The sequence below is a fragment of the Nocardioides sp. S5-5 genome (assembly GCF_054954065.1).
Window position 1 is genome coordinate 1,805,337 of record NZ_CP199913.1, and the last position, 111,957, is coordinate 1,917,293.

Sequence of the window (111,957 nt, forward strand, 5' to 3'; positions counted from 1 at the left end):
GCTGACGCCGGAGGGGGAGAGCTGGCACGGCTTCTGCTCCCTCGTGCTGCCGGTCACCACCGCCGACGGCACGTCCGCCGCGCTCAAGGTGGGGCTGCCCGACGACGAGTCCGAGCACGAGCATCTCGCGCTGCGGCGCTGGCGCGGGCGCGGTGCGGTCCAGCTGCTGCGCGCCGATCCCGGACGCCGGGCGCTGCTGCTGGAGCGGCTCGAGCGCGAGGACCTGACCGAGGCATGGGACGTCGAGGCGTGCGAGATCGTCGCGAGCAGGTACGCCGATCTGCACGTGTCGCCGATGCCCCAGCTGCGCGCCCAGGCGTCGTACGTCGAGCGCTGGACGACGGCGCTGGCGCGTGACGCCGGGACCGTCCCGATCCCACGCCGCCTCGTGGACCAGGCGCTGGGCCTGGCCCGGGACCTGGTTGTCGAGCCGCCGACCGCCGTGATCCACGGCGACCTCCACTACGGCAACGTGCTGCGCGGTCGCCGAGACGGCGAGGACGCCTGGCTGGTCATCGACCCGAAGCCCACCAACGGCGACCCGCACTACGAGCTGGAGCCGATGCTGCGCGACCGGTTCGACGAGTACGCCGCGCCGTGGGCGGTCGGCTCGGTCCGCGACGGCATCCGGCGTCGGTTCCACGCCCTCGTCGACGCCGCCGGACTGGACGAGGCACGGGCCCGGGACTGGGTCGTGGTCCGCTCGGTCCTCAACGCGCACTGGGCCCACGAGGACGCCGTCCGCGCCCGCCGGGCGCTCACTGCCGCCCAGCGACACCACGTCACCGCGTGCATCACGGTCGCGAAGGCGGTGCAGGACTAGTGTCCGGGACACTAGGAGTCCTCGTCGCCCTCGCCGACGGCCGGTGCCGGCCTCGGCGTCAGGCAGGAGAAGACCGCCGGTCTCCTACCGCGAAGGTAGCCTCACGTCATGTCGTTCGTACGCAGCATCAGTGTCGGCCAGCCGCAGGACAAGGAGTGGGCCGGCCTCGGTCGCACCTCGATCGACAAGCGACCCGTGACCGCCCCGGTCGCGGTCCACGAGCTCGGGATCGACGGCGACTCGGTCTCCGACACCCAGCACCACGGTGGGCCCGACCAGGCGGTCTACGCCTACGCCCGCGAGGACCTCGACTTCTGGGAGGCCGAGCTCGGAGTGCCGATCCGCGACGGCCAGTTCGGCGAGAACCTGACCACCGAGGGGATCGACCTCAACGGCCTGGAGATCGGGACCCGGCTGCGGGTGGGGGAGCCCGGGGTGGGTGTGCTGCTGGAGGCGGTCTACGTGCGCACGCCCTGCAACGACTTCAAGGGCTGGATGGGCGAGAGCGGCTACGATCCGCGGGCCTGGGTCAAGAGGTTCACGCGCGAGGCGCGCCCGGGTCCCTACCTGCGGGTGCTGGAGACGGGCATCATCGCCCCCGGCGATCAGCTCGAGGTGGTCCACGCGCCGGGTCACGGCCGCACGATCCGGGACATGTTCGTGGCGCTCAACACCGACCGCAGCCGGCTTCCGGACCTGCTGGTGGTCGAGGGCCTGCTGCCCAAGGTCCGCGACAAAGCCGAGGAATTCGTCCAGAGGACGGCCGGTTCGCTACCCCCGGCGGAGCCGGTGGCCTAGGTTACTGCTCAGTCACACCGGTCTTGGACGAGCAGACGAGCAACGCAGGGAGCGTCATGCCCATCATTCACGACACCAATTTCCTCGAGCACATGCCGGCGAACTGCGCGGTGCAGTTCCTCGACCGGGTCGAGAGGAGTGCCGACCGGGAGGCCTTCCGCTTCCCGCGGGGTGAGGCGTGGGAGTCGGTGACCTGGCGTCAGGCCGGTGACCGGGTACGCCGCCTCGCGGCGGGCCTGCTCGCGCTCGGCCTGGAGTCCGAGCAACGGGTCGGCATCGCGTCGTCCACCCGCTACGAGTGGATCCTGGCCGACCTGGCGGTGATGTGCGCGGGTGGTGCCACCACGACGGTGTACTCGTCGACGGGCGGCGAGGACACGGCGTACATCCTCAGCGACTCGGCGTGCCGGATCGTGTTCGCCGAGGACGAGACCCAGCTGGCCAAGCTGCGCGAGCACCGCGCCGAGCTCCCCGAGCTGACGAAGGTGGTCAGCTTCGAGGCGGCACTCGCGGACGGTGCTGACGAGGACTGGGTGATCTCGCTCGACCAGCTCGCCGAGCTCGGCGACGCGCACCTCGTCACGAACGCCGACGCGGTCGACGTGGTCGCGAAGGCGATCGGACCCGATCAGCTCGCGACCCTGATCTACACCTCCGGAACCACCGGCAAGCCCAAGGGCGTGCGGACGCTGCATCGTGCCTGGGTGTTCGAGGGCGAGGCGATCAAGGCCCAGGACATCCTCCATGAGGACGACCTGCAGTTCCTCTGGCTGCCGATGGCCCACTCCTTCGGCAAGGTGCTGCTCTCCACCCAGCTCGCCTGCGGCTTCGCGACCGCGATCGACGGCCGGGTCGACAAGATCGTCGACAACCTCGGCATCGTGAAGCCGACCTTCATGGGCGCCGCGCCGCGCATCTTCGAGAAGGCGCACGCGCGGATCGTGACCATGCAGGCCGCCGAGGGCGGTGCCAAGGAGAAGATCTTCCTCAAGGCGTTCGAGGTCGGCCGCAAGGTCGACGCGCTGAGGCTCGCCGGGAGGTCCGTGCCGCTGCCGCTCAAGGTGCAGCACGCGCTCTTCGACAAGCTCGTCTTCAGCAAGGTCCGCGAGCGCTTCGGCGGCCGGGTGAAGTTCTTCATCTCCGGCTCGGCCGCGCTCAACGCCGACATCGCCGCCTGGTTCCATGCGGCCGGCGTGCTGATCCTCGAGGGCTACGGCATGACCGAGAACGCCGCCGGCGCGACGGTGAACCACCCCGATGCCTACAAGCTCGGCACCGTCGGCCAGCCGTTCCCCGGCACCGAGGTCCGCATCGGCGAGGGCGGTGAGGTCCAGCTCAAGGGGCCGCACGTCATGGCCGGCTACCACAACCGCCCCGAGGCGACCGGCGAGGCGCTCACCGAGGACGGCTGGCTGCGCACCGGCGACAAGGGCGAGCTCGACGCCGACGGCTTCCTCACGATCACCGGCCGGATCAAGGAGCTCTTCAAGACCTCCGGCGGCAAGTACATCGCCCCACCCGCGATCGAGGCCAAGTTCAAGGCGATCTGCCCCTACGTCAGCCAGTTCATGGTCTTCGGCGCCGAGCGCAACTTCGTCTCCGCGCTGATCACCCTCGACCCCGACGCCATCGCCGGCTGGGCCGCTGAGAACGGCAAGGACGGCAAGGACTACACCGCCCTGGTCAACGACGACGCCGTGCAGGCCATGGTCGGGGAGTACGTCGACCAGCTCAACGCCCAGCTCAACCGCTGGGAGACGATCAAGAAGTGGAAGCTGCTCGACCACGACCTGACCATCGAGTCCGGTGAGCTCACCCCCTCGCTGAAGGTGAAGCGCAACGTCGTCGAGACCAACAACAAGGACCTCATCGCGTCCTTCTACAGCTGACACAGCAGGCTCACAGGCCCGGCCCCGAGACTCAGGGCATGAGCCACCACCACGGAGTCGACGAGACCGAAGAGCACGACCTCGGGCTGTCCCACGACCTGCCGAAGATCATGGCGCGTCGTAGCCTGCTCGGCCTGCTGGGCGGGGTCGGCGCCGCCGCCGCGCTGACCGCGTGCGGTGCCGACGACACGGCCGCGTCCTCCAGCACGACCGGATCGTCCGGTACGACGGGCCAGGGCCAGCCGCCGAACGGCGCGCCCCCGGGCGGCATGGGCGGCATGGGCGGCGACAGCAGCGTCGAGGTGGGGGAGGGCGAGATCCCCGAGGAGACGGCCGGCCCGTACCCGGGCGACGGCAGCAACGGCCCCGACGTGCTGAGCGAGTCCGGCGTCGTCCGCAGCGACCTCACGTCGAGCTTCGGCAGCGCCTCCGGCGTCGCCGAGGGCATCCCGACCACCGTGAAGCTCAAGGTCTACGACCTCGACGGGGACGAGGTGACCCCGCTCGCCGGGGCCGCGATCTACCTGTGGCACTGCGACCGCGAGGGCTACACCGTCTCCCTGAATGTCCCTGTCTGACCTGTCGGCTGGGAGGATGGCCGGGTGCCGTCCGCATTGCCCGAGGGGGATCCCGTCCCGTCCGACGGGTCTCTCCCCGAGCGGGCGCTCGCGGAGCTGGGCGCGCGCCCGTTGGCGTTCTACGTCCACGTCCCGTTCTGCCGGGTGCGCTGCGGATACTGCGACTTCAACACCTACACCGCCGAGGAGCTCGGGCCCGGCGTGTCCCGGTCGTCGTATGCCGCGCAGGCGGTACGCGAGGTGCGCCTGGCCCGGCGGGTGCTGGGCCGGCGCGACCTGCCGGTCGACACGGTCTTCCTCGGCGGCGGCACCCCGACGCTGCTGCCGCCCGAGGACCTGGGCCGGATGCTGCGGGCGATCGACGAGGAGTTCGGACTGGCGCCGGACGCGGAGGTGACCACCGAGGCCAACCCCGACTCGGTCGACCTGGCCTACCTCGAGCGGCTCCGAGAGGCCGGCTACACCCGGGTCTCCTTCGGCGTGCAGTCCGCGGTGCCGCACGTCCTGGCCGTGCTGGACCGCACCCACGACCCGCGCCGGGTGCCGGGCGTGGTCGAGGCGGCACGGGCCGCCGGGTTCGAGCAGGTGAGCGTGGACCTCATCTACGGCACGCCCGGGGAGAGCAACGAGGACTGGGAGGACACCCTGGAGGCGGCGCTCGGCTGCGCCCCCGACCACGTGTCGGCGTACTCCCTCATCGTCGAGGACGGCACCGCCCTGGCCCGCCGGGTGCGCCGGGGCGAGCTGCCGATGCCGGACGACGACGACCTGGCCGACAAGTACGTCCAGGCCGACGAGCGGCTGGCCGGCGCGGGACTGGGCTGGTACGAGGTCTCCAACTGGGCGCGCGACGACGCCGCGCGCTGCCGCCACAACCTGGGCTATTGGGCGGGCGCGGACTGGTGGGGGATCGGGCCGGGCGCGCACTCGCACGTCGGCGGGGTGCGCTGGTGGAACGTCAAGCACCCGGCGGCGTACGCCGGCCGGCTGGCCGAGGGCGTCACGCCGGCCCATGCACGCGAGGTGCTGGACGCGGAGACCCGGCGCGTGGAGCGGGTGCTGCTGGAGGTGCGGCTGCGGTCCGGGCTGCCGGTCGACGTGCTCGAGGAGGCGGGGCGCGCCGCGCTCCCGGGTCTGGTCGCCGACGGACTGGTCGAGGACCGGCCCGACCGGGTGGTGCTCACGCGGCGCGGCCGTCTGCTCGCGGACGGGGTCGTGCGTCGGCTGCTGACGTGAACTCCTACTAACTATAGTGTTACACTCGACTTTATGAAGAAGTCGGGTGACGTCGTCGACTCCGTGATCGGCCCGGTCATCGGGTACGTGCCGGGGGCCTTCGACCTGTTCCACGTCGGGCACCTCAACGCACTGCGCCAGGCACGGCAGTGGTGCGACGTGCTCGTCGCCGGCATCGTCGCCGACGAGGTGTGCCTCGCGACCAAGGGCGTCCTCCCGACCGTGCCCCTCGCCGAGCGACTCGAGATCGTCGAGGCGATCGGCATCGTCGACGCCGTCTACGCCGAGAGCACCGCCGACAAGACCGACTCCTGGCGCGACGTCGGCTTCCACCGGATCTTCAAGGGCGACGACTGGCAGGGCACTGCCAAGGGACGGCGCCTCGAGGAGCAGATGGCCGCCCTCGGCGTCGAGGTCACCTACTTCCCCTACACGCTGCAGACCTCGTCGACCGCGCTGCGCAAGGCGCTCGCCCACCGCGGAGTCTCGACGGCATGAGCGTCGCCGTCTCCGACGACGGCCTGCTGGTGCCGCCCGGGCCTGCGCCCCTGGTGGTCGAGATCGACGGCCACTACGTCTGGTCGCTGACCCCGGCGCGCGACGGCCGGCCCGCGACCGGGGGAGTGCTGGTGCCGTGGCCGGGCGTGCTCCGCCCGCACCTCAGCGGCCGCGGCCGGGTCCGGGTCACCGACGCCGCCGGCGTCGCGGTGCTGTACGACGCCGAGGTCGGTCTCGGCTCCGGCGAGGGCCCGCTCGCCGTGGTCGACGGGTCCGGGCACCGCCTCAGCGTCGACAAGGTCGGCCACCTGGCCCGCTCGTTCGCCGCCACCGACGAGGCGGTCCGCGACGAGATCCTCGCCGGCACCCGCCGTGCGATCGACGACCTGCGCGAGCATGCCGGCGTGGCGGCGTACCTCAACTACGGGGCGCTGCTCGGGGCGGTGCGCGAGGGCCGGATGCTCGGGCACGACTCCGACACCGACCTGTGCTACCTCTCCGAGCACACCTCGCCCGCCGACATCGTCACCGAGTCGTACCGGATCACCCGCGCGATGCGGGCCCGCGGCTGGCGGGTGCTGCGGATGTCGGGCGGCGACGTCAAGCTCTTGCTGCCGCTGTCCGACGGCCGGGTCTGCCACATCGACGTGTTCTCGGCGTTCCACATCGACGGGACCTTCTACCAGTTCGGCAACCGCAGCGGCCGGCTCCCGCGGGAGGCGATCGTGCCGTTCTCGACGATCACCCTGCACGGGCACGAGTTCCCCGCGCCGCGCGACCCTGAGGCGATGCTCGCGTTCCTGTACGGCCCGCACTGGCGCACCCCGGACCCGTCCTTCAGGTACGCCGACCCGCCGGCCGGCGTACGGCGCCTCGACGGGTGGCTGCGCGGCTTCCGCACCGAGATGGGCCGCTGGACCGAGCTCCACAACGGCCCCCGGCGGGCCGCGGTGCCGCGGACGCCGTCCTCCTTCGCGCAGTGGGTGGCGCCCCAGCTGGGCTCGTTGCCGGTGGTCGATCTCGGCACCGGAACCGGCCGCGACGCGCTCTGGTTCGCCGCGTCGGGGCGCCGGGTCACGGCCCTGGACTTCTCGCGGGGCGCACTCGGCGTCGCCCGGCGCCGGGCCCGTCGGACCGGGGTGGCGCTGGAGGTGGACCAGCTGATCCTCGGCGAGCTCCGCTCCACCCTGCTGCTGGGCACCCGCCTGGCCCGCGATCCCCACCACCTCTACGCCCGCCATCTCGTCGGCTGTCTCGACCCCGCCGCCCTCGACCAGCTGTGGCTGCTCGCCCGGATGGCGCTGCGGCCCGGCGGCGGCCGGCTGTTCCTCGAGCTCGCGGTGGGTGAGCCGAGTGCGAGCGACGGCCTGATCCGCCGTACGCCGGTCGAGGTGGTGCGTCGCGGCATCGAGGCCGCCGGCGGCCTCGTCGAGCGCCTCACCACCGGTCCCGGCGAGGACATGTTCGACCTGCCCGACCCGGCCGTGTGCCGGATCCGCGCCGCCTGGCCGGCGCCCGCACTCACCCAGGAGGAGTCATGACCGATCTCGCCCACCGGGCCCGCCTGGCCCGCCGCCGGCTCCGCGAGCACGCCAGCCTGCGCGAGCGGGTCCGGGTGCTCGAGGAGGAGGTGCAGGAGAACCGTCAGCTGAACCGGCGCATCGCCGAGCTCACCGACGTCGTCACCGAGCTGCTGATCCCGTTGGAGGCGCGGGACCGGGAACGGGTCGACGAGGTGCTGGACCGGTTCCGCTCGGGGCTGTGAATGGGGCGGGGTCGGTGCGTCTCGTGACCGACTCACGGTGCCATTTCGGCGCTCGCTTCGCTCGCGCATGTCGCGCCGCCTTTTGGCGCCGTTTCTTCCTCCCCCGCGCGCTCCCTCGTTCCTCGGTCGCGCGCTCCTCCGTCCAGAAACGGCGGGCGGCGCGACGAAACCCCCTCGTGGGACTGATCGCGTCCTGTCACGCAGTTACAAAGTCGATCAGCTCCTCGACCCGCCCGAGCAGCGTCGGATCGAGGTCCTGGAACCCCCGCACCCCACCGAGGATGTGCTTCCACGCCCGGGCGATGTCGGCCTGGTCGCGGTGCGGCCAGCCGAGCTGCTGACAGGTGCCCTTCTTCCAGTCGATGCCCCGGGGCACCTTCGGCCACGCCTCGAATCCGAGTCGTTGCGGCTTGACCGCCTGCCAGATGTCGATGAACGGGTGCCCGACGATCAGCACGTCCTTGCCGACGGGCGACTTCATGATGTTCTGCGCGATCCGGCTCTCCTTGGAGCCGGCGACCAGATGGTCGACCAGCACGCCGACCCGTCGCTGCGGACCGGGCTCGAAGTCGCGCAGGTGGTCGGCGAGGTCGTCGACGCCGCCGAGGTACTCCACGACCACGCCCTCGATCCGCAGGTCGTCGCCCCACACCTTCTCGACCAGCTCGGCGTCGTGGCGGCCCTCGACGAAGATCCGGCTGGCGCGGGCCACGCGCGCCTTCGCGTCGTGGACGGCGATCGAGCCGCTCGCCGTACGTGCGGGCTTGACCGGGCCCGGCTGCGTGATCGGCGGCACCAGGATCACCGGCTTGCCCTCCAGCAGGAAGCCGGTGCCGAGCGGGAAGGTGCGCCGCTTGCCGTGCCGGTCCTCGAGAGTGACGGTGTCGAGGTCGCGGTCGACGGCCACGATCTCGCCGCACCAGTCGGTGGTGACCTCCTCGACCACGAGCCCGGCGTCGGCCGCCGTCTCCACGGCCCGGCCCCGCTTGGGGACCTTCCAGTCGCCGGCCAGCACGTCGGTCCCGTAGCGATCCACGACGGACCAGCCTAGGCCGAACCCCCGCACTTCGCGGCCTGAACACGCGGGGTCTCAGGCCAACGGCAGCTGGCGCCGCACTCGGGGCAGCTGGGCGTAGCCCCGCCCGATGGCGTGGTGCAGCGCCTCGACGGGGAGCGGCCACTCGGCGGAGGCGAGTGCCTCGGCCTCGGGCACGCCGCGGGCGGCGAGGTCGCGGATCGTCTCGGCGACGGCGCGCAGGTCGTCGCACTGGTCCTCGACGAAGCGCCGGTCGACGATGCCGCCATGACCGGGGACGACGACGGTCGAGGGCGTGGTCAGGCCGAGGACGAGGTCGAGGGTCTGCGGCCACTCGAGCGGCCACGAGTCGGCGCCCACGGACGGCGGTGCGGACTCCTCGACCAGGTCGCCGGCGAGCAGTACGTCGGCGTCGGGGACCCGCACGACCAGGTCGCCCGCGGTGTGGCCGCGGCCGGGGTGGACCAGCTCGACCTGGCGGTCGCCGAGGTCGATGACGGCGGCGCTGGAGAAGGTGTGGCCGGCGGGGGGCGCGGCGGGGTCGGTGCGCGCGGCGGCCTCCTCGGTCGCGTGGACCGGGACGCCCTCGTACCGCTCCCGGAAGGTGGCGTTGCCGAGGACGTGGTCGAAGTGGTCGTGGGTGTTGACGACCGCGACGACCGGCCCGGCGCGCAGGTCGCCGATCGCGGCGATGGCGGCCCGGGCCTCGGCGGCGGTGGCCAGGGTGTCGACCACGACCAGGCCGCGCTCGCCTCCGACGGCGACCAGGTTGACGTCGTACGACGGAACGCGGCGGACCCAGACCCGGTCCGCGACCTCGGTGAACGGCACGCCGTCAGGCTACGGGGGTCTCGTGCCGGTTGCTGCGCGACCTCCTCGATCTCCGAGGATCAGCAGAGTCCGGCGTGCAGCTCCGTGCGCAGCAGCTCGCCCAGGTCGTGGGCGGTCGTGGCGGGCCGGGCGAAGCGCAGCACGGTCTGATGGGCGCCGGTGAGGTCCACCCAGCGCAGCTCGACGCCCTCGGCGTCCAGGCCGGTGAGCTGGACGCCGACGACCTCGCCGAGGCGGGTCTGCGTCAGGGAGGCGACGGCGCGGCGCAGCTCGTCTTGGTGGCAGTGGTTGGCGTGCTCGGTGGAGCGTTGGAGGAAGCCCCGGTTGAGGTCGTGCTCGGGGGAGGTGAAGGCGGTGAGCGGGACCCGGACGCGGGTCTCGTCCGGCGCGTCGTCGGGGGCGCTGGCCCGAGCGAGCAGCACGAAGTCCAGCTCGAGGCCGACCCGCATCCGCACCTCGTCACAGCACTCGCACTGCTCCAGTCCGAGCGCCTCGAGGCGCCCGGAGAGGGTGAGCATGGCGTCCCGGTCGGTGGAGCGCGGGCTGCCCAGGCCGCTGCTGACGGTGAGCAGCGCGCCGCGCCGGTCGGTGGCGGCTACCGCGAGGGCGGAGGAGGCGGGGCAGGAGAGCATCGGCCGTCCGCCGTGGTCCTGCATCTCCAGCACGGAGTCCTCGAGCCCGGCGGTCACGTCGTCGAGGCCGTCGACGACCAGCTGCACCTCCTGGGGGCAGGCCAGGATGCTGCGCGCCGCCGCGGCGAGCCGTCGTACGTCGAGACCGGGGTCGACCGTCATGTCCGCTCCTTGCAGATCCGGGACGAGAAGATTAGGTGAGCCTAACCTAGTTGAATCTCGGGATGGAAGGAAGGGTGTGGCCGCCGGTCCGGGCTTTCGGCCGGCTCGGCGCTAGGATTGGCACTCCCGATGATGGAGTGCCAAGTCGCAGGAGGTGGGCATGCAGGAGGAGCGCAGGCTCGCCGTGCTGCGGGCGATCGTCGAGGACTACGTCTCGACCGAGGAGCCGGTCGGCTCCAAGGCGCTCGTGGAGCGTCACCACCTCAACGTCTCGCCGGCCACGATCCGCAACGACATGGCGGCGCTCGAGGAGGAGGGCTACCTCCACCAGCCCCACACCAGCGCGGGTCGGGTGCCGACCGACAAGGGCTACCGGCTCTTCGTCGACCGGCTCTCCACGGTCAAGCCGACCACGCAGGCCGAGCGCCGGGCGATCGCGGGCTTCCTCGAGGGCGCGGTCGACCTCGACGACGTCGTCCACCGCTCGGTCCGGCTGCTTGCCCAGCTGACCCGGCAGGTCGCCGTCGTCCAGTACCCCACCCTGTCGCGCTCCACCGTGCGTCACATCGAGGTGGTCGCGCTGACACCGATGCGCCTGCTGCTGGTGCTCATCCTCAGCTCCGGCCGGGTCGAGCAGCGCCTGGTCGAGCTCGACGACGACCTCGACGACGACGAGCTCGGCATCCTCCGCTCCCGGATCAACCTCGCCGCCACCGGCGAGGTGATCGCCGACGCCGTCGCGGCCCTCGACGCGCTGGTCCGCGACGACACCGGCGCCCCGACCGGCTCGCCGCCCACCGTCGCCGTGGTCGACACCCTGGTCGAGGCGATGAGCGACCACCGCTCCGACGAGCGCGTGGTGGTCGGCGGTACGGCGAACCTGGCCCGCTTCGGCGACAGCTTCGACACCTCGATCCGCCCACTGCTCGAGGCGCTGGAGGAGCAGGTGGTGCTGCTCAAGCTGCTCGGCGAGGCGACCGGCAGCGGCGCGGTGACGGTGCGGATCGGCGCCGAGGGGCCCTACGAGAATCTGGCCTCGACCAGCGTCGTCGCCACCGGCTACGGCCCCGACGACGCGCTTGCCGCGCTCGGGATCGTCGGCCCCACCCGCATGGACTACCCCGGAACGATGGCGGCGGTGCGCGCGGTCGCGCGCTACGTCTCCCGCATCCTCGACGAGAGCTGAGAGAGCGACACACGTGAGCCAGGACCCCTACGAGCTGCTGGGCGTCGCCCGCGACGCGGACGCCGACACGATCAAGAAGGCGTACCGCAAGCTCGCCCGCCAGCTCCACCCGGACGTCAACCCCGACCCGGCGAGCCAGGAGCGGTTCAAGCAGGTCACCGCCGCCTACGAGGTGCTCACCGACCCGCAGAAGCGGGCGGCGTACGACCGCGGCGGCGACCCGTTCGGCGGCGGCTTCGGCGGCCAGGGCGCGGGCTTCTCCTTCACCGACATCATGGACGCCTTCTTCGGCGGCCAGGGCGGTGGCGCCGGCGCCGGCGCCGGGGGCCGGGGTCCGCGGTCGCGGGTTCGCCGCGGCCAGGACGCCCTCATCCGGATCGAGGTCGAGCTCGCCGAGGCCGCCTTCGGCGTGTCCCGCGAGCTGAAGGTCGACACCGCCGTGCGCTGCACCACCTGCGGTGGCGAGGGCGCCGCGCCGGGCAGCCACCCGGTCCCGTGCGAGACCTGTCACGGCCAGGGCGAGGTCGCCCATGTGCAGCGCTCCTTCCTCGGGGAGATCCGCACCCTGCGCCCCTGCGCGGCCTGCCGCGGCTTCGGCACGGTGATCCCCGACCCGTGCCGCGAGTGCGCCGGCGACGGGCGGGTCCGCTCGCGTCGCAGCCTCACCGTGAAGATCCCGGCCGGCGTCGACAACGGCACCCGGGTCCAGCTCAGCGAGCAGGGCGAGGTCGGGCCCGGCGGCGGCCCCGCCGGCGACCTGTACGTCGAGATCCACGTCGCGCAGCACGAGATCTTCGAGCGCCACGGCAACGACCTGCACTGCATGGTGTCGGTGCCGATGACCGCGGCCGCGCTCGGCACGACGATCGAGATGCCCACGCTCGAGGCCGACCTCGACCCCAGCGTGGACATCGAGCGGTACTTCGACCTGCAGGTCCCCACCGGCACCCAGTCCGGCCACCAGGTGGTGCTGCGCGGGCTCGGTGTGCCCGGCCTGCGCGGCGGTCGCGGCGACCTCGCGGTCACCATCGCCGTCGAGACCCCGACCCGGCTCGACCCGCGCCAGGAGGAGCTGCTGCGCGAGCTGGCGGCGATCCGCGGCGAGGAGCAGCCCACCGGCGACGTCCGGCCCGCGCACAAGTCGATGCTCGGCCGGCTGCGCGACGCGTTCACGACCCACTGAGCATGACCCTTCCCCAGCACCTCGTGCCGTCGCTGGACGGGGTGGTCCCCGGCTCCGCGGTGGTGGTCGACGGCGACGAGGCGCACCACGCGGTCGTCGTACGACGGCTCCGGGTGGGAGAGCGGCTGTCCCTCGCCGACGGCCTCGGACGGGTCGCCACCGGTGAGGTGAGCGCCACCGCCAAGCGAGCGTTCACGGTCATGGTGGGTGAGGTCGAGGACCACCCCGAGCCGCGGCCGTCGGTCACCGTCGTCCAGGCGCTGCCGAAGGGCGAGCGCGGCGAGCTGGCCGTCGAGGTGCTCACCGAGATCGGCGCGGCCCGGATCGTCCCCTGGGCCGCCGCCCGCAGCGTCGCCGTGTGGAAGGGCGAGCGCGCCGCCAAGTCCCACGCCAGGTGGCAGGCCGCCGCCCGCGAGGCCGCCAAGCAGGCCCGGCGCGCCTGGCACCCGGAGGTGCTGCCGCTGGCCGGCACCGACCGGGTCGCCGCGCTGGTCGAGGCGGCCGATGTGGCGGTGGTGCTGCACGAGGACGCCACCGAGCCGCTGGGCGCCCTCGCCCTGCCCGCCGACGGCGACCTGGTCGTCGTCGTGGGACCCGAGGGCGGGCTCACCGAGGAGGAGGTCGCGACCTTCGTCGCGCACGGCGGGGTCGCCGTCCGCCTCGGCACCGAGGTGCTGCGCACCTCCACCGCCGGCGTCGCCGCCGTCGCCGCGCTGCTGTCGCGGACCCCACGCTGGGGCTCGTGACTCCTCAGGTCGGGTCCACGGATCCAGGCAGGCTCAGTGTGCGAGCAGCGTCTCCACCCGCGCGACCTCCTCGTCCAGCCCGGCCCGCTCGGCGCCGGTGAGCCTGCGGACCAGCTCGACGACCACGACCCGCCCCTCCTCGGCCCGCCACAGCCCGGCGAACCAGCCGTCGACATGCACCGACATCGCCTGGGCGCCGTTGGCCCCCATCCACCGCCGGCGATGCTCGGGCGCCGTCACCCGGTCGCGGGAGGCGTGGGAGAGCCACAGGTTGTCGTAGGCGCCGAACAGCCGCACCGGCGCCGGGGCGTCCTCGTCGGCGACCGGGGCGCCTGCGACGTCGTACAGCACCTTGCCGTCCTCGTCCTCATGCACGTCCACGTCGTCCATCGCCTTGAGGACCGAGCCCAGCCGGGTGATCCCGGACCAGGCGGTGACGTCGGCGGCGGTGCCGGGGCCGTAGGCGCGCAGGAACCGCCGCACGATCGCCGGCACGTCGGGCGGCGCGAGAGGCAGGCCGGTCCAGCGCTCGGCGAGGTCGTAGGCGACCGCGGTCGAGCCGGCCGGCTTCCAGCAGCCACGCGGCGGGAGCTGGACGAGCACCTCCGCGACCCGGGCGACCTGGCCCAGCTGGGTCGCGGTGTACGCCGGGAAGCGCTCGGCCAGCGCCGCGCCCAGCCGGCGCTGGGGGAGCGGGCCGTCGGCCAGGATCTCGTGGACCGCCGCCGAGAAGGCGGCCCGGTCCACCTCGCGCGCGGAACCGATGCTCTGGCTGGCCCGGATCTCCCGCTCACGCACCGGCGCGGCCCAGACCGGGAGCGTCACCGCGTCGGCCGGCAGGTGCAGGTGGACGGTGTCGCGCAGGCTGAGCACCCGCACCAGCGAGCGGTCCTCGATCGCCGCACTCACCGAGATCGGGTCGAGGTCGGTGAGACGCGCCGCCAAGGACAGGTACGGCGACAGCGGCTCCTGCGCCTGCAGCCCGACCAGGTGCTCGACCATCGCGGCCGGCGTCGACGCGACCCGCTCGAGCAGGTGCTGGCGCAACAGCAGGGTGCGGTTGAGCCGGCGCCGCGAGAGCCTCACCTGATCGTGATCCGCTTCGTGTCCTCGGTCGGGCCGCCGCCCTCGCCGCCCGAGGGGTCGTCGGTACGGGCGACGAAGGTGTAGCTGCCGGGCGGCAGCTCGCTCACGTCGACCTCGCTCGTCCACGGGTAGAGCCTGTCGGCCCAGCCCTCGGCGGTCGCGAAGCCGTCGAGGACGACCTTGCCGGAGGAGTCCTGGACCTCCCACGGCACGGTGCCCTCGAACGAGCTGGCCCGGCCGGTGGCCGTGAAGGTGTCGCCGACGGCGGTGCCCTCGGCCGGCTCGGTGACGTTGACCAGCGCCAGCACGTCGAGCTCGGGTCGGGCCGTCGCCTCGGACGAGACCCCGAGGTAGGAGACCTCCTTGCCGTCGAGGAAGAACCCGACCGGCGCCGCCGTCCGGGTCGGCGTCGTGGCGCCGGGGGCGAGTGGCGCGGTCTGGACGGTCCACACCAGCTGCTGGACGGCGAGCTCCGCGTCCTCGGCGCTCATCCCGGCGGGCCGCTCGGTCCACTTCGCGTCCGTCAGCACGACGCTGAACATGCCGTTCTCGCCGGTCCCGTCGAAGTGGACCTCCGGCTCGAGACTCCCGGAGGGCAGCAGGGTGCGGTAGTCGGGGTCGTCGGGGGCCCGCTGGAGCAGGGTGGCGAGCTCGCCGGGCCCGCGGACGACGTGCGCCTCGGCGTACAGCGCGGGACGCTGCGGGGTGTCGCCGACGTAGTAGGTCAGCATCGTCGTCTCCGGCGGCTGCTCGTCGGTGGCCGACGGGCTGGTCGGGGCGTCGGAGGTCGCCGCCGTCGACGGCGGGTCCTGGGTGGCGGGCTCGTCGTCGCCGCAACCCGCGGGCACGCCCAGGGCGAGGACGGCGCCGGCGGCGGCGAGGGCGCGGGGAAGGCTCACGCCTCGATCCTCCCCCGATGCCACGGACACTCGGCGGAGGACGGCGGCCCGCGTGTCGGCCCGGGCGTTTCGCCTCCCCGCGGTGCCGAGGTGATGCACCATGAGCGGCGTGGGGGATCGTGCCGGGACCGCTTCGACCACCTTCGCCGACGCCCTGGGGAAGGCGATGGCGCGGCGTGGTGTCACGCTGACGCACCTGCGGGACCGGCTCGCCGAGCGCGGGCATCCGGTCTCGCTCACCGCCCTGTCGTACTGGCGCTCCGGGCAGCGCGAGCCCGAGCGGGTCACGTCGCTCGAGGCGATCCCCGAGCTCGAGGCGGTGCTCGACCTGGAGGAGGGCACCCTGAGCCGGCGGCTGACCGGCCGCGCGCGGCGCCGGGTGGGTGCGGTGGAGCCGTTCGACGAGCTCCTCGGCGACCCGGCGGTCGACGCCGTGATCGGCGAGGAGGACGTGTGCCGGGTGTCCTCCCACCTCGTCGTCGACGTGGGGGCGCAGGGCGAGATCGTGCGCGCCCGGGTGCGACAGGTCGTCGTGGCCGACCGCGAGGGCGTCGACGGGGTCACGCTCTTCGTGGGCCCGGACGTCGGGACCCAGGAGAACGTGGTCGTGATGACCGCCGTCGCCGGCTGCACGATCGAGGAGACGCACGACCTGGAGAACGGCATCCGCGGCTCCCGGCTGGTCTTCGAGCGCCCGCTCGCGCTGGGGGAGTCGACCATCACCGAGATCGAGGCCACGACCGAGGGCCTCGATCTCGAGACCGACTACGCGTTGGCCGCCGAGCAGCGGCTCGAGGAGGCCCTGGTCTGGGTGCGCTTCCATCCCGACCGGATCCCGGCGCGGTGCTGGGTGTACTTCTCCGAGGGCGGGCTGCGCCACGCCTGGCCGGCCGACCTCGCCGGCGGCCGCAGCGTCCACTACCGGCAGACGGCCTTCGGTCCGGGCTACCTCGGCGTGCGGTGGGAGTGGTGAGCACATCTAGAGTGGGCCGGGTGACGGATCCCGACTGCCTGTTCTGCAAGATCGTCGCCGGCGACATCCCGGCCGAGATCGTCCACACCGGTGAGCGCACCGTCGCCTTCCGCGACATCAACCCCCAGGCGCCGCTGCACGTCCTCGTCGTGCCGCGCGACCATGAGCCGAACGCCGCCGCCTCCGCCCAGGCCGACGCCGCGATGTTCGCCGAGATCGCCACCACCGCGCGCACCGTCGCCACCGGTGAGGGGTACGACGACTACCGCCTCGTCTTCAACACCGGAGCCGGCGTCGGGCAGACGGTCTTCCACACCCACGGCCACGTGCTCGCCGGTCGGCCGATGGGCTGGCCGCCGGGCTGATCAATCGAGTGGGCGCGGCGCCGCCCTGCCACGTACCATGGAGGGGCCGCATCGTCGTACCTGAAAGGCCGCCCGTCCTCGGGCATCCATGACCGACTCACCCACCTCAGTGACCGCAGCCACCCCGGCTGCCCCCGCCCGCCAGACCGTGGTCGTGCCCAACAGCATCGACATGGTCACCTTGTTCGGGCCGGGCGACGAGCACCTCGGCATCATCGAGAAGCGGTTCGGCGTCACGGTCCACGTCCGGGGCAACCGGATCACGCTGGCCGGCGACGTCCACGAGATCGAGCTGGCCGAGAGGCTGATCGACGAGCTGGTCGCGATCCTGCGCACCGGCCAGGGCATCACCGCCGAGGTCGTCGAGCGCGTCGAGGCGATGCTGCGGGTCCAGACCGCGACGTCCGAGCGCCCCGCCGACATCCTCTCGCTCAACATCCTGAGCAATCGCGGACGCTCGATCCGACCCAAGACGCTCAACCAGAAGCGCTACGTCGAGACCATCGACAAGCACACCATCACCTTCGGCATCGGCCCCGCCGGCACCGGCAAGACCTACCTCGCGATGGCCAAGGCCGTGCAGGCGCTGCAGGCCAAGCAGGTCAACCGGATCATCCTCACCCGCCCGGCGGTCGAGGCCGGCGAGCGGCTCGGCTACCTGCCCGGCACGCTGAGCGAGAAGATCGACCCCTACCTCCGCCCGCTCTACGACGCGCTCCACGACATGCTCGACCCCGAGTCGATCCCCAAGCTGCTCGCGGCCGGGACCATCGAGGTCGCTCCACTGGCGTACATGCGGGGACGAAGCCTGAACGACTCCTTCATCATCCTCGACGAGGCGCAGAACACCACGCCCGAGCAGATGAAGATGTTCCTGACCCGCCTCGGCTTCGGCTCCAAGATCGTGGTGACCGGTGACGTCACCCAGGTCGACCTGCCGTCCGGCACGACCTCGGGCCTGCGGATCGTGGAGGGGATCCTCGACGGCGTCGAGGATCTCGCGTTCGTGCGGCTGACCAGCCACGACGTGGTCCGCCATCAGCTGGTGGCGCGGATCGTGGCGGCGTACGACGACTTCGATGCCAAGAAGCAAGCGCAGAAGGCCGCTAAGAAGGGCGACAGGTGAGCATCGAGATCCTCGACGAGTCCGGCAGTGGGCTCGACGTGAAGCACTTCTCCCAGCTGGCGCGGTTCGTGATGGACCAGATGCGCGTCCACCCGCTCGCCGAGCTGTGCATCAAGGCGGTCGACGAGGACACCATCGCCGAGCTCAACGAGAAGTGGATGGAGAAGCAGGGGCCGACCGACGTGCTCGCCTTCCCCATGGACGAGCTGCGGCCCGGCCTGGTCAACGAGGAGCCCGAGGAGGGCGTCCTCGGCGACCTCGTGCTGTGCCCGGTGGTGGCCGAGCGCCAGGGCGAGGCCGCCGGCCACGGCACCCTCGCCGAGCTCGAGCTGCTCACCACGCACGGCATCCTCCACCTGCTCGGCTACGACCACGCCGAGCCGGAGGAGCACGAGGTCATGTTCGGCCTGCAGGACCAGCTGCTGGCCCAGTGGCGCGCCCAGCCGGCCACGTGATCGCCGACAGTCTGTGGCCGCTGGGAGCAGCGGCCGTCCTGGTGGTGCTGGCGGGGCTGTTCGCGGCGGCGGACGCGGCCCTGGCCGGCTTCTCGCGCGCCCGCGCGCAGGAGATGGTGGGCGAGGGACGCGCGGGAGCCCAGCGCCTCGTCGTCGTCCTCGAGGACGCCCCGCGGCATCTCAACACCGCGCTGCTGCTGCAGCTGCTGTGCGAGATCGCGGCGATCGTCGTCGTCACGCTCTACGTCGACGAGCGCCTCGCCGCCTCCTGGTGGGCGCGGGCGGGCCTTGCTCTCGGCGTGATGCTGGTCGTGTCCTTCGTCGTGATCGGCGTGGCCCCGCGCACCGTCGGCAAGAAGCATGCCGAGACCGTCGCCGTCTGGTGCGCCTGGCCGCTGTCGGCGCTGACCACCGTGCTCGGGCCGATCCCGCGGCTGCTGATCCTGGTCGGCAACGCGATCACGCCCGGCCGCGGCTTCCGGGAGGGCCCGTTCCAGACCGAGACCGAGCTGCGCGAGCTGGTCGACATCGCCGAGGCCACCGAGCTGATCGAGGCCGGCGAGCGCAAGATGATCCACTCCGTCTTCGAGCTCGGCGACACCACCGTGCGCGAGGTGATGGTGCCGCGCGGCGACGTGGTCTACATCGAGTGCCACAAGAACCTGCGCCAGACCATGTCGCTGTTCCTGCGCTCCGGCTTCTCGCGGGTCCCCGTGGTCGGCGAGAACCTCGACGACGTGCGCGGGATGGCCTACCTCAAGGACGTCGTGCGCCGTGACTTCGAGGCCCCCGACGTCGAGCTGACCCAGCGGGTCGAGGAGGTGATGCGACCGGTCGTCTGGGTGCCGGAGTCCAAGCCGGTCGACGACCTGCTCCGCGAGATGCAGCTGCGCCGTCTCCACGTCGCTGTCGTGGTCGACGAGTACGGCGGCACCGCCGGCCTGATCACCATCGAGGACCTGCTCGAGGAGATCGTCGGCGAGATCACCGACGAGTACGACGAGGCCGAGGTCGAGGTCGAGCACCTCGGCGACGGCGGCGACGACCCTCAGGGCAAGGTCCGGGTCTCCTCGCGCTACCCGGTCGACGACCTCGTGGAGATCTTCGGCTTCCCGATCGAGGAGGAGGACGTCGACTCCGTGGGCGGCCTGCTCGCCAAGCGCCTCGGCCGGGTCCCGATCCCCGGCTCGGTGGTCGAGGCGCACGGACTGCGCTTCGAGGCCGAGCACGCCGCCGGTCGCCGCAACAAGATCGGTACCGTGCTGATCTCGCGGGTCCCGCAGGACGAGCTGGTTGTCGACTGACAGGATGCGGGCTGTGTCCCTGCTGCGTCGGGTCGCGGTCCCGCTCCTGCTGTGGGCCGCCGCCACCCTCTACGGCTGGTGGCGTGTCCCGGTGGCCGCCCGGAACCGGATCTGGGCCGAGGACGGTTCGGTCTTCCTCTACGGCAGCCTGTCGGGCGCGTGGCCGTGGCGGCCGTACGACGGCTACCTGCACGTGGTGCCCCGGCTGGTGACCGACGTGGTCGTCGCCGTCGTGCCGCCGGGACGGTGGGACGACGCGATCACCCTCGCCGCGGTCGCGCTGGTCGGGCTGGTGTGCGCGCTGACCTGGCTGCTCGCCGAGGACGTGATCGAGAGCCGGTGGGTGCGGGCGCTGGTCGCGCTCGCGCCCGTCCTGCTGCCGGCCGGAGCCACCGAGGTCCTCGGCAACCTCGCCAACCTGCACGGCTACGGCCTGTGGCTCGGGTTCTGGCTGGTCCTGCACCGCCCGGCGTCGCGTGGCGCCGCCGTGGCGTGGGCCGTGGCCGGCCTGCTCGTGGGGCTGACCGAGGTCGTGGTCGTGCTGCTGGTGCCGCTGATGGTGCTCGGATGGCGCGACCGGCTGCGCTGGATCCCGCGCGCGGGACTGCTGGCGGGCGGTCTCGCCCAGATGCTGGTGACGGTGCTCGACCCGCGTCCCGACAAGGGCGACGCGCCGTTCTCGCTGCCGGGCCTGGTCGTGGGATTCGCCGGCCACACCGGGTCGGCGGCGTGGACCGACAGCGGCCGGCTCGCGGGCCGGCTGGTCGACCTGGCCGGGCCGCTGGGGCTCTTCGTGCTCGTCTTGCCGGCGGTCGTGGCGACCGGTCTCGTCCTGCGTCGCGGTGAGCCGCGCCTGCGCGGCGCCGCCGTCGGGCTGCTGCTGGGAGCCGGTCTGCTGTGGAGCGCCGGCATCGTGGCCAACGGGTACCCGATGGAGTTCGCCGGCCAGAGCGCGGACCAGTGGCGCGCCGGCGGCGTGCTCCGGTACGGCACCATCGCCGGCCTCTTCCTGCTCGCCGCCCTGCTCGTCGCCCTCGACCTGGCCCGGACCCGCGGTCAGCGGCTCGTGGCCGGGGGCGTCGCCGTCGTGGTCCTCGGGGCCGCTCTCCTCGCGGCCCGGCCGGAGTCCGCGGTCCGCGAGCAGGGACCGGCGTGGCCCTCGACCGCCGAGCTGGACGAGCGCTGCGCGGGCACGGCGGGGAAGATCGAGGTCCCGATCGCGCCGATCGGCTGGGCGCTCCGGGTGTCGTGCGAGCGCTAGTAGGCATCTCCGTTGATTCGTCGGGGGTCTGGTTGCGAGGCGGTGGGGTCGTTGAGGTAGAGGCCGCAGGCGGTGTCGAGGGCTTCTTCGGGTGTGCCTGAGGGCCAGCCGTTGGGAAGGGCGGCTTGCTGGTAGTCGTCGTGGCTGGCGCGGTAGATCGCGAAGCCCCAACGGCTGGCCGAGCCGGCGTAGCGCAGCCGGAACAGGGGCAGCCGTTCGCCGTCGGTCAGGGTGGTGTCAACGTAGGCGAACCCGCCTCGGTAGCGGGTGTGAACCTCGGCGATCTGGGGCCACCGTTCCCGGGCGCGGGCCAGGATCTTCTGCCGCATCGAGATCTGGGTCGACTCCGGGATCTTCGCCACCTGCTGATCATCCCTGAGCGGCTTGGAGCAGATCAGCACGGCACGCAGCGGCGTGGCGCCACGGCCGGCGCGACGGGGTACGCCAGAAATGGATATGCCAGTTGCTTCCCCCTACGTCGTGGCCCTGACCGAGTCCGACCGCGAGACGCTCCAGGCTCGGCTGCGGGCCGCGACCACCCCTCAACGCGATGTGCTGCGTGCCCGGATCGTGGTGCCGCCGCGGACGGTGACACGAACGCTCAGACGCCCGCGACCTGGGCGTCCATGTCGACACCGTGCGCAAGTGGCGACGCCGCTACTGCACCGACGGGCTCGATGGTCTGCGAGACCTGCCGCGGCCGGGACGGCCACCGGCCTTCACCGCGATCGAGGTCGCCTCGGTGAAGGCGCTGGCGTGCAGCGAGCCCTCCGACCACGGACTACCGCTGACCCGCTGGTCGACCACCGAGCTGGCAACCCAGGCCAACGCCCAGGGCCTCATCCGGCCCGACCGGCCGGTGAGTGTCTCCACGGTGCGGCGCTGGCTGGCCGTCGATGCGATCAAGCCCTGGCAGCACCGCTCCTGGATCTTCCCTCGCGACCCCGACTTCGCGACCAAGGCCGCCCGGGTTCTCGACCTGTACGCCCGCCGCTGGAACGGCCGCCCACTCGGCGAGAACGAGTACGTGATCAGCGCTGATGAGAAGTCCCAACTACAGGCGCTACGCCGTCGTCACCGCGGACTACCACCGGCACCGGGACGCGCCCGCCGAGTGGAGTTCGAGTACACCCGCGGCGGCACCCTGGCCTACATGGGCGCCTACGACGTCCACCGCGCACGAGTGTTCGGCCAGATCGCCCCCAAGACCGGCATCGAGCCCTTCGCCCAGCTCGTCGAGGAGGTGATGACCACCGAGCCCTACGCATCCGCCAAGCGGGTGTTCTGGGTGGTCGACAACGGCTCCTCCCACAACGGCTGGCGCTCGATCCTGCGAATGGAGGACGCCTGGCCGACCGCGCGACTGATCCACCTGCCCGTGCACGCCTCGTGGCTGAACCAGATCGAGATCTACTTCTCGATCCTGCAACGCAAGGCCATCAGCCCGGTCCACTTCGCCAGCCTCGACGACCTCGCCACCCGGATCCTGGCCTTCCAGAGCCGCTACAACGCCACCGCCGAGCCCTTCGACTGGCGCTACACCCGAGACGACCTCAACAAGCTCCTCACCCGGATCGCGGCATGACCCCCGACGAATCAACAGCGACGACCACTAGCGGCCGGCGTCCTGTCTGAGCCGGGCACCGGTGCGTCTCGCGACGTCGATCCGGGCCGTCCCGGGCGCAGCCGCAGGCCGAGAGCCACGACTATGCGCCGGGAACGATCCGGATGTCGCGCTCGGCGCCGTCGCCGAGAGCGGCGAGCGCCTCCTGGTAGCCCGCGCTGTCGTGGGCGGCGACCGCTGCCTCGACGCTGTCGAACTCGATGACCACCACCCGCTGCTCGAGCCCGGCCTCGTAGACCTGCTCGGGCACGCCCCGGGCCAGGAACCGGCCACCGTGCTCGGCGAGCACCGGGCCGGCCAGGGCGGCGTAGGCCGCCATCTTCTCGTCGTCGTGGATGGCGCGGTAGTTGCTGATCCAGTAGGCAGGCATGGCCCCATCCTGCACCCCTGAGAGGATGGCCCCATGCCCGACCTCTCCGCCGAGGACCACAAGCTCGTCACCCTCGCCCGTGCCACCCGGGCCCGGATCCGCGCCGCCGAGGGTGCCGCCGTCCGCGACACCGACGGCCGCACGTACGCCGCGGCGACCGTCGAGCTGCCCTCGCTCCGGCTGAGCGCCGTCCAGGCCGTCGTCGCGATGGCCGTCGCCTCGGGCTCCACCGGCCTCGACGCGTGCGTCGTGCTCGGCGACGCCCAGCAGCTCACCGAGCCCGACGCCGCCGTGCTCGCCGACTTCGCGGGCGCCTCCGGCGTCGTCGTCCACCTGGGTGACGCCCGCGGCACCATCGCCACCACCGTCACTGCCTGACACAGGGCGAGCTGGGACGGTGAGACTCCCTGCCTGGCGCATGACAGATGTCATGCCCGGGTCGTGACGCCTGCCAGAGGTACCCGGCCCCGCCGCCGACGAGGCTGGGGCCATGACGACGACGACCACGAACCTGCTGGCGGTCCGGCTGGCCGGGGTGACCAAGGACTTCGGCCAGGTGCAGGCCGTCCGGGGGATCGACCTGGAGCTGCACCCCGGTGAGATCGTGGCCTTCCTCGGCCCGAACGGCGCCGGCAAGACCACGACCATCGACCTGGTGCTCGGCCTGAGCCGGCCCACGAGCGGCACCGTCGAGGTCCTCGGTCTGGAGCCGCGCGCGGCGATCGCCCGCGGCCTGGTCTCGGCCGTGATGCAGACCGGCGGCCTGCTCAAGGACCTCACCGTCCGCGAGACCGTGGCTTACACCGCCAGCCTGTTCGCCGACACCCGCCCGGTCGCCGACGTGCTCGAGCGCGCCGGCATCACCGGCATCGCCGAGCGCCGGGTCGGCAAGTGCTCGGGCGGCGAGCAGCAGCGGCTCCGGTTCGCCATGGCGCTGCTCTCCGACCCCGCGCTGCTGCTCCTCGACGAGCCGACGACCGGCATGGACGTCGAGGGCCGCCGCGCGTTCTGGAGCTCGATCCGCGCCGACGCCGCCACCGGCCGCACCGTGCTGTTCGCCACCCACTACCTCGAGGAGGCCGACCAGTACGCCGACCGGATCATCCTCATCAGCAAGGGTCGGGTCGTCGCCGACGGCACCGGCCCGCAGATCCGCGCCCTCGCCTCGGGCCGCACCATCCGCGCCTGGCTCCCGGGCGCCGACGACGCGGCCGTCGCCGCGATCACCGCGCTGGGCGGCGTCGACCACGTCGACGTGCGCGGCGAGTCGGTGAGCATCCACGCCAAGGACAGCGACTCCGTCGCCCGCTACCTGCTGACCGAGACCGGCGCCCGCGACATCGAGATCACCGCCCAGGGCATCGAAGAGGCCTTCCTCAGCCTGACAGGAGACAACTCATGAGCACCGCCACCATCGACCCGACCAGCCGCCGGGTCCCGCCGCTGGGGGGCTTCACCACCACCGTGCTGCGCATCGAGCTGCGCCGCCTGCTGCGCAACCGCCGCACCATCGTCTTCACGCTGCTCTTCCCCGGCGCGATGCTGCTCGCGTTCGGGGGCCAGCAGGGCTGGCAGGACAAGGTCGGCGACGGCAACGTCGCGGCCTACATCCTCGCCTCGATGGCACTCTACGGCTCCGCCCTCACCGCGGCCGCCGGCGGCTCGATGGTCGCCCTCGAGCGTTCTCTCGGCTGGTCGCGCCAGCTGCGTCTCACCCCTCTCCATCCGGTGGCCTACATCCTGATGAAGGCCCTCGTCGCCCTCGTCATGGGCGCTCTTGCCATCGCCGCGGTCAACGTCGTGGGCGCCCTGCAGGGCAAGGCGCAGATGCCGACCCACGTCTGGGTCGAGTGCGCCGTCGTCACCCTCTTCTGCACGCTGACCTTCGCGGCCCTCGGCGTGTTCGTCGGCTACGTGGTCCCCGGCGAGAACGCCATGCAGATCCTCGGGCCCGGCCTCGCCCTCCTCTCGTTCCTCGGTGGTGTCTTCATCCCGCTCGACAACTATGCGGAGGTGGTCCGACACATCGCCTACGGGACCCCGATGTACGGCGTCGCCGAGATCGCCCGCTGGCCGCTGACCCACGAGCTGCCCTGGTACGCCGTCGTCAACGCGGTCGCCTGGTTCGCGATCTTCGTGGCCGGCGCGGCGTGGCGGATGAGCAGGGACACCGCGCGGGTCTGAGCCCGCGCCCGGGGACTAACGTGACGACCGTGGAGACACCGGGCCAGGTCCAGCCGCCCCGCCCGATGGGACGGCTCGGGCCGATGTTCGCGGCCATCTGGCTCGCGTTCCTCCTCGACCCGGTCCGGGCGGCCTGGGCCGACCTGCCCGCGCCCCGTGCCTGGCTCGGGCTGGTCGCGACCCTGGCGTTCGCCGCGACCTACCTCGCCCTGTGGATCGCGATGCGCACCGACCGGGCCCGGCTCGTGCAGGTGCCCCCGCTGCGGACCAGGCTGGCGTGGACGGCCGTGCTGAGCGCTCTGGCGGTGGCGATGGTGGCCGCGCTCGGGCAGGTCGGCACGGCCAGCGTGGTCTACCTCGCCGTCACCGTCGTGATGCTCTTCGCGGCGGTCGTCTTCGTCCCGGTGGTGGCGGCCCTCGCGGCGGCGGTGCTGGTCACGGGCGTCACGGTGCCCGGGTGGGAGCACAGCCCGTGGCTGGCCTTCTCGATCATCGCGGCGTCCCTGGCGGTCTTCGGGGTGCGCTCGATGATGAACCGCAACCTGGAGCTGGTCCGGGCGCACGAGACGAACGCCGAGCTGGCAGCCGAGAGCGAGCGCAACCGCCTGGCCCGGGACCTGCACGACATCCTCGGCCACTCCCTCACCGTCATCACGATCAAGGCCGAGCTCGCGCGCCGGCTGGTCGACGTCGACCTGGAGCGCACCCGCGCCGAGCTCGCCGACCTCGAGCGGCTGAGCCGCGACGCCCTGGCCGACGTACGACGGGCGGTGGAGGGCTATCGCGAGCTGACCCTGCCCGGGGAGCTCGCCCGGGCCCGGACCGCGCTCGAGGCCGCCCAGATCCGGGCGAGCCTGCCCAACAGCACCGACGAGGTGCCCAGCGAGCTGCGCGAGCTCTTCGCGTGGACGGTGCGCGAGGGCGTGACCAACGTGGTCCGGCACTCCGGCGCCCGGAGCTGCGAGGTGCTGCTCACCCCGGACCGCGCGGAGGTGCGCGACGACGGCACCGGGCCGGCCGACGTACCGGTGCGCGGGTCGGGGCTCACGGGGCTCCAGGAGCGGGCCGCCTCCCTGGGCGCCCGGCTGGTGACGACCAGGCTCGACCCCGGCTGGTCGTTGGCGGTGGTCGTCGAGTGAGCATCCGGCTGCTGCTCGCCGACGACCAGGCACTCGTCCGCGGCGCCCTGTCCGCCCTGCTCGGCCTCGAGCCCGACCTCGAGGTGGTGGCCGAGGTCGGCACGGGAGAGGACGCCGTCGCCGCGGCCCGCACGCACACCCCCGACGTCGCGCTGCTCGACGTCGAGATGCCCGGCATGGACGGGATCGCGGCGTGCGCGGCGGTGCGCGCGGCCAGCCCCGGCACCCGGGTCCTCATCGTCACCACGTTCGGCCGGCCCGGCTACCTGCGCCGCGCGCTGCAGGCCGGCGCCTCCGGGTTCGTCGTCAAGGACACGCCGGCGCCGCAGCTCGCGGACGCCGTACGTCGCATCCACCAGGGCCTGCGCGTCGTCGACCCGGGTCTGGCCACCGACTCGCTGCTGACGGGGGAGTCGCCGCTGACGGCGCGGGAGACCGACGTGCTGCGCGCGGCCCGCGACGGCGCCTCCGTGGCGGCGATCGCCGCCGAGCTGTTCCTCTCGGAGGGCACGGTGCGCAACCACCTCTCCGCGGCGATCGGCAAGACCGGCGCGACGAACCGCACCGAGGCCGCCCTCGTGGCCCTCGGAAAGGGCTGGCTGTGAGATGCGTCCTGATGGTTGAGTGAGGTCAACCACCCGCCGATCCCGCTGTCCGCGCACAGGAGTAACGTTCAGAACCATGTCAAACCGCTCTTGGGAGGAGCACGCACAGGCCGTCCAGCGGCTCTCCGACTCCTACGCCGCCATCCCGGCCGGCCAGCCGGTGCGGCTCGCGAAGCGCACCACCAACCTGTTCCGGGCCCGCGCCGCCACCAGCGCGCCGGGTCTCGACGTCAGCGGCCTGGCCGGGGTGATCGAGGTGCTGCCCGACAGCCCCGACGGTCCGGTCGCCGAGGTCCAGGGCATGTGCACCTACGAGGACCTGGTCGACGCGACGCTGCCCCACGGCCTGGTCCCGCACGTCGTCCCGCAGCTGCGCACGATCACCTTGGGCGGCGCGGTCACCGGCCTCGGGATCGAGTCGACCAGCTTCCGGCTGGGGCTGCCCCACGAGTCGGTCCTCGAGATGGACGTGTTCACCGGCAGCGGTCAGGTCGTCACGACGCGCCCCGGCGACGACCTCTTCGATGCCTTCCCCAACTCCTACGGCTCCCTGGGCTACGCGACCCGGCTGCGGATCAAGCTGGCCGCGGTGCCGCCGTACGTCGCCCTGCGCCATGTCCGCTTCGACGACGCCGGCCTGCTCGCCAAGACGATCGCCGAGGTCTCCGCCACCCAGGAACACGACGGCGAGCCGGTCCACGGCCTCGACGGCGTCTCCTTCGGCCCGGGCGAGCACGTCCTCACCCTGGCGCGGTGGACCGACGAGCCGGGCGCGACGTCCGACTACGCCGGGCAGCAGATCTACTACCGCTCGTTGCAGACCTGCGATCGCGACCGGCTCACGTTCCACGACTACCTGTGGCGCTGGGACACCGACTGGTTCTGGTGCTCGGGCGCCTTCGGCGCGCAGAACCCGCGGATCCGCCGGTTCTGGCCGCGCCGCTACCGCCGCTCCGACGTCTACATGCGGATGCTCCACCTCGACCGGCGCTTCGGCATCGCCGACCGCCTCGACCGCCGCGCCGGGCGTCCGCTGCGCGAGCGGGTGGTCCAGGACATCGAGGTCCCGGTCGAGCGGCTCGCCGAGTTCCTCGCGTGGTTCGACGAGGAGATCGGGATGCGGCCGGTCTGGCTGTGCCCGCTCGCGACCACCCGGTCCTGGCCGCTGTACCCGCTCGAGGCGGGCAAGGTCTATGTCAACGTCGGCTTCTGGGGCACCGTCCACGTCGGCCCCGAGGCCGTCGACGGCCCGCGCAACCGGGCGATCGAGGCGAAGGTCCACGAGCTCGGCGGCCACAAGTCGCTCTACTCCGACGCCTACTACGACAAGGCCACCTTCGACGCGCTCTACAACACCGCCGAGCTCGCGGCGGTCAAGCGCGTCCACGATCCCGACGACCGACTGACCACTCTCTACGACAAGGCGGTGAGGAGCCGATGACGGCTCAGCCAGGCAAGGGCATCGCGCCCACGATCGCATCCCTCTTCCCGGGTGGCCTGCCCCTGTGGCTCAAGGCCTACGACGGCTCCTCGGCCGGCGACCTCGACCTGCCCTACGGCGTCGAGCTGGTCAGCGAGCGCGGCCTGTCCTACATCATGACCGCGCCCGGCGACCTCGGCCTGGCTCGCGCGTACGTCGCCGGCGACCTGGTGCTGCACGGCGCCCACCCGGGTGACCCGTACCCCGCCTTCTCGCTGCTCAAGGACCACACCGACTTCGGCATCCCCGGTCCGCTCGAGCTGGTCGGCATCCTGCGCACGCTCGGCCTGAGCCACCTCGTCCCGCCGCCCCCGCCGCCGCAGGAGCACCTGCCCGGGTGGCGCCACCGGCTCGAGGGCCTGCGCGGCCTGACGAGGTGGAGCCGGCACTCGCAGGAGCGCGACGCCGACGCGATCCACCACCACTACGACGTCTCGAACACCTTCTACGAGCACGTCCTCGGTCCGTCGATGACCTACACCTGTGCGGTGTTCCCGACCGAGGACGCCACCCTCGAGGAGGCCCAGGAGCACAAATACGACCTGGTCTGCCGCAAGCTCGACCTGAAGCCGGGCCAGCGCCTGCTCGACATCGGCTGCGGCTGGGGCGGGATGGTGCGGCACGCCGCGAGGCACTACGGCGTCAAGGCGCTCGGCGTGACCCTCTCGCGCGAGCAGGCCACCTGGGCGCAGGAGGAGATCAAGAGGCAGGGCCTCGACGACGTCGCCGAGGTGCGCCACTCCGATTACCGCGACATCGTCGAGGGCGACTTCGACGCGGTCAGCTCGATCGGCCTCACCGAGCACATCGGGGTCGCCAACTACCCGGCGTACTTCTCCTTCATGCACGACAAGCTCAGGCCGCAGGGCCGGATGCTCAACCACTGCATCACCCGCCACGACAACGTCGACCGGCGTACCGGTGCGTTCATCGACCGCTACGTGTTCCCCGACGGAGAGCTCGCCGGCTCGGGCACGATCATCGAGGCGGTCGAGGACGCCGGGCTCGAGGTGCAGCATCACGAGAACTTCCGGGTCCACTACGCCAAGACCCTCGCCGGCTGGTGCCGGAACCTCGCCGACAACTGGGACGCCTGTGTCGCCGAGACCGACGAGGGCACCGCCCGGGTGTGGGGTCTGTACATGGCCGGCTCCCGGATCGCGTTCGAGCGTAACGAGATCCAGCTTCACCACGTGCTGGCGACGAGGAGCGACGACGGGGTCAGCGGGTACCCCCTACGGCACGACTTCGGTGTCTGAGCCGTGCCTCGATAGCCTGGGTGGGTGAGCACCCGCGCCCAGCAGCACGCCGCCACGGTCCGTGACCGTGAGCAGGTGACGCCCCACCTGGTGCGGCTGACCCTCGACGTCCCCGACTTCACCTCGACCGAGATCTCCGACGAGTGGGTGGGCCTGGTCGTGCCCGGCCAGTTCCAGAGCCGCTACTACACGGTGCGTTCGTTCGAGGCCGGGCAGATGGTGCTCGACGTCGTCGTCCACGAGGTCGGGTTGGTGACCGAGTGGGCGTCGGGCGACCCGGTCGGCCAGCAGGTCGTGCTCACCGAGGCGAAGGGCTCCTTCCTGCCTCCCGACGACGCGGCCTGGCTGCTCCTGGTGGGCGATCTCACCGCGCTCCCGGCGATGGCCCGGATCGCCGCCGAGCACGGGGACCGACTCCCGGTGCGGATCCACGCCGAGGTGCCCGCCGACTCGCGGATCGAGGGCTACTTCCCTGAGGGCGTCGAGGTGAGCTGGCTGCCGCTCGGCGACGAGAGTCGGCTCGCGGCGGTGGTCGAGGGGATCGACTGGCCCGCGGGCGAGGGCTACTTCTGGATGGCCGGCGAGTCGGCACAGATGCGCGCCATCCGCAAGCATCTGATGCGGGAACGCAGGCTCCCCAGCACGCACTACGACGTGATGGGCTACTGGCGCTCGGTCGCCAAGCGCCAGCCGCGCGCCGTCGACCCGGGCCCGATCTGGCGGGCCGGCAAGGCCGCCGGGAAGTCCGACGAGGAGATCTGGGCCGACTACGACGCGGCACGGGAGGCACAGGGATGAGCGAGCACGACGACGACTTCGACGAGGACGAGTTCGACGAGGACTTCGGGGCACTGCCGCCGCCGGCCGCGCCGGTCTTCGCGACGGGCGACGTCCCGGAGGGCTACCGCAGCGGCTTCGCCTGCTTCGTCGGGCGCCCCAACGTCGGCAAGTCGACGCTGACCAACGCCCTCGTCGGCCAGAAGATCGTGATCACCTCCGACAAGCCGCAGACCACCCGCACCGTGGTCCGCGGCATCGTGCATCGCCCCGACGGCCAGCTCGTGCTCGTCGACACCCCGGGCCTGCACCGCCCCCGCACCCTGCTCGGCGAGCGCCTCAACGACCTGGTCAAGACCACCTGGGCCGAGGTCGACGTCGTCGCCGTGTGCTTCCCGGCCGACGAGAGGGTCGGGCCCGGTGACAGGTTCCTCGTCACCGAGCTGGCCAAGGTGCGTCGTACCACCAAGATCGCGGTCGCCACCAAGACCGACCTGGTCGCCCCCGACCGGATCGGCGAGCACCTCCTCGACATCGCCGAGCTCGGTCGCGAGACCGGCACCGAGTGGGCGGAGATCGTCCCGGTCTCCTCGGTCTCCGGCAACCAGATCTCGCTCCTGGGCGACCTCCTCGTCGGCCTGATGCCCGAGGGCCCGCCGCTCTACCCCGACGGCGACCTCACCGACGCCCCCGAGGAGATCCTCGCCGCCGAGCTGATCCGCGAGGCCGCCCTCGACGGCGTCCGGGACGAGCTCCCGCACTCCATCGCCGTCGTCGTCGAGGAGATGAGCCTGCGCGAGGGCCGCCCCGACGACAAGCCGCTCCTCGACATCCACGCCAACCTGTACGTCGAGCGCGACTCCCAGAAGGGCATCATGATCGGCAAGAAGGGCGCCCGCCTGCGCCAGGTCGGCACCGCCGCCCGCCAGCAGATCGAGGCGCTGCTCGGCACCCCCGTCTACCTGGACCTGCACGTCAAGATCGCCAAGGACTGGCAGCGCGACCCGCGGCAGCTGCGGAAGCTCGGGTTCTAGCGCGACCCGTCAGAGAGGGGCTCGCTGCGGGGATGATGCGCTGCGTGAGGGACTCACGGTGTTGGTTTGGCTCGCTTCGCTCGCATGTCGGGCGCCCTTTGGCGCGTGATCTTCCTTCGCTGCGCTCGCTTCCTCGCTGGCGCTCGGTCGCTCGCTTCGCTCAGTCCAGATCACGCGGGGCGCCCGACGACATCCAGCTGCACGTGATGCGTGCATGCATCACATGCGGCTGATTCTCGTCGCGCCGCCCGCCGTTTCTGGACGGAGGAGCGAGCGAGGAACGAGCGAGCGGGGGAGGAAGAAACGGCGTTGGCAGGCGGCGCGACATGCCGGAGCGAAGCGACGGCCAAATTACTCAGCCGTCCAGCAACGCCCGAACTTCTGTCCCATCGCCCACTGCTCCTTCGTCGGCCACTCGTAGCCCCACTTGAACGTGAGCGGGTCCTTGGCGACGTCGGCGGCGGCGTCCTCGCACCTGGTCCGGCCGGCGGCCTGCACCTTCTTGGCGCCCGGGTAGTCGGTCTCGTCGAAGGCGACGACGTCGATGGCGCGCCAGGAGTGCTTGGCCGAGCAGCGGACCCGTTCGAAGTCGTCGGCGTCGGGTGCGGCGGTGCCGCACATGGCGTACCTGTCCGGGACATCCTTGGCCAAGGCGCCCTTGAGGTCGCCGTCGAGGTCGGCGAGCCGGGAGGCGCCGTCGAGGAGGACGGCGTCGCAGCGGTACCAGGTGGCGCCGGCGTCGGACTGCTCGACGGTCGGGGTGAACCAGATCGAGCGGATCATGCTCAGCCGCAGCTGGGTGAGCGTGCCGCCGGCGTAGGTCAGCAGCTGGGCGGGGCAGGCGGAGGACACCTGGGACTGGACCCGGTCGGAGTCGACGGCGAGCAGGTGTCCGTCGACGACCGCGTCGATCGTGCCGATGGCGAAGGTGACGCTGGTGTGGGGCTGGGCACAGTCGGTGGCCTCGACCGTGGAGGTGGGAGCGACGGCGGCGTCGTAGGGCAGGGCGTAGCAGGCGCCGGCGGCGGGGCTGGGATCGGGCGTGGCGGCGGTGGTCTGGGTGGTCGGCTCGGCCCGCGGCTCCTTGCCGTCGTCGCCGTCACCGCTGCTGCAGGCGGCGAGTCCGGTCACGGCGAGCAGGGCCGCGGCGAGGACGCTGGTCCGGCGCGGCCAGGGGGTCGGGTTCCGCATCGCCTCGCTCGCTCGCCTCACTCGCTCGTCCTCGCCCAGCACACCGACCGCCGGATCCCGGCCTCCCACTCGGCCTTGTGGAAGAAGGTGAACCCGTACTCGAACTCCGAGGGGTAGTTCAGCCACGCCTTGACCGAGTTGGAGCAGAAGGAGCGGGTGCGGCTCTCCATCACCCGGTCGCCCGGGTAGGTGTCCTCGGGCTGGCCGAGCTTCACGGTCGTGACCGCGCGCCAGTCGTGCTTCTGCGAGCAGGGCACCTTCTCGCCCTCGCCGACCGACGGCCCGCGCGCGCAGCTGAGCCACACGTCCGGGGGCCGTCCGGCGAGCATGCCCTGCGCGGTCTTCGGGAGGGGGCGGTACGACGTGCTCGCGGTGCTGCCGCCCAGCACGTCGCAGCGGTACCACCGTGCGCCCTTGCCCCAGGCCTTCTCCGAGGGCCGGAACCAGGCCCAGCTCAGCGTCGTGCGCAGTACCAGGCTCTCGTCGGCTCCGACGAACTTCGCGAAGGCGGCCGAGCAGGTCCGGTAGGCGAACCGGCCGAGCTCCTTGTCGTCGTAGTCGACGTCGTCGAACTCGGCGGGCAGCTCGCCCGTCGCGAAGGTCTCGGCGGTGTGCTCCTGGGCGCAGGACACGGTGCGGGTGGCGTTCGTCGGGTGGGCGACGTCCTCGGGCGTCAGCGAGCGGCACACGCCGTTCGCGGGGACGGCGAGCGAGTCGACCTGGTCGTCGTCGGTGTTGCTGCCCTGGCTCTGGGTGCCGCACGCGGCGAGGACGGGGGTCAGCAGGGCGAGTGCGAGCAGCGTGACGGCTCGGTGCAGCACTCGGTCCAGCCCCTTCGGTGGTCAGTCGGTCAGGAGTGCCGCGATCGTAGCGCCCAGCGCGTAGGCCGCCTCCAACGCCGCGTCGTCCACATCCCCGAGGACGCCGAGGACGTCGTACCCCTGGCGCCAGCCGAGCGCGCCCACGATCGACTGCACCGACCGCTCCGCGCCGGTGAGGTCGTAGCGCCCGTGCAGCCACAGCCCGTACGGCCGTCCGGCCGTCGCGCCGGCGCCGTCGGCCGGCGCCCCGCTCGGGTCGAGGGCGCCGCCGACGGCGAGGAAGGTGGAGTCGAAGAAGTGCTTGAGCGCGCCGCTCATGTAGCCGAAGTTGGCGGTGGTGCCGAGCACGTACCCGTCGGCTGCCAGCACGTCGTGCGCGCTCGCCGCCAACGCCGCCCGTACGACGACCTCCACCGTCCCGGCCGCCCGCACCTCCTCGTCGCCCGCGCCCGCGACGACCTGCTCGAGCAGGGCCTGCATCGAACGGCTGGGGGAGTGGTGGACGATCAGCAGCCGAGGCATGTCGCCAGCCTAGGCCGGTCGGCTGCTAAGGTGAGCCCATCATGACGCGAGCCCTCCTTCTTAGCGGCCGCAGCGAGGTCTGAAAGCCGGACCCCTCGTTGCGGAGTGAGTTGCGCGCCCGGCGCCCATCTGGAAGCTCTCACCACCCCGAGGAAGTCATGACCAAGCCGAGCGTCACCATCCCGTCCCAGCAGACCAGCGGGATGCCGTACCACCGCTACACCGCCTTCGAGCCCGTCACCGTGCCGGACCGCACCTGGCCGGACCAGAAGATCACTCGCGCCCCCCGGTGGCTCTCCACCGACCTGCGCGACGGCAACCAGGCGCTCATCGACCCGATGAGCCCCTCGCGCAAGCTGACGATGTTCGAGCTCCTGGTGAAGATGGGCTACAAGGAGATCGAGATCGGGTTCCCGGCCGCGAGCCAGACCGACTTCGACTTCGTGCGCCAGCTCGTCGAGGAGGACCGGATCCCCGACGACGTACGCGTGTCCGTGCTGACCCAGGCCCGCGAGGACCTGATCGCGCGCACCGTCGAGTCGCTCCAGGGCGCCGCCAAGGCCACCGTCCACCTCTACAACGCGACCGCGCCGCTGTTCCAGCGGGTCGTCTTCGGCGTCACCGAGGCCGAGTGCATCGCGATCGCGACCCGCGGCACCGAGTGGGTGATGAAGTACGCCGACCAGCTGCTCGCCGACACCGACTTCGGCTACCAGTACAGCCCCGAGATCTTCACCCAGACGCCCACCGACTTCGCGCTCGAGATCAGCGAGCGGGTCTCCGACGTGTGGCAGCCCGAGGCCGGGCGCGAGATCATCCTCAACCTGCCCGCCACGGTCGAGATGTCGACCCCGAACACCTACGCCGACCAGATCGAGTACTTCTCGCGCCGGCTGACCCGCCGCGAGCACTCGATCATCAGCCTGCACCCTCACAACGACCGCGGTACGGCGGTCGCGGCCACCGAGCTCGCGCTGATGGCCGGTGCCGACCGGGTCGAGGGCTGCCTGTTCGGCCACGGCGAGCGCACCGGCAACGTCGACCTGGTGACCCTGGGCATGAACCTGTTCAGCCAGGGCATCGACCCGCAGGTCGACTTCTCCGAGATCGACGAGATCCGCCGCACGGTCGAGTACTGCACCCAGCTGCCCGTCCACCCGCGCCACCCGTGGGCCGGCGACCTGGTCTACACCGCCTTCTCCGGCTCCCACCAGGACGCCATCAAGAAGGGCCTGGAGGACCTGGACCGGATCGCTGCCGAGCAGGGCAAGCCGGTCGGCGAGATCCCGTGGGAGGCGCCGTACCTGCCGATCGACCCCAAGGACGTCGGCCGCACCTACGAGGCCGTCATCCGGGTCAACAGCCAGTCCGGCAAGGGCGGTGTCGCGTACGTCCTCAAGGCCGAGCACAGCCTCGACCTGCCGCGACGCGCGCAGATCGAGTTCAGCCGGGTGATCCAGCAGCACACCGACGCCGAGGGCGGCGAGGTCACGCCGGAGGACATCTGGGCGATCTTCCGCAAGGAGTACCTCGACCGCGAGACGCCCTACAGCCTGGTCGCCTTCTCCTCGACGACCGACCAGGACGGCGACGACCGCCAGGAGGTGCAGCTCCGCGTCCGTGGCGAGGAGCGGACCTTCACCGGCATGGGCAACGGACCGGTGGCCGCGTTCGTCGACGGCATGCGCCAGGCGGGCGCCGACATCCGGGTGCTCGACTACGCCGAGCACGCCCTGTCGTCGGGTGGCGACGCCCTGGCCGCGGCGTACGTCGAGTGCGAGATCGCCGGCGAGATCGTCTGGGGCATCGGGATCCACCACAACATCGTCACCGCCTCGCTGCGGGCGGTGGTCTGCGCCGCCAACCGGGCGCAGGCGATCACGATCCCGTCCTCGGCGGCGGGCGCCTGAGCATGGGTCGCGCCGCGCTGGCCTCCGAACAGGTCGGACAGGTCTTCGTCGAGGGCCGGCGCGGCCGCGACCGCCTCGAGTTCACCGAGTACGGGGCGGGCGACGCCTGGGTCGTCCTCCTCCCGCCGCTGTTGGTGCCGCGGCGGGTGCATGACCGCACCGCCCGGATGCTCGCCTCCCACGGCCTGCACGTGCTCGTGCTCGACCCGCTCGGCCACGGCCGCTCCGACCGCCCGGCCGACCCGCTGTCCTACTCGGTGCCCGCGTTCGCCGACCAGGTGGTCGCCCTGCTCGACCACGTCGGCGCGGCCCGGGCCGTCGTGGGCGGCAGCTCGATCGGTGCGAACGTCGCCCTCGAGGTCGCCGTCCGCGCTCCCGAGCGGGTCGCCGGGCTGCTGCTCGACGGCCCGGTGCTCGAGAACGCCCTCGGCGCACAGCTCGCCCTGCTCACCCCGGTCCTCACCACGGCCCGGTTCGCGCCGTTCGCCCTCACCGCGCTGCGCCTGGCCACCCGCCCGCTCCCGCGCCGGCTCGCTCCCGAGTGGGTCCGACTCGTCCTGGAGACCCTCGACGCCCGCCCCGGAGCCGTGGCCGCCCTCGTCCACGGTGTGCTCTTCGGCCGGTTCGCTCCGTCGTCGGCCGAGCGTGCCGTGCTGGGCGTGCCCACGCTGGTCCTCGCCCGCACCGCCGATCCCTTCCATCCGGTCGGCGATGCCGAGAGGGTGGCCGAGGAGATCGCCGGCGCCGTGCTCGAGCGGACGGAGGCGCCACTGGAGTGGCGGCGGCGTCCCGAGCGGCTCGACCTCGTGGTCACCCGGTTCGTGCTCGAGTGTGTGCGCCCGGCGCGGCGAGGGCGTCGTACCCGGTCGTCCTGACCCGGCCGCGGATGGGAACGACCTGCGGGCCGGCGCCGGGGTGGCGCCGGGCTTTCGGCCGCCCGAGGCCGCACAATGGAGCGGTGCCGCTCTACCGTGACGACGCGATCGTCCTGCGCACCCGCAAGCTGGGTGAGGCGGACCGCATCGTCACGTTGCTGACCCGCGAGCACGGCGTGGTCCGGGCGGTGGCCAAGGGCGTGCGTCGTACGACGTCGCGGTGGGGCTCGCGTCTCGAGCCGTTCACCCACGTCGACCTCCAGCTCGCCGAGGGGCGCAACCTCGACACGATCACCCAGGCCGAGACCCGGGCCGCGTACGCCGCCCCGCTGGGCGCCGACTACGAGCGCTACACGGCCGGGACCGCGATGCTCGAGACCGCCGAGCGGCTCGTCGTCGAGGAGCGCGAGCCCGCGCGCCGGCAGTTCGCGCTGCTGCTCGGTGGACTGAACGCGATGGCGGCGGGTGCGCGCAACCAGTGCCACGTGCTCGACTCCTACCTGCTGCGAGCCCTGGCTATCGCCGGCTACGCCCCCACCTTCGTCGACTGCGCCCACTGCGGCCGCCCGCCCGTCACCGCGACCGGTGAGCTCGGCCACCACCGCTGGTTCAACCCGTCGATGGGTGGGGTGCTCTGCTCGACCTGCCGGATCCCCGGCTCCGCCACCCCCGCCCCCGAGACGCTCACCCTGCTCGGCGGTCTGCTCGCCGGCGACTGGTCGGTCATCGAGGCCGCCGATCCCCGGCATGTCCGCGAGGCCAGCGGACTGGTCGCGGCGTTCGTGCAGTGGCAGTTGGAGCGGGGGCTCCGGTCGCTGGCCTACGTCGAGCGCTGACGTGGTGCTCTTCGGGGGTGGGCCGGTGACAGGTTTCTCAAGGGATGCAGCGATCCCGACGCTTCCCCGTTCAAATTTGAACGGGGAAGCGTCGGTTCTCCTGCATCCCTTGAGAAACCCCACCCCGGGCACTGAGAGACTGCTCCCGTGACCCGCTCGACCCGTCGTACCCGTGCCGCCGCGGCAGCCGCCGCCACCCGTGGCCCGGTCCGTCCGCCGACGCCCCACCCGTCGGGTGCCCGGCCGCCCGCCGTACCCGCCGAGCTGGTGCCGCACCACGTCGCGGTCGTGATGGACGGCAACGGCCGGTGGGCCAAGGAGCGTGGCCTGCCGCGCACGAAGGGGCACGAGGAGGGGGAGTCGAGCCTGTTCGACGTGGTCGAGGGCGCGATCGAGATCGGTGTGAAGGCGATCTCGGCGTACGCCTTCTCCACCGAGAACTGGTCGCGCAGCCCCGAGGAGGTCACGTTCTTGATGGGCTTCAACCGCGACGTGATCCGCCGCCGCCGGGACGAGATGCACGAGCTCGGCGTCCGGGTCCGCTGGGCCGGGCGGGCGCCGCGGCTGTGGAAGTCGGTCATCACCGAGCTCCAGGTCGCCGAGGAGCTGACCCGGCACAACGACGTCCTCACGCTCACGATGTGCGTCAACTACGGGGGGCGCTCCGAGCTCGGCGACGCCGCGCGTGGGCTCGCCCGGGATGTGGCCGCCGGCCGGGTCAACCCCGACAAGGTCGACGAGCGCACCCTCGGCCGCTATCTCTACGTCCCCGAGCTCCCCGACGCCGACCTGATCTGGCGTACGTCGGGCGAGCAGCGGCTCTCGAACTTCATGCTCTACCAGGCGGCCTACGCCGAACTCGTCTTCTCCGACGTGCTCTGGCCCGACGTCGACCGCCGTCACCTGTGGGCGGCGATCGACGAGTACGCCCGCCGGGACCGGCGCTACGGCGGCGCGGAGCCCAACCAGGTCGGCTGAGCACTTCCGTCCCTCTGGTCGGGCGAGGGGGCGTCGATCGTCCACAGGGGCTGCCTGTCCGACCACCGTCCACAGCGTCGCGACGATCGGTTCCGAGACGGTCAGGTACGTCGCCACCGTGGTGTCATGGATCCGCTTCGCGTCATCACCGCACAGTCGGGCTTCTTCACCCGTCAAGAGGCGCTCTCCAGCGGTTGCTCCGAACGTCAGATCGCAGCAGAGGTGCGACGAGGCGGCTGGGTGCGCTTCCGGCACGGTTGCTACGCGTTCGCCGGTGAGTGGGCGGCGCTGGACCCGGTCGGTCGCCATCGGGTGCGATGCAACGCGGTCCTTCGCTCACTGGGAGACAACGTCGCCCTGAGCCATGTGTCGGGCGCGGTCCGGCACGGGATCGACGTGTGGGGCCTGGACCTGGACCGTGTACACGTCACCAGACTCGACGGCGGGCCGGGACGGATCGAGGGCGATGTCATCCATCACGAGGGCCTTGTCTGCGACAGCGATCTGGAGACGGTCGAGGGGCAGCGGGTCTTGACGGCTGCTCGTTGCGTTCTCGAGGCGGGGTCGCGTGTCACCAGCGAGGTCGCCTTCTGCCTGATCGAGTCGGGACTGCGGGCGGCGGCGTACTCACCGGAGGACGTCGCCGCGTCCTTCTCGCTGCTGCGGTACTGGCCGTTCATGCAGCACCTTCACGTTCCGGTCCGGATGGCCGATCCCAGGTCGGGATCCGTCGGCGAGTCCCGCGGCATCTGGACGTTCTTCACCGTCGGGATCCCCGCGCCCGACCGGCAGCGCGCGGTGCATGACGCCCAGGGTGACCTCGTCGGTACCACGGACTGGTGGTGGGACCGCTTCGACACCTTCGGCGAGTTCGACGGCGAGTTCAAGTACGGGCGGCTCCTGCGTCCCGGGCAGCAGCCGGGTGAGGTCGTGTTCGGGGAGAAGGTTCGTGAGGACCAGATCCGCGAGGCGACCGGCGCGAAGGCGTTCCGGTTGATCTGGCGAGACTACGATCGCCCCGGCAACATCCGTGCTCGGTTCGACCGGCTCGTCGGCCGCGTTGCCTGATGGGTGAACGGCGCCGGGCCGGCGTCGGCTGCAGGTTTCTCAAGGGATGCAGCGATGTCGCCGCTTCCCAGTTCAAATACGAACGGGGAAGCGGCGGTTCTCCTGCATACCTTGAGAAACCTGCACCCGCTGGACCCCGCTTGCGCCAGGTGGCTAATGCTCGTCGTAGTGCCCGCCGTGGACCGCGTGCCGGTGCCCGTCGTGGACGTAGTCGACGTGGTCGTCGTGAGGAACCGCGAGGTGTCCGCAACCGGGGCCGTGGGCATGCGGGTGCTCGCCGCACGCCTCGTGTGAGGGGGCGGCCTGGCCGGAGGCGAACGGCTCGCGCAGCCGGGCCCGGTGCCGCTGCCAGATGCCGATCGGCCAGGCGACGGTGTAGCAGGCGAGAGCGAGCAGCACGATCGTCGGCCCGGGCGCGACATTGACCTGGTACGACGCGAAGGTGGCTGCGACGAGGCCGCCGACGGAGGCGAGGGTGCCGAGCACCATGGCCGCGCCGATGGTGGTGCGGAAGGACCGGGTCAGCTGCTGGGCCGTGGCGACGGGGACGACCATCAGCGCGGAGACGAGCAGCAGGCCGACGGTGCGCATCGCGACGGTGACGGACACCGCGGCGAGCACGGCGACGAGCACGTTGTAGACACGCACCCGCAGCCCGGCGACCCGGGCGAACTCCTGGTCCTGGGCGACGGCGAACAGCTGGGGGGCCAGGCCGAGGCAGAGGCCGACGACGGCGACGGCGAGCACCAGCGTGACCAGGACGTCGCCGGGCGAGATGGTGGTCAGCGAGCCGAAGAGGTAGCGGTTCAGTGCGGCCGCGCTCTGCCCGGCGAGGCCGCTGATGAAGATGCCGCCGGCGAGACCGCCGTAGAACAGCAGCGCCAGGGCGACGTCGCCGTTGATCTGGCCGCGCTCGCGGATCACCTCGATCAGCACCGCCCCGAGCACGGCGACCAGGACCGCCGTCCACAGCGGCGACGCGCCCGTCGCCAGGCCGAGGGCGACGCCGGTGACGGCGACGTGGCCGATCCCGTCGCCCATCAGCGCGAGTCGGCGCTGGACGAGGAAGGTGCCGATCGCCGGCGCGGCCAGGCCGGTGAGCAGCGCGGCGATGAGGGCGCGCTGCATGAACGGCTGGCTGAACAGCTCGACGGCGTTCACAGGCGATCTCCCGGCAGGTGCGACTCGGTCCCCAGGGGCGTCGACGGGTGGGGGACGGGGTCGTGATGGTGGTGGTGCGTGTGCGGCTCGGCGAACCAGGGCTGATGCACCTCGTGGTCGCGCAGCGGGGCGCCGTCGTAGGCCACCCGTCCGTCGCGCAGGACGACGGCCCGGTCGACGAGCGGCGCCAGCGGCCCGAGCTCGTGGGCGACGAGCACGATGGTCGCGCCGCGCTCCTTGAGCCGGCCGAGGGTGTCGGCGAGCACCTGCTGGTTGGGCAGGTCGACGCCGGCGGTGGGCTCGTCGAGGAAGAACAGCTCCGGCTCGCCGGCCAGCGCCCGGGCGATGAGCACCCGCTGCTGCTGACCGCCGGACAGGTTGGTCACGGCGTCGCGGCGGCGGTCGGCGAGCCCGACGACCTCCAGCGCGTCGTCGATGGCCGCGCGGTCCGCCTTCGACAGCGGCCGCAGCAGCCGGCGCCGGGTGAGCCGGCCGGCGGCGACCACCTCCCACACGGAGGCCGGGACGCCCGAGCCGGCGGTGGCGCGCTGGGGGACGTACCCGATCCGGCTCCACGCGTCGTACGCGTCGAGCGGCGTGCCGAACAGCCGCACCTCGCCGTCGATGAGCGCTCGGAGTCCCACCATCGCCCGCACCAGGGTGGACTTGCCCGAGCCGTTGGCGCCCATCAGCGCCACGAAGTCACCCGGTACGACGGCCACGTCGATGCCGCGCAGCACCGGCCGCCCGCCCAGGGCGACGCTCGCGTTGCGGACCTCGACCGCGGGCGTGGCGCTCATCGACAGCCGTTGGCGGAGCGGAGCGTGGCCAGGTTGGCCTGCATGAGTGAGAGGTAGTCCTCGTCGGCGGTGGCGTCGGTGAGGCCCTCCACCGGGTCGAGCACCCCGTTGGTCAGGCCGAGGTCGTGGGCGAAGCTCTCGCCGAGTGCCGGCTTGAGCGGCTCGCTGAACACCGTGGTGATGCCTTCCGTCTTGATGAGCTCCTGCAGCTCCCCGAGGACCGCGCCGGTCGGCTCGGCGTCGGGGGACAGGCCCACGATCGAGGCGACGTGCAGGCCGTACTTCTCCAGGTAGCCGAACGCGTCGTGGGACACCACGATGGTGTCACGCTCACAGTCGGCCAGACCAGCGGTGTAGGACTCGTCGAGCTTGGTCAGGTCCTGGCGCAGCGCCTTCGCGTTGGCGCGGTAGTCCTCGGCGTGGTCCGCGTCGACGTCGGCGAGGGCGTCGGCGAGGGCCTCGGCCAGGTCGGCGACCCGCAGCGGGTCCTGCCAGAAGTGCGGGTCGAGGTCGCCGTGGTCGTGCTCCTCCTCCGAGCCCTCCTCGGCGTGCTCCTCGTGATCGGCGTGCTCGTCGGCGTGCTCCTCGAACGGCACCGGGTCGACCACCTTCGTGGCGTCCAGCGTCGCGCCGGTCGCGTTCTGCTCGACCGCGTCGTCGACGGCCGGCTGGAAGCCCGACTCGTAGACGACCAGGTCCGCGTCGGCGAGGTCGGCCGTCTCCTTGATGGTCAGCTCGAGGTCGTGCGGCTCGGTGCCGGGCCGGGTGAGCAACTCCACCCGGGCGCCGGTGCCGTCGGCGACCCGCTCGGCGACGTACGCCAGTGGGTAGAAGGCCGCCGCCACGGTCACCTCGCCGTCGCTTCCGGTGTCGTCGCTGAACGCCGAGCAGCCCGCGAGGAGCGGGGCGGCGAGGGAGAGGGCGGACAGCGTGACGAGACCGGAGAACAAGCGCATGAGAATCATTCTCAACAAACTCGTCGGTCCGGTCAAGTCGGCGCCCTGCGTAGAGTGCGGTCGTGCTCGTCGTGAACCGCTTCCGCGCAGGGGAGGACCCGGCCGGTCTCCGGGCCGACCTCGAGCGCGTCCACGCGCTGCTGGCCGCCCAGGCCGGGTACGTCGACGGCTGGCTCGGCCGCAACCTCGACGAGCCGGACCTGTGGACGCTGACCACGCGCTGGGCCCACGTCGGCGCGTACCGTCGCGCCCTGTCGACGTACGACCTCAAGCTGCACGGCGTGCCGGTGCTCAGCCGGGCGATCGACGAGCCCGGCGCGTACGAGGTGGTGGAGCCCGGCGGAGTGCTCAATGTGGTGGAGCCTCGCGTAACCTAGGGGCTTCGCTCCGCGCGACCCTCACACACCCGCCCGACAGCCAGCCGGGCTCGTCCCACACAAGGAAATCACCGTGGCCAAGCCGCCCCCGTCCACCGTCGACCAGGTCGTCTCCCTCGCGAAGCGCCGAGGCTTCGTCTACCCCTGTGGCGAGATCTACGGCGGCACCCGCTCGGCCTGGGACTACGGCCCGCTGGGCGTGGAGCTCAAGGAGAACATCAAGCGCCAGTGGTGGCGCTCGATGGTGCAGAGCCGCGACGACGTCGTCGGCCTCGACTCCAGCGTGATCCTGCCGCGGCAGACCTGGGAGGCGTCGGGGCACGTCGCGACCTTCACCGACCCGCTGACCGAGTGCCAGTCGTGCCACAAGCGGTTCCGTGCCGACCACCTGCAGGAGTCGTACGCCGAGAAGAAGGGGATCGAGGACCCCGACACCGTCCCGATGTCCGACATCGCCTGCCCCAACTGCGGCAGCCGCGGCGCCTGGACCGAGCCGCGCCAGTTCTCCGGCCTGCTCAAGACCTACCTCGGCGTGATCGAGGACGAGTCGGGCCTGCACTACCTGCGCCCGGAGACCGCGCAGGGCATCTTCCTCAACTTCGCCAACGTGGTGACCTCGCAGCGGATGAAGCCCCCGTTCGGCATCGCGCAGATCGGCAAGAGCTTCCGCAACGAGATCACGCCGGGCAACTTCATCTTCCGCACCCGCGAGTTCGAGCAGATGGAGATGGAGTTCTTCGTCAAGCCGGGCGAGGACGAGGAGTGGCACCAGTACTGGATCGACACCCGGACCAGGTGGTACACCGACCTCGGCATCGACGCCGACAACCTGCGCCACTACGAGCACGCCAAGGAGAAGCTCTCCCACTACTCCAAGCGCACCGTCGACATCGAGTACCGCTTCAACTTCGCCGGCTCCGAGTGGGGTGAGCTCGAGGGCATCGCCAACCGCACCGACTTCGACCTGTCGACCCACGCCGAGCACTCCGGCAAGGACCTGTCGTACTTCGACCAGGCGTCCAACACCCGCTACGTGCCGTACGTCATCGAGCCGGCAGCGGGCCTCTCGCGCAGCCTGATGACCTTCCTCGTCGACGCGTACGCCGAGGACGAGGCCCCCAACACCAAGGGCGGCGTCGACAAGCGGACCGTGCTGCGCCTCGACCCGCGGCTGGCCCCGGTCAAGGCCGCGGTGCTGCCGCTGAGCCGCAACGAGGACCTCACGCCCAAGGCCAAGGCGGTCGCCACCGAGCTGCGTGCCCTGTGGAACGTCGACTTCGACGACGCCGGCGCGATCGGCAAGCGCTACCGGCGTCAGGACGAGATCGGCACGCCGTACTGCGTCACCGTCGACTTCGACACCCTCGAGGACCAGGCCGTCACCGTCCGCGACCGCGACACCATGTCCCAGGAGCGGGTCTCGCTGAGCAAGCTCACGTCGTACTTCGCCGAGCGGCTCGTCGGGTGCTAGGGACGACCCGGCAGTACGACGCCGTCGCGAGCGGCGTCTCGCGCCGATCTGGCAAGGCCGCGGAGCGACAGCGTGCCGGATCGCACTCTGGGCGACGCGAACGCAGCCAGGTCGGATGCGAGACGCCGCGCAGCGGGCGGCGTGCTGCCGGGTCGTCCCGTTGCGTCCGGTCCGTCGCCGTGTCGGCGCTCGCCCTCGTGGTGGGCGCCGGCCTCTCGGGCTGCGGATCGGACGACAGCAAGAAGACCGAGAAGGCCGAGCCGCGCCCGACGGCGACCGCCAGTGCGCCGGCCGACTACCTGCCGGTGCCCGCGGGCGTCACCCTCACCGAGCCGGGCGCCCAGCTCGGGCTCGGCGAGGAGGGCGTGGTCGCCTTCCAGCGCCGCCAGGACGAGGTCGGGGTGCTCGCCGTGACCGTCGAGCGGATCGAGCGGACCTCCTTCGAGAAGTCCTTCCCGGGCTGGAACGTCGACGCGGCGACGGCGGCGCGGACGCCGTACTTCGTCCGGGTGAAGGTCACCAACGCCGGTGACGTCGACCTCGGCGGGATGCGGCTCGACAACGTGCTGTGGGCCGACGACGGCACCAACCTCGAGGCGCCGAACTACTACACCGCCGAGCAGCTCCCGGTCTGCTCCGGCGACCCGCTGCCGACGCCGTTCGCTGCCGACGCCACCGCCGAGCTGTGCCAGGTCTACTTCATCGCCCCGACCCACACGCTCGAGAACGTCTCCTTCCCGCCCTTCGGCGGCCTGGACGCGGTCACCTGGAGCGGCGAGCTGAGCAAGGTCAAGAAGCCCGTCAAGAAGCCCGGCAAGAAGGCCGACACGTCGGCCGAGAAGGACGAGATGGCGTCGTGAGCGGCCTGCGTCTGGGCTCGCTGGAGGTGCCCACGCCGGTGGTGCTCGCCCCGATGGCCGGCATCACCAATGCGGCCTACCGTCGGCTGTGTGCCGAGCACGGCGCCGGGCTCTACGTCTGCGAGATGATCACCAGCCGTGGCCTGGTCGAGGGCGACGAGACGACGAAGCGGATGCTCGTCTTCGACGACGCCGAGACGGTCCGCTCGGTGCAGCTCTACGGCACCGACCCGACGTACGTCGGCCAGGCGACCACAATCCTGTGCGAGGAGTACGGCGTCGCCCACGTCGACCTCAACTTCGGCTGCCCGGTCCCCAAGGTCACCCGCAAGGGCGGCGGTGGCGCGCTGCCGTGGAAGCGCAACCTGCTGGGCGCGATCCTCGAGGAGGCGGTGGCCGCCGCGGCGCCGTACGACGTGCCGGTGACGATGAAGACCCGCAAGGGCCTCGACGACGACCACCTGACCTACCTGGACGCGGGCCGGATCGCGCAGGAGACCGGCGTCGCCGCGATCGCGCTGCACGGGCGCACCGTCGCGCAGGCCTACTCCGGTCAGGCCGACTGGGAGGCGATCGCCGATCTGGTCGCGAGCGTCGACATCCCGGTGCTCGGCAACGGCGACATCTGGGAGGCCGCCGACGCGCTGCGGATGGTCGAGCAGACCGGGGCCGCCGGCGTCGTCGTCGGCCGCGGCTGCCTGGGCCGACCCTGGCTGTTCCGCGATCTGGCCGCCGCGTTCGCCCCGGCCGTCGAGGCGGTTGCGCAGCAACCGTCACGAGACGCCGCGACGACGCTGCCGACCCTGGGCGAGGTGGCCGCCATGATGCGCCGGCACGCCGAGCTGCTGTGCGAGCACATGGGGGAGGAGCGGGGCTGCAAGGAGTTCCGCAAGCACGTCACCTGGTACCTCAAGGGCTTCCGCGCCGGCGGCGAGCTGCGGCGCTCGCTGGGCCTGGTCGACTCGCTGGCCGTCCTCGACCGGCTGCTCGCCGAGCTCGACCCGGCCGAGCCGTTCCCGGCCTCCGAGCTGGGCGCTCCCCGCGGCCGGCAGGGCGCCCCGCGGACCCGGGTCGTGCTCCCGGAGGGCTGGCTGGACGACACCGACGGGCTCGGCGACGGTGGGTCCGGCGTCCTCGAGGACGTCGACGAGACCACCGGCGGGTGACCCGGCTCACCCGCTGAGCGGTCTCACTGATTGGTTGAAGGCTTGATCGGTGTGCTCTACTCGCACGATGCTCTGGCGAAGGTCAGGGTCCTCGGGATGCATCTGTAAGCGACAGCAAAGGAATCAGCGCGTGGCCACCAGCCACAAGCGGGAAACCGCGCGACGTACGCCCCGAGCCGCGCTTCTGGCCGGCTCGCTCGCCGCCTTGGCGACCACTGCGGTCGTCACCGGAGGCGTCCTCAACTCCGCGACCCCCGGCTCGGACCTGGTGGCGGTCGACCGCTCGAAGGCTGCCGCCGGCTCCGTCGGCGACACCGGCACCCGGCTCCCGCTGCTCTCCCGCAGCACGGACCGCTCGGCCGACGCCATCGGCACCGAGCTCGACGCCCTGCTCTCCGACGCCGCGACCACCCAGGCCATCGCCGACGCGAAGAAGCGGACCTGGACCGACGCGGACCTCAACCTGTGGAACCGCCCGGACAAGAAGGCCAAGCAGGTCGGCGAGGTCGAGGAGGGTGAGAAGGTCCTGCTCACCGGCCGCACGTACGGCGAGCGCACCGAGATCGTCCTCGACGGCAAGTCCCGCTGGGTCACCACCGGCCACTTCACCGACGAGAAGCCCGCCACCCTCGGCGGCGCCTGCACCAACGGCACCACCGTCCCGGCCAGTGTCAGCGAGAGCATCAAGAAGGTCCACGAGGCCGTCTGCGCCAACTTCCCCGACGTCAGCGTCTACGGCACCCTTCGCGGCGGTGGCGGCGACCACCCGCGCGGCCGGGCCGTCGACATCATGATCTCCGGGCCCGAGGGCTGGAAGATCGCCGAGTTCGTTCGCGCCAACTACGCCGCCCTCGGCGTCTCCTACGTCATCTACTCGCAGAGGATCTGGTCGGTCGAGCGCTCCGGCGAGGGCTGGCGCGGCATGCCGAACCGGGGCTCGGCCACCGCCAACCACTTCGACCACGTCCACGTGTCGGTCTACTGACGCACCTGACCGCGAGTACACGGCGGCCCCGCCGTGTCGGGACGGACGCCTCCTTGGGGGTTTCGTCTCGGGGTGTCTCGGGTGCAGGTTTCCCAAGGGATGCAGCGCTGTCGACGCTTCCCAGTTCAAATTTGAACTGGGAAGCGGCGGTTCTCCTGCATCCCTTGGGAAACCTGCGCCGGAGCCTGGGGCCCGGAGCCGGCCCCTGTGGATAGCCACTCGCCCGTATCGCATCCCCGAGGCATGCTGCCCGCATGATCCGACGCGCCTCCCGACCACGCATCCACAGCCAACGCGACCTCGACCTGACCTGGCGGTCGTGGGTGCGCCGCCGTGAGGGGCCCTCGCCCGGCACGACCTGCCTGCTGGTGTTCTGCGACGGCCGCACGACGCGGCGGGCGGTGACCTTCACCGACCTCGACGGACCACTGGACGAGGAGCTCCAGCAGCGGCTGGCCGGGTGGCTGCGCGGGGTGGTCGGTGACGACGAGGGCTGGCGGGTCGCCTTCCTCATCGCCCGGCCGGGCCCGCCGTCCGTCGGCGAGCGCGACCTGGCCTGGGCCACCTCGCTCCATGCGGCCACCCGCGTGGCCGGGGTGGTCTGCGAGGTGGTCCACCTGGCCGCCGGGCGCGAGGTGTGCCCGCTCCCGCTCGACGCGCTGCCGGCTCGTGCCTTCGACCTCTGAACCCGGGCTGGCGGGGCGGCCGTCCCCGATAGGGTCGCGTGGTGGACCAGGTCGAGCAGCGCTACGACGCGCATGCGCGCGAGCGGATCGTGCCCGAGCCGCCGAAGCGGGTGGAGGCGCCGGAGCGGCTGCCGTTCGAGCGCGACCGGGCGCGGGTGGTCCATGCGGCGTCCTTCCGACGGCTGGCGGCCAAGACCCAGGTGGTCGGTCCCCAGAGCCACGACTTCGTGCGCAACCGGCTCACCCACAGCCTGGAGGTCGCCCAGATCGCCCGGGACCTCTCGCGCGCGCTCGGCACCCACCCCGACATCACCGAGACGGCCGCGCTTGCCCACGACCTCGGTCACCCGCCGTTCGGCCACAACGGCGAGCGCGCGCTGGCCGAGCTGGCGTCGTCGTGCGGCGGGTTCGAGGGCAACGCCCAGACGCTGCGGCTGCTGACCCGGCTCGAGGCCAAGACCCCGGGAGCCGGCCTCAACCTGACCCGGGCCACGCTCGACGCCTGCACCAAGTACCCCTGGGGCCGGGAGCGAGCGGTCGAGCACGCCGGCAAGTTCGGGGTGTACGACGACGACCGCTCCGCCTTCGAGTGGCTCCGTGCGGGGGCGCCGGCCGGCGGCCGCTGCCTCGAGGCGCAGGTGATGGACCTCGCCGACGACGTCGCCTACTCCGTCCACGACGTCGAGGACGGCACCGTCGCCGGCAAGGTCGACCTGACCCGCCTGGATCCGGCGGCGGTGTGGGACACCGTCCGGGTCTGGTACCTCCCCGACGCGACCGACGCGGAGCTCGACGACGTCCTCGGCCGGCTGCGGGCCGTGGGGAGCTGGCCTCGGGCGGCCTACGACGGGGGGCGGGCCGGCCTCGCCGCGCTCAAGAACCTCACCAGCGACCTGATCGGCCGGTTCTGCGGTGCCGTGCAGCAGGCTACCTTCGCCGCGGCCGAGGGTCCGTTCGTGCGCTACGCCGGCGACCTCGTGATCCCGGCCGAGACCTGGGCCGAGATCACCGTGCTCAAGGGGATCGCGGCCCACTACGTCATGGAGGCCGCCGACCGGGTCGCGCTGCAGGTCCGGCAGCGCGAGCTGCTCGCGGCGCTGGTGGAGGTGCTGCTCGACCGGGGTCCGGACGCCCTCGACGAGATGTACGCCGCCGACTGGCAGGTCGCCGCCGACGACGCCGCCCGGACCCGGGTCGTCATCGACCAGGTCGCTTCACTCACCGACGCCAGCGCCGTAGCCTGGCACGACCGTCTGCTGGGCTGAGCCGAGAGAACGGGGAGACCCCGATGCGCAAGGTCACCTACTCGATGGGTGTCTCGGTCGACGGCTTCGTCATCGGCCCGGACGGCGAGTTCGCCTGGACCGCGCCGAGCGAGGAGGTGTTCCGGTTCAGCACCGACGAGGTGGGCGCTGTCGGGATGCACCTGCTGGGCCGGCGGCTCTACGAGGCGATGCTGGTGTGGGAGCACGAGGACGAGGTCCCCGGGCTCGGCTTCTCGACCGGCGAGTTCGCCCGGCGGTGGCGGAGCATCCCGAAGGTCGTGTTCTCCACGACGCTCACCGAGGTGGAGGGCAACGCGCGCCTGCTGGCGGGCGGTCTGGTCGAGGAGATCGAGCGGCTGCGGTCCGAGCCGGGGGAGGGCGACATCGCCATCGGCGGCGCGGACCTCGCGGCCCAGGCGATGGCCGCGGGCCTGGTCGACGAGTACCGGATCCGGGTCTACCCGGTCGTGGTCGGCGGCGGTACGCCGTACTTCCTCCGCGACGAGCGGCGGGTCGACGTCGAGCTGGTCGAGGCGCGCGCCTTCGAGTCCGGCGTCGTCTTCCTGCACTACCGGGTCGTCCGGTAGTCGCGGGTCGCGCGGGAAGCAGAACGGCCCGTCGCGCTGACGCGCGACGGGCCGATCCGGTCGACCGGGGTCAGCCGGTGACCGGGATGTGCTTCTTGACCGGCTTCGGCGACGGCGCGTCGCCGGGGACGGGCGCCTGGTCGCTGGTCACGTTGCCGCAGGTCGCCGAGGCGACGGTGAGCTTGATCTGGTCGAGGATGTTGACGTACAGCGCGTCAACGGTGAAGGTGCCGTCGGCGTTCGCCGTCTGCCGGTTCACGATCAGCTCCACGACCGGCGGGACGCCGGCGATGTCGAAGACCTTGACCGACTGGTTGGCCTTCTTGGTGTCCACGTTGACCGGCAGGCCCAGGGCCCTCAGGTCCGCGATCGTGGTGGTGCCGGTGTTGCCGGTGCATCGGGCCTCGACGGCGCCCGCGCCCACGACCTTGAGGTTGCCCCCGAGCACGTCGCACAGGGCGGTGAGCTGGTCGGGGTCGGTCAGCTTGGTGACGTCGAGCGCGCCGAGCGCGCTCAGGTTGAGGGGCGTGCCCTTGGTGCTGTCGGCGATCGTGTCGAGCGCCCCCTGGAGCTGCGGAAGGATCGTGTCCAGTGCGTCGCCGACCGGCCCGGTGATGCCCGCGAGGGCCGTCGTGAGCTGGGTGCAGGCCGAGTTGAGCTGGGTGGTGAGCGTGCCCTGCGGGTCGATGGTCTTCAGCAGGCCGTCGCCGACCGCGAGGTCGGTGACGCTCGCGCTGGCCGCGCCGTTCTGCGCGGACGTGTTGACGATGCCGCCGCTGGCGACCGGGTTGTCGGGAAGCCCGATGAGGGAGTCGGTCTTGAGCGAGCCGTCGGTGGAGCTGACCGCGGGGGTCCGCGGGATCACGCCGTTGCCCGCGATGGACAGCTCGAGGCCGAAGGCGGACGACGGGGTGCCCGCCGCGGTCGCCGTACCGCCCGTGAGAAGGGCCGCGGACGTCGCCGCTCCCGCCGCCAGGAGGAGCGCGCCGGCCAACGGAGCCAGGTGCCGCTTGTTCTTCATGGTGTTCCCTTCATCTTCATCACTTGTCCCCGAGGTGGAGCAGTTCGTGGGGGTCAGGCCGCGTCGACCATGACCGGGGTGCCGATCGGGACGGCGCGCAGCAGGTCGAGGGCGTCATCGGGCACCCGCACGCAGCCGTGGCTGACCGCCTTGCCGAAGACCGACGGGTCGGTCCAGCCGTGCAGCGCCACCGTGCCGGGCCCACCGCCGTACGAGTCGAGCGTCTCGCTGTGGCTGCCCAGCGGCATGATCACCGGCGAGAACGGCTGCTTGTCGTCGATGATCTGCCCGAGCACGAAGGTCCGGCCGACGGGCGTCGGGGTGCCGGTGGCGCCGATCGCGACGGTCCAGGTGCCGACCAGGGCCTCGTTCTCGTAGAGCTCCAGCTCGCGGTCGCCGAGATGGACCTTGACCAGGAAGCGGCTGTGGGCCTCGGCCAGCTCGGAAGCCCGGATCCACCCGGTCGAGCCGTTCGGCTTCGACGGCAGCAGCACCTGCACCCAGTCGCGGTTGCGAGCGATCACCGGCAGCCACACGTCGCCGAACTCGGTCGGCCTCACCTTGCCGAAGGGCGTGCCGTCCGGCTCGTCGTACAGCGCCGTCGCCCGTTTCGGATGCACGACGGTGCCCTTGGGCACCTTCGTGGGCCGCGTGTCCCGCGGCGCCGCCTCGATCGTCGTGTGCGTGGTGCTCACGGGGAGCTTCTCGATGTCCAGGTCGATCGGCGCCGTCGCCGCCGCGGCCGGAGTCGGCTCGTCCCCGCCGTCCTTGAGGACCATGACCAGGGTCGAGAGCGCGAAGAGCAGCACGACGAGCGTCACCGGCCAACGGGTACGGCGGCGCGACTCGTCCATGCCCGGTCCCTCCCCGAACGCTCATCCGCAGACCCCCTCGTGCGGTCCTCCCGGTCGAGCAACGACGCAAGGCGACGAAGGTCACGCCGGCCGGCGGGAACGGGCCACTGTCCACAGCGACGTCGGCTGCCGGTCCCGGTGCGAGGAGCGCTCAGTAGGATCGCCGCATGGTCGGCCGGATTCGTGACGAGGACATCGCCGCGGTCCGTGAGCGGGCCAAGATCGACGACGTCGTGTCGTCGTACGTCACGCTCCGCAACGCCGGCGGCGGCTCGATGAAGGGGCTGTGCCCCTTCCACGACGAGAAGTCCCCGTCCTTCCACGTGACGCCGAGCCGCGGGTTCTTCCACTGCTTCGGCTGCCAGGAGGGCGGCGACGTCTTCACCTTCCTGATGAAGATCGACGGCCTCAGCTTCGGCGAGGCCGTCGAGCGGATGGCCGACAAGTACGGCGTCCACCTGCGTCGCGACGAGTCCGGCGACGACGAGCGCCCCAAGGGCCCGCAGCGCCGCCGGCTGGTCGAGGCGCATGCCGTCGCCCAGGAGTTCTACGCCGAGCAGCTCGGCACGCCCGAGGCGCTGGTGGCGCGGCAGTTCCTCGCCGAGAGGGGCTTCGACCAGAACGCCGCGCTGACCTTCGGTGTCGGCTTCGCGCCGCGTGACGGTGAGGCGCTGTGGCGCCACCTGAGCGGGCGGAAGTTCACCCGCGAGGAGGCGGTCGCCGCCGGGCTGGTGGCGATGGGTCGATCGCTCTACGACAAGTTCCGGGGCCGGCTGCTGTGGCCGATCCGGGAGACCAACGGCGACACCATCGGCTTCGGGGCGCGCCGGCTCTTCGACGACGACCGGATCGAGGCGAAGTACCTCAACACCTCCGAGACGCCGATCTACAAGAAGAGCCAGGTGCTCTACGGCATCGACCTGGCCCGCAAGCCGATCGCGCTGACCTCCAAGGCGGTCGTGGTCGAGGGCTACACCGACGTGATGGCCTGTCACCTCGCCGGCGTCGAGACCGCGGTCGCCACCTGCGGCACCGCCTTCGGCGACGACCACGCCCGGGTGCTGCGGCGCTTCCTCGACGACCACGCCGAGCTGCGCAGCGAGGTCGTGTTCACCTTCGACGGCGACGAGGCCGGGCAGAAGGCCGCCCTGCGCACCTTCGAGGGCGACCAGCGCTTCGTGTCCCAGACCTACGTCGCGGTCGCCCCCGACGGCATGGACCCCTGTGACCTGCGGATCAGACGGGGCGACGACGCCGTCCGCGAGCTGATCGCGAGCCGGCGTCCGCTGTATCGCTTCGTCCTCGAGAACGTCGTCAAGCGCCACGACCTCGACCGTGCCGACGGCCGCATCGACGCCGTCCGCGATGCCGCCGCGCTGGTCGCCTCGGTACGCGACCAGTCCAAGGTCACGGCGTTCGCCCAGGAGATCTCGCGGCTGATCGGCGCCGACATCGACACCAACCAGGTGCTGGCCGCCGTGAGACGCGCCGCGGCGAAGAGCTCCCGGGGCGAGCGCGGGATGGGGACCGCTCGTGCCGATGAGCGCCCCCCGGAGCACTCGGCGGGCGCGACTCGGATCCCCGACCTGCGGGATCCGCGGTTCGGCATCGAGCGCGAGACGCTCAAGCTCGTCCTCCAGCATCCGGTCGCGATCGGCCGCACCAGCGCCGACATCGGCCTCAACGACTTCGTCCATCCCACCTACCGCGGCGTCTGGGAGGCGATCACGTCCGCCGGGGGCGCGGTGGCCGGTCAGAACGACGCCGGCTGGGTCTCGCACGTGCGCGCCGCGGCGAGGGAGCCGGCCGTGTCGTCGGTGATCAGCGCGCTGGCGGTCGAGCCGATCCCGGCCAACCGCGACATCGACGCCGGCTACATCGCCACCCATCTGTTCCGCCTGCAGGAGCTCACCGTGCTGCGCCGCATCGACGAGGTGAAGTCGCGCCTGCAGCGCACCAACCCGCTCGACAACCCCACCGACTACAACAAGATGTTCGGTGAGCTCGCCGCGCTGGAGCAGCATCGGCGCACGCTGCGCGAGAAGATCGTCGGTGCTCCGTGAGGCCGTGGACATGAGGTGGGCGCCGCTGCCCTCGCGCCGCCCCCCGTTCCCCGTCGGCGCGGGGGAGCGGCTGCTCGCCTGGGCCGACGTCCGGGGGACCGGCGACGGTCCCCGGCTCGTGGGCGGCACCCGTGACGCCCTCTACCTGCCCCACCGAGTGCCGTGGGAGCAGGTCGCCAGCGCCGACTGGGACCAGGACGAGGCGGCCCTGCGGGTCGTCGAGGTCGCTCGCTTCGGCGAGCCCAGCCCGGTCCACCTGCTGCGCCTCGACGACGCCGGCCGACTGCTCGAGCTGGTCCGCGAGCGGGTCACCGCCAGCATCGCCGTCCAGCGTCACGTCCCCGTCGCGGGTCGCCGCCAGGTGCGGATCTTGGCCCGGCGGGCGCCGGGGACCCGCGGCGAGCTCTCCTGGTTCGTCGAGTACGACGACGGTCTGGACCCCGCCGATCCCCGGGTCGACGCCGTGGTTCAGGAGGCCCTCGCCGCGGCCCGGGCCGACGTCACCCCCTGATCCCCACCTCGATTTCGGGCGTGGGCCGCGTCCTTGCTAGTGTTTCCCCGCTTCCACCCCCTGGGTGGGGAGCAGCCTTCCCCCGTAGCTCAACTGGCAGAGCATGCGACTGTTAATCGCAGGGTTATTGGTTCGAGTCCAATCGGGGGAGCCAACGCAAAAGCCCCGCCGGGTCCGCCCGGCGGGGCTTTTGTCATGTCTGGAGCGTGATTCCGTGCCAAACGTCCAGATGTAGGCGTGATTTCGGAAGACCCGGTTGACGAACCAGGCGCCGCCCGATTGTGTGAGCACACACTTTTTGTGAGACCCCTCACATTCGTGGCCGTCGGTGCCACCGGCGTCACCGCCCAGGTCACGGTCACCGCGACCGGCCCGGGCGACCAGGAGACGCCGTCCGGCGTGGTCACCGTCCGCGATGTTGACGTCGTGGTCGGCAGCGGCGAGATCGACGACGACGGTGTCGCCACGATCGCGCTGAAGGCCTTCGCCTCGGCCGGCTCCCACTCGCTGACCGCGGAGTACGGCGGCGACGCCGGCTTCCAGCCCAGCGTCTCGGCACCCGCCACCCTGGTGGTCGGCAAGATCGCCTCGAGCATCACCGCCAAGGTGAAGAAGGCCAAGAAGGTCAAGGTCGGCAAGCGGGCCAAGATCAAGGTCAAGGTCGCCGCCGCGGGAGCCGACGTGTCCGGAGCCGTCGTCGTGACGGTCGACGGCAAGCAGGTCGCCACTGCCACGGTGGGGACCGACGGCAAGGTGATCGTCAAGCTGCCCAAGGCCAAGGCCGGCAAGCACAAGGTGGGCGTGACCTACGCCGGGAGCGCCTCCGCGGAGGGCTCGGCGACGACGGTCAGGCTCAAGGTGCGGCGCCGCTAGGTTCCGTCGCCGCCAACCGCCCGGGCCGACGACGTCGTGACGTCGTCGGCCCGGGTGCGTCTCAGCTGCCCGACCTGCCCGCGGAGGAGCCGTCCTGGGGCGTGTCGCCTCCCTCCTGCTGCGACGTCCCGGGCGGCACCTGGCCGCCGTTCGGCGGGCCGTTCTGGCCGTTGCGCCCGCCCCAGCCGGGGAAACCGCCCTGGCCGGGCCCGCCCATCCGCTGGTGGCGGACGTCGGGGCCGTCGTCGTGGCCGGCGACCAGCGCGGTGCCGGCACCGGCACCCGCCCCGAGGACGAGGCCGGCCAGGCCGACCGCGATCATCGCGCGCAGGTTGAACGCCCGGTCGCGCCAGCGGGTCTTGAGCACCGGCGCCGGGGGAGCCGGCGCCACCGGCGCAGGAGGTACGTCGACCGGATCGGTGGGCGGCTGCGGCTTCGGGTCGGGGGTCGGGTCGGGGGTCGGGTCGTCGTGCTGGCTCATGGCTCCACGCTCGCCCCGGTCCCTGTGCTGACCCTGTGATCGGGCCGTGAAGAGCCGCAGGATCCGCACAAGGGATCCACAGGATCCACACAGGCTGGTGGCACAGTCTGCTGTCATGACCCAGACCGCGACCCGCCCCGACGGCACCCCGCTGCGCGCTCTCGTCGTCGACGACGAGGTCAACATCGCCGAGCTCGTGGCGATGGCGCTGCGCTACGAGGGCTGGGTGGTCGAGACCGCCCACACCGGCACCGCCGCCGTCACGGCGGTGCGCAGCCACGGCCCGGACGTCGTCGTCCTCGACATGATGCTGCCCGACCACGACGGGATGGAGGTGCTGCGCCGGATCCGCGCCGACGACCCGAGCGTCCCGGTGCTCTTCCTCACCGCCCGCGACGCCGTCGAGGACCGGGTCGCCGGCCTCACCGCCGGCGGCGACGACTACGTCACCAAGCCGTTCTCCCTCGAGGAGCTGGTCGCCCGGCTCCGGGCGCTGGTGCGCCGTGCCGGGACCGCCGTCGAGCAGAGCCGCTCCACCCTCGTGGTCGGAGACCTGGTCGTCGACGAGGACAGCCGCGAGGTCACCCGCGCCGGCGAGGAGATCTCGCTGACGGCGACCGAGTTCGAGCTGCTGCGCTACCTGATGCGCAATCCGCGCCGGGTGCTCAGCAAGGCCCAGATCCTCGATCGGGTCTGGAACTACGACTTCGGCGGCCAGGCCAATGTCGTCGAGCTCTACATCTCCTATCTCCGCAAGAAGATCGACGCCGGTCGCGAGCCGATGATCCACACCATGCGCGGCGCCGGCTACGTGCTCAAGCCGGCCGGCTGATGGACCGGCTCTGGCCGCACTCGCTCACCGCACGGCTCGTCATCACTGCGGTGGCCCTGGTTGCGGTGGTGTCGCTGCTCGTCGGCACGGTCACCACCCTCGGCATGCACGCGTGGCTGACCAACCGGCTCGACTCCGACGTGGCCGAGAGCCTGCGCCCCGGCCCGGGCGGCCGCGTGGCTCTGTTCGGCTCGCCGGGCACCCTGCAGGCCACGTTCACCGACAGCGCCCGGGAGGGTGAGGTCGTTCGGGTGCGCAGCAACGTGATCCAACCCGAGGCCCTGGATTCCGCCGTGCTCTCGGTGCTGGCAGATGTCGGCAGCGACCCGACCACGGTGGAGCTGCCCGGCTTGGGCACGTACCGCGTCATGCGGGGGCGGGACGAGCGGTCGGGCATCACCGTCGTCGTCGGACTGCCCACCGACGACGTCGACGAGGCGACCGCCTCGCTGGTCCGCCTCGAGGTCGTCCTGGCCCTCCTCGGGATCGTCGCCGCCGCGCTCGCCGGCACCGCCGTCGTACGGCGCCAGCTGCGTCCCCTCACCGAGGTCGCCGCCACCGCCCACGCGGTCGCCGAGCTGCCGCTGGCCGAGGGCGACATCGGCGTGACCGAGCGGGTGCCCGGGCGGCTGACCGACCCGCGGACCGAGGCCGGCCAGGTGGGCCTGGCGCTCAACCAGCTCCTCGAGCACGTCGAGTCCTCCCTCTCGGCGCGCCACCGCAGCGAGCAGCAGGTCCGCCAGTTCGTGGCCGATGCCTCCCACGAGCTGCGGACCCCGCTGACCACGATCGCCGGCTACACCGAGCTGGCCCGGCGGCGCGGCGACGCCGACACCTCGGCGGTCGCGCTGGCGAAGGTCGAGGAGGAGGCCGCCCGGATGACGGCCCTCGTCGAGGACCTGCTCCTGCTGGCCCGCATCGACGCGGGCCGTCCGCTCGCCGCCGAGCCCGTCGACCTGACCCGGCTGCTGCTCGAGGCGGTCGACGACGCGCGCGTGGTCGACGCCGACCACCGGTGGCGGATCGTGCTGCCCGTCGACGGCGAGCCGGTCGAGACCGTCGGCGACGAGCACCGGCTGCACCAGGTCGTCACCAACCTGCTGACCAACGCCCGCAAGTACACGCCGGCCGGCACCACCGTCACCGTGACGGTCCGCGGCGACGGGTTCGACGTCCACGACGACGGCCCCGGCTTCCCGCCGGACCTGGTCGACTCGGCCTTCGAGCGGTTCACCCGCGGCGACGCGGCCCGGCACCGCTCCGACGGCGTCGGACTGGGCCTGGCGCTCGTCCAGGCGATCGTCACCGCGCACGGCGGGACGGTCGCGCTGCACAGCGTCCCCGGGGACACCCGGATCAGGGTGCGTCTGCGCTGAGCACTCACAGGCTGCTCACAGATCGACCCGATGGTCGGCACAGTCCGCCTCGGCATCGTCGTCCCCGTGATCGCTTCGATGCTCCGACGGGTGCGCCCTCCCTGGCGCGGACGCCGTCGTCTGGTCCTCTCCCTGGCCGCCCTGGTCGTCCTCTGTGCCGTCGCCGGCGGCTGGCTGCTGTTCCGGGGGGATGAGCCCGCGGCCGCGACGTCGACGACGGCGACGGTGCAGACCCAGACCCTCAAGCAGACGGTCACGGCGAGCGGCACGATCGCCGCCGCGACGACCGCCGAGCTGTCGTTCGACGTGAGCGGGACGGTCACCGCGGTCTACGTCGAGCCGGGCGAGAAGGTGAAGAAGGGCCAGCGGCTCGCGGCGATCGACGACGACGTCCTCCAGGCCGAGCTCGATGCCGCGGAGAGCTCGCTCACCGCCGCGCGGACCGCGCGCTCCGAGGACATCGACGACGATGCCTCCGAGGTGCAGCTCGCCGCTGACAGGGCCGCCGTGCTCGCCGCCGAGTCCAAGCTCGCCGAGGCCCGGGAGGCCGTCGACGACGCCGTGCTGCGCTCGACCACCAGGGGCACCGTGACCGACGTCGGACTCGAGGTCGGCGACACGACCGGCAGCGGCTCCGGTTCGATGACCGGCTCGACCGGCTCCGGCAGCGGCTCGGACACCACCGGCACCATCACCGTCGTCTCGACCGGCAGGTTCGTCGTGAACGCGACCGTCGCCAGCGCCGACATCGAGAAGGTGAGCGTCGGGCTGCAGGCGGAGATCGCGGTCAGCGGCGTCGACGAGACCGTCTACGGCACGGTCCAGCAGGTCGGCCTGGTCGCCGAGACCGACTCCAGCGGCGCCGCGGTCTTCCCCGTCACGATCCAGGTGACCGACCAGCGCGATGACCTCTTCGGCGGTACGTCGGCCGACGTCGCCATCGTCGTGAGCCAGCGCACCGACGTGCTCACCGTCGACAGTCGCGCGATCCGGACCGACGGCGACTCGACGTACGTCGAGAAGGTCGCCGGCAGCACCACGGAGCGCACCGAGGTGGAGGTCGGCGAGACCTCGGGCATGGCCACCGAGATCACGTCCGGCCTCAGCGAGGGCGATGTCGTCGAGGTCGCCGGCTTCGCGGGACCCGGCGGCAGCGGCGGCGACCAGCAGATGCAGCAGCTCCGCGAGCAGATGCAGCAGAACGGCGGCTTCCCCGGCGGTGTCCTCCCGGGCGGCGGCACCGGCGGGTTCCCGGGCGGTGGTGCGCGGTGAGCGCCCTGATCGAGATCTCCGGCGTCCGCAAGACCTACACGTCCGGCAGCGTGGAGTTCGAGGCGCTGCGCGGCATCGACGCCACCATCGACGAGGGTGAGTACGTCGCCGTGATCGGTCCGTCCGGCTCCGGCAAGTCGACGCTGATGAACCTGCTCGGCTGCCTCGACGTGCCGACCGAGGGCCACTACGTCCTCGCCGGCGAGGACACCGCCGAGCTCGACGAGGCCGCCCTCGCGGTGATCCGCAACCGCCGGATCGGCTTCGTCTTCCAGCAGTTCCACCTGCTGCCGTCGATGTCGGCGTGGCGCAACGTCGAGCTGTCCCTGGTGTACGCCGGTGTGCCGCGTCCCGAGCGCAGGGATCGGGCGATCGAGGCCCTGGCCAGGGTCGGTCTCGCCGACCGGATCGACAACCGCCCCGGCGAGCTCTCGGGCGGCCAGCAGCAGCGGGTCGCCGTGGCGCGCGCCCTGGTGACCGAGCCGGCGCTGCTCCTGGCCGACGAGCCGACCGGGAACCTCGACTCGACGTCGACGCGCGACGTGCTGGGCCTGTTCGACGAGCTGCACGAGGCCGGCCGGACCATCGTGCTGATCACCCACGAGCAGGACGTCGCCGCGCGCGCGGGGCGCAACCTGGTCATCGACGACGGCCTGATCACCGTCGACCGGCTCACCTCGCGGGTTCCGGCATGAGTTGGTGGGAGACGGTCCGGTCCGGACTGGCGGCGATCAGGTCGCACCGGCTGCGCTCGTCGCTCACCGTGCTCGGCATCGTCATCGGCATCTCCTCGGTGATCTTGACCGTCGGCCTGGGGCAGGGTGCGCAGAAGGAGGTCAAGGACCAGATCGACGCCCTCGGCTCCCACCTGCTCATCGTCTCGCCGGGCAGCACCACCAGCAGCTCCGGCGTGCGCGGCGGCTTCGGCTCGGCCTCGACGCTGACCATCGCCGACGCCACCGCGCTCGCCGACGCGGACGCCGTACCCGACGTGGCGGCGGTCGCACCGGTGTCCACCGGCTCGGTGTCCCTCGTCAACGGCGACACCAACTGGACCACCTCGCTCGCCGGCACCACGACCGCCTGGCTCGGCGTGCGCAGCCGCGAGCTGAGCGCCGGCCGGTTCTTCACCGCCGCCGAGGCCGCCGAGGGTGCGGCGGTCGCCGTGATCGGCGCCGACACCGCCTCGGAGCTGTTCGGCCGGCAGAGCCCGGTCGGCCAGCAGGTGAGCGTCAACGGCACCCGGGTGACGGTCGTCGGCGTGCTCTCGTCCTCCGGGGCGTCCTCCTCGGGGGCGAGCGAGGACGACGTGGCCGTCGTGCCCGTCGGGACGGCGAGCCGGCTGACCGGCAGCACCTCTCGCTCGGTGTCGACCATCTACGTCGAGGCCGACAGCGAGTCCACGCTGGCGGCGGCGTACCAGGAGGTCCAGGCGCTGCTCGCCACCCGGCACGGCGTGAGCACCGCGGACGCCGACTTCTCGATCGCCACGCAGGACTCGCTGGTCGAGACGGCGAACTCCACCAATCGGACGTTCACCGTGCTGCTCGCCGGCGTCGCCGGCATCTCGCTGCTCGTCGGCGGCATCGGCGTCATGAACATCATGCTCGTGTCCGTCACCGAGCGGATCCGCGAGATCGGCCTGCGCAAGGCGCTGGGCGCGGCACCCCGGATCATCCGGCGGCAGTTCCTCGTCGAGGCATCCCTGCTCGGCCTGACCGGCGGCGTCGTCGGTGTCGTGATCGGCATCGTCGGCGCCCAGATCCTGCCGCACTTCATCGACCAGGCCGTCTCCGTGTCGCTGTTCGCGACCGCGGCCGCCCTCGCCACGTCGCTCGCGATGGGCGTCGGCTTCGGTGTGTACCCGGCGAGCCGGGCCGCCCGGCTGACTCCCATCGACGCGCTGCGCAGCGAATGACCCGTCCCCGCACCACCCATCCAGGAGCATCCATGACCAGCACGACCCTCATCCGGCGTACCGCACGCCCGCTCGCCGTCGTCGCCGCCGGAACAGCCCTCGCCGCCGTGCTGACCGGCTGTGGCGGCGACGACTCGCCGGCCGCCGCCTCCGACACGTCGGGCTCCCAGAACGCCCAGGGCCAGGGCGGCGGTCCCGGCGGCGGGATGCCCGGCACCTCCGGACTGATCGCCGCCGTCAACGGCGACGTGCTGCAGGTCCGCGGCCAGGGGCAGAGCTCCGGCCAGACCGCGGTCACCGTCACCGACAGCACGACCGTGACCGACCAGGCCGCCGGCACGCTCGCCGACGTCACCACCGGCGTCTGCGTCGTCGTCCGTACGGCGGACAGCGGCGCCACCGCCAGCACCGACGCCGCGCCCACCGAGGTCACCGCGGCCTCGGTGTCCGTGACCGCCGCGGGCGCCGACGGCACCTGCGCCGGCGGCTTCGGCGGCGGCCCGGGCGGCGGCAACGGCGAGCGGCCGAGCGGAATGCCGACGGACCTGCCGTCGGACGTCCCGACCGACGGCTCCGGGATGCCCGGCGGTCGCCCCGGCGGCTTCGGCACCGTCGGCAAGGTGACCTCGGTCAGCGACAGCGGCTTCGTCGTCGAGGGCATGAACGGCGACGTCACGGTCACCGTCGACGGCACCACGACCTACACCCACCAGGTCGCCTCCGACTCCTCGGCCCTGACCAAGGGCCGCTGCGTGCGGGTCGAGGGCGACGCGGACGACGCCGGTGCGCTCACCGCGACAGCGATCCAGGTCAGCGACGCGGTGAACGACCAGTGCGGGCGCTGAGGAGGGCGCCGCGCCGGGTCGTCGTACCGCTGGCGGTGCTGGCGCTGGCGGGTACCGGCTTCGCGGCGTACGGCGCCACCGGCGACGGCGCCGTCTCGTACCGCACGGTCGCGGCCGCGACCGGCGACGTCGAGCAGACCCTCGACCTGTCCGGCGTGATCGGCGCGAGCGGCCGCTCCGACCTCGCGTTCGGCACCTCCGGCGAGGTCGCGCGGGTACCCGTCGCCGTCGGCGACGAGGTCGCGCAGGGCCAGGTGCTCGCGGTCCTCGACCGTGCCTCGCTGCAGGCGGCCCTGGACCAGGCGAAGTCCGACCTGGCCAGTGCGAGGGCCCAGCTCGCCGACGACGAGGACGCCCAGACCGCCTCGGTCTCGACCGCCAGCACGAGCACCTCGTCGGGCGAGAAGTCGTCGGGCGGGTCGCCGACCAAGGGCACGACGGGGAGCAGCCCGAGCCCGACCGCTCCCGACCTCACCGCGCTCTCGGCCCAGCAGGACGCGGTGACCGGCGCGCAGTCGGCGGCCAGCAGCGCGCTGGAGAGGTCGACCGCCGCCCTCGCCACCCAGGAGGAGGCATGCCGAGCGCCGGCGACCCCGGCGACCCCGGCGCCGACGTCCTCGGCCGATCCGACCGACGAGACCGGCGGCGAGCCGACGGACGACCCGGACGGCGGCTCGACCGGCTCCGGCGGGCTCGACGACGCCTGCGCGAAGGCGCTCGCCGTCGTCCAGTCCGCCCAGGCCGCCACCGCGGACGCGCAGCAAGCGCTCCAGGACGCGATCTCGACGCTCACCACGACGCTCACCGCCGCGCTGGGCGACCTCGCCAGCGGCTCGAGCGGCTCGGATGACACCGACAGCACCGCCGCCGCCGCCGCTGCCTCGGGCACGAGCGCCCCCGCCACCTCCCCGGGCAGCAGCCCCCCGGGCAGCGGGTCCTCGGACGGCATGACCGGCAGCGCGACACGCACCGTCACAGCGGCGACCCTGGCCGGCGACCAGGCCTCGATCGACAAGGCGAGGTCCGAGCTGGCCTCCGCCCGGGCCGACCTGAGGGCCGCCGTCGTCCGCGCTCCCGCGGCCGGCACCGTCACCTCGCTGTCCGTGGCGCAGGGCGACGACGTGTCGGCCGGCGACACGGTCGCGGTCGTCGTCGCCCCCGGGGTGACGACGGTGTCCCTGGAGGTCTCCGGGACCCAGGCGGCCCAGCTGCAGAGCGGCACCCCCGTCGAGGCCACGCCCTCCGGCGCGACCGAGCCGCTGACCGGCACGATCAGCCGGGTCTCGAACGTCCCGACGAGCACGGACTCCGGCACCGATGCGACGTACGCCGTCGACGTCACCCTCGACCAGCACGACCTCGGCCTGCCCGAGGGCCTGCCCGCGGCGGTCGAGGTGGTGGTCGGCAGCGTGGAGGACGCCGTGACCGTGCCCGCCTCGGCGGTCAGCGACGGCACCGTCACCACCCTGGTCGACGGCAGGGCGCAGCAGGTCCGGGTCACGACCGGGATCGTCGGCAGCACGCAGATCGAGATCGTCGACGGGATCGAGGCGGGTACCGAGGTCGTGCTCGCGGACCTCGACGCCGACCTGCCCAGCGGTGACACGCAGAACCAGCGCGGCTTCGGCGGTGGGCTCGGCGGGGGCTTCGGCGGCGGCACCGGTGGCCCGCCGAGCGGCGGCATGATCATGATGCGGTGAGGACACCGGAAACCGGTGGCGCCGGGCACCCCCGCAGGGTGACGCTGGTGGCGTGACCACCACGACCTGGACGAGCGCCGTGTGGGCGACCGACGACTTCGCCGCTCACCTTCGCGCCTTCCTGGCCGACGCCCTCGGCGTCGTCGACCGGGTCGACGTCGTCGCGCTGCGCCCCTGGTCGGCGCTGTGGCGGGTCAGGGCGGGCAGGCGCACGTCGTACGCCAAGCAGAACTGTCCCGGCCAGGCCCACGAGGCCCGGCTGATGGCCCGGCTCGCGAAGGTCGCCCCCGACCGGGTGGTGCCGGTCCTCGCCGCCGATCCGGTCCGTGACCTGCTGCTCACCGCCGACCTGGGCCCGACCGTCCACGCCCGCGGGGGAGCGGCCGACCCCGCGACCTGGGCGCGGATCGTCGCTGCCGCCGCCGACCTGCAGCGCCGGTCCGTCGGCGAGGTCGACGACCTCCACCTCACCGTGCTCCCACCCGCCGACGCCACGACGTACGTCGCCGACGCGGTCGGCCGCCTCGTCGCCCTGCCCCCCGCCGACCCCCGCCGCCTGGCTCCCGAGGTCGCGGTGCTGCTCGAGGCCCTGCTCCCGCAGGTGGAGCGCTGGTCGGACCGGGTCGAGGACCTCGGCCTGCCGCTCACCCTGCTCCACAACGACCTGCACGCCGAGAACGTCGTCCTGGCCCCCGACGGCGGCCTGCGCTTCTTCGACTTCGGCGACGCCCTCATCGGCGACCCGCTCGCCGGTCTGTACGTCCCCCTCACCATGGCCCGCGAGTCCCTCGACCTCCCCGCCGACGACCCGCTGCTGTGGCGGATCGCCGATGCCGCCCTCGAGGTGTGGTCCGATCTCGCCAGTCCCACCGACCTGCGCGCCGCCCTCCCCGCCGCGCTCCAGCTCGGTCGCCTCGCCCGCGTGGAGTCCTGGCGCCGCTGTGTCGCCACCATGACCCACGATGAGCGGGCCGAGTTCGGCTCCGCGCCCGCCGTGCGCCTGGCCTCGCTGCTCGACCCGCCGACGCTCGGTGGGCGGGCCGCACTAGGGTGAGCCGCGCGGGCCGGTAGCTCAGTCGGTCAGAGCAGAGGACTCATAATCCTTGGGTCGTGGGTTCGAGCCCCACCCGGCCTACTCCGCGTCACTCGCCCCAGCCCATCGGGAACACCTCGAACGGCGCGGCGAAGGTCACCCCCAGCCGCGAGCCGGTCGCCCGCGACATCCCCTCGAGGAACTCGCGCGGGTCCCAGTGCTCCCACCCCAGCCCGTCGATGTACGCCGCATGCGCCTTCAGCGACTCCACGCCGGCGTCGAAGGTGGCGGTTGTGTCGACCGCGTGGGTCGCCTCGGGAGAGCCGAACGCCCACACCTCGCGTACGCCGCCCCACGGCTCCAGCGCGTCGGGACCGCCGAGCTGGTCGGCGAAGACCCACCGGTTCCCTGCGTCCCGTACGGCGTCCACCACGGCCCGCCCGACTGCGATGTGGTCGGCCTGGTTGAGGTTGCGCCCACCCCAGGTGTCGCGGAAGTTCCCGGTGATCACGATGTCGGGCCGGTGTCGGCGGACCTCCGCGGCGATCACCGCGCGCAGCGCGACGCCGTACTCGAGGACGCCGTCGGGCTGGCGCAGGAAGTCGACGACGTCGACGCCCACCACCTGCGCGGACGCGACCTGCTCGGCCTCCCGCACCTCACGGCAGGCGTCCGGGTCGAGGCCGTCGATGCCGGCCTCGCCGCTGGTCACCATGCAGTAGACGACCTGCTTGCCCTGCCCGGTCCAGCGCGCCACCGCGGCCGCGGCGCCGAACTCCATGTCGTCGGGATGAGCGACGACGCACAGCGCCCGCTCCCAGGTCTCGTTCAGCGACTCCAGCGGGGACGGTGTCTCGGCCATGCGTCGAGCATGGCAGGTTCACTGTGCTGCTGACAGGCCTCGGTCAGCCAGCCGAACCCGAGTGCCGTCGTCCGGTGACAGCACGCCGTATCCGCTCACGGCTTGCCGGCTACCCAGACGAGGCGTTGTCGATGAGGAGCCTGCCCTGATCGGCGACGAGGAACAGGGTGACCCGTTCGGTGCGCCGGCCCTCGCCCTTGCGCACGTAGGAGTAGCGGTAGGTCACCGTCATCCGGGCCGGATCGGCGGAGAGGTCGAGGATCCTCGGGTTCTTCACCGTGCCCCAGAACCCGAGGTAGTCCGGGCTGTTCGCCTGGTACGCCGGCGTCAGCAGCTCGAAGCCGCGAGCCGGGTCGGTGCTCGCCGTGTCGACGTAGTCGCGGGCGAACTCCTCCAGCTCCGCCGCTGTCGGCGCGCTCGTGGTGGTGGGCGCCGTCGGCGTCGCCGCGGTCGGGGTGTCGCGCGCCGTGGGGGTGTCGTCGTCCTTCGGCCGCAGCGCCAGCGCCGCGACGACGAGCAGCACGACGACCAGGGCGGCGACCGCGGCCACCGCCCTCCCCGCCGTGCGCCGGGCCGCGGGCACGGCCGGCAGCGCCATGGTGTCCTCGGCGGGGTCGGCCGTCCGGGCCAGCTGGTCGCGCATCTGTGTCATCGTCGGCCGGGCCGCCGGGTCCTTCGCCATGGTCCGGGCCAGCAGCGGTGCCAGCCAGCCGGCCGCGGGCACGGTCGGCGGGTCCTCGTGGGCGATCCGGTAGACCACGGCGAGTGGCCCGTTGTCGAGGTCGTCGCGGTGGTACGGCGGCCGCCCGCTCAGCAGGTGGACGAGCGTCGCGCCCAGCGACCACACGTCGCTGGCCGGGGTCGCCTGCCCACCGGTCGCCACCTCCGGCGCCAGATAGGCGGGGGAGCCGGTCACCAGCCCGGTGCGGGTCAAGGTGGCGTCGTCGCTCCCGCGGGCGATGCCGAAGTCGGTCAGCTTCGCGCCGTCCGGCCCGGCGAGGATGTTCGACGGCTTCACGTCGCGATGCACGATGCCGAGCCCGTGGGCCTGCGCGAGTGCGTCGGCGACCGGCGCCAGCAGTCGCGCCGCGTCGTCGGGGGACAGCGGAGCCTCGCGGACCAGCGCCGACAGCGGCCGCCCGTCGACCCGCTCCATCACCAGCCAGGTCCCGCCGGCCTCGGTGACCAGGTCGTAGACCGCGACGACGTGCGGGTGGCCGAGCTGCGCGGCGAGGCGGGCCTCGCGCTCGGCACGCACCGCGTCGTCGCCGGGACCGGACGTCGTACCGAGCCGTTTGAGGGCGACGGTGCGGCCGAGCAGCTCGTCGTGCGCCGCCCACACCGCGCCATGCGCGCCGTGCCCGATCTCGTCCTGGAGGGTGTAGCGCCCCGCTACCCGCTGGCTGGTCATCGTCCTCGCAACGTACCCGCGTCCGGTGAGGAGAGCCCAGTGGGCCGCCCGAGGGCCGATGCGGCACCCTTGGAGAGGGGGACGAACCCCGCCGAACCAGCGAAGGAGAGCACCGACGTGTCCGTCGACACCACGCTTCTGGACGACCTCGAGTGGCGCGGCCTGCTGGCCGAGTCCACCGATCGTGCCGCGCTGCGCACAGCGCTGAGCGGGGGGAGCGTCCGGTTCTATGTGGGCTTCGATCCGACCGCGCCGAGCCTCCATATGGGCAACCTGGTCCAGATCCTCACCGCGATGCGGCTGCAGCGGGCCGGCCACACGCCGTTCGCCCTGGTCGGTGGCGCCACCGGCATGATCGGCGACCCGCGAGACTCGGGGGAGCGCACGCTCAACTCGCTCGACACCGTGCAGGAGTGGACGGCGCGGGTGCGCGGCCAGATCGAGCCGTTCCTCTCCTTCGAGGGGGAGAACGCCGCGACCATGGTCAACAACCACGACTGGACCGAGGGCCTGTCGGTCATCGACTTCCTGCGTGACATCGGCAAGCACTTCCCGGTCAACCGGATGCTCGCCCGCGAGACCGTGAAGCGGCGCCTCGAGTCCGGGATCAGCTACACGGAGTTCTCCTACGTCCTGCTGCAGTCGATGGACTTCCTGACGCTCTACCGCGAGCGCGGCGTCACGCTCCAGTTCGGCGGCTCCGACCAGTGGGGCAACCTCACCGGTGGCGTCGAGCTGATCCGCCGCGCCGAGGGCGGCACCGCCCACGCCTTCGCCACGCCGCTCATCACCAAGGCCGACGGCACGAAGTACGGCAAGACCGAGGGCGGCGCGCTCTGGCTGGACGCGGAGATGATGCCGCCGTACGCCTTCCATCAGTTCTGGCTCAACGTCGAGGACGAGAAGGTCGGCGAGCTGCTGCGGGTCTTCACCTTCCTCCCGCGGGCGGAGATCGAGGCGCTGGAGGCCCGCCATGCGGAGAAGCCGTTCCTCCGCGAGGCGCAGAAGGTGCTGGCCGACGAGGTGACGACGTTGGTCCACGGCGCCGACGAGACCGCCCACGCGAAGGCCGCGGCCGAGGCGCTGTTCGGTGGTGGCGACGTCACCCGGCTCTCCGCGACGACCCTCGCCGCCGCCCTCGGCGAGGCCGGCACGGTCGACATCGACGGCACTGCCGGCATCCCCGACGTCGTGGAGCTGCTGACCCTCACCGGCCTGGCCAAGTCCAAGGGAGAGGCGCGGCGCACCATCGCCGAGGGCGGGGCGTACCTCAACAACGTGCGCGTCGACGATCCCGAGCAGGTGCCCGTCGCCGCCGACCTCATCGCCTCGTCGTGGCTGGTGCTGCGGCGCGGCAAGAAGCGGTTCGCCGGCGTACGGGTGCGCTGAGCGCGCCCGCATCCCCCCTCGTGGGCGGTCCCTCCGGGGGCCGCCCACGAGGCGTCTTCGGGCTCCTCGGAGGCCGGCTTGAATCGCTGTGGTCCGGGTCACGTCGTTTCGATTTGTGCTTCTGACCGGGTGTGCGTAATGTTCTCTTTGTCGCCGGGTGCGGCGGGAAGCAAGACGGCGGTCAGCCGGAGGGCTTCCGGCCCCGCGACCACCAAGTCTCGAACTCTCAGGTCTCGGGCGTCGGTCAGAAAAGCAAGTCCACACGGATTTGGCACAGACCGGAGTCAGACTCTAAGGTTTCGGACTGCATCAGCTCGAAGACGAACTGCCCGCAAAGCAGGAAACTTCGAAGCGTGTGATGTTTGAGAACTCAACAGTGTGTCATGCATAGATTGTTGTGATGTTTGTGTGCATCTGGTCCCTTTGGGGGTTGGGTGTGTGTTTTCGGCAATGATGATTCTGTGGACGATTTTGTCAGCAGGTCTGTTTGTCAGGTATTGAGTTTTCTTATGGAGAGTTTGATCCTGGCTCAGGACGAACGCTGGCGGCGTGCTTAACACATGCAAGTCGAGCGGAAAGGCCCTTTTGGGGGTACTCGAGCGGCGAACGGGTGAGTAACACGTGAGTAATCTGCCCTGTGCTCTGGGATAGCCACCGGAAACGGTGATTAATACCGGATATGACTGTTGCCCGCATGGGTGGTGGTGGAAAGTTTTTCGGCGCAGGATGTGCTCGCGGCCTATCAGCTTGTTGGTGAGGTAATGGCTCACCAAGGCTTTGACGGGTAGCCGGCCTGAGAGGGTGACCGGTCACACTGGGACTGAGACACGGCCCAGACTCCTACGGGAGGCAGCAGTGGGGAATATTGGACAATGGGCGGAAGCCTGATCCAGCAACGCCGCGTGAGGGATGACGGCCTTCGGGTTGTAAACCTCTTTCAGTACCGACGAAGCGATCTTTTGTGGGGAGTGACGGTAGGTACAGAAGAAGGACCGGCCAACTACGTGCCAGCAGCCGCGGTAATACGTAGGGTCCGAGCGTTGTCCGGAATTATTGGGCGTAAAGGGCTCGTAGGCGGTTTGTCGCGTCGGGAGTGAAAACAGCCAGCTTAACTGGTTGCTTGCTTTCGATACGGGCAGACTAGAGGTATGCAGGGGAGAATGGAATTCCTGGTGTAGCGGTGAAATGCGCAGATATCAGGAGGAACACCGGTGGCGAAGGCGGTTCTCTGGGCATTACCTGACGCTGAGGAGCGAAAGTGTGGGGAGCGAACAGGATTAGATACCCTGGTAGTCCACACCGTAAACGTTGGGCGCTAGGTGTGGGACCTATTCCATGGGTTCCGTGCCGTAGCTAACGCATTAAGCGCCCCGCCTGGGGAGTACGGCCGCAAGGCTAAAACTCAAAGGAATTGACGGGGGCCCGCACAAGCGGCGGAGCATGCGGATTAATTCGATGCAACGCGAAGAACCTTACCTGGGTTTGACATACACCGGAAGCCTCCAGAGATGGGGGTCTCTTTGATACTGGTGTACAGGTGGTGCATGGCTGTCGTCAGCTCGTGTCGTGAGATGTTGGGTTAAGTCCCGCAACGAGCGCAACCCTCGTTCCATGTTGCCAGCGGGTTATGCCGGGGACTCATGGGAGACTGCCGGGGTCAACTCGGAGGAAGGTGGGGATGACGTCAAGTCATCATGCCCCTTATGTCCAGGGCTTCACGCATGCTACAATGGCCGGTACAAAGGGCTGCGATCCCGTGAGGGGGAGCGAATCCCAAAAAGCCGGTCTCAGTTCGGATTGGGGTCTGCAACTCGACCCCATGAAGTCGGAGTCGCTAGTAATCGCAGATCAGCAACGCTGCGGTGAATACGTTCCCGGGCCTTGTACACACCGCCCGTCACGTCACGAAAGTCGGCAACACCCGAAGCCGGTGGCCTAACCCTTGTGGGGGGAGCCGTCGAAGGTGGGGCTGGCGATTGGGACGAAGTCGTAACAAGGTAGCCGTACCGGAAGGTGCGGCTGGATCACCTCCTTTCTAAGGAGCACACCGTTCTTGACAGCCGAATGTGTTGTTGGTCTATAGGGGTGTTCGGATAGTGGAACACAACAATCGTTGGACGGTATTAGCCGTTCGGTAGGTATGGCACGCTGTTGGGTGTCTGAGGCATCAGACGCCGCCAGGCTGGTAACTCTTCTCCACTGTTTGTCGGTGGGGTGGGGGGCTTGGTTGGGGCTGGTTTGGCTTCTGGTTGTTTGATTTCTTCATAGTGGACGCGAGCATTAATATTAGTGTTTGTTTCGTGATTGTTTTGTGTGTTCTCTTAATGAGGTTTGTTCTGCAGGGAGCCGCTGGCATGATGTGACTGCTCGACTTCGACCGTGTTTGTTCATGGTGGGGGTGGGGTTGTTGTGTGTGTTGGTGGTTTGTTGTGGGCAAGTTGTTAAGGGCACATGGTGGATGCCTTGGCATCGAGAGCCGATGAAGGACGTTGGAGCCTGCGATATGCCCTGGGGAGTTGGCAACCGAGCGTTGATCCGGGGATGTCCGAATGGGGAAACCCAGCTGGAGTCATGTCCAGTTACCCGCATCTGAATGAAATAGGGTGTGTGGAGGGAACACGGGGAAGTGAAACATCTCAGTACCCGTAGGAAGAGAAAACAAAAGTGATTCCGAGAGTAGTGGCGAGCGAAATCGGATGAGGCTAAACCCATGTCGTGTGATAGCCGGCAGGCGTTGCGGTGTGGGGGTTGTGGGAGTGTTGTTTCTGCCTCTGCCGGGGTGGAGCGCAGTGAGAAACCAAAGGCGAGGTCGAAGTCCGTTGGAAAGCGGTGCCGTAGCGGGTGATAGCCCCGTAGACGATAGTGTTTGGCTGTGTTCAGCATTTCCCAAGTAACACGCTACTCCTGAAATGGTGTGTGAATCTGGCGGGACCACCCGTTAAGCCTAAATACTCCTCGATGACCGATAGCGGACCAGTACCGTGAGGGAAAGGTGAAAAGTACCCCTGGCGGGGAGTGAAATAGTACCTGAAACCATGTGCCTACAATCCGTTGGAGCCTTGTGTACTTGTGCCGGGGTGACAGCGTGCCTTTTGAAGAATGAGCCTGCGAGTTAGCGATATGTGGCGAGGTTAACCCGTGTGGGGTAGCCGTAGCGAAAGCGAGTCCGAATAGGGCGTTTGAGTCGCGTGTTCTAGACCCGAAGCGGAGTGATCTATCCATGGGCAGGTTGAAGCGCCGGTAAGACGGCGTGGAGGACCGAACCCACTTCAGTTGAAAATGGAGGGGATGACCTGTGGATAGGGGTGAAAGGCCAATCAAACTCCGTGATAGCTGGTTCTCCCCGAAATGCATTTAGGTGCAGCGTTGCGTGTTTCTTGCCGGAGGTAGAGCACTGGATAGCCGATGGGCCCTACCAGGTTACTGACGTTAGCCAAACTCCGAATGCCGGTAAGTGAGAGCGTGGCAGTGAGACTGTGGGGGATAAGCTTCATAGTCGAGAGGGAAACAGCCCAGACCATCGGCTAAGGCCCCTAAGAGGTGGCTAAGTGGAAAAGGATGTGGAGTCGCAGTGACAACCAGGAGGTTGGCTTGGAAGCAGCCACCCTTGAAAGAGTGCGTAATAGCTCACTGGTCAAGTGATTCCGCGCCGACAATGTAGCGGGGCTCAAGCCATCCGCCGAAGCCATGGCAGTTCCATCTGTTTGAAGACAGGACCCAGGCGTCTCCTTGAGGGGCGTCCAGGGGTGGGGCTGGGTAGGGGAGCGTCGTGTCACGGGTGAAGCGCCACAGTGATGTAGGTGTGGATGTGACACGAGTGAGAATGCAGGCATGAGTAGCGAATCACGGGTGAGAAACCCGTGCGCCGATTGATCAAGGGTTCCAGGGTCAAGCTAATCTGCCCTGGGTAAGTCGGGACCTAAGGCGAGGCCGACAGGCGTAGTCGATGGACAACGGGTTGATATTCCCGTACCGGCGAATTGGCGCCCATGATGAGCCCGGTGATGCTAACCACCCGAAGCACTTGGTACTGATCCCTTCGGGGTGAGGGCTTGGTGTGGAGCGTGGGATCCGATCCGGTAGTAGTCAAGCGATGGGGTGACACAGGAAGGTAGCCCAACCGCCGCGATGGTAGACGGCGGGTAAGCATGTAGGACGGGGCTTAGGCAAATCCGGGTCCCAGCCCTTTGGTGGGTGAGTCTGAGATGTGATGCCGACCCCGTAGGGGGGAAGTGGGTGATCCTATGCTGTCGAGAAAAACCTCTAGCGAGCCATGAGCCGCCCGTACCCGAAACCGACTCAGGTGATCAGGTAGAGAATACCGAGGCGATCGAGACAACCATGGTTAAGGAACTCGGCAAAATGCCCCCGTAACTTAGGGATAAGGGGGGCCCGAGGTGTGTACCCACGTGCTGGGGAAGCGCCGGAGGCCGCAGAGACCAGGGGAAAGCGACTGTTTACTAAAAACACAGGTCCGTGCGAAGTTGTAAGACGATGTATACGGACTGACTCCTGCCCGGTGCTGGAAGGTTAAGAGGACCGGTTAGACGCACTTGTGTGTCGAAGCTGAGAATTTAAGCCCCAGTAAACGGCGGTGGTAACTATAACCATCCTAAGGTAGCGAAATTCCTTGTCGGGTAAGTTCCGACCTGCACGAATGGAGTAACGACTTTCCTACTGTCTCAACCATGGACTCGGCGAAATTGCACTACGAGTAAAGATGCTCGTTACGCGCGGCAGGACGGAAAGACCCCGGGACCTTTACTATAGTTTGGCATTGGTGTTTGGTTCGGCTTGTGTAGGATAGGTGGGAGACTGTGAAGTGGCCACGCCAGTGGTTGTGGAGTCATCGTTGAAATACCACTCTGGTCGTACTAGATGTCTAACCTAGGGCCATGATCTGGTTCAGGGACAGTGCCTGATGGGTAGTTTAACTGGGGCGGTTGCCTCCCAAAATGTAACGGAGGCGCTCAAAGGTTCCCTCAGCCTGGTTGGCAATCAGGTGTTGAGTGTAAGTGCACAAGGGAGCTTGACTGTGAGACAGACATGTCGAGCAGGGACGAAAGTCGGAACTAGTGATCCGGCCACTGCGAGTGGAAGCGTGGTCGCTCAACGGATAAAAGGTACCCCGGGGATAACAGGCTGATCTTCCCCAAGAGTCCATATCGACGGGATGGTTTGGCACCTCGATGTCGGCTCGTCGCATCCTGGGGCTGGAGTAGGTCCCAAGGGTTGGGCTGTTCGCCCATTAAAGCGGCACGCGAGCTGGGTTTAGAACGTCGTGAGACAGTTCGGTCCCTATCCGCCGCGCGCGTAGGAAACTTGAGAAAGGCTGTCCCTAGTACGAGAGGACCGGGATGGACGAACCTCTGGTGTGCCAGTTGTACCGCCAGGTGCATGGCTGGTTGGCTACGTTCGGAAGTGATAACCGCTGAACGCATCTAAGCGGGAAGCACGTTTCAAGATGAGGTTTCCCACCCCTTTTGTGGGTTAAGGCCCCCAGCAGAACACTGGGTTGATAGGCCGGAGGTGTACAGCAGTAATGCCCAGCCGACCGGTACTAATAGGCCGAAGACTTGCCACAACAAACCCCCAACACACTCAACAACACCAAACAAACACATTGTTCTGTTGAACATGTTGGTGCGCGCGTCCACATTGAAGATCCAACCCCGACCACATGATTGTTGTGTGGGAACCCGTTGCTGGGTATATCGGGGTTCATAGAGTTACGGCGGCCATAGCGGCAGGGAAACACCCGGTCCCATCCCGAACCCGGAAGTTAAGCCTGCCAGCGCCGATGGTACTGCAACCGAGAGGATGTGGGAGAGTAGGACGCCGCCGGACAAACATTCAGGTAGGGGCCACCCATCGGGTGGCCCCTACTCTGTTTTTGGGTCGAGCGCGTCTGCGGTGCGATGATGGACCAGCAAGGGGTGCTGTCGCGCACCTCTCGACGCGCCTTCGACGTGTTGTGCACCTAGATTCCTCAATAGCGATCTCGAGTAGTAGTCCCAGGAGACTGACGTGGCAGAGCAGCGTGGCCGTCGTGACGGCGCGGGCGCCCCCCGCAAGGGTGGGCCTCGGCAGGGTGGAGCTCCCCGCAAGGGTGCGAGCTCGCGCAGCGGGGAGGACCGCAAGCCCTACGACCGGAAGCCGAGCGGAGATCGCAGGCCCACCTCGGATCGCAAGACGAGCGGCGACCGTCGTCGCTCGGACGAGCGCAAGCCGGCCGGCCGCAGTGGCCCGCCGACGGGTGAGCGCGGGCCGCGGATGGAGCCCGCCGAGCGCACCGAGAGGCAGGCGGTCTACGACGGTCCGCCGCTTCCGGAGGACGTGTCCGGCTCGGAGCTGAGCGCGTCGGTGCGCGCTCACCTGAAGGGACTGCCGGAGAAGCTGGCCGCCCGGGTCGCGCGGCACCTCGCGGCCGCGGGCCAGATGGTCGACGACGAGCCCGAGACCGCCTACCAGCACACACTGGCGGCCAAGGCGCGGGCGCCGCGGATCGCGGTGGTGCGGGAGGCGGTGGGCGAGGCGGCGTACGCCGCGGGCCACTATGCCGAGGCGCTCGCGGAGCTGCGGGCGGCGAAGCGGATGAACGGCGCGACGGCCTATCTGCCGATCATGGCCGACTGCCACCGCGCGCTCGGCAACCCGACCCGGGCCCTGGAGCTCGCGAAGAGCCCGTCGGTGGCGAAGTTCGTGCCGGCGGCGAAGGCGGAGATGACGCTCGTCGAGGCGGGTGCCCGGCGCGACCTGGGCCAGCTCGACGCGGCGTTGCGCACGCTCGAGGTCTCGCCGCTCAACACCAGGACCCGGGAGTCGTGGGTGGTCCGGCTGCGCTATGCGTACGCCGACACGCTCGAGGAGGCGGGTCGTCTGAACGACGCGCTGACCTGGTTCCACAAGACCAACGCGATCGACTCCGACGAGATCACCGACGCCGCCGAGCGGGCCGAGGCGGTCGAGAAGCGGATCGACGAGGGCCGAGCCTCACATCAGTGATGGGAGGCTGAGCTGCCGCGAGGGACGCCGGCAGCTCAGGGACGACCGGCGATCGTGACGATCGCCTGTCGGTTGCCGGCCGGTTGCGTGTCCCAGCGGATGTCCTCGCGGTAGGCGATCGTGACCCGGTCGACGACGGCGAGCGCGGCCTCGTCGGCCTCGACGCGGACGACGATCGAGTCGCCGCCGACCATCCGCTGGCCCTCGGGGTTGACCAGGTCGGCGCAGAACTGGTCGGGCCGGGTCGTGACGCCGATGGTGCCGCGCCGGCACAGCAACGGGGTCACCTCGAGCCTCACATCGCTGGTGGTGTGGACCCGGACGCCCGAGACGCGCAGGGTGCGGGCGAGGTCGGCGGGCGCGGCGAACATGCCGACGTAGAGGGGCGTGCCGACGACGCCGTTGGCGTTGACGACCTTGTCGGAGACGGGAAGCTCCTCGGGGGTCACGGCGTACCAGACCAGCCAGGTCAGCAGCAGGGCGCAGGCGACCACGAGTCCGGCGATGCGCCAGGGGCGCGACTGGAACGAGGGGCGGGGAACCTGGGAGGTGTCGAGCTCCCGGTCGCGCCCGGGGGCGGGACGCTCGGCGCGACGGCGACCGGGGGCGGGCGCGGTGCGGGGAGTTGTTCCTTCCTCGGTCATGGCCGAAGCGTAGGACACCGGGAGCCGCCCACGTCGTACTGTCACACTCCTGCGCATGACGTTCCCCGCTCCCCGGATCCCCGAGGAGCCGTACGGGTGCTGGACGAGCTGCTCGCGCTGGGCGGCTGATTGCGGCAGGGTGTGTCCAGACACGCGGGCCTTGCACTGGTGTCGCGCCGTCCCATGGGCCACAATGGGAGCACAACATCACAGGTGTCACTCCGCAACGGTGCCCGCACGCGTTCGCGACCTCGACACCTCCGTTGAGACCGCTGGGGAAGGCGTATCTCACGCCGGAGGTAGAGGGAGAGCGAGGGTTCGTGGTGACCGGAAGCATGAGTGCGACCAGGGGCGTGTTCTACGTCCACTCCGCGCCGTCCGCGCTGTGCCCGCACATCGAGTGGGCCGTGGGCGGTGTCCTCGGTGTGCCCGTCAACCCAGACTGGACGCCGCAGCCGGCGCAGTCGGGGACCTACCGGGCGGAGTTCTCCTGGACCGGCAAGGTGGGCTCGGCAGCCGAGATGGCCTCCGCGCTGCGCGGATGGAACCACCTGCGCTTCGAGGTGACCGAGGAGCCGACCTCGTCGACCGAGGGCGCCCGGTTCTCGTACACGCCCGACCTTGGCGTCTTCCATGCGGTGATGGGCCTGCACGGCGACATCATGATCCCCGAGGACCGTCTCAAGGCCTCCGTGGTTCGTGCGGCCCTGGGCGAGGTCACGCTCGAGAACGAGATCGACAAGCTCCTCGGCAAGCCCTGGGACGACGAGCTCGAGACCTTCCGGCACGCCGGCGAGGGAGCGCCCGTCCGCTGGCTGCACCAGGTGGTCTGACGGCGCCGTGGTCTGAGGGCGTCTGCACGCGTCCTCGCCTCGTGGCTCGGACTGCTCGACGAACTCACAGCGCCCCGGCTCGGGATCGAGCCGGGGCGCTTGTCGTGCGGGAGCAATCGGAGGTCAGGGCCGCTGGACGGGAGGGGTTCCAGCGGCCCTGGAACGGGGAGCGCGTCGCGGTCCGGGCCAGGCCCGGCGCGGGCGCACTCGGGTCAGGACGGCGACCCGAAGACGACGGCGACATTGGCGCCGCCGAAGCCGAAGGAGTTGTTGATCGCGGCGATGTCGCCCAGCGGCAGGTCACGCGGCTTGGTGGCGACGTCGAGCTCGACGCGCTCGTCCTGCTCGTCGAGGTTGATGGTCGGCGGCGCCGTGCGGTGGTGGATCGCGAGCACCGTGGCAACCGCCTCGAGCGCGCCGGCGCCACCGAGCAGGTGACCGGTCATCGACTTGGTGGCCGAGACGACGAGGTCGTCGGCAGCCGAGCCGAGCACGGCGTGCAGCATGAGCGACTCGGCCACGTCGCCCTGAGGCGTCGAGGTCGCGTGCGCGTTGACGTGGGCGATGTCGCTGGGGACCACGCCGGCGTCCTGGACGGCGGCCCGGATGGCGCGGGCGCCACCGCGACCGGCCGGGTCGGGCTGGGCGATGTCGTGGGCGTCGGCGGTGATGCCGGTGCCGAGGACCTCGGCGTAGATCCGGGCGCCGCGGGCCTGGGCGTGCTCCAGCGACTCGAGCACCAGGGCACCGGCGCCCTCACCGAGCACGAAGCCGTCGCGGGCCACGTCGAAGGGACGCGAGACCGTGGTCGGGTCGCCGGCGTTCTTCGAGAGGGCCATCATGTTCGCGAATGCGGCGATGGGCAGCGGGTGGATGGCGGCCTCGGTGCCGCCGGCGATCGCGACGTCGACCCGGCCGAGCCGGATCTGGTCGGCGGCCAGTGAGATCGCCTCGTTGCCCGACGCGCAGGCCGAGACGGGCGTGTTCACCGGGCCGCGGGCGCCGAGCTTGAGGCTGATGGTCGCAGCCGGGGCGTTCGCCATCAGCATGGGCACGGCGATCGGGGAGACCCGGCGCGGACCCTTCTCGAGCAGCACCGCGTGGTTGGACAGCAGCGTGTGGACTCCGCCGATGCCGGAGGCGAAGGCGACGCCGAACCGGTCGCCGTCGAGGTCGCCGGACTCCTTGACCGTGTCGAGGCCGGAGTGGGCCCACGCCTCGAGCGCGGCCACGAGGGCCAGCTGCGAGGAGCGGTCCAGCCGACGGGCGACGACGCGGTCGAGGACCTCGGTGGGGTCGACGGCGGCCGGGGCGCCGATCGTCACGGGGAGACCCTCAGCCATGTCGCCGAGGGGGCGGACCCCCGAGCGACCGGCGAGCAGGCCCTCCCAGGTGCTGGCGACGTCGCCGCCGAGCGGGCTGGTGGTGCCCAGGCCGGTCACGACAACACGAGTGCGGGACATGGCTGATGGTCTCCCTTGGTGAGTCAGGTGGGGATCAGGCGGCGCGGTTGCGCTCGATGTAGGCGACGGCGTCGCCGACGGTCTTGAGGTTCTTGACCTCGTCGTCGGGGATGGTGACGCCGAACTTCTCCTCGGCCTCGACGACGACCTCGACCATGGAGAGCGAGTCGACGTCCAGGTCGTCGCTGAACGACTTGTCCAGCTGCACGCTGTCGGCCGGGATGCCGGCGACCTCGTTGACGATCTCGGCGAGGGCTGCGCGGATCTCTTCGGTGCTCATTCTCTTCTTCTCCCGTGGTTGATGGGCGGTGCTGGGTGGTGCAATCCGGGGGCGGGCCGTAGGCCCGTCAGGGGACGACGACGACCTGGGCGGCGTACGCCAGGCCGGCGCCGAAGGCGATGAGCAGGGCGGTGTCGCCCGACGTCGCGTCGCCGTCGTCGATCATCCGCCGCAGGGCCATCGGGACCGACGCGGCGGAGGTGTTGCCGGCGTCGATGATGTCGCGGGCGATCTTGACCGAGTCGGGCAGCTTCAACGAGCGGGCCATCGCGTCGGTGATCCGGTTGTTGGCCTGGTGGGGGATGAAGCAGTCGAGCTCGTCGGCGGTGACGCCGGCGCGGTCGAGAGCCTGCTGGGCGACCTTGGCCATGCCGTAGGAGGCCCAGCGGAAGACCTCGTTGCCCTTCATCGACAGGCACGGCATCGTCGGCTCGCCCGAGGCGAGCACGTCGCGCCAGTCCGGCGTCCGGATGTGGTCGTAGTGCTCGCCGTCGGAGCCCCAGACGACCGGTCCGATGCCGGGGGTCTCCGACGGGCCGACCACGACCGCGCCCGCGCCGTCGGCGAAGATGAACGCCGTCCCGCGGTCGGTGGGGTCGGTGATGTCGGAGAGCCGCTCCACGCCGATGACCAGGGCGTGACGGGCGCTGCCGCCGCGGATCATGTCGTTGGCGAGGGCGACGCCGTGGCAGAAGCCGGCGCAGGCCGCGGAGATGTCGAAGGCGGCCGCCTGGTCGGTGCCGAGCTCGTAGGCGATCGCCGTCGCCGCGGACGGGGTCTGCAGCAGGTGGCTGACGGTCGCGACGATGACGCAGTCGATCTGGCGGGCGTCGATGCCGGCGGCATCGAGGGCCTGCTGCGCGGCCGCGACGCTCATCGCGACCACGGTCTCCTCGTCGGTGGCGAAGCGGCGGGTCTTGATGCCGGAGCGCTGCTGGATCCACTCGTCGCTGGAGTCGATCGCGTCGACGACCTCGGAGTTGGGCACCAGGCGGGAGGGGCGGTAGGCGCCCACGCCCAGGATGGCGGCGTGTGACGAGCCGGTCTCGGTCCGCAGCGTCGTCATGCGGGCACGACCTCGGCCTGGAGGGCGTGCCGCGCGCAGAAGGCGCGCGCCTCGTCGAGCTGCTCGGGCCCGGTGAGGGCGAACGTCTCGACCGCGGGCTCGTGGCCGCGGAAGTAGCGCTTCGCGATCCCGGTGAGGGTGCCGGCCGGCGGCAGCTCCAAGACGCCGGTCACGCCGAGGTCGGCCATCGTCGCCAGGCACAGGTCCCAGCGGACCGGGCGCGCGATCTGGCCGACGATCCGGTCCAGCACGTCGCGGCCGGCCTGGAGGGCGGTGCCGTCGGAGTTGGTGAGGAACGGGGTGTGGGCGTCGGCGACGGAGACCGCGCGGGCCAGGCCGGTGACATGGTCCACGGCGGGAGCCATGTGGGGGGAGTGGAACGCGCCCGCGACCGAGAGCGAGCGCAGGCGGGCGCCCTGGGGGCCGTTCTCGGCGAAGGCGGCGAGCTGCTCCGTCGTACCGGCGGCGACGATCTGGCCGGGGCCGTTGTCGTTGGCGGCGGTCAGGCCCTGCGCGGCGATCGCGGCCAGCACCTCGTCGCGGTCGCCGCCGAGGACGGCGGTCATGCCGGTCGGGGTGACCGCGGCGGCGTCGGCCATCGCGTTGCCGCGCTCGCGGACCAGCACCATGGCCTGCTCGGCGCTCAGCACGCCGGCACCGACGGCCGCGGTGATCTCGCCGACGCTGTGGCCGGTGACGGCGGCCGGCGAGACGCCGAGCTGCCGCGCGGCGACCAGGCCGGCGGCGACCAGCAGCGGCTGGGCGATCTTGGTGTCGCGGATGGTGTCCTCGTCGGCCTGGGTGCCGTAGTGGGCCAGGTCGAGCCCGGCGACGGCGGAGAGCCAGTCGACGTAGGCGGCGGCGACGGCGTCGTCCTCCAGCCAGGGCGAGAGGAATCCTGGCGTCTGCGCGCCTTGTCCGGGGGCCACGATCACGAGCACGCATCCAGCCTGCCGTCCGGGGGTGGAGGACCGCGCCTGCGTCGTCCACGAACTTGGCGGCGCGTCCTTGTGGGAGTCCTACAAGGACGTGGGATCACGCGGACTGCCGGCCCAGCACGAGGGCCAGCTGGAGCGTGAGCGCGTCGCGGGGGACGGACGGCGTGAGCCCGGTCAGATCGGCGATCTGGCCGAGGCGATAGCGCACCGTGTTGGCGTGGACGAACAGCGAGCGGGCGGTGGCCTCGATGCCGGCGCCGTTGGCGAAGTAGGCGACCAGGGTCTCGACCAGCTCGCCGCGGGAGTCGGCGAGAGGACGGTAGAGGTCCTCGATCGCCTCACGGCGGGCGAGGTCGTCGCCGGCCAGGATCCGCTCGGGGAGCAGGTCGTGGGCGGACACCGGTCGAGGGGCGTCCGGCCAGCCGGCGGCGGCGCGCAGCGCGTCGAGGGCGACCCGGGCCGAGACGTGGGCGTGGGCGAGGTCGGTGGCGATGGGACCGACGACGACGGCGCCCTCGCCGAACAGGTGGACGACGGTGCATGCGTCCTTCTCAAGGTGCCCGACGCCGCCGAGGATCACCACCAGCAGGTGGCCCTGAACGGCGCTGAGAGCATCGAGACCACCTTCGCGCGCGGCCCGTCGTATGTCGTCGAAGACGCCGGTCTGGGGCGCGGAGGCCTCGGGCGGGGCGGTGCCGACGACGACGGCGACCTCGCCGCGGGAGGACCAGCCGACGGCGCTGGCGCGGGAGAGCACCGCCTCGTCGGTCTCGGCGCGCAGCACGGCGTCGACGGCGAGCGCCTCGAGCCGGGCGTCCCAGCGGCCGCGGACCTCGGCGGCACGGGCGTAGACCTCCGCGGTGGCGAACGCGACCTCGCGGCCGTAGCGCAGCACGGCGGCATGGACGTCGGGGAGCACCTCGGGGTCCAGCAGCCGCTCGATGTTGGCCTCGACCTCGTCGATGGTGAGCTTGATCAGGTCGACGGTCTGGTGCAGGTCGACGGTGCCGGCCATGGTCCGCGGGGCGGCGCCGAAGACCTGGCCGACCAGCGCGTGGTCCTGCGGGTCGGAGCTGCCGCCGTCGGCGAACCAGTCGACGAAGCCCTGCACGCCGGCCTGGACGATCATCCCGACGTAGGACCGCTCCTCCGCGCTCAGGTCGCGGAACCAGGTCAGCTCGACGTCCATCCGCGACGTCGCCGCGGTGCTCAGCGAGCCGGTCGCGGCACGCAGCTGCCGGGTGGCCTCGGCCCGCTGTGCCGAACCGGTGGGGGACATGACGCAAGCCTAGTGTCCCGTCCGGGACCCGAGGGGAGCGGTGGCGCCCACCTCGCGCAGGCGGGGTGTCGGGGCCGCGGGCCGGCGTGGTTGAATCATGCACCACTGCTAGCAGGAGCGAGCATTCGCCAGACGAGTGACTCCACGGGAGCGCGCGAGCCCGTGGAGCTGGTCATCTGGCCGAGCGCGGAGGGGGCGGCGATGTCGGTGGGGTACGAGGTCCAGTACGTCACGCTGCACGGCAAGCGCCGTGCGTACGTCAAGCGGGGCTCCGGGCCCGCGCTGCTGCTGCTGCACGGCCTGGCCTGCGACCACACCACCTGGGCGCACCTCATCGACGACCTCGCCGAGCGCTACACCGTGATCGCGCCCGACCTGCTCGGACACGGGCGCTCCGACAAGCCGCGCGCCGACTACACGCTCGGCGGCTACGCCAACGGGATGCGCGACCTGCTCACCGTCCTCGGCGTCGACAAGGTCACCGTCGTCGGCCACAGCTTCGGCGGCGGCGTCGCGATGCAGTTCGCCTACCAGTTCCCCGAGCGCACCCAGCGGGTGATGCTGGTCTCGACCGGTGGTCTCGGCCCCGAGGTGACGCCGATGATCCGGCTGATCCAGGTGCCCGGCTGGTTCCGCGCCGTCGGGCTGCTCACCCTGCCCGGCATCCGGCACGTCGAGACCCTCGCCCTGCGCACCGCGTCCGGCCGCCTCACCTTCGGCCCGCTGCGCAAGTACACCCGCGACCTCGACGAGGTCGCCGACATCGTCGAGTCGTGGAAGGACCGGCGCACCCGGTTCGCGATCCGCCACCTGGTCCGGGCGGTCATCGACTGGCGCGGCCAGATCGTCACCATGGCCGACCGGGCCTACCTCAGCGAGGCCATGCCGATGGCCGTGCTGTGGGGCGTCGAGGACCAGGTGATCCCCGCCGCGCACGCCGAGAACGCGCGGGCGCTGGCGCCCGACGTGCGGGTGGACGTGCTGGCCGACGCCGGCCACTTCCCCCACAAGGACCATCCCGAGGAGTTCGTCCGACTGCTCGACGACTTCATCGCCACGACCGAGCCGGCGTCGTACAACCGGGCGCGGTTCCGGCGCATGCTCAAGGCCGGCGCGAGCGCGCCGCTCGGACCGCTGGCCGCGGTCGCGGCGGCGCAGGCACGCGACGAGGCGGTCACCCCTGCCTGAGCCTGATCCTGCGCTCCCGTGCTGACCACCCTGACGAGCGTCTTGTGCCTGCTGGCCGTGGTGCGGGCCCTCGACGGCGTCCACTTCTTCGGCGCGGTGGCCGAGACGGTCATCGCGCTGCTGCGCACCCGCCGCTCGCTGGTGCTGGGTCTGGTCGGCGTCACCCTGGTGGCCTCGATGCTGATCACCAACGACATGGCGCTGCTCACGCTGCTGCCGCTCACCGTCGTGACCCTGCGGGCCACCGGCAACGACGACCTGCTGACCTTCGTCTTCGTGATGGAGACGGTCGCGGCCAACCTGGGCGGGATGATCACGCCGTTCGGCAGCCCGCAGAACCTGTACCTGTACCAGTTCTACGGTCTCGGGCCGGGTGACTTCTGGCGGATCATGGTGCTGCCGTTCGTCGCGTCGGTGGTGCTCATCGTGCTCACCTGCCTCTGGGTACGACGCACGCCGCACGAGCCGGTCGTCCTCCCTCACCGCGTGGTGCTCGGGCGGACCCTGCTCTACCTCGCGCTCTTCGCGCTGACCGTGGCGATCGTGGTCCGGGCGGTGCCGGCGTGGGCGGGGCTGGCCGTCGTCCTGGTGCTGCTCGTCGCGGACCGGTCGGCCCTGCTGAAGGTGGACTGGCTGCTGCTCGCCGTGCTGGCGGGCTTCTTCGCGGTCGCGGACGGCCTGGCCCGGGTGCCGAGCGTGGCCGCCGCCCTGGGCGACGTGCTCGCGTGGGATCCGCTGCTGGTCAGCGCGCTGGCCAGCCAGGTGCTGTCGAACGTGCCGACGGCGGTGCTCGCGGCGCCGTTCACCTCCGAGCACGCCCAGCTGCTGGTCGGGGTCAACGTCGGCGGCGTCGGGACCGTCGTGGCGTCGCTGGCGAGCCTGATCACGCTGCGCCAGCACGCCGCGGAGCGGCCGGGGGAGACCTGGTCGTTCCTGAGGGTCTTCACGGTCGTCAACGGCGTGTTCCTGGTGGTGCTGCTGGCGATCACCCGATCAGCGGTCGCGGCCGGCTGGCTGTGAGGCTGTCCAGCGCCTGCTCCAGGCTGCGCCAGCCCTCCTCGTCGGGCACGGAGACCCGCACCGCGCCCGGGACGCCGAGCGAGGACCCGGGACGGACGGCGATGCCGGCAGCCGCGAGCCGCCGGACCAGCTCGACCTCGTCGGGCACCCGGACCAGCACGAAGTTCGCGTGGGACGGGACGACGTCGTACCCGCGGCGGGTGAGGAGGTCGGCGACCCGGGCGCGCATGTCGAGCGTGTGCGTGCGGACGGCGTCGTGGTGGGTGGGGTCGCGCAGCGCCGCGAGCGCGGCGGCCTGGGCGAGCCGGTTGACCGAGAACGGGGCCCGGATGCCGCTGAGCACCGCGACGACGTCGGGCGGCGCGATGAGGTAGCCGACGCGCAGCCCCGCCAGGCCGTGGGCCTTCGAGAAGGTCCGCAGCACGGCGAGCCCGCCGCCCGCCACGAGCGGGATGGCCGTGGTGGCGCCCGGGGAGGCCGCGAAGTCGACGTACGCCTCGTCGACGACGACCAGGCCCGCGGGCGAGTGCTCCCGGAACCGGCGGATCTCGGCGCGGGAGACCAGGGTGCCGGTGGGATTGTGCGGGTTGACGACATAGGCGATGTCGGCCGGGACGCGCGCCATCGCCGCCAGGTCGTGCCGGTCGCCGACGAGCGGGACCGAGACGACCGACCCGCCGACGACCCGGGTGCTGATCTCGTCGACCCGGTAGGCGGGCGCGGCGCACACGGCAGTGCCACCTCCGGCCAGGTAGGCGAGGGCGAGCAGGAAGATCAGCTCGTCGGAGCCGTTGCCGACCAGCACCTGGTCCTCGGGTACGCCGTGGCGCCGGGACAGCTCCGCACGCAGGTCGCCGGCCAGCGCGTCCGGGTAGCGGTGCGCGTGCCGGATCTCGTCCAGCACCGCGTCGACCACGCGCGGGCTGGCGCCGAGCGCGCACTCGTTGGCCGAGAGCGAGCCGGCGGCCGAGGGAGCCTTCGCGCCGGGGACGTACGGCGCGACCTCGGCCAGCCAGGGCCGGGCGCTGAGCGCGGTCATCCGGTGGCTCCGAGCCGGGCGCGGCGGGCGGTCCGGTACAGACGTCCGGCCCGGTACGACGAACGCACGAGCGGTCCGGACAGGACGCCCGCGAAGCCGATCTCCTCGGCCTCGGTGGCGAGCTCGACGAACTCCTGAGGCTTGACCCACCGTTCGACGGGGTGGTGCCGGGCCGAGGGTCGGAGGTACTGGGTGATGGTGACCAGCTCGCAGCCGGCGTCGTACAGGTCCCGCAGTGCGACGGAGACCTCCTCGCGGGTCTCGCCCATGCCGAGGATGAGGTTGGACTTGGTGACCAGTCCGAAGGCCCGGGCGGCGGTGAGGACGTCGAGGGAGCGTTCGTAGCGGAACGCGGGGCGGATCCGTTTGAAGATCCGCGGCACGGTCTCGAGGTTGTGGGCCAGGACCTCGGGGCGGGACTCGAAGACCTGGGCCAGCAGGTCGGGTACGCCGTTGAAGTCGGGCACCAGGTTCTCGACGCCGGTGTCGGGGTTGAGGTCGTGGATCGCGCGGACGGTCTCGGCGTAGAGCCAGGCGCCGCCGTCGGGGAGGTCGTCGCGGGCGACGCCGGTGATGGTGGCGTACTTGAGGCCCATGGTCTGGACCGACTCGGCGACGCGTCGGGGCTCGTCGCGGTCGAGGGGTTGGGGCTTGCCGGTGTCGATCTGGCAGAAGTCGCAGCGTCGGGTGCATTGGTCGCCGCCGATGAGGAAGGTGGCCTCCTTGTCTTCCCAGCATTCGAAGATGTTGGGACAGCCGGCCTCTTGGCAGACCGTGTGGAGTCCTTCGGACTTCACCAGCTTCTGCAGGGCGGTGTATTCGGGTCCCATCTTCGCGCGGGTCTTGATCCACGACGGCTTGCGCTCGATCGGGGTCTGCGCGTTGCGGACCTCCAGACGCAGCAGCCGCCGTCCCTCGGGCGGAGCGGACATCAGATCTCCCGCTCGAGAAGGGCGCGCAGCTCGCGGGCGTAGCGGCCGGCCTCGGCGCCGTCGATCACCCGATGGTCGAAGGTGACGGTCAGGTTGAGCATCCGGCGCACCGCGACCCCGCCGGCGAGCGCGACCACCCGGTCGGTGGCGCGATGCACCCCGATGATCGCGGTCTGCGGCGGGTTGATCAGCGGCGTCGCGAGGATGCCGCCGCTCTTGCCCGGGCTGGTCACCGTGACCGTCGCCCCGCTGATGTCGCGTACGGCGATCCGCCCGGCCCGGGCCCGCTCCGCGAGGTCGGCGACCTGGGCGGTCAGCTCCTCGGGGGAGTGGGCGAGCGGGTCCCGGAGCACCGGTACGACGAGCCCGCGGGGGGTGTCGACGGCGAACCCGACCGCCACCTCGTCGTAGGTGAGGATCTCGTCGTCGACGACATGGGCGTTGAACAGCGGGTGCGTGGCGGCCAGCTCGGCGACGGCACGGCACGCGTGGGCGAGCAGCAGCCGCATGTCGACCCGGGTGACGTCGCACTCCTCGACGACATGCACCCCGGGGATCTGGGCGTGGGACTGGGCCATCCGCTCGGCGATCGCCTTGCGGATGCCGGTCAGCGGCGTGCGGGTCACCGCGACCGTGGTCATGCCGGACTGCCCTCGGCGAGCAGGCTGGCGTCGGACAGGCTGCCGCCGGACAGCGCGGCGAAGCGCTGCTGGAGGTCGCGCGGCGTGATCCCGGTGAGGTCGTCGCCGCACACGTCGATGACGACGGTGCCCTGGTGCATCATCAGCAGCCGGTCGGCGTGGTCCAGCGCGTGCTTCATGTCGTGGGTGACCATGAGGGTGGTGATCCCACGTTCGCGGACCAGCCGCTCGGTCGCGGCATTGACCCGGGCCGCGCTGTTGGGGTCGAGCGCGGCGACGTGCTCGTCGAGCAGCATCACCGCGGGGGCGCCGAGACAGGCCATGGCGACCGCGATCGCCTGTCGCTGCCCGCCCGAGAGCGAACCGGAGACCGCGCCCAGGCGGTCCTCCAGGCCCATGCCGAGAGGCGCGAGGAGCTCCTGCGCGGCGGCCCGGACCTTGCCGGGCGACGTACGACGCAGTGGGAACCGGCCGCGTCGTCCGGCCAGGGCGAGCGCGAAGTTCTCCTCGATCGTCAGGTTGGAGACCATGTTGTCCTGCGGGTTCTGGCGGACCCGCGAGACCAGGCCGATCCGGCGCCACGACGGCAGCGTGGTGACGTCCCGTCCACGCACCAGCACGTGGCCCTCGTCGGCGAGCAGGTTGCCGGCGATCATGGCGAGCGTCGTGGACTTGCCGGCGCCGTTGGACCCGATGATGGACACGAAGGTGCCGGCCTCGACCTCGAGGCTCAGGTCGTCGACCGCCGTGACGAGCTCACGGCCGGGCGCGAGGAAGCGCTTCGAGCAGCCGACCAGCTGGAGGTCGGGGGTGGGGTCAGATGAAGCTCGCAACGCGATCCTCCTCGTAGTACCGGGTTCGGGCGATCCGGCTCTGGCGGCGGCCGGAGGCGGTGAGGGTGCTCAGCCAGCTGCGGCCCTGGCTGCGCACGGCGATCACCACGACGACGACGGCCGCGGTGAGCAGCTGGAGCAGGTTGGGGTTGAGACCGATCTGCAGCGACGTCGCCACCGCGAACCGGTAGACCACGACGCCGGCGACGAGCGCGAGCAGGATCGGGAGCACGCGGCTGGAGCGGGTGAAGCTCAGGCCGAGCATCATGCCGGCCAGGCCGATGACGATGACGCCGTTTTGGATGGTGACGTCCATGAAGCCCTGGTTGTGGACCACCAGGCCGCCGGAGAGCGCCGCCAGGGCGTTGGCGACCGCGAGGCCGACGGCCTGGCGCAGCTCGGTGCGGACGCCGAGCCCACGGGCGGTCTGGATGTTCTGGCCGGTGGCGACCAGGGACAGCCCGTAGTCGGTGCGCAGGAACCAGAGCAGTACGCCGAGGAGCAGCACGGCGACGCCGGCCCCGGTGAGGATGGTGCCCTCGCGGTAGCTCAGCCCGGCGTCGTCGGCCCAGGAGAATGCGGTGGTGGTGCCGAACAGGGACAGGTTGCCCGAGCTCATGATCACCAGACACATGGAGTACGCCGCGGTGGCGACCAGGATGCTCGCGAGCAGCACGTTGAGCCGCAGCTTCATGTGCAACAGGGCGGTGACCAGTCCGGTCGCGGCACCGGCCAGCATGGCGACGCCGAGCGAGACCACCGGGTGATGGCCGTCGATCGAGAGCACGGCCGCGGTCGACCCGCCGACGCCGAAGGAGCCCTGCAGGGTCAGGTCGGGGAGGCTCATCACCCCCATCGCGAGGTAGATGCCGAGCACCAGCGGGACGTAGAGCAGTCCCACCTGGACGGCGATCTCGACGAGATTCCAGATCATGGCTTCCTCCTGCTCACTGCGTGGTGAGAGCGGCGTCGCTGATCGCCGCGGGGATGTCGATGCCCAGCGCGGTGAGCTTGGTCCGGTTGAGGTCGAAGCCGCCGGTCTCGGGGACGACGACCGCGGTGGTCGCGGGGTCGGCGCCGTCGAGGATGGCCAGGACCTGCTTCGCGACCTCCTGGCCGACGACCTCGTAGTCGTAGGACGACGAGAGCACGGCGCCCGCGGCCACGGCCTCGCTGGTGCCGCCGTAGACCGGCAGCTTCGCGTCGTCGGCCACCTTCATCAGGCCCTCGACGGCGCTGATGGTGGTGGTGTCGCCGGGGATCTCGATCGCGTCGACCTTGCCGACCAGACTCTGCGTGGCCTGGGTGATGTCGGAGCCGTTGCTGATCGTGGCCTCGACGTACTCGATGCCGAGGTCGTCGAGGTGGGCGCGGGCCTTGTCGGCCTGGGCGTCGCCGGCGGGGTCGCCGAGCTTCCAGATCAGGCCGACCTTGTCGAGGTCGGGGAGCAGCTGCTTCATGGCGTCGATGTCGGGGACCGGGTCGATCACGTCGGCGACGCCGGTGACGTTGCCGCCGGGCTCGTCCATCGAGGCGACCAGCTTGGCCTCGACCGGCGTCGAGGAGGCGGCGAAGACGATCGGGATGTCCTTGGTGGCGGTGGCCATCAGCTGGGAGGCCGACGTGCCGACGGGGACGATGACGTCGCAGCCCCCGGAGATGAACTTCTGCGCCAGGGTCTGCTCGGTCGCGGCGTCGGCGTTGGGATTCTGCACGTCGAGCTTCAGCCCGTCGTCGATGGCCTCCGCGAGCCCGGCCCTGATGCCGGTGAGCAGATCGTCGATGACGGTGGCCGTCGCGTACTGGTCGACGCAGACCTTCGCGTCGGCGGCGTCCGTGGCACCCCTACCGCCGTCCTCGCCGCAGGCGGCGAGCGTCGTGCAGGCGAGGGCGGAGGCGGCCAGGGCGAGGTAGGTGCGCTTCACAGGGACTCCTTGGTGGTGGGTGGAACCCGAGAGCCGGCCGGCGCTGGCCGGCGGCGTGGTCATCCGATCTCCGCGGCCACGGCGGCCACGGCCTCGGCGAGCACGGCGACGGTGCGGTCGACGTCGGCGCGCTCGAAGATGTAGGGCGGGCAGACGCCGAAGCGGTCGCCGCGGTAGCCGTCGGCGTTGCCGCTGAAGGACGGGTTGATCAGCACCCCGCGCTCCTGGCAGGCGCGGGCGATCCGCTTGCTGACGCCGAGCTCGTAGGGGAACGGCTCCTTGGTCGCCCGGTCCGCGACGACCTCGATCCCGGCGAGCATCCCGAGTCCGCTGATCTCGCCGACCATCGGATGGTCGCCGATCGCGGCCCGGAGCTCGGAGAGCAGGTAGCCGCCGACCTCCCCGGCGCGCGCGACCAGGTCGTGCTTGCGGATGTGGCGCAGCACGGCCAGGCCGACCGCGCACGAGAGCGGGTTGCCGCCGTAGGTGAAGCCGTGCTCGAACATGCCGCTGCCCCGGGCGACGGCGTCGTGGATCTCGTTGCGCGCGATCACCGCGCCGAGCGGCGAGTAGCCGCTGCTGATGCCCTTGCCGCAGGTGATCAGGTCGGGCACCACGCCGAAGTGCTCGATCGCGAAGTTGCGACCGGTCCGGCCCATCCCGCTGAGCACCTCGTCGACGATCAGCAGCACGTCGTACCTGTCGCAGATCTCGCGGACCCGCTCGAAGTAGCCGTCGGGCGGCACCATGCCCATCGCCGCCGCGCCGACGATCGGCTCGGCGATGAAGGCGGCGACGTGCTCGGGGCCCTCGTTGAGGATCACCCGCTCGACGTCGTCGGCGCACGACAGCGTGCATGCGCTGCTCTGGGCGCACAGGGTGCAGCGGTAGCGGTACGGCGGCGCGGCGTGTGCGAACGGCAGCAGCATGGGGGCGTAGCCCACGCGCCGCATGACGTGTCCGGTCGCGGAGAGCGCGCCGAGGGTGTTGCCGTGGTAGCTGCGCCAGCGCCCCACGACCTTGTGCTTCGACGGCTTGCCGGTCTCGACGAAGTAGTGCCGGGCGAGCTTGATCGCGGTCTCGTTGGCCTCGGAGCCGCCCGAGGTGAACCGGACGTAGTCCATGCCCTCGGGGGCGAAGTCGGCGAGCTCGCGGGCCAGCTGCTCCTGGGGCTCGCTGGTGAACTGGCCGCAGAAGCTGACCTTGGCGGCCTGCTCGGCCATGGCGTCGAGGACCTCCTGGACGCCGTAGCCGATGCTGATGACGATGTTGCCGCCGGACGAGGCGTCGAGGTAGCGGTTGCCGTCGACGTCCCACACGTGGACGCCGGAGGCGCGCTCGACCGCCGGGGCGGGATGGACCAGGTCGCGGTGGAAGACCTGACTGGCCGGGGACGTGGTCATGCGGTCACGGTTCCTCTCGGGGACGAGTGCAGCGCGCGGGCGGCGTGGACGATGTCGGCGACGGACGGGACGAAGGCCGTCTCGAGCGAGGCGGCGAAGGGCACCGGGGTCGCCGGGGGCTGCAGCAGCCGGACCGGGAACCGGGTGCGCCCCTCGGAGGTGTCGAGGAGGCCGGCGCACAGTGCCGCGGCGGGACCCGAGCCGGGCCAGGACTCCTCGACGACCAGGAGCGCGCCGGTGCGCTCGGCGCTGGCGCGGACCAGGTCGACGTCGAGTGGCGCGACCGAGCGCAGGTCGACGACCTCCGCCTCGACGCCGTCCCCGGCCAGCTCGGCCGCGGCGCGCAGGGCGCGCTGGACCATCAGCCCCGAGCCGACGACGGTGAGGTCGGCGCCGTCGCGGCGCACGGCCCCGACGCCGAGGGGTACGGCGAGGGCCCGGTCGACCTCCGCGCGGGCACCGTGCAGCAGGCTCATGTGCTCGAGGACGACGACCGGGTTGTCGTCGCGGATCGCCGAGCGCATCAGCGAGTAGGCGTCCTGCGGGGTGGTGGGCATCGCGACCTTGAGCCCCGGGAAGGACATCAGCATCCCGACGCAGCTCTCGGCGTGGCCCCGGTGCGGCCCGACGCCGCACTTCGCGCGGACGACGAGGGGCACGGTGACCTCGCCGCGGGTGCGGAAGGCGACCGAGGCTCCCTCCAGGGCCAACGGGGTCATCGTGAGCGCCAGGAACTCGGCGAACATCAGGTCCACGATGGGGCGACTGCCGGCCATGGCGGCGCCGACGGCGGTGCCGACCATGGCCGCCTCGGAGATCGGGGCGTCGATGACCCGGCCGTCGGCGCCGAAGGCGTCCCACAGTCCCTTCGCCGACTGCATCGGGCCGCCGAAGACGCCGATGTCCTGGCCGATCAGGTAGACCGAGGGGTCCGCGGTCATCTCGTCGGCGACCGCCGCGACGATCGCCTCGCTCATGGTCATCCGGGTCACGAGGCGCTCCTCAGCTCGGCGCGCACGTGCTCGGCGTACGCGCTGGTGGTGGGGGTGGTCCGGTCGTCGTCGCGTGCCTTCGCGGCGACGACGACGGCCTCCATCCGGTCGTGCGCGGCGGTGCTGCGCGCGTCGGCGTCGGCCGGAGCGAGGACGCCCTCGGCGATCAGCTGAGCCCGGAACCGGGCGATCGGGTCGCGCTCGGCCCAGGTCGCGACCTCCTCGGGGCTGCGATAGGTCTCGGGGTCGTTCATGTAGTGCCCGCCCATCCGGTAGGTCAGGGCATGCACGAAAGCCGGGCCACCGCCGGCCCGAGCCCGCTCGACGGCGCTGCCGACCGCGGTGCGCACGGCGCGCAGGTCGTTGCCGTCGACGTCCTCGGCGGCGATGCCGAGCGCCCGGGCGCGGTCGGACACGCGTCCGCCGGCCAGAGCGACCGCTGACGGCAGCGAGGTGGCGTACTGGTTGTCCTGGCAGACGTAGACGACCGGCAGGGCCAGCATCGCGGCGAGGTTGAGGGACTCCGCGACGATGCCGCTGTTGGCGGTGCCGTCGCCGAAGGCGCACACGGCGACGGCACCGGGACTGGTGCGGGCCAGGTGCAGGGCGGCGCCGGTCGCGTAGGACACCGAGGTGCCGAGCGAGCCGGAGAACATGCCGATCGAGCGGGCGCCGGGCGCGGGGCAGATGTCGCCGCGCCAGTGTCCGGCGGAGCTGCTGCCGCGCGTGCCGAAGACACCGGCGGCGAGCGTCTCGGGGGAGACACCGCGCTGGAGGGCGACCGCGCAGGTCCCGCGGAAGTGCGGCGCGACGACGTCGTCGGGGCCCAGGTCGGCGTACGCGCCGACGAAGACGGCCTCCTCGCCCCGGGCCTCGTGCCAGTGGCTGTTGTGGCGGCACATCGCCTGGTCGAAGGCGCGGGCCTCGACCATCGTGTGCCACAGGTCCAGCTCGGTGGTCATGCGGACGCGCCGATCTCGGCGACGACCTGACCGATCCGGACGGTGTCCTCGGGCTCGACGTGCAGCGCGGTCACGACGCCGGCGACCGGTGCCTCGATCTCGAGGTTGACCTTGTCGGTCATCACCTCGGCGATCGGCTCGCCGGCCGCGACGGTGTCGCCGACGGCGCACAGCCAGGTCGCGAGGACGGCCTCCTCGACGCCGTCGCCCAGTTCTGTGATCGAGACGGAAGTGCTCACCGAAGTCCTTTCGGTCGGGGGAACAGGTTGCTAATGTGGTGTTACCGATTCAAGAAGTGGTACTACCAATTGAGTGAATAGTGATCTGGCCCACGACCGGATGTCAAGAGGGTCGGCGAATCCGGGCCCGGCTACAGTCGCTGCGCCCCCGGCAGGAAAGGCCCCTCCATGACGATCGAGAACGACGCAGGCGCGCTCAGCGAGCTGTTCGCGGACGACCCGGTCTCGGCGTCGCTCGCCCAGCTGATCCAGCGGATGCGCCCCGGCGAGCGGCTGCCCAGCGAGCGCGACCTCGCCGTGCAGCTCGACGTGAGCAGGACCGCGCTGCGCGACCGGCTCGGCATGCTCGAGGGTCTCGGCGTGCTGCGGCGCCGGGCCGGCGCGGGGACCTTCGTCGAGACGCTGCGTCCCGACGCGCTCTCGGTCGCGCTCAACCTCGCCATCAGCTCCTCGCACCTGCCGCTGGAGTCGCTGGAGTCGGTCCGGATCGCGCTGGAGCGCCAGGCTGCCGCCGAGGCGGCGCGCCGCGCCGACCCGGTGCTCATCGCCTACATGAAGCGCGCGATCGACACGATGGCCGTGACTGAGCAGCGCGCCGACGTCTTGGCGGCCGACCGGGCCTTCCACCAGTCGCTGCTGCGCGCGGCCGGCAACCCGTCGCTGACGTTCTTCGCCGACGCGCTGTCCAGCGTTCTCACCCAGGATCTCGCCGAGCGCAGCGAGCGCCTCAGCAACGAGCCGCTGAGCACCTCACGCCAGGCGCTCCTCGTCGACCATCACACCCGGATCTACGACGCGATCCTCGCCGGCGACCCGGAGGCGGCGATGCGCGCGGTCGACGAGCACTTCGACGCGATCAGCCACAGCTGAGAAGAGCCGTGCGGGGCATCCCGGAGAGGGCGCCCCGCACGACTGCTGTGAGCACGTTCTCGGCTCAGGCGTCGCCGCCCTCCTGCAGCACGCCGGCGACCGCGGTCGGGTCGTCGATCCGGTACCGCTCGACGGCCTCCTTGACCCGGCCCGGGTCGATCTCCCCGGCGTCGGCGAGCGCGGCGAGCGCCTGCACGACGACGGACGGGGCGTCGACCTGGAAGAACCGGCGGGCCGCGGGCCGGGTGTCGGCGAAGCCGAAGCCGTCGGCGCCGAGCACGTGGTAGTCGGCCGGCACCCACTGCGCGATCTGCAGCGGTACGGCGGTCATGTAGTCGGAGACCGCGACCACCGGGGCCTGGCTCTCGCCCAGCGCCTCGGTGACGTACGGCGTGCGGTGCGCCTCGTCGGGGTGGAGCAGGTTCCACTTCTCGGCGGCGATGCCGTCGCGGGCCAGCTCGTTCCACGAGGTGACCGACCAGGTCTCGGCCTGGACGCCCCACTCCTCGGCGAGGAGCCGCTTGGCCTCCTCGATCCAGGGGAAGCCGACGCCGGAGGCGAGCAGGCGGACCCGCGGACCCTCGGCGGCGCCGGAGTCGGAGACCCGGTAGATGCCCTTGAGCAGGCCGGCGACGTCGAGGCCCTCGGGCTCGGCGGGCTGGGCGACCGGCTCGTTGTAGACGGTGAGGTAGTAGATGACGTCCTCGCCGCGCGGGTGCGCCTCGCTGGCGCCGTACATCCGCTCCAGGCCGGCACGCATGACGTGGCCGACCTCGTAGCCGAACGCCGGGTCGTAGTGGACGACCGCGGGATTGGTGGCGGCGAGCAGCGGCGAGTGGCCGTCGGCGTGCTGCAGGCCCTCGCCGGTGAGCGTGGTCCGGCCGGCGGTGGCGCCGATCAGGAAGCCGCGGGCCAGCTGGTCGGCCATCGCCCAGATCGAGTCGCCGGTGCGCTGGAAGCCGAACATCGAATAGAAGATGTAGAACGGGATCATCGGCTCGCCGTGGGTGGTGTACGACGACCCGGCGGCGATCGCCGAGGCCATCGCGCCGGCCTCGGAGATGCCCTCGTGGAGCATCTGGCCGCTCGTCGACATCTTGTACTGCAGCAGCATGTTGCGGTCGACGGACTCGAACTGCTGGCCGTGGGGGTCGTAGACCTTGGCCGAGGGGAACATCGCGTCCATGCCGAAGGTGCGGTACTCGTCGGGCGCGATCGGGACCAGACGCTGGCCGATGCCCGGGTCCTTCATCCAGTCCTTGAGGAGCCGGACCGCGGCCATGGTGGTGGCGACCTTGTGGGTGCCGGCGCCCTTCTTGAGCTCGGCGTACACGCTGTCGCCCGGGAGGGTGAGCATGGTCGAGCGGTCGACCCGGTTGGGCAGTGAGCCGCCGAGCTGGCGGCGCCGCTCCATCATGTACTCGATCTCGGGGGAGTCGGCCCCGGGGTGGAAGAAGGGCGCGGCGCCGGTCGCCTCGTAGGCCGTCTCGAGGTCGCGGTCGCTGATCGGCAGGTAGAGCCGGTCGCGGAACTTCTTGAGGTCGTCCTGGGTGAGCTTCTTCATCTGGTGGGTGGCGTTCTTGCCCTCGAGGGCGTCGATCGTCCAGCCCTTCACCGTGTGGGCCAAGATCACCGTCGGCTGGCCGACGTGCTTGGTGGCGGCGTCGAACGCGGCGTACACCTTGCGGTAGTCGTGGCCGCCGCGCGGCAGCTTCTCGATCTGGCGGTCGGTCATGTGCTCGACCATGGCGCGCAGCCGCGGGTCGGGGCCGAAGAAGTGCTCGCGGTTGTAGGCACCGGACTCGACCGAGAAGGTCTGGAACGCGCCGTCGGGCGTGGAGTTCATCTGGTTGACCAGTACCCCGTCGACGTCGCGGGCGAGCAGGGCGTCCCACTCGCGGCCCCAGATGACCTTGATGACGTTCCAGCCCGCGCCGCGGAAGTTGGCCTCGAGCTCCTGGATGATCTTGCCGTTGCCGGTGACCGGGCCGTCGAGCTGCTGCAGGTTGCAGTTGACGACCCAGGTGAGGTTGTCGAGCTCCTCGCGAGCCGCGATCCGGATCGCGCCGAGCGACTCCGGCTCGGCCATCTCGCCGTCGCCGAGGAACGCCCAGACGTGCTGCTGGCCGGTGTCCTTGATGCCGCGGTTGTCGAGGTAGCGGTTGAACCGCGCCTGGTAGATCGAGTTGATCCCGGTCAGGCCCATCGAGACGGTCGGGAACTCCCAGAAGTCCGGCATCAGCCGGGGGTGCGGGTACGACGGCAGGCCGGCGCCCCGGCCGTGCTGCACCTCCTGGCGGAACCGGGACAGCTGCTCCTCGGAGAGCCGGCCCTCGAGGAAGGCCCGGGCGTAGATGCCGGGGGAGGCGTGGCCCTGGATGAACAGCTGGTCGCCGCCGCCCGGGTGCTCCTTGCCGCGGAAGAAGTGGTTGAAGCCGACCTCGTAGAGGCTCGCGCTGGACTGGTAGGTCGCGATGTGGCCGCCGACCTCGAGGCCCTTGCGGTTGGCGCTGGACACCATGACCGCGGCGTTCCACCGGATGAACGCCCGGATCCGGCGCTCGACGTCCTCATCGCCCGGGAACCACGGCTCACGCTCGGGCGGGATGGTGTTGATGTAGTCGGTGCTGCGCAGGGCCGGCACGCCCACCTGCGCCTCGCGGGCGCGCTCCAGCAGGCGCAGCATGACGTAGCGGGCTCGCTCCCGGCCGCGCTCGTCGACGAGCGCGTTGAACGAGTCGATCCAGTCCTGCGTCTCGTCGGGGTCGATGTCGGGGAGCTGGGTCGGCAGGCCCTCGTGGATGACCGAGGGGGTCGACGCCGCGCGCACGGCCGGGGTGGTGCCGTCGGTGTTCGTGTCGGAGGTCACGTCACCCATCGTTGCACCTCCTCCGAGGGCAGAAAATCTACCCGTCAGTACGGGATCGGGACCGTTCTGCAGGCCCGAGGGTTGCGCCGCAGCCCCTGACTCCGCTGGACTACTCCCCAACCCGCACCCCGCGGGACGTTCGTCGTACCCGAACCACTGGAGGACTCACCGTGACTTCGACCGCCACCGGCGGCACCAGCTCATCCGGCCCGACCGGACCCGCAGAGAGGATGGGCCTCAAGCAGGGGATGGTGGTCCAGGAGCTCGGCTGGGACAACGACACCGACGACGAGCTGCGCGTCGCGATCGAGGACGCCATCGACGGCGACATGGTCGACGGTGACTACGGCAATGTCGTCGACGCCGCCCTGCTGTGGTGGCGCAACGACGACGGCGACCTCGTCGACGGCCTCGTCGACGCCCTCACCGACCTCGTCGGCGGCGGCGTGATCTGGCTGCTGACGCCCAAGATCGGTCGTCCCGGCGCGGTCGACGCCGCCGACATCGCGGAGGCCGCCCCCATCGCCGGGCTCTCGCAGACGACCGCCGCGGCGGTCAGCAAGGACTGGGCCGCGACCCGTCTGGTGGCGCCGAAGTCGGTTGCCTGACCCCGTGGGCTTGAATAGGGGCATGGGGAAGATCGCGAACCGGGTCACCGGCCGGGTCAGGGACACCGGAACCAGCCTCAAGATCCTCACCGAGTCGGGGATCGTGCGCCCCTATTCGCCGCTGGTGCTCGCCGGCATGGCCAACGCCCTGCGCCGCTGGAGCACCACGCCCGCGGGCGGGTTCAAGACCATCGCGCTGCGGATGCCGGGACAGGTCGCGATCGTCGACGAGCTCGGCTCGCTGACCTTCGGCGAGCTGCAGACGCGCACCAACGCGCTGGCCCACGGGCTGCGCGAGCGCGGCGTCCGGGCCGGCGACGGCGTGGCCGTCATGTGCCGCAACCACCGGGGCTTCGTCGAGGCGTCCATCGCGATCAGCAAGCTCGGCGCGGACGTGCTCTACCTCAACACCGCCTTCGCCGGGCCCCAGCTGGCCGACGTCGTCGAGCGGGAGCGGCCGCGGGTCGTCGTCCACGACGAGGAGTTCACCGGGCTGCTCGCCGGGGCCGACATCGCGGACCGGGTGCTCGGCTGGGTCGACGGCGACGCCGGGCCGGACAGCCTGGAGGGGCTGATCTCGGCGGGGCTCGCGGCCGGCCGGACCGACGACCTGGCCGCACCGGCCAGCAAGGGCCGCACCATCATCTTGACCTCGGGCACCACGGGTACGCCGAAGGGCGCGCCCCGTCCCCAGGGCGGCCTGCCGGCAGCGATCTCGCTCCTCTCGCGGATGCCGCTCAAGAGCGGCTGGAGGTGCCAGGTGGCGGCGCCGCTGTTCCACACCTGGGGGTTTGCCCACTACCAGCTCGCGATGATGCTCGGCACCACGCTCGTGCTGACCCGGAGGTTCGACCCCGAGGACGCACTGCGTCTGCTCCGCGACGAGCGGTGCGACTCGTTCGCGGTCATCCCGGTGATGCTCCAGCGGATCCTCGCGCTGCCCGACGAGGTGCTCGACCGCTACCCGCTGCCCGACCTCAAGGCCGTCGCCTCCTCCGGCTCCGCGCTGCCCGGTGACCTGCCGACGCAGTGGATGGACCGCTTCGGCGACAACCTCTACTCGATCTACGGCTCCACCGAGGTCGCCTGGGCCTCGATCGCCTCCCCGCAGGACCTGCGCGAGGCGCCCGGCTGCGCGGGCCGGCTGCCCCACCAGACGGTGGTCCGGATCCTCGACGCCGAGGGGCGCGAGGTTCCCGTGGGGGAGTCGGGGCGGATCTTCGTCGGCAACAGCCTGCAGATCGAGGGCTACACCGGCGGTGGCGGCAAGGAGATGGTCGACGGGCTGATGTCGTCCGGCGACGTCGGGCGCTTCGACGCCGAGGGTCGCCTCTACGTCGAAGGCCGCGACGACGAGATGATCGTGTCCGGCGGCGAGAACGTCTTCCCGAAGGAGGTCGAGGACTGCATCGCGGCCCACGACCGGGTGGCCGAGGTGGCCGCGATCGGCGTCGACGACCCCGACTTCGGCAAGCGGCTGCGGGCCTTCGTGGTCCGCGTCCCCGAGACCGAGCCGGTCTCCGCCGACGAGCTCAAGGACCTGGTCAAGCAGAACCTGGCCCGGTTCAAGGTGCCGCGCGAGATCGTCTTCCTCGACGAGCTGCCCCGCAACGCGACCGGCAAGGTCCTCAAGCGCGAGCTCGTCGCGATCGAGCCGGCCGAGTGAGGCCCGACGTGGCAGGACCGCCCAGCGCCGCGACCGGCATCGAGATCGGTGGTCTCGCCCCCGACTTCACGCTGCGCGACCAGTTCGGCCAGGACATCACGCTCTCGTCGTACCGCGGAGTGAAGGCGGTCGCCCTCGTGTTCTACCCGTTCGCGTTCAGCGGCGTGTGCAGCGGCGAGATGCACGGCATCCGCACCCGGCTCGACGAGTTCCTCACCTTCGACACCGAGGTGCTGGCGATCTCCTGCGACCCGGTCTACGCGCTGCGGGCGTTCAGCGACGCCGACGGACTCAACTTCGGGCTGCTCAGCGACTTCTGGCCGCACGGCGAGGTGGCCCGGGCGTACGGCGTGTTCGACGAGCGCGGGGGGAGCGCCGAGCGGTCGTCGTACGTCATCGACAGGGCGGGGCGCCTGAGCTGGTCGGTCCACAACCCGAAGCCGGCCGCACGCAGCGCCGACGACCTGCTCGCGGCCCTGCGCGCCGCCGCGGCATAGGCACTTCGGGCCGTGGTTGTAGTCACTTCGGGTCATTTTTCAACTATTTGGCCGTGACCCGTTGGACAGAGCGGATCGGGCCGCTACTGTTCTACTCGTTGAACCGCTGGTGACCCGAGACGCCAGCGGTTCAGCTCATTTTTCCCGGTGCTCAACGGGCGCGCTCGTTTCGGTCCTAGCACGCCGCTTCGGTACGCTGGCCCGGCTTCTGGGGCGTATAGCTCAGCGGTAGAGCCCCTCGCTTACAACGAGGTGGTCGGGGGTTCGATCCCCTCTGCGCCCACCGGCCGCCAGGTTGTGGCAACACCTCGTCAGCAACTGTGCGAAGGTGACGCCATGTCGCTTCGGGTGTCGCCGGCCGTTCCCGCCGTGCTGCTGTCATTCCTGCTCACGGGAGGCACGATCGCGCTCGCCGCACCGGCGCAGGCCGACCGGTGGACGCACCAGGACGAGGCCGGCGACGTGACCCACCAGGTCGAGACCGAGACCTCGCTGTCGGTCGAGACCGTGCCGGAGCATACGAACGGTGACATCACCGGAGTCGTCATCGACCACCGCCGCACCAAGCTGGTCATCGAGCTGCACACCCGCGCGAAGGTCACCGGCGCCTTCGGCATCAACGCCGTGCTCCGCACGCCGGGCCAGCGCTTCCTGCTCATGTCGGTCCGGATGCCCGGGATGGGCGGCACCCACCTGATGACCCTCTCCGACAAGCCCGACAAGCGGTGCAAGGGGCTCAAGCGCAAGCTCATCGCCGACAAGACGGCGATCCGGCTGACCGTGCCGGGCTCGTGCATCGGGGACCCGCGCTGGGTGCGGGTCGGGGCGACCCTGACGACCTTCGGCATGTTCACGGGCGAGAGCTACGACGACGACGCGCTGCGCACCGGCACCACGCTGTGGGACGTGCCGGCGATGTCGCCGAAGATCAAGCGCTGACCGGCCGGGCTGCGGTCGGGCAGGACAGCGGGGCCCGGGCGGGCGAGGTCAGAACATGAGAACCCTCTCACCGGCGGCTCATGCCTGCCTCACGCCGGCTCGAGACAGTGGCGGTGTCGGCGAGGACGTCGACGTCACCGATCGAGGAGGAACCATGAAGAAGCCCCTGATGGTCGCGATCAGCAGCCTGGCCGGCGTCACCGCCGCCGGGGTGGCGGCGGGCGTGCTCGTGTGGCCCGCGCAGGCCAGCGGCGCTGACGCGCACCCGGCGTTCAAGCGGGAGCAGGACGCCCCCGACATCGTGCTGGCCGTCGACGACGACCCGGACGGCGACGACCTGCGGGCCCGCGTGGGCGATGACACCGGCACCTCGGCCGCGACCCACACCCGGACCCGGGCGGGCGACACCGGGACCCGGACCCGGAGCCGGACCGGGGCGCGCAGCGGGCGCGACCACAGCCGCACCGGGCGGGCAGTGCGGGACTGGACCAACGACGGTCCCGGGCCGAAGGTGCGGGACTGGACCCGCGACCACACCAACGACAGGTCTCGCCACAACACCCGCGGCTGAGATGAGCGGCACGCTGTCGTCCTGGGACTTCGCCGAGGGCGACGCGATCACCCCCGAGCTGACCGCGCTGCGCTCGCTCGGGGGCGGCTCGGCGTACGAGGCCTATCTCGCCTTCGACGAGATCACCTACGGCCCGGTCGTGGTCAAGGTGGTGCGGCCCGCGGAGGTCGCCGACGAGCACACCCTCGACAGCCTGGTCCGCGAGGCCACCGCGCTCGACGTCGCCCACCATCCGGTGACCGTGCGCGGCCTGAGGTACGACGTCGGCGGGCCCCGGCCGCACCTCGTGCTCGAGCACGTGGAGGGCCCCAGCCTGTCCGGGCTGATCCGCCGGCACCGACGGCTCTCGCCGCAGCAACACCTCCCGCTCGCGGTCGACCTCGCCTCCGCGCTGCACTTCTTCCGGCACGCCGACGTGTGCCACCTGGACCTCAAGCCCAGCAACGTGATCATGGGCTCGCCCGCGCGGCTGATCGACTTCTCGGTCGCGCGGCAGGCGGCCCACGCCGCCGAGATCACCGGGCACGTCGGCACCGACGCCTACATGGCACCCGAGCAGGCCGCCCCCGGCGGCGCGTACGGCGTACCCGGCCACGCGAGCGACCTCTGGGGCCTGGGGACCACCCTGTTCCACGCCATCGCCGGGTACCGGCCGTTCCGCGACGGCGACCCGGCCGCGGCCGAGCCCGCCGACCGGTTCCCACAGCTGCTGGATGCGCCGGCGGAGCTGCCGGCCGACGTACCCGCGGCGGTGGGGAGGCTCGTCCACGCACTGCTGGAGCCGGACCCCGTGAACCGGCCGCTGCCGCGTGAGATCGTCGCTGCGCTGGAGCCCGAGATCGCGGCGCTGCCCGCGCCGCGGCTGCACTGGAAGGGCTGAGCCTCCGGCGTCAGCGCTCGAGCCGGTAGCCCATCCCGCGCACCGTGGTGATGGCGGCGGCGCCGAGCTTGCGGCGCAGGTAGCCGACGTACACGTCGACCACGTTGGACCCGGGGTCGAAGTCGAGGCCCCAGACGTGGTCGAGCAGCTGCTCGCGGGAGAGGACCTGGCCGGCGTTGCGCAAGAAGATCTCGGCGAGCGCGAACTCGCGCGCCGACAGCTCGATCTCGCGGCCGGACACGGTGGCGCGGCGGGTGCGCAGGTCGAGCTCGATGCCGGCGGCGCTCAGGGAGTCGAGAGTGCCGTTGCCGGAGGGGGTGGCGGCGGCCTGGCGCAGCCGGAGGCGGACCCGGGCGCTCAGCTCGGCGAACCGGAACGGCTTGGGCATGTAGTCGTCCGCGCCGCCCTCCAGCGCGGTCACGGTGTCGGCGACCGAGTCGCGGGCGGTGAGCACGATGACGGGGACCCGCGAGCCCTGGGAGCGCAGCTGGTCGAGCAGCTCGAAGCCGTCGATGGCCGGCAGCCCGATGTCGAGGACGACGAGGTCGACGTCGCCGGCGAGGGCATGGTCGAGCCCGGTGCGGCCGTCGTCGGCCACGGTGGTGCGGTGGCCCTCGGCGCGCAGGCCCTTGGCGACGAAGGAGGCGATCCGCTCCTCGTCCTCGACGATCAGGATGTGGGCCACGTCAGCACCTGGGTCTGCTCCGAGTCGGCCGGATCGGCGAGATGCGGTGGGAGCGGGACCGGGAGGACGGCGGGGACCTCGATCACGAACCGGGCGCCGGGGGCGGAGCCGGACGGGTCGACGTACGCCGTGCCGCCGTGGGCCTGCGCGATCGCGCTCACGATGGAGAGCCCCAGGCCGAAGCCCTCGTCGCCCTCGGGGACCGCCGCGCGGCCGAACCGCCCGAAGATCCGCGCCTCGTCGCCGGGGGCGATGCCGGCGCCGTCGTCCTGCACCCAGCAGCGCAGGGTCGGGCCCGCCACCGCGGCGCCGATCGCGATCCGGCCTCCGGGGGCGGTGTGCTTGACGGCGTTGTCGGCGAGGGCGAGCAGCGCCTGCGTGATCCGCTGGCCGTCCAGGACCAGCTCGGCCGGGAGGTCGGGCGAGGCCTCGAGCCGCCAGCTCCGCTCGCCGAGGGCGCTGGCCTTGGTGAGCACGGCGGCGAGGAGGGCGGACGGGTCGGTGGCGCCGGGGGTGAGGAAGTCCGGGCGGTCGCTCTTGGCCAGCACCATCAGGTCGCCGACCAGGCGCGACATCCGGTCGACCTCGTCGAGCAGCAGCGCGCGGGTCTCGGCGACCTCCTGGGGGTTGCCGGGGTCCAGCAGCTCGAGGTGGCCGCGGAGCACGGTGAGTGGCGTCCGCAGCTCGTGGCCGGCGTCGTCGAGGAACTGCCGCTGGCCGGCGAAGGCGTGCTCGAGCCGGTCGAGCATCCCGTTGACCGTGCGGGTCAGGGCGGTGATGTCGTCGTTGCCGCGCTCGGGGAGGCGGCGTGAGAGATCGGTCGCGGTGATCGATTCGGCGGCGAGGTGCAGGGTGCGCAGCGGGCGCAGCAGCCGCCCGGAGACCCAGGCCGCGGTGGCGGTGACCAGGGCGGCGGACAGCAGGGCGACCAGGATGTAGGTGCGCATCGTCTGTCCGAGCCCGCCGCGGTCCTCGGCGAGGTAGGTGACCACGAGCAGCGCGCCGCGCTGGCTGCCCTGGGCCACCGGCTGGGCGGTGATCCGGACCTCGCCGCGGTCGGTGTCGAGGTAGGTCGTGCCGCCGTCGACGACCAGCGGCGCGACGGCCTCCTGGAACCTCGGGTCGTCGACGAGGTCGTCCTCGGGGAACTGCACGAGCGTGCCGTCGCCGATCCAGCCGACGAGCAGCTCGTCGTCGTCGGGCACGTTGCGGGTCAAGAAGCCCTCGAGCAGCTCGCGGACCGTGGCGAAGTCGCCGGTGCGCTGCAGGGCGACGAACTCGTCGAGCTCCTGCTCGACCTCGCTCTGCAGGGTCTCGGTCAGCGCCCGGCTCTCGACCCAGTAGACGATCAGCCCGGCGCCGGCGAGGGCGACCGTGACGAGCAGCGCGACCGCGGCGGTGATCCGGATCCGGACGGACAGGCCCGAGCGGGCCGGTGCCGTCGGGTCAGTCGACGGGTCAGTCGTCATCGTGCCCGCGGCCGCCCCGGTCACCACGCCGGTCGCCACGCCGGTCGTCGTCCGCGTGGTCCTCCCGGTCGTCGCCGTCCTCGTGCCGGTCGTCCCGGTCGTCCCGGTCGTCGTCGCGTCCCCGGCGGTCGTCATCGTCGTCATCGTCGTCGTCATCGTCGAGGTCGGGCTGCGGCGTGATCACCTCGGTCCGGGGGGTCGTCGGCTCGCTCTCGGGCGTCGTCGGCGTCACGGGGACCGTGGGGCTCGGTGTAGCGGCCGGGGCGGCGGGCCCCAGGTCGAGCGGCGTCCGGGCGGGTGGCTCGTCGGCACCGGCGCGGACCACCGCGCCCGCGGCGAAGCCGGCCAGCACCATCAGCGCCGCGACCGGCAGCAGGACCTTCCACGCACGACTCATGACCCGATCATCCTGCCCGATCGTGGGACGTCGGTGAGAGCCGGATGAGAGTCCTCTCATCCGGCCCGCGACTGCCTCCTTTCGGAGGCAGCGCGGGGTGGGGCGACGGGCCTAGGGTGGTGGGTGTCACACCCGTGACCCGCGTCCGATGCCAGGAGGCCCGTGTGTTCGTCCCGTTCAGCGTCAACGACTTCCTCGACCGCGCCGTGCAGGTGTACGGCGAGCGGGTGGGTGTCGTCGACGAGCCGACCCAGCCCGCGCCCGGCCAGGGCGAGCTCACCTACGCGCAGATCGGCGAGCTGGCGCGGCGCCAGGCCGCGAAGCTCGACGAGCTCGGGATCGGCGTGGGGGAGCGGGTCGCGATCGTCAGCCACAACAGCAGCCGGCTGCTGACCTCGTTCTTCGGGGTCAGCGGCTGGGGCCGGGTGCTGGTGCCGGTGAACTTCCGGCTCAGCCCCGACGAGGTGCAGTACATCGTCGAGCACTCCGGCGCCCGGGTGCTCTACCTCGACCCGGAGCTCGAGGAGTCGCTCGCGGGCGTGACGTGCGAGCAGAAGTACGTGCTGGGCGACGACGACGCGCTGTACGCCGCGCCCGGCGCGGAGCCCAAGGCGTGGGAGCACGACGAGGGCGCCACCGCGACCATCAACTACACCTCGGGCACCACCGCGCGCCCCAAGGGCGTGCAGATCACCCACCGCAACATCTGGGTCAACGCGCTGACCTTCGGCCTGCACGCCGGGATCGGTGACCGCGACGTCTACCTGCACACGCTGCCGCAGTTCCATGCCAACGGCTGGGGCATGCCGTTCGCGATGACCGGCGTCGGCGCGCGGCACATCATCTTGCGCAAGGTCGACGGCGCCGAGATCCTGCGCCGCGTGCGCGACCACGGCGTGACGGTGATGTGCGCCGCGCCGGCGGTGGCGGCCGCCGTACTGGAGGCGGCGCAGACCTGGGAGGGCGAGATCCCGGGGCGCGACCGGGTGCGGATCATCATGGCCGGCGCCCCGCCGCCGACGAAGACGGTGATCCGGGTCCAGGAGGAGCTGGGCTGGGAGTTCATCCAGATCTACGGCCTCACCGAGACCTCCCCGCTGCTGACCATCAACCGCACCCGCGCCGAGTGGGACGATCTCTCGGCCGAGGAGCGCGCGACCCGGCTGACGCGCGCGGGCGCCCCGGCGATCGGCGTACGGCTGGCGATCGACGAGTCCGAGGAGGGCGCCGGCGAGGTGCTCGCCCAGTCGAACGTGATCCTCGAGGGGTACTGGGAGCAGCCCGAGGAGTCGGCCGCGGCGCTCGAGGACGGCTGGTTCCACACCGGCGACGGCGGCTACCTCGGCGACGACGGCTACCTGACCATCGCCGACCGCAAGAAGGACGTCATCATCACCGGCGGTGAGAACGTCACCTCGATCGAGGTCGAGGACACCCTGTTCTCCCATCCGGCCGTGGCCGAGGTCGCGGTGATCGGCGTCCCGAGCGAGAAGTGGGGCGAGACGATCAAGGCGCTCGTCGTCCTCACCGCCGACGCCACCGCCGGTCCCGAGATGGAGGCCGAGCTGATCCGCTGGTGCAAGGACCGGCTCGCGGGCTACAAGTCGCCGACGTCGGTGGAGTTCCGCACCGAGCTGGCGCGGACGGCGACCGGCAAGCTGCAGAAGTTCAAGCTGCGCGCGCCCTACTGGGAGGGCAGATCCCGCCAGGTGAACTGAGCCGGCGGCTCGGGTGGACGCGCGGCGAGGTCGCGCAGCCGGGCGACCCGGGCGTCGTCGGCGCCGACGATCTCGGCGACCCAGCGTCCGGCATCGGCGAGGTCGAGGCTCGGGGCGCCGTAGGACGCCATCTCACCGATGTCGACCCAGTCCTTGGGGCGGTCGAAGAGCGCCTTGAACACGGTGAGATCCGTGGCCGAGAGGATCGGGACCTCGGCGTCGAGCATCGGCACCCACAGGGCGCGGTCGGTCGCGACGTGGTGGAACTCGTGCTCGGCGAAGAACAGGTCGAGGGGCATCGGCGGCGGCTTGTCGACGTCCCACATGATGCGGACCTGGCCGTCGCGCTCGATGGCGGCCAGGTGCGCCTGCGTCCAACGAACGTCGTCAGGAAGGAGGGACAGGACACGCGCCGCGTCCTGCTTGGGCAACAGGATGTTGAGGTCGATGTCCTGAGTCGAGCGCGGCTCCGTCACGTGGTAGGCCAAGGCGAGGGCGCCGCCGATCGCCGTCCGGATCCCGTCTGCTTCGAGTCGCTGCTGCACCTCGACCGCCCGCTGGAGCACCACGACGTGGTCAGGCATCGACAGACACCTTCCTCCAGACGTCATGGGGGAAGGTGAGTGGGCCACGGTCGCGGCGCGGCAGCGCCATGCCGAGGGCGGCCACCCTCACGAGTATCTCGGCCTTCTCCTGGGCGTTCGGCACGGTCCATCGCTGTGGTGCGCGCCCCGACTTCTCGACGTAGTCGACGTGGAAGCCGGCGACGTCGACGGCCCGAAAGAAGATGTCGACCCGAGGCTCGCGCCGGCCCCGCTCGTAGGCGCTCAGCACGCTGGCCGTGATCCCCAGCCGGGCGGCCATCTCGGCCTGGCTGAGCCCAGCGCGCTGTCGCAGGCCGAGCAGGTCGGTGCCCCGCGGGGGTCGTTCGTCCATGAGCGGCATACGCCCATCTTAGCGTTTTCGCTAAGTCGATCAAGGGGTGTCGCCGAGGCGCCAGGTGAACTCCTCGGCCGGGATGGCGAAGGCCGCCCAGCCGGCGGAGCTCCAGGCCTCGACGGTCGCCCGCGCCCAGGCGGGATCGGCGGCCTCGACGATGTCGACCTCCGTGCTCGCCGGGCTCGGTGCCGGCGGCCCCAGCGGCTGGCCGCTGATCGGGTCGGCGAGGCCGTCCGCGCCGTCGACGCAGGTCACCCGGCGCAGGCCGATGCCGAGGCGCCGCTGGTGCTCGGCCAGGCTGAGCGCGGCGATGCCCGCGGCGCCGTACCCGACGACGGAGACGTGGTCCGGTGGATGCACGGCCGATTGGCGGGCGTAGCGGACCGAGCGGAGCAGGTCGCGTCCGTCCGCCCAGGTGGGTACGACGACGCGGACCCCGCCGCGGGTGGCGATCCGGCTCGCCAGGGCGCCCACCGCGTCGGCGTCGGTGCGGACCGCGGGGTGCCACAGGAGGAGGGTGTCCAGGTTGGGGTGGCCGTGAACGGCCACGTGGATGCCGGGCGCCTGCTGATCCTGCATGGGACCACCGTAGGCTGACTCCCCACAGGTCCGCGGTGCAGGAACCCGGTGTGAGACCGGGGCGGTTCCGCCACTGTGACCCCGTCGCCCTCGTGGCGGCGGGCAGCCAGACACTGGCCGCGGACACACCTACCGATGAGGGGCGCGAACCCCGAGGAGGCTTTGAGCGTCATGGCGCGCATCGCACTGCTGTCCACGTCCGACACCGACCTGCTGTCCGCGCGGGCCAGCGGCGCCGACTACGGCTGGGCCAACCCGGCGCGCAGCGACCTCGCCGCGCTCGTGCTGCTGGCCACCGGCGCCGACCTGGTCGTCGTCCGGCTGCTCGGCTCCCCGCAGCAGTACGACGCCGAGCTGGCCGCGCTGCGCGCGACCGGCCGCCCGCTCGTGGTGCTCGGTGGCGAGCTGACGCCGAGCGCCGAGCTGATGGAGGCCTCGACGGTGCCGGTCGGGATCGCGGCGGAGGCGCACCGCTACCTCGCCGAGGGCGGCCCGCGCAACCTCACCGAGCTGCACCGGTTCCTGTCCGACACGGTGCTGTTGACCGGCGAGGGCTTCGAGCCGCCGGAGGTGATCCCGGCGTGGGGGCTGGTCGAGCGGCCCGCGGTGGCCGGGGACCGGGCCACGGTGGGGGTGCTCTTCTACCGGGCGCACCAGGCCAGTGGGAACACCGCGTTCGTGCATGCGCTGTGCGACGCGATCGACGCCACCGGCGAGGCGGTCGGGGTGCCGATCTTCGCCGGATCGCTGCGGGCGGCGCCGGACGAGCTGTTCGCCGCGCTCGGCGACCTCGACGCGCTGGTCGTCACGGTGCTGGCGGCGGGCGGCTCGACGCCGGCCTCGGTCAGCGCGGGTGGCGAGGACGAGACCTGGGACGTGGAGCGGATCGCCGCCCTCGACATCCCCGTCCTGCAGGGGCTGTGCCTGACCAGCAGCCGCGCCGAGTGGGAGGCCTCCGACGACGGCGTCACCCCACTCGACTACGCCAACCAGGTCGCCATCCCCGAGTTCGACGGGCGGATCAGCACCGCGCCGTTCTCGTTCAAGGAGCTCGACGAGGCCGGGCTGCCGTCATACGTCGCTGACCCGGAGCGGGCCGCGCGGGTGGCCGGGCTCGCGGTCAACTACGCCCGGCTGCGGCGGATCCCCAACCAGGACAAGCGGATCGCGCTGATGCTGTCGGCGTACCCCACCAAGCACTCCCGCATCGGCAACGCGGTCGGCCTGGACACGCCCGTCTCGGCGGTGCGGATGCTGCGGAGGCTGCGCGAGGCGGGGTACGACGTCGGCGACGGCTTCGGTGTCCTCGACCTCGACGACGACACGGTCGCCGGCGACACCCTGATCCACGCGCTGATCGCCGCCGGCGGACAGGACGAGGAGTGGCTGACGTCGGTGCAGCTGACCGACGCGCACGTGCGGATCTCCGCCGACGACTATCGGTTCTGGACCGCCGATCTGCCCGAGGACCTGCGCGACGCGATGGTCGAGGCGTGGGGTCCGGCGCCGGGGCGGCTGTTCGTCAACGACAGCGACGAGATCGTGCTCGCCACCTTGCGCGCCGGCAACATCGTGCTGATGATCCAGCCCCCGCGCGGCTTCGGCGAGAACCCGGTCGCGATCTACCACGACCCCGATCTCGCGCCGTCGCACCACTACTTGGCGGCGTACCGCTGGGTCCAGCACGGCTTCGGCGCGCATGCCGTCGTCCACCTCGGCAAGCACGGCTCGATGGAGTGGCTGCCGGGCAAGAACGCCGCGCTGTCGGCCTCCTGCGCCACCGACGCGGCGATCGGCAGCCTGCCGCTGATCTACCCGTTCCTCGTCAACGACCCGGGCGAGGGCGCGCAGGCCAAGCGCCGCGCGCACGCCACGATCATCGACCACCTCATTCCCCCGATGGCCCGCGCCGAGGCGTACGGCGACATCGCGCGGCTCGAGGGCCTGCTCGAGGAGTACGACAAGATCTCCGCGATGGACCCGGCCAAGCTGGCCGCCATCCGCGGCGAGATCTGGGCCCTGATGCGGGCTGCCGAGCTGCACCGCGACCTCGGGCTCGAGGACCGCCCGGAGGACGACGACTTCGACGACTTCCTGCTCCACGTCGACGGCTGGTTGTGTGAGATCAAGGACGTCCAGATCCGCGACGGCCTGCACGTCCTGGGCCAGGCCCCCGACGGCGAGGCCCGGGTCAACCTGGTGCTCGCGATCCTGCGGGCCGCGCAGGTGTGGGGCGGACAGGCACAGGCGGTGCCGGGGCTGCGGGCCGCGCTGGGTCTGGCGCCGGACGCGCCGACGGTCGAGGTGGACCGGGTCGAGGCCGAGGCCCGGTCCCTGGTCGAGGCGATGGAGAAGGCCGCCTGGGACCCGGCTCGGGTCGACGAGCTGCACGCGTCCCCCGACGTGCGGAAGGTGCTGGCGTTCGCCGCCACCGAGGTGGTGCCGCGGCTGGCCCGCACCACCGACGAGCTCGACCACACCCTGCACGCGCTGGCCGGTGGCTTCGTGCCCGCCGGGCCGTCGGGCTCGCCGCTGCGCGGCCTGGTCAACGTGCTGCCGACCGGCCGCAACTTCTACACCGTCGACCCGCGCGCGGTGCCCTCGCGGCTGGCCTGGCAGACCGGGCAGGCGATGGCGGAGTCGCTGGTCGCGCGCTATCTCGCGGAGGAAGGGGCCTACCCGGAGTCGGTGGGCCTGTCGGTCTGGGGCACCTCGGCGATGCGTACCTCCGGCGACGACATCGCCGAGGTGCTGGCGCTGCTGGGCGTCCGGCCGGAGTGGGACGAGGCGTCGAAGCGGGTGCATGCGCTGACGGTCATCCCGCTGGAGGAGCTCGGCCGCCCGCGGATCGACGTCACGGTGCGGATCTCCGGCTTCTTCCGCGACGCCTTCCCGCACGTGGTGGCGATGCTCGACGACGCGGTGCAGCTGGTCGCGGACCTGGACGAGCCGCTCGACCAGAACTTCGTCCGCGCCCACGCTGCCGCCGATCTCGCGGAGCACGGTGACGAGCGCCGCGCGCGGACCCGGATCTTCGGCTCCAAGCCGGGCTCCTACGGCGCCGGCATCCTGCAGGCGGTCGAGTCGGGCAGCTGGCGCGACGACGCCGACCTGGCCGAGGTCTACACCGCGTGGGGTGGCTTCGCCTACGGGCGCGACCTCGACGGCGTACCCGCCTCCGACGACATGCGCGCCAACTACCGGCGGATCAAGGTCGCGGCCAAGAACATCGACACCCGCGAGCACGACATCGCCGACAGCGACGACTACTTCCAGTACCACGGCGGCATGGTCGCGACGATCCGGGCGCTGACCGGATCCGCGCCCAAGGCGTACGTCGGCGACTCGACCACGCCGGACGCCGTACGGACCCGGACGCTGCAGGAGGAGACCAACCGGGTGTTCCGCGCGCGGGTGGCGAACCCGCGGTGGATCGGCGCGATGCAGCGGCACGGCTACAAGGGCGCCTTCGAGCTGGCGGCGACGGTCGACTACCTGTTCGGCTTCGACGCGACCGCGGGCGTGGTGCACGACTGGATGTACGAGTCCCTGGCCCGGTCGTACGTGTTGGACGAGACCAACCAGGAGTTCCTGCGCACGTCGAACCCGTGGGCGCTGCGCAGCATCGTGGAGCGGCTGCACGAGGCTGCGGATCGGGGCCTGTGGGAGTCGCCCGACCCGGAGCTCCTGGCGTCCCTGCAGGCGGCCTATCTCGAGGTCGAGGGAGATCTGGAAGACCGATGAGTGTGTCTGTGCGGGTGCTCGGCTTCGGGATGGGGCCGCAGCACGTCACGCCGGAGGTAGCCGCGGCGCTGGCGGAATGTGACTACGCGCTCGCGGTGGCCAAGGGCGAGGACGACCCGCTGCTGGCGGTGCGGCAGGCGGTGTGCGACGCGTACGGCGTCGAGCTGGTCGTCGTACCGGACCCGGAGCGGGACCGCTCGCCCGGCCTGGACCGCGCGGGCTACGAGGGCGCCGTCGCCGACTGGTACGCCGCCCGGCTGGCCGCCTACCGTGCCGCGCTGTCCGCGCGGGGTGGTGGGTGCGCCTTCCTGGTCTGGGGCGACCCGTCGCTGTACGACGGCACGATCCGGATCGTGCGCGAGCTGGGGGTCTCCTTCGACGTGCTCCCCGGCGTGAGTGCGCCGCAGGTGCTGGCGGCCCGGCACGCGATCGTGCTGCACGAGGTCGGCCAGCCGGTCCACGTGACGACGGCGCGGCGGCTGCGGGCCGATGTGGCCGCCGGGCAGCGCAATGTCGTGGTGATGCTGACCTCCGGTGTCGACCTCGACGGGTTCGAGGACTGGTCGATCTGGTGGGGCGCCAAC

The 111,957-nt window shown here is 71.5% G+C and carries 107 protein-coding genes, 3 tRNA genes, 3 rRNA genes and 1 riboswitch (2 of these 114 running past the window's edge); of the genes, 72 read left to right on the forward strand and 41 right to left on the reverse strand.

The window, feature by feature from the left end; translation table 11 throughout:
- The 8 genes from ACUP6Y_RS08510 to ACUP6Y_RS08545 all read left to right on the forward strand — a co-directional run.
- Positions 1-823, forward strand: partial view of an aminoglycoside phosphotransferase family protein gene (locus ACUP6Y_RS08510; protein ID WP_462555374.1) — the 3' portion only. 104 nt of this gene lie to the left of the window's left edge; 823 of the gene's 927 nt are visible here — the last part of the coding sequence; its start codon lies beyond the left edge, outside the window; it ends in the stop codon at positions 821-823.
- Positions 824-931: 108 nt separating this feature from the next.
- Positions 932-1,621, forward strand: a complete 690-nt coding sequence (locus ACUP6Y_RS08515; RefSeq protein ID WP_462555376.1) for an MOSC domain-containing protein — start codon at positions 932-934, stop codon at positions 1,619-1,621.
- Between the two features lie 56 nt (positions 1,622-1,677).
- Positions 1,678-3,510 carry an AMP-dependent synthetase/ligase gene (locus ACUP6Y_RS08520; protein ID WP_462555377.1) on the forward strand — a complete coding sequence of 611 codons (1,833 nt, stop codon included), beginning with the start codon at positions 1,678-1,680 and terminating at the stop codon, positions 3,508-3,510.
- Positions 3,511-3,548: 38 nt separating this feature from the next.
- Positions 3,549-4,088 carry a hypothetical protein gene (locus tag ACUP6Y_RS08525; RefSeq protein ID WP_462555379.1) on the forward strand — a complete coding sequence of 180 codons (540 nt, stop codon included), beginning with the start codon at positions 3,549-3,551 and terminating at the stop codon, positions 4,086-4,088.
- 24 nt (positions 4,089-4,112) lie between these two features.
- On the forward strand, positions 4,113-5,324 hold the full coding sequence (gene hemW / locus ACUP6Y_RS08530) for a radical SAM family heme chaperone HemW (protein ID WP_462555381.1): 1,212 nt from the start codon (positions 4,113-4,115) through the stop codon (positions 5,322-5,324).
- A gap of 33 nt (positions 5,325-5,357) precedes the next feature.
- Positions 5,358-5,822, forward strand: coding sequence for an adenylyltransferase/cytidyltransferase family protein (locus ACUP6Y_RS08535; RefSeq protein WP_462555382.1), 465 nt, complete (start codon positions 5,358-5,360; stop codon positions 5,820-5,822).
- Positions 5,819-7,363, forward strand: coding sequence for a class I SAM-dependent methyltransferase (locus ACUP6Y_RS08540; protein WP_462555383.1), 1,545 nt, complete (start codon positions 5,819-5,821; stop codon positions 7,361-7,363). Before ACUP6Y_RS08535 ends, ACUP6Y_RS08540 begins: the two co-directional genes overlap by 4 nt.
- Entirely contained in the window at positions 7,360-7,587 is a 228-nt protein-coding gene (locus ACUP6Y_RS08545) for a DUF6752 domain-containing protein (protein WP_462555384.1), read from the forward strand. Before ACUP6Y_RS08540 ends, ACUP6Y_RS08545 begins: the two co-directional genes overlap by 4 nt.
- A gap of 196 nt (positions 7,588-7,783) precedes the next feature.
- On the opposite strand, the gene ACUP6Y_RS08550 is transcribed toward ACUP6Y_RS08545, so the two are convergent.
- Genes ACUP6Y_RS08550 through ACUP6Y_RS08560 form a run of 3 tightly spaced genes read right to left on the reverse strand, consistent with a single transcriptional unit; the run spans position 7,784 to position 10,248 of the window.
- Positions 7,784-8,623, reverse strand: coding sequence for a DUF3097 domain-containing protein (locus tag ACUP6Y_RS08550; RefSeq protein WP_462555385.1), 840 nt, complete (start codon positions 8,621-8,623; stop codon positions 7,784-7,786).
- 54 nt (positions 8,624-8,677) lie between these two features.
- Positions 8,678-9,454, reverse strand: a complete 777-nt coding sequence (locus ACUP6Y_RS08555; RefSeq protein WP_462555386.1) for an MBL fold metallo-hydrolase — start codon at positions 9,452-9,454, stop codon at positions 8,678-8,680.
- A 59-nt stretch (positions 9,455-9,513) separates the two neighbouring features.
- Positions 9,514-10,248 carry a DUF2470 domain-containing protein gene (locus ACUP6Y_RS08560; protein ID WP_462555387.1) on the reverse strand — a complete coding sequence of 245 codons (735 nt, stop codon included), beginning with the start codon at positions 10,246-10,248 and terminating at the stop codon, positions 9,514-9,516.
- A gap of 160 nt (positions 10,249-10,408) precedes the next feature.
- Here ACUP6Y_RS08560 and hrcA point away from each other — a divergent pair, with 160 nt between their 5' ends.
- From hrcA to ACUP6Y_RS08575, 3 genes are read left to right on the forward strand one after another with little or no spacing between them, the layout of a single operon-like run.
- Positions 10,409-11,434 (forward strand): heat-inducible transcriptional repressor HrcA, encoded by a 1,026-nt coding sequence (gene hrcA / locus ACUP6Y_RS08565; RefSeq protein WP_462555389.1) that lies wholly within the window; start codon positions 10,409-10,411, stop codon positions 11,432-11,434.
- Between the two features lie 13 nt (positions 11,435-11,447).
- Entirely contained in the window at positions 11,448-12,617 is a 1,170-nt protein-coding gene (dnaJ, locus tag ACUP6Y_RS08570) for a molecular chaperone DnaJ (protein WP_462555390.1), read from the forward strand.
- Between the two features lie 2 nt (positions 12,618-12,619).
- Positions 12,620-13,363, forward strand: a complete 744-nt coding sequence (locus ACUP6Y_RS08575; RefSeq protein WP_462555391.1) for a 16S rRNA (uracil(1498)-N(3))-methyltransferase — start codon at positions 12,620-12,622, stop codon at positions 13,361-13,363.
- Positions 13,364-13,396: 33 nt separating this feature from the next.
- Here the strand turns inward: ACUP6Y_RS08575 and ACUP6Y_RS08580 are convergent, their stop codons facing one another.
- Both ACUP6Y_RS08580 and ACUP6Y_RS08585 read right to left on the reverse strand, forming a co-directional pair.
- A complete protein-coding gene (locus ACUP6Y_RS08580; RefSeq protein ID WP_462555392.1) occupies positions 13,397-14,449 on the reverse strand; it encodes a winged helix DNA-binding domain-containing protein in 1,053 nt (350 codons plus the stop codon).
- Positions 14,446-15,348: a Gmad2 immunoglobulin-like domain-containing protein gene (locus ACUP6Y_RS08585; protein WP_462555394.1), complete on the reverse strand. Its 903-nt coding sequence runs from the start codon at positions 15,346-15,348 to the stop codon at positions 14,446-14,448. Before ACUP6Y_RS08585 ends, ACUP6Y_RS08580 begins: the two co-directional genes overlap by 4 nt.
- A 109-nt stretch (positions 15,349-15,457) precedes the next feature.
- Between ACUP6Y_RS08585 and ACUP6Y_RS08590 the strand changes: the two genes are divergently transcribed.
- The 6 genes from ACUP6Y_RS08590 (at position 15,458) to ACUP6Y_RS08615 (ending at position 20,832) form a co-directional block, all read left to right on the forward strand.
- On the forward strand, positions 15,458-16,321 hold the full coding sequence (locus tag ACUP6Y_RS08590; protein WP_462555395.1) for a hypothetical protein: 864 nt from the start codon (positions 15,458-15,460) through the stop codon (positions 16,319-16,321).
- Positions 16,322-16,341: 20 nt separating this feature from the next.
- A complete protein-coding gene (locus ACUP6Y_RS08595; protein ID WP_462555397.1) occupies positions 16,342-16,686 on the forward strand; it encodes an HIT domain-containing protein in 345 nt (114 codons plus the stop codon).
- Between the two features lie 88 nt (positions 16,687-16,774).
- Positions 16,775-17,812: a PhoH family protein gene (locus ACUP6Y_RS08600; RefSeq protein WP_462555398.1), complete on the forward strand. Its 1,038-nt coding sequence runs from the start codon at positions 16,775-16,777 to the stop codon at positions 17,810-17,812.
- The gene (gene ybeY, locus ACUP6Y_RS08605; protein WP_462555399.1) at positions 17,809-18,267 is read left to right on the forward strand and encodes an rRNA maturation RNase YbeY; all 459 of its coding nucleotides are present in this window, start codon (positions 17,809-17,811) and stop codon (positions 18,265-18,267) included. The genes ACUP6Y_RS08600 and ybeY overlap by 4 nt, the downstream gene beginning before the upstream one ends.
- Complete coding sequence (locus tag ACUP6Y_RS08610) at positions 18,264-19,571, forward strand: hemolysin family protein (RefSeq protein ID WP_462555401.1); 1,308 nt, start codon at positions 18,264-18,266, stop codon at positions 19,569-19,571. Before ybeY ends, ACUP6Y_RS08610 begins: the two co-directional genes overlap by 4 nt.
- A gap of 13 nt (positions 19,572-19,584) precedes the next feature.
- On the forward strand, positions 19,585-20,832 hold the full coding sequence (locus ACUP6Y_RS08615) for a hypothetical protein (protein WP_462555403.1): 1,248 nt from the start codon (positions 19,585-19,587) through the stop codon (positions 20,830-20,832).
- Here ACUP6Y_RS08615 and ACUP6Y_RS08620 read toward each other — a convergent pair.
- A complete protein-coding gene (locus ACUP6Y_RS08620; protein WP_462555404.1) occupies positions 20,829-21,194 on the reverse strand; it encodes a hypothetical protein in 366 nt (121 codons plus the stop codon). The two genes, ACUP6Y_RS08615 and ACUP6Y_RS08620, sit on opposite strands and share 4 nt — an antisense overlap.
- Before the next feature lie 254 nt (positions 21,195-21,448).
- Between ACUP6Y_RS08620 and ACUP6Y_RS08625 the strand changes: the two genes are divergently transcribed.
- On the forward strand, positions 21,449-22,417 hold the full coding sequence (locus tag ACUP6Y_RS08625; RefSeq protein ID WP_462556669.1) for an IS630 family transposase: 969 nt from the start codon (positions 21,449-21,451) through the stop codon (positions 22,415-22,417).
- Between the two features lie 121 nt (positions 22,418-22,538).
- Here ACUP6Y_RS08625 and ACUP6Y_RS08630 read toward each other — a convergent pair whose 3' ends face one another.
- Entirely contained in the window at positions 22,539-22,826 is a 288-nt protein-coding gene (locus ACUP6Y_RS08630; protein WP_462555406.1) for a DUF1330 domain-containing protein, read from the reverse strand.
- 33 nt (positions 22,827-22,859) lie between these two features.
- On the opposite strand from ACUP6Y_RS08630, the gene ACUP6Y_RS08635 reads away from it, so the two are divergent.
- The 9 genes from ACUP6Y_RS08635 to era all read left to right on the forward strand — a co-directional run bounded on the left by ACUP6Y_RS08635 (position 22,860) and on the right by era (position 31,304).
- Positions 22,860-23,204, forward strand: a complete 345-nt coding sequence (locus ACUP6Y_RS08635) for a cytidine deaminase (protein WP_462555407.1) — start codon at positions 22,860-22,862, stop codon at positions 23,202-23,204.
- Between the two features lie 112 nt (positions 23,205-23,316).
- Positions 23,317-24,228, forward strand: coding sequence for an ABC transporter ATP-binding protein (locus ACUP6Y_RS08640; protein WP_462555408.1), 912 nt, complete (start codon positions 23,317-23,319; stop codon positions 24,226-24,228).
- Positions 24,225-25,010, forward strand: coding sequence for an ABC transporter permease (locus ACUP6Y_RS08645; RefSeq protein WP_462555409.1), 786 nt, complete (start codon positions 24,225-24,227; stop codon positions 25,008-25,010). Before ACUP6Y_RS08640 ends, ACUP6Y_RS08645 begins: the two co-directional genes overlap by 4 nt.
- Positions 25,011-25,039: 29 nt before the next feature.
- A complete protein-coding gene (locus tag ACUP6Y_RS08650; protein ID WP_462555410.1) occupies positions 25,040-26,149 on the forward strand; it encodes a sensor histidine kinase in 1,110 nt (369 codons plus the stop codon).
- Positions 26,146-26,754, forward strand: a complete 609-nt coding sequence (locus ACUP6Y_RS08655) for a response regulator transcription factor (RefSeq protein ID WP_462555411.1) — start codon at positions 26,146-26,148, stop codon at positions 26,752-26,754. Before ACUP6Y_RS08650 ends, ACUP6Y_RS08655 begins: the two co-directional genes overlap by 4 nt.
- A 76-nt stretch (positions 26,755-26,830) precedes the next feature.
- A complete protein-coding gene (locus ACUP6Y_RS08660; protein ID WP_462555412.1) occupies positions 26,831-28,195 on the forward strand; it encodes an FAD-binding oxidoreductase in 1,365 nt (454 codons plus the stop codon).
- The gene (locus tag ACUP6Y_RS08665) at positions 28,192-29,493 is read left to right on the forward strand and encodes a class I SAM-dependent methyltransferase (protein ID WP_462555414.1); all 1,302 of its coding nucleotides are present in this window, start codon (positions 28,192-28,194) and stop codon (positions 29,491-29,493) included. The genes ACUP6Y_RS08660 and ACUP6Y_RS08665 overlap by 4 nt, the downstream gene beginning before the upstream one ends.
- Before the next feature lie 24 nt (positions 29,494-29,517).
- Positions 29,518-30,291 carry a siderophore-interacting protein gene (locus ACUP6Y_RS08670; protein ID WP_462555415.1) on the forward strand — a complete coding sequence of 258 codons (774 nt, stop codon included), beginning with the start codon at positions 29,518-29,520 and terminating at the stop codon, positions 30,289-30,291.
- Positions 30,288-31,304, forward strand: coding sequence for a GTPase Era (gene era, locus ACUP6Y_RS08675; RefSeq protein WP_462555416.1), 1,017 nt, complete (start codon positions 30,288-30,290; stop codon positions 31,302-31,304). The genes ACUP6Y_RS08670 and era overlap by 4 nt, the downstream gene beginning before the upstream one ends.
- 351 nt (positions 31,305-31,655) lie before the next feature.
- Here the strand turns inward: era and ACUP6Y_RS08680 are convergent, their stop codons facing one another.
- The 3 genes from ACUP6Y_RS08680 to ACUP6Y_RS08690 are packed head-to-tail and all read right to left on the reverse strand — an operon-like array spanning position 31,656 to position 33,838.
- Positions 31,656-32,516: a septum formation family protein gene (locus ACUP6Y_RS08680; protein ID WP_462555417.1), complete on the reverse strand. Its 861-nt coding sequence runs from the start codon at positions 32,514-32,516 to the stop codon at positions 31,656-31,658.
- Positions 32,513-33,316, reverse strand: a complete 804-nt coding sequence (locus ACUP6Y_RS08685) for a septum formation family protein (protein ID WP_462555419.1) — start codon at positions 33,314-33,316, stop codon at positions 32,513-32,515. The genes ACUP6Y_RS08680 and ACUP6Y_RS08685 overlap by 4 nt, the downstream gene beginning before the upstream one ends.
- 21 nt (positions 33,317-33,337) lie before the next feature.
- Positions 33,338-33,838 (reverse strand): flavodoxin family protein, encoded by a 501-nt coding sequence (locus ACUP6Y_RS08690; protein WP_462555420.1) that lies wholly within the window; start codon positions 33,836-33,838, stop codon positions 33,338-33,340.
- Positions 33,839-33,996: 158 nt separating this feature from the next.
- Here ACUP6Y_RS08690 and leuA point away from each other — a divergent pair, with 158 nt between their 5' ends.
- The 5 genes from leuA to ACUP6Y_RS08715 all read left to right on the forward strand — a co-directional run bounded on the left by leuA (position 33,997) and on the right by ACUP6Y_RS08715 (position 39,505).
- On the forward strand, positions 33,997-35,748 hold the full coding sequence (leuA, locus tag ACUP6Y_RS08695) for a 2-isopropylmalate synthase (protein ID WP_462555421.1): 1,752 nt from the start codon (positions 33,997-33,999) through the stop codon (positions 35,746-35,748).
- Positions 35,749-35,750: 2 nt separating this feature from the next.
- The gene (locus tag ACUP6Y_RS08700) at positions 35,751-36,623 is read left to right on the forward strand and encodes an alpha/beta fold hydrolase (RefSeq protein WP_462555423.1); all 873 of its coding nucleotides are present in this window, start codon (positions 35,751-35,753) and stop codon (positions 36,621-36,623) included.
- A gap of 83 nt (positions 36,624-36,706) precedes the next feature.
- Positions 36,707-37,459, forward strand: coding sequence for a DNA repair protein RecO (gene recO, locus ACUP6Y_RS08705; protein ID WP_462555424.1), 753 nt, complete (start codon positions 36,707-36,709; stop codon positions 37,457-37,459).
- Positions 37,460-37,606: 147 nt separating this feature from the next.
- The gene (locus ACUP6Y_RS08710) at positions 37,607-38,437 is read left to right on the forward strand and encodes an isoprenyl transferase (RefSeq protein WP_462555425.1); all 831 of its coding nucleotides are present in this window, start codon (positions 37,607-37,609) and stop codon (positions 38,435-38,437) included.
- A 126-nt stretch (positions 38,438-38,563) separates the two neighbouring features.
- Positions 38,564-39,505: a type IV toxin-antitoxin system AbiEi family antitoxin domain-containing protein gene (locus tag ACUP6Y_RS08715; RefSeq protein ID WP_462555426.1), complete on the forward strand. Its 942-nt coding sequence runs from the start codon at positions 38,564-38,566 to the stop codon at positions 39,503-39,505.
- 153 nt (positions 39,506-39,658) lie between these two features.
- Here ACUP6Y_RS08715 and ACUP6Y_RS08720 read toward each other — a convergent pair whose 3' ends face one another.
- The 3 genes from ACUP6Y_RS08720 to ACUP6Y_RS08730 are packed head-to-tail and all read right to left on the reverse strand — an operon-like array spanning position 39,659 to position 42,422.
- Positions 39,659-40,666: a metal ABC transporter permease gene (locus tag ACUP6Y_RS08720; RefSeq protein WP_462555427.1), complete on the reverse strand. Its 1,008-nt coding sequence runs from the start codon at positions 40,664-40,666 to the stop codon at positions 39,659-39,661.
- Entirely contained in the window at positions 40,663-41,466 is an 804-nt protein-coding gene (locus ACUP6Y_RS08725) for a metal ABC transporter ATP-binding protein (RefSeq protein ID WP_462555428.1), read from the reverse strand. The genes ACUP6Y_RS08720 and ACUP6Y_RS08725 overlap by 4 nt, the downstream gene beginning before the upstream one ends.
- Positions 41,463-42,422 carry a metal ABC transporter substrate-binding protein gene (locus tag ACUP6Y_RS08730; protein ID WP_462555429.1) on the reverse strand — a complete coding sequence of 320 codons (960 nt, stop codon included), beginning with the start codon at positions 42,420-42,422 and terminating at the stop codon, positions 41,463-41,465. Before ACUP6Y_RS08730 ends, ACUP6Y_RS08725 begins: the two co-directional genes overlap by 4 nt.
- Before the next feature lie 62 nt (positions 42,423-42,484).
- Here ACUP6Y_RS08730 and ACUP6Y_RS08735 point away from each other — a divergent pair, with 62 nt between their 5' ends.
- From ACUP6Y_RS08735 to ACUP6Y_RS08770, 8 genes are all read left to right on the forward strand, one after another.
- Positions 42,485-42,799, forward strand: coding sequence for an antibiotic biosynthesis monooxygenase family protein (locus ACUP6Y_RS08735; protein WP_462555430.1), 315 nt, complete (start codon positions 42,485-42,487; stop codon positions 42,797-42,799).
- A gap of 73 nt (positions 42,800-42,872) precedes the next feature.
- Complete coding sequence (locus ACUP6Y_RS08740) at positions 42,873-44,270, forward strand: glycine--tRNA ligase (RefSeq protein ID WP_462555431.1); 1,398 nt, start codon at positions 42,873-42,875, stop codon at positions 44,268-44,270.
- Positions 44,271-44,449: 179 nt separating this feature from the next.
- Positions 44,450-45,130: a hypothetical protein gene (locus tag ACUP6Y_RS08745; protein WP_462555432.1), complete on the forward strand. Its 681-nt coding sequence runs from the start codon at positions 44,450-44,452 to the stop codon at positions 45,128-45,130.
- Positions 45,127-46,296, forward strand: a complete 1,170-nt coding sequence (gene dusB / locus ACUP6Y_RS08750; RefSeq protein WP_462555433.1) for a tRNA dihydrouridine synthase DusB — start codon at positions 45,127-45,129, stop codon at positions 46,294-46,296. Before ACUP6Y_RS08745 ends, dusB begins: the two co-directional genes overlap by 4 nt.
- A 130-nt stretch (positions 46,297-46,426) precedes the next feature.
- Complete coding sequence (locus ACUP6Y_RS08755) at positions 46,427-47,281, forward strand: hypothetical protein (RefSeq protein WP_462555435.1); 855 nt, start codon at positions 46,427-46,429, stop codon at positions 47,279-47,281.
- A 254-nt stretch (positions 47,282-47,535) separates the two neighbouring features.
- A complete protein-coding gene (locus tag ACUP6Y_RS08760; RefSeq protein WP_462555437.1) occupies positions 47,536-47,967 on the forward strand; it encodes a hypothetical protein in 432 nt (143 codons plus the stop codon).
- Positions 47,968-48,008: 41 nt separating this feature from the next.
- A complete protein-coding gene (locus ACUP6Y_RS08765) occupies positions 48,009-49,232 on the forward strand; it encodes a deoxyguanosinetriphosphate triphosphohydrolase (RefSeq protein ID WP_462555439.1) in 1,224 nt (407 codons plus the stop codon).
- Positions 49,233-49,255: 23 nt separating this feature from the next.
- On the forward strand, positions 49,256-49,819 hold the full coding sequence (locus tag ACUP6Y_RS08770; protein ID WP_462555441.1) for a dihydrofolate reductase family protein: 564 nt from the start codon (positions 49,256-49,258) through the stop codon (positions 49,817-49,819).
- A 70-nt stretch (positions 49,820-49,889) separates the two neighbouring features.
- On the opposite strand, the gene ACUP6Y_RS08775 is transcribed toward ACUP6Y_RS08770, so the two are convergent.
- On the reverse strand, positions 49,890-50,840 hold the full coding sequence (locus ACUP6Y_RS08775; protein WP_462555443.1) for a hypothetical protein: 951 nt from the start codon (positions 50,838-50,840) through the stop codon (positions 49,890-49,892).
- A gap of 53 nt (positions 50,841-50,893) precedes the next feature.
- The gene (locus tag ACUP6Y_RS08780; protein WP_462555445.1) at positions 50,894-51,694 is read right to left on the reverse strand and encodes a L,D-transpeptidase; all 801 of its coding nucleotides are present in this window, start codon (positions 51,692-51,694) and stop codon (positions 50,894-50,896) included.
- A 167-nt stretch (positions 51,695-51,861) separates the two neighbouring features.
- Between ACUP6Y_RS08780 and dnaG the strand changes: the two genes are divergently transcribed.
- From dnaG to ACUP6Y_RS08800, 4 genes are all read left to right on the forward strand, one after another.
- On the forward strand, positions 51,862-53,757 hold the full coding sequence (dnaG, locus tag ACUP6Y_RS08785) for a DNA primase (RefSeq protein ID WP_462555446.1): 1,896 nt from the start codon (positions 51,862-51,864) through the stop codon (positions 53,755-53,757).
- Positions 53,747-54,268, forward strand: a complete 522-nt coding sequence (locus tag ACUP6Y_RS08790) for a hypothetical protein (protein WP_462555448.1) — start codon at positions 53,747-53,749, stop codon at positions 54,266-54,268. Before dnaG ends, ACUP6Y_RS08790 begins: the two co-directional genes overlap by 11 nt.
- A gap of 78 nt (positions 54,269-54,346) precedes the next feature.
- Positions 54,347-54,422, forward strand: a tRNA-Asn gene (locus ACUP6Y_RS08795).
- Positions 54,423-54,568: 146 nt separating this feature from the next.
- A complete protein-coding gene (locus tag ACUP6Y_RS08800; protein ID WP_462555449.1) occupies positions 54,569-55,141 on the forward strand; it encodes an Ig-like domain-containing protein in 573 nt (190 codons plus the stop codon).
- Between the two features lie 61 nt (positions 55,142-55,202).
- Here ACUP6Y_RS08800 and ACUP6Y_RS08805 read toward each other — a convergent pair whose 3' ends face one another.
- Positions 55,203-55,622, reverse strand: coding sequence for a hypothetical protein (locus tag ACUP6Y_RS08805; protein WP_462555451.1), 420 nt, complete (start codon positions 55,620-55,622; stop codon positions 55,203-55,205).
- Positions 55,623-55,737: 115 nt separating this feature from the next.
- Between ACUP6Y_RS08805 and ACUP6Y_RS08810 the strand changes: the two genes are divergently transcribed.
- From ACUP6Y_RS08810 to ACUP6Y_RS08850, 9 genes are all read left to right on the forward strand, one after another.
- Positions 55,738-56,454 (forward strand): response regulator transcription factor, encoded by a 717-nt coding sequence (locus ACUP6Y_RS08810; protein WP_462555452.1) that lies wholly within the window; start codon positions 55,738-55,740, stop codon positions 56,452-56,454.
- The gene (locus ACUP6Y_RS08815; RefSeq protein ID WP_462555454.1) at positions 56,454-57,830 is read left to right on the forward strand and encodes a sensor histidine kinase; all 1,377 of its coding nucleotides are present in this window, start codon (positions 56,454-56,456) and stop codon (positions 57,828-57,830) included. Before ACUP6Y_RS08810 ends, ACUP6Y_RS08815 begins: the two co-directional genes overlap by 1 nt.
- Positions 57,831-57,860: 30 nt before the next feature.
- Complete coding sequence (locus ACUP6Y_RS08820) at positions 57,861-59,102, forward strand: efflux RND transporter periplasmic adaptor subunit (protein WP_462555456.1); 1,242 nt, start codon at positions 57,861-57,863, stop codon at positions 59,100-59,102.
- A gap of 5 nt (positions 59,103-59,107) precedes the next feature.
- The gene (locus tag ACUP6Y_RS08825) at positions 59,108-59,797 is read left to right on the forward strand and encodes an ABC transporter ATP-binding protein (protein WP_462556671.1); all 690 of its coding nucleotides are present in this window, start codon (positions 59,108-59,110) and stop codon (positions 59,795-59,797) included.
- Positions 59,794-61,020, forward strand: a complete 1,227-nt coding sequence (locus tag ACUP6Y_RS08830; protein WP_462555457.1) for an ABC transporter permease — start codon at positions 59,794-59,796, stop codon at positions 61,018-61,020. Before ACUP6Y_RS08825 ends, ACUP6Y_RS08830 begins: the two co-directional genes overlap by 4 nt.
- Before the next feature lie 32 nt (positions 61,021-61,052).
- The gene (locus ACUP6Y_RS08835) at positions 61,053-61,865 is read left to right on the forward strand and encodes a DUF5666 domain-containing protein (protein WP_462555459.1); all 813 of its coding nucleotides are present in this window, start codon (positions 61,053-61,055) and stop codon (positions 61,863-61,865) included.
- Positions 61,853-63,565: an HlyD family efflux transporter periplasmic adaptor subunit gene (locus ACUP6Y_RS08840; protein WP_462555461.1), complete on the forward strand. Its 1,713-nt coding sequence runs from the start codon at positions 61,853-61,855 to the stop codon at positions 63,563-63,565. Before ACUP6Y_RS08835 ends, ACUP6Y_RS08840 begins: the two co-directional genes overlap by 13 nt.
- A gap of 52 nt (positions 63,566-63,617) precedes the next feature.
- A complete protein-coding gene (locus ACUP6Y_RS08845; protein ID WP_462555462.1) occupies positions 63,618-64,619 on the forward strand; it encodes a phosphotransferase in 1,002 nt (333 codons plus the stop codon).
- A 7-nt stretch (positions 64,620-64,626) separates the two neighbouring features.
- Positions 64,627-64,700: transfer RNA gene (locus ACUP6Y_RS08850), tRNA-Ile, on the forward strand.
- A 7-nt stretch (positions 64,701-64,707) separates the two neighbouring features.
- Here ACUP6Y_RS08850 and ACUP6Y_RS08855 read toward each other — a convergent pair.
- A complete protein-coding gene (locus tag ACUP6Y_RS08855) occupies positions 64,708-65,460 on the reverse strand; it encodes a PIG-L deacetylase family protein (protein ID WP_462555464.1) in 753 nt (250 codons plus the stop codon).
- A gap of 109 nt (positions 65,461-65,569) precedes the next feature.
- The gene (locus ACUP6Y_RS08860) at positions 65,570-66,871 is read right to left on the reverse strand and encodes a serine/threonine-protein kinase (protein ID WP_462555465.1); all 1,302 of its coding nucleotides are present in this window, start codon (positions 66,869-66,871) and stop codon (positions 65,570-65,572) included.
- Between the two features lie 117 nt (positions 66,872-66,988).
- Between ACUP6Y_RS08860 and tyrS the strand changes: the two genes are divergently transcribed.
- From tyrS to ACUP6Y_RS08885, 5 genes are all read left to right on the forward strand, one after another.
- Entirely contained in the window at positions 66,989-68,260 is a 1,272-nt protein-coding gene (gene tyrS, locus ACUP6Y_RS08865) for a tyrosine--tRNA ligase (RefSeq protein ID WP_462555466.1), read from the forward strand.
- A 506-nt stretch (positions 68,261-68,766) separates the two neighbouring features.
- A 16S ribosomal RNA gene (locus ACUP6Y_RS08870) occupies positions 68,767-70,295 on the forward strand.
- Between the two features lie 396 nt (positions 70,296-70,691).
- Positions 70,692-73,844, forward strand: a 23S ribosomal RNA gene (locus tag ACUP6Y_RS08875).
- A 146-nt stretch (positions 73,845-73,990) separates the two neighbouring features.
- Positions 73,991-74,107 (forward strand): 5S ribosomal RNA (rrf, locus tag ACUP6Y_RS08880).
- Together the 16S, 23S and 5S rRNA genes form the textbook arrangement of a ribosomal RNA operon.
- 180 nt (positions 74,108-74,287) lie before the next feature.
- Complete coding sequence (locus ACUP6Y_RS08885) at positions 74,288-75,265, forward strand: tetratricopeptide repeat protein (protein ID WP_462555467.1); 978 nt, start codon at positions 74,288-74,290, stop codon at positions 75,263-75,265.
- Positions 75,266-75,300: 35 nt separating this feature from the next.
- Here the strand turns inward: ACUP6Y_RS08885 and ACUP6Y_RS08890 are convergent, their stop codons facing one another.
- Complete coding sequence (locus ACUP6Y_RS08890; protein ID WP_462555468.1) at positions 75,301-75,909, reverse strand: hypothetical protein; 609 nt, start codon at positions 75,907-75,909, stop codon at positions 75,301-75,303.
- A gap of 335 nt (positions 75,910-76,244) precedes the next feature.
- Between ACUP6Y_RS08890 and ACUP6Y_RS08895 the strand changes: the two genes are divergently transcribed.
- Positions 76,245-76,742, forward strand: a complete 498-nt coding sequence (locus ACUP6Y_RS08895; RefSeq protein ID WP_204839344.1) for a DUF3145 domain-containing protein — start codon at positions 76,245-76,247, stop codon at positions 76,740-76,742.
- A 212-nt stretch (positions 76,743-76,954) separates the two neighbouring features.
- Here the strand turns inward: ACUP6Y_RS08895 and ACUP6Y_RS08900 are convergent, their stop codons facing one another.
- From ACUP6Y_RS08900 to ACUP6Y_RS08920, 5 genes are all read right to left on the reverse strand, one after another.
- Positions 76,955-78,205 (reverse strand): beta-ketoacyl-[acyl-carrier-protein] synthase family protein, encoded by a 1,251-nt coding sequence (locus tag ACUP6Y_RS08900; protein WP_462555469.1) that lies wholly within the window; start codon positions 78,203-78,205, stop codon positions 76,955-76,957.
- A gap of 34 nt (positions 78,206-78,239) precedes the next feature.
- Entirely contained in the window at positions 78,240-78,485 is a 246-nt protein-coding gene (locus ACUP6Y_RS08905; protein ID WP_141799363.1) for an acyl carrier protein, read from the reverse strand.
- Between the two features lie 67 nt (positions 78,486-78,552).
- Positions 78,553-79,551, reverse strand: a complete 999-nt coding sequence (locus tag ACUP6Y_RS08910; RefSeq protein ID WP_462555470.1) for a beta-ketoacyl-ACP synthase III — start codon at positions 79,549-79,551, stop codon at positions 78,553-78,555.
- A complete protein-coding gene (locus tag ACUP6Y_RS08915) occupies positions 79,548-80,492 on the reverse strand; it encodes an ACP S-malonyltransferase (protein ID WP_462555471.1) in 945 nt (314 codons plus the stop codon). Before ACUP6Y_RS08915 ends, ACUP6Y_RS08910 begins: the two co-directional genes overlap by 4 nt.
- Positions 80,493-80,586: 94 nt before the next feature.
- Entirely contained in the window at positions 80,587-81,768 is a 1,182-nt protein-coding gene (locus ACUP6Y_RS08920) for a PucR family transcriptional regulator (protein WP_462555472.1), read from the reverse strand.
- 162 nt (positions 81,769-81,930) lie between these two features.
- On the opposite strand from ACUP6Y_RS08920, the gene ACUP6Y_RS08925 reads away from it, so the two are divergent.
- Both ACUP6Y_RS08925 and ACUP6Y_RS08930 read left to right on the forward strand, forming a co-directional pair.
- On the forward strand, positions 81,931-82,956 hold the full coding sequence (locus tag ACUP6Y_RS08925; RefSeq protein WP_462555473.1) for an alpha/beta fold hydrolase: 1,026 nt from the start codon (positions 81,931-81,933) through the stop codon (positions 82,954-82,956).
- Positions 82,957-82,974: 18 nt separating this feature from the next.
- Complete coding sequence (locus ACUP6Y_RS08930) at positions 82,975-83,976, forward strand: SLC13 family permease (RefSeq protein ID WP_462555474.1); 1,002 nt, start codon at positions 82,975-82,977, stop codon at positions 83,974-83,976.
- Here ACUP6Y_RS08930 and ACUP6Y_RS08935 read toward each other — a convergent pair.
- The 10 genes from ACUP6Y_RS08935 to ACUP6Y_RS08980 are packed head-to-tail and all read right to left on the reverse strand — an operon-like array spanning position 83,942 to position 92,942.
- Positions 83,942-85,015 (reverse strand): pyridoxal phosphate-dependent aminotransferase, encoded by a 1,074-nt coding sequence (locus tag ACUP6Y_RS08935; protein WP_462555475.1) that lies wholly within the window; start codon positions 85,013-85,015, stop codon positions 83,942-83,944. The two genes, ACUP6Y_RS08930 and ACUP6Y_RS08935, sit on opposite strands and share 35 nt — an antisense overlap.
- The gene (lipA, locus tag ACUP6Y_RS08940; RefSeq protein ID WP_462555476.1) at positions 85,012-85,947 is read right to left on the reverse strand and encodes a lipoyl synthase; all 936 of its coding nucleotides are present in this window, start codon (positions 85,945-85,947) and stop codon (positions 85,012-85,014) included. The genes ACUP6Y_RS08935 and lipA overlap by 4 nt, the downstream gene beginning before the upstream one ends.
- The gene (locus tag ACUP6Y_RS08945) at positions 85,947-86,588 is read right to left on the reverse strand and encodes a 2-oxo acid dehydrogenase subunit E2 (protein ID WP_462555477.1); all 642 of its coding nucleotides are present in this window, start codon (positions 86,586-86,588) and stop codon (positions 85,947-85,949) included. Before ACUP6Y_RS08945 ends, lipA begins: the two co-directional genes overlap by 1 nt.
- Positions 86,585-87,421 carry an ABC transporter ATP-binding protein gene (locus ACUP6Y_RS08950; protein ID WP_462555478.1) on the reverse strand — a complete coding sequence of 279 codons (837 nt, stop codon included), beginning with the start codon at positions 87,419-87,421 and terminating at the stop codon, positions 86,585-86,587. Before ACUP6Y_RS08950 ends, ACUP6Y_RS08945 begins: the two co-directional genes overlap by 4 nt.
- A complete protein-coding gene (locus ACUP6Y_RS08955; RefSeq protein ID WP_462555479.1) occupies positions 87,405-88,355 on the reverse strand; it encodes an ABC transporter permease in 951 nt (316 codons plus the stop codon). Before ACUP6Y_RS08955 ends, ACUP6Y_RS08950 begins: the two co-directional genes overlap by 17 nt.
- A gap of 13 nt (positions 88,356-88,368) precedes the next feature.
- Positions 88,369-89,346, reverse strand: a complete 978-nt coding sequence (locus ACUP6Y_RS08960) for an ABC transporter substrate-binding protein (RefSeq protein ID WP_462555481.1) — start codon at positions 89,344-89,346, stop codon at positions 88,369-88,371.
- 59 nt (positions 89,347-89,405) lie between these two features.
- Positions 89,406-90,749, reverse strand: coding sequence for an aminotransferase family protein (locus tag ACUP6Y_RS08965; protein WP_462555482.1), 1,344 nt, complete (start codon positions 90,747-90,749; stop codon positions 89,406-89,408).
- On the reverse strand, positions 90,746-91,732 hold the full coding sequence (locus ACUP6Y_RS08970) for an alpha-ketoacid dehydrogenase subunit beta (protein WP_462556673.1): 987 nt from the start codon (positions 91,730-91,732) through the stop codon (positions 90,746-90,748). The genes ACUP6Y_RS08965 and ACUP6Y_RS08970 overlap by 4 nt, the downstream gene beginning before the upstream one ends.
- 5 nt (positions 91,733-91,737) lie before the next feature.
- Positions 91,738-92,703, reverse strand: coding sequence for a thiamine pyrophosphate-dependent dehydrogenase E1 component subunit alpha (locus tag ACUP6Y_RS08975; RefSeq protein WP_462555483.1), 966 nt, complete (start codon positions 92,701-92,703; stop codon positions 91,738-91,740).
- Positions 92,700-92,942, reverse strand: coding sequence for a biotin/lipoyl-containing protein (locus ACUP6Y_RS08980; protein ID WP_462555484.1), 243 nt, complete (start codon positions 92,940-92,942; stop codon positions 92,700-92,702). The genes ACUP6Y_RS08975 and ACUP6Y_RS08980 overlap by 4 nt, the downstream gene beginning before the upstream one ends.
- A gap of 168 nt (positions 92,943-93,110) precedes the next feature.
- Between ACUP6Y_RS08980 and ACUP6Y_RS08985 the strand changes: the two genes are divergently transcribed.
- On the forward strand, positions 93,111-93,812 hold the full coding sequence (locus tag ACUP6Y_RS08985; protein ID WP_462555486.1) for a FadR/GntR family transcriptional regulator: 702 nt from the start codon (positions 93,111-93,113) through the stop codon (positions 93,810-93,812).
- A 64-nt stretch (positions 93,813-93,876) separates the two neighbouring features.
- Here the strand turns inward: ACUP6Y_RS08985 and aceE are convergent, their stop codons facing one another.
- Positions 93,877-96,690 carry a pyruvate dehydrogenase (acetyl-transferring), homodimeric type gene (gene aceE, locus ACUP6Y_RS08990; protein ID WP_462555487.1) on the reverse strand — a complete coding sequence of 938 codons (2,814 nt, stop codon included), beginning with the start codon at positions 96,688-96,690 and terminating at the stop codon, positions 93,877-93,879.
- Between the two features lie 161 nt (positions 96,691-96,851).
- Between aceE and ACUP6Y_RS08995 the strand changes: the two genes are divergently transcribed.
- The 7 genes from ACUP6Y_RS08995 to ACUP6Y_RS09025 all read left to right on the forward strand — a co-directional run bounded on the left by ACUP6Y_RS08995 (position 96,852) and on the right by ACUP6Y_RS09025 (position 101,842).
- Positions 96,852-97,289 carry a DUF3052 domain-containing protein gene (locus tag ACUP6Y_RS08995; RefSeq protein WP_462555488.1) on the forward strand — a complete coding sequence of 146 codons (438 nt, stop codon included), beginning with the start codon at positions 96,852-96,854 and terminating at the stop codon, positions 97,287-97,289.
- A 22-nt stretch (positions 97,290-97,311) separates the two neighbouring features.
- Positions 97,312-98,955 carry an AMP-binding protein gene (locus tag ACUP6Y_RS09000; protein ID WP_462555489.1) on the forward strand — a complete coding sequence of 548 codons (1,644 nt, stop codon included), beginning with the start codon at positions 97,312-97,314 and terminating at the stop codon, positions 98,953-98,955.
- 8 nt (positions 98,956-98,963) lie between these two features.
- Entirely contained in the window at positions 98,964-99,452 is a 489-nt protein-coding gene (locus ACUP6Y_RS09005) for a peroxiredoxin (RefSeq protein ID WP_462555490.1), read from the forward strand.
- 211 nt (positions 99,453-99,663) lie between these two features.
- Positions 99,664-99,735, forward strand: a tRNA-Val gene (locus ACUP6Y_RS09010).
- A 53-nt stretch (positions 99,736-99,788) separates the two neighbouring features.
- Complete coding sequence (locus ACUP6Y_RS09015; protein ID WP_462555491.1) at positions 99,789-100,391, forward strand: hypothetical protein; 603 nt, start codon at positions 99,789-99,791, stop codon at positions 100,389-100,391.
- A 154-nt stretch (positions 100,392-100,545) separates the two neighbouring features.
- Positions 100,546-100,962 (forward strand): hypothetical protein, encoded by a 417-nt coding sequence (locus tag ACUP6Y_RS09020; protein ID WP_462555492.1) that lies wholly within the window; start codon positions 100,546-100,548, stop codon positions 100,960-100,962.
- A 1-nt stretch (position 100,963) separates the two neighbouring features.
- Complete coding sequence (locus ACUP6Y_RS09025) at positions 100,964-101,842, forward strand: serine/threonine-protein kinase (RefSeq protein WP_462555493.1); 879 nt, start codon at positions 100,964-100,966, stop codon at positions 101,840-101,842.
- A gap of 10 nt (positions 101,843-101,852) precedes the next feature.
- On the opposite strand, the gene ACUP6Y_RS09030 is transcribed toward ACUP6Y_RS09025, so the two are convergent.
- Genes ACUP6Y_RS09030 through ACUP6Y_RS09040 form a run of 3 tightly spaced genes read right to left on the reverse strand, consistent with a single transcriptional unit; the run spans position 101,853 to position 104,393 of the window.
- Positions 101,853-102,527 carry a response regulator transcription factor gene (locus tag ACUP6Y_RS09030; RefSeq protein WP_462555494.1) on the reverse strand — a complete coding sequence of 225 codons (675 nt, stop codon included), beginning with the start codon at positions 102,525-102,527 and terminating at the stop codon, positions 101,853-101,855.
- Positions 102,512-104,035: a sensor histidine kinase gene (locus ACUP6Y_RS09035; protein ID WP_462555495.1), complete on the reverse strand. Its 1,524-nt coding sequence runs from the start codon at positions 104,033-104,035 to the stop codon at positions 102,512-102,514. The genes ACUP6Y_RS09030 and ACUP6Y_RS09035 overlap by 16 nt, the downstream gene beginning before the upstream one ends.
- The gene (locus ACUP6Y_RS09040) at positions 103,986-104,393 is read right to left on the reverse strand and encodes a hypothetical protein (RefSeq protein ID WP_462555497.1); all 408 of its coding nucleotides are present in this window, start codon (positions 104,391-104,393) and stop codon (positions 103,986-103,988) included. The genes ACUP6Y_RS09035 and ACUP6Y_RS09040 overlap by 50 nt, the downstream gene beginning before the upstream one ends.
- A 164-nt stretch (positions 104,394-104,557) precedes the next feature.
- Here ACUP6Y_RS09040 and ACUP6Y_RS09045 point away from each other — a divergent pair, with 164 nt between their 5' ends.
- Complete coding sequence (locus ACUP6Y_RS09045) at positions 104,558-106,111, forward strand: AMP-binding protein (RefSeq protein ID WP_462555499.1); 1,554 nt, start codon at positions 104,558-104,560, stop codon at positions 106,109-106,111.
- Here the strand turns inward: ACUP6Y_RS09045 and ACUP6Y_RS09050 are convergent.
- From ACUP6Y_RS09050 to ACUP6Y_RS09060, 3 genes are read right to left on the reverse strand one after another with little or no spacing between them, the layout of a single operon-like run.
- Complete coding sequence (locus tag ACUP6Y_RS09050; protein WP_462555501.1) at positions 106,078-106,695, reverse strand: hypothetical protein; 618 nt, start codon at positions 106,693-106,695, stop codon at positions 106,078-106,080. The genes ACUP6Y_RS09045 and ACUP6Y_RS09050 overlap by 34 nt on opposite strands.
- A complete protein-coding gene (locus ACUP6Y_RS09055) occupies positions 106,688-107,047 on the reverse strand; it encodes a helix-turn-helix domain-containing protein (protein WP_462555503.1) in 360 nt (119 codons plus the stop codon). Before ACUP6Y_RS09055 ends, ACUP6Y_RS09050 begins: the two co-directional genes overlap by 8 nt.
- A 39-nt stretch (positions 107,048-107,086) precedes the next feature.
- Entirely contained in the window at positions 107,087-107,629 is a 543-nt protein-coding gene (locus ACUP6Y_RS09060; RefSeq protein ID WP_462555504.1) for a hypothetical protein, read from the reverse strand.
- 16 nt (positions 107,630-107,645) lie between these two features.
- A riboswitch (cobalamin riboswitch) is annotated at positions 107,646-107,765 on the forward strand.
- 35 nt (positions 107,766-107,800) lie between these two features.
- Between ACUP6Y_RS09060 and cobN the strand changes: the two genes are divergently transcribed.
- Positions 107,801-111,373: a cobaltochelatase subunit CobN gene (gene cobN / locus ACUP6Y_RS09065; protein WP_462555505.1), complete on the forward strand. Its 3,573-nt coding sequence runs from the start codon at positions 107,801-107,803 to the stop codon at positions 111,371-111,373.
- Positions 111,370-111,957: the 5' portion of an SAM-dependent methyltransferase gene (locus ACUP6Y_RS09070; protein ID WP_462555506.1), read on the forward strand. 159 nt of this gene lie beyond the right edge of the window; 588 of the gene's 747 nt are visible here — the first part of the coding sequence; its start codon is at positions 111,370-111,372; its stop codon lies off the right edge, out of view. Before cobN ends, ACUP6Y_RS09070 begins: the two co-directional genes overlap by 4 nt.

What these genes read in the sequence shown, in the direction of transcription:
- ACUP6Y_RS09015 (WP_462555491.1), top strand. Translation starts at nt 99,789, where the DNA reads ATGTCGCTTCGGGTGTCGCCGGCCGTTCCCGCCGTGCTGCTGTCATTC.
- ACUP6Y_RS08515 (WP_462555376.1), top strand. Translation starts at nt 932, where the DNA reads ATGTCGTTCGTACGCAGCATCAGTGTCGGCCAGCCGCAGGACAAGGAG.
- ACUP6Y_RS08920 (WP_462555472.1), bottom strand. Translation starts at nt 81,768, where the DNA reads ATGTCCCCCACCGGTTCGGCACAGCGGGCCGAGGCCACCCGGCAGCTG.
- ACUP6Y_RS08985 (WP_462555486.1), top strand. Translation starts at nt 93,111, where the DNA reads ATGACGATCGAGAACGACGCAGGCGCGCTCAGCGAGCTGTTCGCGGAC.
- ACUP6Y_RS09060 (WP_462555504.1), bottom strand. Translation starts at nt 107,629, where the DNA reads ATGCAGGATCAGCAGGCGCCCGGCATCCACGTGGCCGTTCACGGCCAC.
- ACUP6Y_RS08975 (WP_462555483.1), bottom strand. Translation starts at nt 92,703, where the DNA reads ATGACCACCGAGCTGGACCTGTGGCACACGATGGTCGAGGCCCGCGCC.
- ACUP6Y_RS08910 (WP_462555470.1), bottom strand. Translation starts at nt 79,551, where the DNA reads ATGACGACGCTGCGGACCGAGACCGGCTCGTCACACGCCGCCATCCTG.
- ACUP6Y_RS08965 (WP_462555482.1), bottom strand. Translation starts at nt 90,749, where the DNA reads ATGACCACGTCCCCGGCCAGTCAGGTCTTCCACCGCGACCTGGTCCAT.
- ACUP6Y_RS08535 (WP_462555382.1), top strand. Translation starts at nt 5,358, where the DNA reads ATGAAGAAGTCGGGTGACGTCGTCGACTCCGTGATCGGCCCGGTCATC.
- ACUP6Y_RS08700 (WP_462555423.1), top strand. Translation starts at nt 35,751, where the DNA reads ATGGGTCGCGCCGCGCTGGCCTCCGAACAGGTCGGACAGGTCTTCGTC.
- ACUP6Y_RS08890 (WP_462555468.1), bottom strand. Translation starts at nt 75,909, where the DNA reads ATGACCGAGGAAGGAACAACTCCCCGCACCGCGCCCGCCCCCGGTCGC.
- leuA (WP_462555421.1), top strand. Translation starts at nt 33,997, where the DNA reads ATGACCAAGCCGAGCGTCACCATCCCGTCCCAGCAGACCAGCGGGATG.
- ACUP6Y_RS08955 (WP_462555479.1), bottom strand. Translation starts at nt 88,355, where the DNA reads ATGATCTGGAATCTCGTCGAGATCGCCGTCCAGGTGGGACTGCTCTAC.
- ACUP6Y_RS08660 (WP_462555412.1), top strand. Translation starts at nt 26,831, where the DNA reads ATGTCAAACCGCTCTTGGGAGGAGCACGCACAGGCCGTCCAGCGGCTC.
- ACUP6Y_RS08665 (WP_462555414.1), top strand. Translation starts at nt 28,192, where the DNA reads ATGACGGCTCAGCCAGGCAAGGGCATCGCGCCCACGATCGCATCCCTC.
- ACUP6Y_RS08770 (WP_462555441.1), top strand. Translation starts at nt 49,256, where the DNA reads ATGCGCAAGGTCACCTACTCGATGGGTGTCTCGGTCGACGGCTTCGTC.
- ACUP6Y_RS08690 (WP_462555420.1), bottom strand. Translation starts at nt 33,838, where the DNA reads ATGCCTCGGCTGCTGATCGTCCACCACTCCCCCAGCCGTTCGATGCAG.
- ACUP6Y_RS08545 (WP_462555384.1), top strand. Translation starts at nt 7,360, where the DNA reads ATGACCGATCTCGCCCACCGGGCCCGCCTGGCCCGCCGCCGGCTCCGC.
- dnaG (WP_462555446.1), top strand. Translation starts at nt 51,862, where the DNA reads ATGGTCGGCCGGATTCGTGACGAGGACATCGCCGCGGTCCGTGAGCGG.
- ACUP6Y_RS08775 (WP_462555443.1), bottom strand. Translation starts at nt 50,840, where the DNA reads ATGAAGAACAAGCGGCACCTGGCTCCGTTGGCCGGCGCGCTCCTCCTG.
- hrcA (WP_462555389.1), top strand. Translation starts at nt 10,409, where the DNA reads ATGCAGGAGGAGCGCAGGCTCGCCGTGCTGCGGGCGATCGTCGAGGAC.
- ACUP6Y_RS08725 (WP_462555428.1), bottom strand. Translation starts at nt 41,466, where the DNA reads ATGAGCGCCACGCCCGCGGTCGAGGTCCGCAACGCGAGCGTCGCCCTG.
- ACUP6Y_RS08810 (WP_462555452.1), top strand. Translation starts at nt 55,738, where the DNA reads ATGACCCAGACCGCGACCCGCCCCGACGGCACCCCGCTGCGCGCTCTC.
- ACUP6Y_RS08835 (WP_462555459.1), top strand. Translation starts at nt 61,053, where the DNA reads ATGACCAGCACGACCCTCATCCGGCGTACCGCACGCCCGCTCGCCGTC.
- ACUP6Y_RS08860 (WP_462555465.1), bottom strand. Translation starts at nt 66,871, where the DNA reads ATGACCAGCCAGCGGGTAGCGGGGCGCTACACCCTCCAGGACGAGATC.
- ACUP6Y_RS09000 (WP_462555489.1), top strand. Translation starts at nt 97,312, where the DNA reads ATGGGGAAGATCGCGAACCGGGTCACCGGCCGGGTCAGGGACACCGGA.
- cobN (WP_462555505.1), top strand. Translation starts at nt 107,801, where the DNA reads ATGGCGCGCATCGCACTGCTGTCCACGTCCGACACCGACCTGCTGTCC.
- ACUP6Y_RS08540 (WP_462555383.1), top strand. Translation starts at nt 5,819, where the DNA reads ATGAGCGTCGCCGTCTCCGACGACGGCCTGCTGGTGCCGCCCGGGCCT.
- ACUP6Y_RS08640 (WP_462555408.1), top strand. Translation starts at nt 23,317, where the DNA reads ATGACGACGACGACCACGAACCTGCTGGCGGTCCGGCTGGCCGGGGTG.
- lipA (WP_462555476.1), bottom strand. Translation starts at nt 85,947, where the DNA reads ATGTCCGCTCCGCCCGAGGGACGGCGGCTGCTGCGTCTGGAGGTCCGC.
- ACUP6Y_RS08600 (WP_462555398.1), top strand. Translation starts at nt 16,775, where the DNA reads ATGACCGACTCACCCACCTCAGTGACCGCAGCCACCCCGGCTGCCCCC.
- ACUP6Y_RS09025 (WP_462555493.1), top strand. Translation starts at nt 100,964, where the DNA reads ATGAGCGGCACGCTGTCGTCCTGGGACTTCGCCGAGGGCGACGCGATC.
- ACUP6Y_RS08805 (WP_462555451.1), bottom strand. Translation starts at nt 55,622, where the DNA reads ATGAGCCAGCACGACGACCCGACCCCCGACCCGACCCCCGACCCGAAG.
- ACUP6Y_RS08635 (WP_462555407.1), top strand. Translation starts at nt 22,860, where the DNA reads ATGCCCGACCTCTCCGCCGAGGACCACAAGCTCGTCACCCTCGCCCGT.
- ACUP6Y_RS09055 (WP_462555503.1), bottom strand. Translation starts at nt 107,047, where the DNA reads ATGGACGAACGACCCCCGCGGGGCACCGACCTGCTCGGCCTGCGACAG.
- ACUP6Y_RS08895 (WP_204839344.1), top strand. Translation starts at nt 76,245, where the DNA reads ATGAGTGCGACCAGGGGCGTGTTCTACGTCCACTCCGCGCCGTCCGCG.
- ACUP6Y_RS08630 (WP_462555406.1), bottom strand. Translation starts at nt 22,826, where the DNA reads ATGCCTGCCTACTGGATCAGCAACTACCGCGCCATCCACGACGACGAG.
- ACUP6Y_RS08945 (WP_462555477.1), bottom strand. Translation starts at nt 86,588, where the DNA reads ATGACCACGGTCGCGGTGACCCGCACGCCGCTGACCGGCATCCGCAAG.
- ACUP6Y_RS09040 (WP_462555497.1), bottom strand. Translation starts at nt 104,393, where the DNA reads ATGAGTCGTGCGTGGAAGGTCCTGCTGCCGGTCGCGGCGCTGATGGTG.
- ACUP6Y_RS09050 (WP_462555501.1), bottom strand. Translation starts at nt 106,695, where the DNA reads ATGCCTGACCACGTCGTGGTGCTCCAGCGGGCGGTCGAGGTGCAGCAG.
- ACUP6Y_RS08730 (WP_462555429.1), bottom strand. Translation starts at nt 42,422, where the DNA reads ATGCGCTTGTTCTCCGGTCTCGTCACGCTGTCCGCCCTCTCCCTCGCC.
- ACUP6Y_RS09020 (WP_462555492.1), top strand. Translation starts at nt 100,546, where the DNA reads ATGAAGAAGCCCCTGATGGTCGCGATCAGCAGCCTGGCCGGCGTCACC.
- ACUP6Y_RS08780 (WP_462555445.1), bottom strand. Translation starts at nt 51,694, where the DNA reads ATGGACGAGTCGCGCCGCCGTACCCGTTGGCCGGTGACGCTCGTCGTG.
- ACUP6Y_RS08935 (WP_462555475.1), bottom strand. Translation starts at nt 85,015, where the DNA reads ATGACCGCGCTCAGCGCCCGGCCCTGGCTGGCCGAGGTCGCGCCGTAC.
- ACUP6Y_RS08525 (WP_462555379.1), top strand. Translation starts at nt 3,549, where the DNA reads ATGAGCCACCACCACGGAGTCGACGAGACCGAAGAGCACGACCTCGGG.
- ACUP6Y_RS08830 (WP_462555457.1), top strand. Translation starts at nt 59,794, where the DNA reads ATGAGTTGGTGGGAGACGGTCCGGTCCGGACTGGCGGCGATCAGGTCG.
- ACUP6Y_RS08645 (WP_462555409.1), top strand. Translation starts at nt 24,225, where the DNA reads ATGAGCACCGCCACCATCGACCCGACCAGCCGCCGGGTCCCGCCGCTG.
- ACUP6Y_RS08575 (WP_462555391.1), top strand. Translation starts at nt 12,620, where the DNA reads ATGACCCTTCCCCAGCACCTCGTGCCGTCGCTGGACGGGGTGGTCCCC.
- ACUP6Y_RS08900 (WP_462555469.1), bottom strand. Translation starts at nt 78,205, where the DNA reads ATGTCCCGCACTCGTGTTGTCGTGACCGGCCTGGGCACCACCAGCCCG.
- ACUP6Y_RS08815 (WP_462555454.1), top strand. Translation starts at nt 56,454, where the DNA reads ATGGACCGGCTCTGGCCGCACTCGCTCACCGCACGGCTCGTCATCACT.
- ACUP6Y_RS08760 (WP_462555437.1), top strand. Translation starts at nt 47,536, where the DNA reads ATGATCCGACGCGCCTCCCGACCACGCATCCACAGCCAACGCGACCTC.
- ACUP6Y_RS08820 (WP_462555456.1), top strand. Translation starts at nt 57,861, where the DNA reads ATGGTCGGCACAGTCCGCCTCGGCATCGTCGTCCCCGTGATCGCTTCG.
- ACUP6Y_RS08520 (WP_462555377.1), top strand. Translation starts at nt 1,678, where the DNA reads ATGCCCATCATTCACGACACCAATTTCCTCGAGCACATGCCGGCGAAC.
- era (WP_462555416.1), top strand. Translation starts at nt 30,288, where the DNA reads ATGAGCGAGCACGACGACGACTTCGACGAGGACGAGTTCGACGAGGAC.
- ACUP6Y_RS08855 (WP_462555464.1), bottom strand. Translation starts at nt 65,460, where the DNA reads ATGGCCGAGACACCGTCCCCGCTGGAGTCGCTGAACGAGACCTGGGAG.
- ACUP6Y_RS08560 (WP_462555387.1), bottom strand. Translation starts at nt 10,248, where the DNA reads ATGACGGTCGACCCCGGTCTCGACGTACGACGGCTCGCCGCGGCGGCG.
- aceE (WP_462555487.1), bottom strand. Translation starts at nt 96,690, where the DNA reads ATGGGTGACGTGACCTCCGACACGAACACCGACGGCACCACCCCGGCC.
- ACUP6Y_RS08715 (WP_462555426.1), top strand. Translation starts at nt 38,564, where the DNA reads ATGGATCCGCTTCGCGTCATCACCGCACAGTCGGGCTTCTTCACCCGT.
- ACUP6Y_RS08905 (WP_141799363.1), bottom strand. Translation starts at nt 78,485, where the DNA reads ATGAGCACCGAAGAGATCCGCGCAGCCCTCGCCGAGATCGTCAACGAG.
- ACUP6Y_RS08970 (WP_462556673.1), bottom strand. Translation starts at nt 91,732, where the DNA reads ATGACCATGAGCGAGGCGATCGTCGCGGCGGTCGCCGACGAGATGACC.